The 111,295-nt window shown below is 67.8% G+C and carries 110 protein-coding genes and 1 tRNA gene (1 of these 111 only partly in view); 73 read left to right on the top strand and 38 right to left on the bottom strand.

Annotated features, from left to right (window positions below):
• The first annotated feature begins 142 nt into the window (after window positions 1-142).
• Complete coding sequence (locus AC06E7_RS01615) at window positions 143-994, top strand: pirin family protein (RefSeq protein WP_217537761.1); 852 nt, start codon at window positions 143-145, stop codon at window positions 992-994.
• 71 nt (window positions 995-1,065) lie between these two features.
• Here AC06E7_RS01615 and AC06E7_RS01610 read toward each other — a convergent pair whose 3' ends face one another.
• The 4 genes from AC06E7_RS01610 to AC06E7_RS01595 form a co-directional block, all read right to left on the bottom strand.
• On the bottom strand, window positions 1,066-1,527 hold the full coding sequence (locus AC06E7_RS01610; protein WP_210130831.1) for a hypothetical protein: 462 nt from the start codon (window positions 1,525-1,527) through the stop codon (window positions 1,066-1,068).
• A gap of 195 nt (window positions 1,528-1,722) precedes the next feature.
• Window positions 1,723-2,451, bottom strand: coding sequence for an aquaporin Z (aqpZ, locus tag AC06E7_RS01605; protein ID WP_426804689.1), 729 nt, complete (start codon window positions 2,449-2,451; stop codon window positions 1,723-1,725).
• A gap of 64 nt (window positions 2,452-2,515) precedes the next feature.
• Window positions 2,516-3,376, bottom strand: coding sequence for a pirin family protein (locus tag AC06E7_RS01600; protein WP_184126416.1), 861 nt, complete (start codon window positions 3,374-3,376; stop codon window positions 2,516-2,518).
• 195 nt (window positions 3,377-3,571) lie between these two features.
• Complete coding sequence (locus tag AC06E7_RS01595; RefSeq protein ID WP_478062660.1) at window positions 3,572-5,635, bottom strand: 3-hydroxyacyl-CoA dehydrogenase NAD-binding domain-containing protein; 2,064 nt, start codon at window positions 5,633-5,635, stop codon at window positions 3,572-3,574.
• 236 nt (window positions 5,636-5,871) lie between these two features.
• Between AC06E7_RS01595 and rpoE the strand changes: the two genes are divergently transcribed.
• The 9 genes from rpoE (at window position 5,872) to recO (ending at window position 14,425) form a co-directional block, all read left to right on the top strand.
• Window positions 5,872-6,492: an RNA polymerase sigma factor RpoE gene (gene rpoE / locus AC06E7_RS01590; RefSeq protein WP_068853630.1), complete on the top strand. Its 621-nt coding sequence runs from the start codon at window positions 5,872-5,874 to the stop codon at window positions 6,490-6,492.
• Window positions 6,489-7,322 (top strand): sigma-E factor negative regulatory protein, encoded by an 834-nt coding sequence (locus AC06E7_RS01585; RefSeq protein ID WP_478062659.1) that lies wholly within the window; start codon window positions 6,489-6,491, stop codon window positions 7,320-7,322. Before rpoE ends, AC06E7_RS01585 begins: the two co-directional genes overlap by 4 nt.
• A gap of 92 nt (window positions 7,323-7,414) precedes the next feature.
• On the top strand, window positions 7,415-8,938 hold the full coding sequence (locus AC06E7_RS01580; protein WP_217537757.1) for a DegQ family serine endoprotease: 1,524 nt from the start codon (window positions 7,415-7,417) through the stop codon (window positions 8,936-8,938).
• Between the two features lie 146 nt (window positions 8,939-9,084).
• Entirely contained in the window at window positions 9,085-10,875 is a 1,791-nt protein-coding gene (lepA, locus tag AC06E7_RS01575; RefSeq protein ID WP_068853627.1) for a translation elongation factor 4, read from the top strand.
• Window positions 10,876-10,899: 24 nt separating this feature from the next.
• On the top strand, window positions 10,900-11,694 hold the full coding sequence (lepB, locus tag AC06E7_RS01570; protein ID WP_095363548.1) for a signal peptidase I: 795 nt from the start codon (window positions 10,900-10,902) through the stop codon (window positions 11,692-11,694).
• A gap of 28 nt (window positions 11,695-11,722) precedes the next feature.
• Window positions 11,723-12,106, top strand: coding sequence for a DUF4845 domain-containing protein (locus AC06E7_RS01565; protein ID WP_068853625.1), 384 nt, complete (start codon window positions 11,723-11,725; stop codon window positions 12,104-12,106).
• Window positions 12,096-12,776 (top strand): ribonuclease III, encoded by a 681-nt coding sequence (rnc, locus tag AC06E7_RS01560; protein WP_068853624.1) that lies wholly within the window; start codon window positions 12,096-12,098, stop codon window positions 12,774-12,776. Before AC06E7_RS01565 ends, rnc begins: the two co-directional genes overlap by 11 nt.
• Window positions 12,773-13,669 carry a GTPase Era gene (gene era, locus AC06E7_RS01555; RefSeq protein WP_068853623.1) on the top strand — a complete coding sequence of 299 codons (897 nt, stop codon included), beginning with the start codon at window positions 12,773-12,775 and terminating at the stop codon, window positions 13,667-13,669. Before rnc ends, era begins: the two co-directional genes overlap by 4 nt.
• A gap of 33 nt (window positions 13,670-13,702) precedes the next feature.
• Entirely contained in the window at window positions 13,703-14,425 is a 723-nt protein-coding gene (gene recO / locus AC06E7_RS01550) for a DNA repair protein RecO (RefSeq protein WP_478062655.1), read from the top strand.
• Window positions 14,426-14,704: 279 nt separating this feature from the next.
• On the opposite strand, the gene AC06E7_RS01545 is transcribed toward recO, so the two are convergent.
• Window positions 14,705-15,433 (bottom strand): Hpt domain-containing response regulator, encoded by a 729-nt coding sequence (locus AC06E7_RS01545; RefSeq protein WP_478062653.1) that lies wholly within the window; start codon window positions 15,431-15,433, stop codon window positions 14,705-14,707.
• 137 nt (window positions 15,434-15,570) lie between these two features.
• Here AC06E7_RS01545 and rlmD point away from each other — a divergent pair, with 137 nt between their 5' ends.
• The 8 genes from rlmD (at window position 15,571) to AC06E7_RS01505 (ending at window position 21,731) form a co-directional block, all read left to right on the top strand.
• Complete coding sequence (gene rlmD, locus AC06E7_RS01540; RefSeq protein WP_478062651.1) at window positions 15,571-16,905, top strand: 23S rRNA (uracil(1939)-C(5))-methyltransferase RlmD; 1,335 nt, start codon at window positions 15,571-15,573, stop codon at window positions 16,903-16,905.
• A gap of 1 nt (window position 16,906) precedes the next feature.
• A complete protein-coding gene (locus AC06E7_RS01535) occupies window positions 16,907-17,395 on the top strand; it encodes a CYTH domain-containing protein (RefSeq protein ID WP_478062650.1) in 489 nt (162 codons plus the stop codon).
• A 91-nt stretch (window positions 17,396-17,486) separates the two neighbouring features.
• A complete protein-coding gene (nagZ, locus tag AC06E7_RS01530) occupies window positions 17,487-18,494 on the top strand; it encodes a beta-N-acetylhexosaminidase (protein WP_095363543.1) in 1,008 nt (335 codons plus the stop codon).
• The gene (locus AC06E7_RS01525; protein ID WP_068853617.1) at window positions 18,494-19,048 is read left to right on the top strand and encodes a hypoxanthine-guanine phosphoribosyltransferase; all 555 of its coding nucleotides are present in this window, start codon (window positions 18,494-18,496) and stop codon (window positions 19,046-19,048) included. The genes nagZ and AC06E7_RS01525 overlap by 1 nt, the downstream gene beginning before the upstream one ends.
• A gap of 9 nt (window positions 19,049-19,057) precedes the next feature.
• The gene (locus AC06E7_RS01520; protein WP_068853616.1) at window positions 19,058-19,804 is read left to right on the top strand and encodes an S-methyl-5'-thioinosine phosphorylase; all 747 of its coding nucleotides are present in this window, start codon (window positions 19,058-19,060) and stop codon (window positions 19,802-19,804) included.
• An 88-nt stretch (window positions 19,805-19,892) separates the two neighbouring features.
• The gene (locus tag AC06E7_RS01515; RefSeq protein WP_068853615.1) at window positions 19,893-20,099 is read left to right on the top strand and encodes a cold-shock protein; all 207 of its coding nucleotides are present in this window, start codon (window positions 19,893-19,895) and stop codon (window positions 20,097-20,099) included.
• Window positions 20,100-20,165: 66 nt separating this feature from the next.
• A complete protein-coding gene (locus AC06E7_RS01510; RefSeq protein ID WP_478062646.1) occupies window positions 20,166-21,386 on the top strand; it encodes an FAD-dependent oxidoreductase in 1,221 nt (406 codons plus the stop codon).
• Between the two features lie 78 nt (window positions 21,387-21,464).
• Entirely contained in the window at window positions 21,465-21,731 is a 267-nt protein-coding gene (locus tag AC06E7_RS01505; RefSeq protein ID WP_068853613.1) for a hypothetical protein, read from the top strand.
• 25 nt (window positions 21,732-21,756) lie between these two features.
• On the opposite strand, the gene pdeM is transcribed toward AC06E7_RS01505, so the two are convergent.
• From pdeM to AC06E7_RS01485, 4 genes are read right to left on the bottom strand one after another with little or no spacing between them, the layout of a single operon-like run.
• A complete protein-coding gene (pdeM, locus tag AC06E7_RS01500) occupies window positions 21,757-22,401 on the bottom strand; it encodes a ligase-associated DNA damage response endonuclease PdeM (protein ID WP_478062645.1) in 645 nt (214 codons plus the stop codon).
• On the bottom strand, window positions 22,391-24,838 hold the full coding sequence (locus AC06E7_RS01495) for a ligase-associated DNA damage response DEXH box helicase (RefSeq protein WP_478063604.1): 2,448 nt from the start codon (window positions 24,836-24,838) through the stop codon (window positions 22,391-22,393). Before AC06E7_RS01495 ends, pdeM begins: the two co-directional genes overlap by 11 nt.
• 14 nt (window positions 24,839-24,852) lie before the next feature.
• Window positions 24,853-26,457, bottom strand: coding sequence for an ATP-dependent DNA ligase (locus tag AC06E7_RS01490; protein WP_478062644.1), 1,605 nt, complete (start codon window positions 26,455-26,457; stop codon window positions 24,853-24,855).
• Window positions 26,454-27,461: a ligase-associated DNA damage response exonuclease gene (locus AC06E7_RS01485; RefSeq protein WP_478062643.1), complete on the bottom strand. Its 1,008-nt coding sequence runs from the start codon at window positions 27,459-27,461 to the stop codon at window positions 26,454-26,456. The genes AC06E7_RS01490 and AC06E7_RS01485 overlap by 4 nt, the downstream gene beginning before the upstream one ends.
• Window positions 27,462-27,566: 105 nt before the next feature.
• Between AC06E7_RS01485 and AC06E7_RS01480 the strand changes: the two genes are divergently transcribed.
• Window positions 27,567-29,198, top strand: a complete 1,632-nt coding sequence (locus tag AC06E7_RS01480) for an acyl-CoA dehydrogenase family protein (RefSeq protein WP_478062641.1) — start codon at window positions 27,567-27,569, stop codon at window positions 29,196-29,198.
• Between the two features lie 71 nt (window positions 29,199-29,269).
• On the opposite strand, the gene AC06E7_RS01475 is transcribed toward AC06E7_RS01480, so the two are convergent.
• The 3 genes from AC06E7_RS01475 to AC06E7_RS01465 form a co-directional block, all read right to left on the bottom strand.
• Entirely contained in the window at window positions 29,270-29,674 is a 405-nt protein-coding gene (locus AC06E7_RS01475; protein ID WP_068853607.1) for a hypothetical protein, read from the bottom strand.
• A 114-nt stretch (window positions 29,675-29,788) separates the two neighbouring features.
• Window positions 29,789-30,130, bottom strand: coding sequence for a hypothetical protein (locus AC06E7_RS01470; RefSeq protein WP_068853606.1), 342 nt, complete (start codon window positions 30,128-30,130; stop codon window positions 29,789-29,791).
• Between the two features lie 124 nt (window positions 30,131-30,254).
• Window positions 30,255-31,430: a thiolase family protein gene (locus AC06E7_RS01465; RefSeq protein ID WP_478062638.1), complete on the bottom strand. Its 1,176-nt coding sequence runs from the start codon at window positions 31,428-31,430 to the stop codon at window positions 30,255-30,257.
• Between the two features lie 179 nt (window positions 31,431-31,609).
• Between AC06E7_RS01465 and AC06E7_RS01460 the strand changes: the two genes are divergently transcribed.
• Window positions 31,610-34,453, top strand: a complete 2,844-nt coding sequence (locus AC06E7_RS01460; protein ID WP_478062636.1) for a S8 family serine peptidase — start codon at window positions 31,610-31,612, stop codon at window positions 34,451-34,453.
• Window positions 34,454-34,523: 70 nt separating this feature from the next.
• Here AC06E7_RS01460 and AC06E7_RS01455 read toward each other — a convergent pair whose 3' ends face one another.
• On the bottom strand, window positions 34,524-35,621 hold the full coding sequence (locus AC06E7_RS01455) for a Glu/Leu/Phe/Val dehydrogenase dimerization domain-containing protein (RefSeq protein WP_068854729.1): 1,098 nt from the start codon (window positions 35,619-35,621) through the stop codon (window positions 34,524-34,526).
• Window positions 35,622-35,913: 292 nt separating this feature from the next.
• Between AC06E7_RS01455 and AC06E7_RS01450 the strand changes: the two genes are divergently transcribed.
• Window positions 35,914-37,008: an HDOD domain-containing protein gene (locus tag AC06E7_RS01450; RefSeq protein ID WP_478062635.1), complete on the top strand. Its 1,095-nt coding sequence runs from the start codon at window positions 35,914-35,916 to the stop codon at window positions 37,006-37,008.
• A 23-nt stretch (window positions 37,009-37,031) separates the two neighbouring features.
• Here the strand turns inward: AC06E7_RS01450 and AC06E7_RS01445 are convergent, their stop codons facing one another.
• Both AC06E7_RS01445 and AC06E7_RS01440 read right to left on the bottom strand, forming a co-directional pair.
• The gene (locus tag AC06E7_RS01445; RefSeq protein WP_478062633.1) at window positions 37,032-38,582 is read right to left on the bottom strand and encodes a phospholipase D family protein; all 1,551 of its coding nucleotides are present in this window, start codon (window positions 38,580-38,582) and stop codon (window positions 37,032-37,034) included.
• Between the two features lie 38 nt (window positions 38,583-38,620).
• On the bottom strand, window positions 38,621-39,331 hold the full coding sequence (locus tag AC06E7_RS01440) for an rRNA pseudouridine synthase (protein ID WP_478062631.1): 711 nt from the start codon (window positions 39,329-39,331) through the stop codon (window positions 38,621-38,623).
• Between the two features lie 107 nt (window positions 39,332-39,438).
• Here AC06E7_RS01440 and AC06E7_RS01435 point away from each other — a divergent pair, with 107 nt between their 5' ends.
• Window positions 39,439-40,158 carry an AzlC family ABC transporter permease gene (locus AC06E7_RS01435; RefSeq protein ID WP_478062629.1) on the top strand — a complete coding sequence of 240 codons (720 nt, stop codon included), beginning with the start codon at window positions 39,439-39,441 and terminating at the stop codon, window positions 40,156-40,158.
• Complete coding sequence (locus AC06E7_RS01430; protein ID WP_478062628.1) at window positions 40,155-40,466, top strand: AzlD domain-containing protein; 312 nt, start codon at window positions 40,155-40,157, stop codon at window positions 40,464-40,466. The genes AC06E7_RS01435 and AC06E7_RS01430 overlap by 4 nt, the downstream gene beginning before the upstream one ends.
• A 3-nt stretch (window positions 40,467-40,469) precedes the next feature.
• Here the strand turns inward: AC06E7_RS01430 and AC06E7_RS01425 are convergent, their stop codons facing one another.
• Complete coding sequence (locus AC06E7_RS01425) at window positions 40,470-40,967, bottom strand: YgjP-like metallopeptidase domain-containing protein (RefSeq protein WP_478062627.1); 498 nt, start codon at window positions 40,965-40,967, stop codon at window positions 40,470-40,472.
• 47 nt (window positions 40,968-41,014) lie between these two features.
• Here AC06E7_RS01425 and AC06E7_RS01420 point away from each other — a divergent pair, with 47 nt between their 5' ends.
• On the top strand, window positions 41,015-41,575 hold the full coding sequence (locus tag AC06E7_RS01420; RefSeq protein WP_478062626.1) for a DUF2058 domain-containing protein: 561 nt from the start codon (window positions 41,015-41,017) through the stop codon (window positions 41,573-41,575).
• Between the two features lie 109 nt (window positions 41,576-41,684).
• A complete protein-coding gene (locus AC06E7_RS01415) occupies window positions 41,685-41,951 on the top strand; it encodes a DksA/TraR family C4-type zinc finger protein (protein ID WP_306987822.1) in 267 nt (88 codons plus the stop codon).
• 7 nt (window positions 41,952-41,958) lie between these two features.
• Here the strand turns inward: AC06E7_RS01415 and AC06E7_RS01410 are convergent, their stop codons facing one another.
• Together AC06E7_RS01410 and AC06E7_RS01405 are read right to left on the bottom strand one after the other, a co-directional pair.
• Window positions 41,959-42,540 carry a mechanosensitive ion channel domain-containing protein gene (locus AC06E7_RS01410; protein WP_478062624.1) on the bottom strand — a complete coding sequence of 194 codons (582 nt, stop codon included), beginning with the start codon at window positions 42,538-42,540 and terminating at the stop codon, window positions 41,959-41,961.
• Window positions 42,541-42,583: 43 nt separating this feature from the next.
• The gene (locus AC06E7_RS01405; protein ID WP_478062622.1) at window positions 42,584-42,772 is read right to left on the bottom strand and encodes a hypothetical protein; all 189 of its coding nucleotides are present in this window, start codon (window positions 42,770-42,772) and stop codon (window positions 42,584-42,586) included.
• A 101-nt stretch (window positions 42,773-42,873) separates the two neighbouring features.
• On the opposite strand from AC06E7_RS01405, the gene AC06E7_RS01400 reads away from it, so the two are divergent.
• Genes AC06E7_RS01400 through AC06E7_RS01390 form a run of 3 tightly spaced genes read left to right on the top strand, consistent with a single transcriptional unit; the run spans window position 42,874 to window position 44,851 of the window.
• Window positions 42,874-43,458 carry an RNA polymerase sigma factor gene (locus AC06E7_RS01400; protein ID WP_093533465.1) on the top strand — a complete coding sequence of 195 codons (585 nt, stop codon included), beginning with the start codon at window positions 42,874-42,876 and terminating at the stop codon, window positions 43,456-43,458.
• Complete coding sequence (locus AC06E7_RS01395; protein ID WP_478062620.1) at window positions 43,455-43,955, top strand: hypothetical protein; 501 nt, start codon at window positions 43,455-43,457, stop codon at window positions 43,953-43,955. Before AC06E7_RS01400 ends, AC06E7_RS01395 begins: the two co-directional genes overlap by 4 nt.
• Before the next feature lie 11 nt (window positions 43,956-43,966).
• A complete protein-coding gene (locus AC06E7_RS01390) occupies window positions 43,967-44,851 on the top strand; it encodes a DUF4097 family beta strand repeat-containing protein (protein ID WP_478062618.1) in 885 nt (294 codons plus the stop codon).
• Between the two features lie 46 nt (window positions 44,852-44,897).
• Here AC06E7_RS01390 and AC06E7_RS01385 read toward each other — a convergent pair whose 3' ends face one another.
• From AC06E7_RS01385 to AC06E7_RS01375, 3 genes are all read right to left on the bottom strand, one after another.
• Window positions 44,898-45,077: a hypothetical protein gene (locus tag AC06E7_RS01385; protein WP_068853593.1), complete on the bottom strand. Its 180-nt coding sequence runs from the start codon at window positions 45,075-45,077 to the stop codon at window positions 44,898-44,900.
• 11 nt (window positions 45,078-45,088) lie between these two features.
• A complete protein-coding gene (locus tag AC06E7_RS01380) occupies window positions 45,089-45,388 on the bottom strand; it encodes a YkgJ family cysteine cluster protein (protein WP_083214278.1) in 300 nt (99 codons plus the stop codon).
• 284 nt (window positions 45,389-45,672) lie between these two features.
• Window positions 45,673-47,028 (bottom strand): Hsp70 family protein, encoded by a 1,356-nt coding sequence (locus tag AC06E7_RS01375; RefSeq protein ID WP_426804669.1) that lies wholly within the window; start codon window positions 47,026-47,028, stop codon window positions 45,673-45,675.
• Between the two features lie 117 nt (window positions 47,029-47,145).
• On the opposite strand from AC06E7_RS01375, the gene AC06E7_RS01370 reads away from it, so the two are divergent.
• The gene (locus tag AC06E7_RS01370) at window positions 47,146-47,481 is read left to right on the top strand and encodes a zinc ribbon domain-containing protein YjdM (RefSeq protein WP_068853590.1); all 336 of its coding nucleotides are present in this window, start codon (window positions 47,146-47,148) and stop codon (window positions 47,479-47,481) included.
• Between the two features lie 45 nt (window positions 47,482-47,526).
• Here AC06E7_RS01370 and AC06E7_RS01365 read toward each other — a convergent pair whose 3' ends face one another.
• Complete coding sequence (locus AC06E7_RS01365) at window positions 47,527-48,663, bottom strand: tetratricopeptide repeat protein (RefSeq protein WP_478062614.1); 1,137 nt, start codon at window positions 48,661-48,663, stop codon at window positions 47,527-47,529.
• A 139-nt stretch (window positions 48,664-48,802) separates the two neighbouring features.
• Here AC06E7_RS01365 and AC06E7_RS01360 point away from each other — a divergent pair, with 139 nt between their 5' ends.
• The 5 genes from AC06E7_RS01360 to AC06E7_RS01340 are packed head-to-tail and all read left to right on the top strand — an operon-like array spanning window position 48,803 to window position 53,055.
• The gene (locus AC06E7_RS01360) at window positions 48,803-49,405 is read left to right on the top strand and encodes an HD domain-containing protein (protein ID WP_478062612.1); all 603 of its coding nucleotides are present in this window, start codon (window positions 48,803-48,805) and stop codon (window positions 49,403-49,405) included.
• Window positions 49,406-49,450: 45 nt separating this feature from the next.
• Window positions 49,451-49,642 (top strand): oxidoreductase-like domain-containing protein, encoded by a 192-nt coding sequence (locus AC06E7_RS01355; RefSeq protein WP_068853587.1) that lies wholly within the window; start codon window positions 49,451-49,453, stop codon window positions 49,640-49,642.
• Between the two features lie 12 nt (window positions 49,643-49,654).
• Entirely contained in the window at window positions 49,655-50,281 is a 627-nt protein-coding gene (locus AC06E7_RS01350; protein WP_184126444.1) for a DUF998 domain-containing protein, read from the top strand.
• Window positions 50,282-50,321: 40 nt separating this feature from the next.
• Window positions 50,322-51,677 carry a virulence factor family protein gene (locus tag AC06E7_RS01345; RefSeq protein WP_478062610.1) on the top strand — a complete coding sequence of 452 codons (1,356 nt, stop codon included), beginning with the start codon at window positions 50,322-50,324 and terminating at the stop codon, window positions 51,675-51,677.
• Window positions 51,655-53,055 carry a hypothetical protein gene (locus tag AC06E7_RS01340; RefSeq protein WP_478062608.1) on the top strand — a complete coding sequence of 467 codons (1,401 nt, stop codon included), beginning with the start codon at window positions 51,655-51,657 and terminating at the stop codon, window positions 53,053-53,055. Before AC06E7_RS01345 ends, AC06E7_RS01340 begins: the two co-directional genes overlap by 23 nt.
• Window positions 53,056-53,063: 8 nt before the next feature.
• On the opposite strand, the gene mprF is transcribed toward AC06E7_RS01340, so the two are convergent.
• Window positions 53,064-55,622, bottom strand: a complete 2,559-nt coding sequence (mprF, locus tag AC06E7_RS01335; protein ID WP_478062606.1) for a bifunctional lysylphosphatidylglycerol flippase/synthetase MprF — start codon at window positions 55,620-55,622, stop codon at window positions 53,064-53,066.
• 195 nt (window positions 55,623-55,817) lie between these two features.
• Here mprF and AC06E7_RS01330 point away from each other — a divergent pair, with 195 nt between their 5' ends.
• A complete protein-coding gene (locus AC06E7_RS01330) occupies window positions 55,818-56,165 on the top strand; it encodes a RidA family protein (RefSeq protein WP_068853582.1) in 348 nt (115 codons plus the stop codon).
• Here AC06E7_RS01330 and rnfB read toward each other — a convergent pair.
• The 5 genes from rnfB to gloA2 all read right to left on the bottom strand — a co-directional run bounded on the left by rnfB (window position 56,146) and on the right by gloA2 (window position 60,364).
• On the bottom strand, window positions 56,146-56,574 hold the full coding sequence (rnfB, locus tag AC06E7_RS01325) for an Rnf electron transport complex subunit RnfB (protein WP_478062604.1): 429 nt from the start codon (window positions 56,572-56,574) through the stop codon (window positions 56,146-56,148). The two genes, AC06E7_RS01330 and rnfB, sit on opposite strands and share 20 nt — an antisense overlap.
• A 25-nt stretch (window positions 56,575-56,599) precedes the next feature.
• Window positions 56,600-57,190 carry an HAD family hydrolase gene (locus AC06E7_RS01320; protein WP_210130802.1) on the bottom strand — a complete coding sequence of 197 codons (591 nt, stop codon included), beginning with the start codon at window positions 57,188-57,190 and terminating at the stop codon, window positions 56,600-56,602.
• A gap of 20 nt (window positions 57,191-57,210) precedes the next feature.
• Window positions 57,211-59,289 (bottom strand): methionine--tRNA ligase, encoded by a 2,079-nt coding sequence (metG, locus tag AC06E7_RS01315; protein WP_478062602.1) that lies wholly within the window; start codon window positions 59,287-59,289, stop codon window positions 57,211-57,213.
• A 123-nt stretch (window positions 59,290-59,412) separates the two neighbouring features.
• Complete coding sequence (locus AC06E7_RS01310) at window positions 59,413-59,862, bottom strand: DUF2147 domain-containing protein (protein WP_478062600.1); 450 nt, start codon at window positions 59,860-59,862, stop codon at window positions 59,413-59,415.
• A 109-nt stretch (window positions 59,863-59,971) separates the two neighbouring features.
• Entirely contained in the window at window positions 59,972-60,364 is a 393-nt protein-coding gene (gene gloA2 / locus AC06E7_RS01305) for an SMU1112c/YaeR family gloxylase I-like metalloprotein (protein WP_217537727.1), read from the bottom strand.
• Between the two features lie 187 nt (window positions 60,365-60,551).
• Between gloA2 and AC06E7_RS01300 the strand changes: the two genes are divergently transcribed.
• The 27 genes from AC06E7_RS01300 (at window position 60,552) to AC06E7_RS01170 (ending at window position 86,412) form a co-directional block, all read left to right on the top strand.
• Window positions 60,552-61,229, top strand: a complete 678-nt coding sequence (locus AC06E7_RS01300) for a helix-turn-helix domain-containing protein (RefSeq protein WP_068853576.1) — start codon at window positions 60,552-60,554, stop codon at window positions 61,227-61,229.
• Window positions 61,230-61,232: 3 nt separating this feature from the next.
• Window positions 61,233-62,921: a type III secretion system outer membrane ring subunit SctC gene (gene sctC / locus AC06E7_RS01295; protein WP_478062598.1), complete on the top strand. Its 1,689-nt coding sequence runs from the start codon at window positions 61,233-61,235 to the stop codon at window positions 62,919-62,921.
• Window positions 62,902-64,029: a type III secretion system gatekeeper subunit SctW gene (gene sctW, locus AC06E7_RS01290; protein ID WP_478062596.1), complete on the top strand. Its 1,128-nt coding sequence runs from the start codon at window positions 62,902-62,904 to the stop codon at window positions 64,027-64,029. The genes sctC and sctW overlap by 20 nt, the downstream gene beginning before the upstream one ends.
• Window positions 64,026-66,092, top strand: a complete 2,067-nt coding sequence (locus AC06E7_RS01285) for an EscV/YscV/HrcV family type III secretion system export apparatus protein (protein ID WP_478062594.1) — start codon at window positions 64,026-64,028, stop codon at window positions 66,090-66,092. Before sctW ends, AC06E7_RS01285 begins: the two co-directional genes overlap by 4 nt.
• Window positions 66,089-66,484, top strand: a complete 396-nt coding sequence (locus AC06E7_RS01280) for an InvB/SpaK family type III secretion system chaperone (protein ID WP_068853572.1) — start codon at window positions 66,089-66,091, stop codon at window positions 66,482-66,484. The genes AC06E7_RS01285 and AC06E7_RS01280 overlap by 4 nt, the downstream gene beginning before the upstream one ends.
• A 44-nt stretch (window positions 66,485-66,528) precedes the next feature.
• Entirely contained in the window at window positions 66,529-67,779 is a 1,251-nt protein-coding gene (locus tag AC06E7_RS01275) for a FliI/YscN family ATPase (RefSeq protein WP_478062592.1), read from the top strand.
• Window positions 67,763-68,209: a hypothetical protein gene (locus AC06E7_RS01270; RefSeq protein WP_354277003.1), complete on the top strand. Its 447-nt coding sequence runs from the start codon at window positions 67,763-67,765 to the stop codon at window positions 68,207-68,209. Before AC06E7_RS01275 ends, AC06E7_RS01270 begins: the two co-directional genes overlap by 17 nt.
• Window positions 68,200-69,447, top strand: a complete 1,248-nt coding sequence (locus AC06E7_RS01265) for a hypothetical protein (RefSeq protein ID WP_478062589.1) — start codon at window positions 68,200-68,202, stop codon at window positions 69,445-69,447. Before AC06E7_RS01270 ends, AC06E7_RS01265 begins: the two co-directional genes overlap by 10 nt.
• On the top strand, window positions 69,444-70,394 hold the full coding sequence (locus tag AC06E7_RS01260; protein ID WP_478062587.1) for a FliM/FliN family flagellar motor switch protein: 951 nt from the start codon (window positions 69,444-69,446) through the stop codon (window positions 70,392-70,394). The genes AC06E7_RS01265 and AC06E7_RS01260 overlap by 4 nt, the downstream gene beginning before the upstream one ends.
• Window positions 70,391-71,056, top strand: coding sequence for an EscR/YscR/HrcR family type III secretion system export apparatus protein (locus AC06E7_RS01255; RefSeq protein ID WP_095363516.1), 666 nt, complete (start codon window positions 70,391-70,393; stop codon window positions 71,054-71,056). Before AC06E7_RS01260 ends, AC06E7_RS01255 begins: the two co-directional genes overlap by 4 nt.
• Window positions 71,057-71,058: 2 nt before the next feature.
• The gene (sctS, locus tag AC06E7_RS01250) at window positions 71,059-71,316 is read left to right on the top strand and encodes a type III secretion system export apparatus subunit SctS (protein ID WP_068853566.1); all 258 of its coding nucleotides are present in this window, start codon (window positions 71,059-71,061) and stop codon (window positions 71,314-71,316) included.
• A gap of 4 nt (window positions 71,317-71,320) precedes the next feature.
• On the top strand, window positions 71,321-72,112 hold the full coding sequence (gene sctT, locus AC06E7_RS01245) for a type III secretion system export apparatus subunit SctT (protein WP_478062586.1): 792 nt from the start codon (window positions 71,321-71,323) through the stop codon (window positions 72,110-72,112).
• Window positions 72,109-73,221, top strand: coding sequence for an EscU/YscU/HrcU family type III secretion system export apparatus switch protein (locus AC06E7_RS01240; RefSeq protein ID WP_478062585.1), 1,113 nt, complete (start codon window positions 72,109-72,111; stop codon window positions 73,219-73,221). Before sctT ends, AC06E7_RS01240 begins: the two co-directional genes overlap by 4 nt.
• An 84-nt stretch (window positions 73,222-73,305) precedes the next feature.
• Window positions 73,306-73,839, top strand: coding sequence for a SycD/LcrH family type III secretion system chaperone (locus AC06E7_RS01235; RefSeq protein ID WP_093533441.1), 534 nt, complete (start codon window positions 73,306-73,308; stop codon window positions 73,837-73,839).
• A complete protein-coding gene (gene sctE, locus AC06E7_RS01230) occupies window positions 73,836-75,650 on the top strand; it encodes a type III secretion system translocon subunit SseC family protein (RefSeq protein ID WP_478062584.1) in 1,815 nt (604 codons plus the stop codon). Before AC06E7_RS01235 ends, sctE begins: the two co-directional genes overlap by 4 nt.
• Before the next feature lie 37 nt (window positions 75,651-75,687).
• Complete coding sequence (locus AC06E7_RS01225; protein WP_478062582.1) at window positions 75,688-76,962, top strand: hypothetical protein; 1,275 nt, start codon at window positions 75,688-75,690, stop codon at window positions 76,960-76,962.
• Between the two features lie 7 nt (window positions 76,963-76,969).
• Window positions 76,970-78,043, top strand: coding sequence for an IpaD/SipD/SspD family type III secretion system needle tip protein (locus AC06E7_RS01220; protein ID WP_478062580.1), 1,074 nt, complete (start codon window positions 76,970-76,972; stop codon window positions 78,041-78,043).
• A gap of 214 nt (window positions 78,044-78,257) precedes the next feature.
• Window positions 78,258-81,140 (top strand): hypothetical protein, encoded by a 2,883-nt coding sequence (locus AC06E7_RS01215; RefSeq protein WP_478062579.1) that lies wholly within the window; start codon window positions 78,258-78,260, stop codon window positions 81,138-81,140.
• Window positions 81,137-81,385 carry an acyl carrier protein gene (locus AC06E7_RS01210; RefSeq protein ID WP_093533437.1) on the top strand — a complete coding sequence of 83 codons (249 nt, stop codon included), beginning with the start codon at window positions 81,137-81,139 and terminating at the stop codon, window positions 81,383-81,385. The genes AC06E7_RS01215 and AC06E7_RS01210 overlap by 4 nt, the downstream gene beginning before the upstream one ends.
• The gene (locus AC06E7_RS01205; protein ID WP_478062578.1) at window positions 81,382-81,981 is read left to right on the top strand and encodes a lytic transglycosylase domain-containing protein; all 600 of its coding nucleotides are present in this window, start codon (window positions 81,382-81,384) and stop codon (window positions 81,979-81,981) included. Before AC06E7_RS01210 ends, AC06E7_RS01205 begins: the two co-directional genes overlap by 4 nt.
• Before the next feature lie 217 nt (window positions 81,982-82,198).
• Window positions 82,199-83,359 (top strand): PrgH/EprH family type III secretion apparatus protein, encoded by a 1,161-nt coding sequence (locus AC06E7_RS01200; RefSeq protein ID WP_478062577.1) that lies wholly within the window; start codon window positions 82,199-82,201, stop codon window positions 83,357-83,359.
• A gap of 22 nt (window positions 83,360-83,381) precedes the next feature.
• Window positions 83,382-83,708 carry an EscF/YscF/HrpA family type III secretion system needle major subunit gene (locus tag AC06E7_RS01195; RefSeq protein WP_478062575.1) on the top strand — a complete coding sequence of 109 codons (327 nt, stop codon included), beginning with the start codon at window positions 83,382-83,384 and terminating at the stop codon, window positions 83,706-83,708.
• 73 nt (window positions 83,709-83,781) lie between these two features.
• On the top strand, window positions 83,782-84,069 hold the full coding sequence (gene sctI / locus AC06E7_RS01190; protein WP_184126466.1) for a type III secretion system inner rod subunit SctI: 288 nt from the start codon (window positions 83,782-83,784) through the stop codon (window positions 84,067-84,069).
• The gene (gene sctJ, locus AC06E7_RS01185) at window positions 84,066-84,911 is read left to right on the top strand and encodes a type III secretion system inner membrane ring lipoprotein SctJ (RefSeq protein ID WP_093533433.1); all 846 of its coding nucleotides are present in this window, start codon (window positions 84,066-84,068) and stop codon (window positions 84,909-84,911) included. The genes sctI and sctJ overlap by 4 nt, the downstream gene beginning before the upstream one ends.
• A complete protein-coding gene (locus AC06E7_RS01180; RefSeq protein WP_478062573.1) occupies window positions 84,901-85,455 on the top strand; it encodes a hypothetical protein in 555 nt (184 codons plus the stop codon). Before sctJ ends, AC06E7_RS01180 begins: the two co-directional genes overlap by 11 nt.
• Window positions 85,439-86,125 (top strand): hypothetical protein, encoded by a 687-nt coding sequence (locus tag AC06E7_RS01175; RefSeq protein WP_478062571.1) that lies wholly within the window; start codon window positions 85,439-85,441, stop codon window positions 86,123-86,125. The genes AC06E7_RS01180 and AC06E7_RS01175 overlap by 17 nt, the downstream gene beginning before the upstream one ends.
• On the top strand, window positions 86,125-86,412 hold the full coding sequence (locus AC06E7_RS01170; RefSeq protein WP_478062570.1) for a hypothetical protein: 288 nt from the start codon (window positions 86,125-86,127) through the stop codon (window positions 86,410-86,412). The genes AC06E7_RS01175 and AC06E7_RS01170 overlap by 1 nt, the downstream gene beginning before the upstream one ends.
• Window positions 86,413-86,455: 43 nt before the next feature.
• Here AC06E7_RS01170 and AC06E7_RS01165 read toward each other — a convergent pair whose 3' ends face one another.
• From AC06E7_RS01165 to trxA, 7 genes are all read right to left on the bottom strand, one after another.
• Entirely contained in the window at window positions 86,456-88,369 is a 1,914-nt protein-coding gene (locus tag AC06E7_RS01165) for a DUF885 domain-containing protein (RefSeq protein WP_478062568.1), read from the bottom strand.
• A 153-nt stretch (window positions 88,370-88,522) separates the two neighbouring features.
• The gene (locus AC06E7_RS01160) at window positions 88,523-89,200 is read right to left on the bottom strand and encodes a DUF502 domain-containing protein (RefSeq protein ID WP_068853557.1); all 678 of its coding nucleotides are present in this window, start codon (window positions 89,198-89,200) and stop codon (window positions 88,523-88,525) included.
• A 129-nt stretch (window positions 89,201-89,329) separates the two neighbouring features.
• Window positions 89,330-89,785, bottom strand: coding sequence for a DUF4442 domain-containing protein (locus AC06E7_RS01155; RefSeq protein ID WP_478062567.1), 456 nt, complete (start codon window positions 89,783-89,785; stop codon window positions 89,330-89,332).
• A gap of 255 nt (window positions 89,786-90,040) precedes the next feature.
• Window positions 90,041-90,892 (bottom strand): hypothetical protein, encoded by an 852-nt coding sequence (locus AC06E7_RS01150; RefSeq protein WP_478062565.1) that lies wholly within the window; start codon window positions 90,890-90,892, stop codon window positions 90,041-90,043.
• 236 nt (window positions 90,893-91,128) lie between these two features.
• Window positions 91,129-92,769, bottom strand: a complete 1,641-nt coding sequence (locus AC06E7_RS01145; RefSeq protein ID WP_478062563.1) for a CHASE2 domain-containing protein — start codon at window positions 92,767-92,769, stop codon at window positions 91,129-91,131.
• Window positions 92,766-94,430, bottom strand: coding sequence for a FecR family protein (locus tag AC06E7_RS01140; RefSeq protein ID WP_478062561.1), 1,665 nt, complete (start codon window positions 94,428-94,430; stop codon window positions 92,766-92,768). The genes AC06E7_RS01145 and AC06E7_RS01140 overlap by 4 nt, the downstream gene beginning before the upstream one ends.
• Window positions 94,431-94,569: 139 nt before the next feature.
• Window positions 94,570-95,427: a thioredoxin gene (trxA, locus tag AC06E7_RS01135; protein WP_478062559.1), complete on the bottom strand. Its 858-nt coding sequence runs from the start codon at window positions 95,425-95,427 to the stop codon at window positions 94,570-94,572.
• Window positions 95,428-95,547: 120 nt separating this feature from the next.
• Here trxA and AC06E7_RS01130 point away from each other — a divergent pair, with 120 nt between their 5' ends.
• The 8 genes from AC06E7_RS01130 (at window position 95,548) to AC06E7_RS01095 (ending at window position 102,618) form a co-directional block, all read left to right on the top strand.
• On the top strand, window positions 95,548-96,159 hold the full coding sequence (locus AC06E7_RS01130) for a DUF998 domain-containing protein (RefSeq protein WP_184126476.1): 612 nt from the start codon (window positions 95,548-95,550) through the stop codon (window positions 96,157-96,159).
• Between the two features lie 190 nt (window positions 96,160-96,349).
• Complete coding sequence (gene leuS / locus AC06E7_RS01125; RefSeq protein ID WP_217537117.1) at window positions 96,350-98,989, top strand: leucine--tRNA ligase; 2,640 nt, start codon at window positions 96,350-96,352, stop codon at window positions 98,987-98,989.
• Between the two features lie 96 nt (window positions 98,990-99,085).
• A complete protein-coding gene (locus AC06E7_RS01120; protein WP_478062557.1) occupies window positions 99,086-99,718 on the top strand; it encodes an LPS-assembly lipoprotein LptE in 633 nt (210 codons plus the stop codon).
• 28 nt (window positions 99,719-99,746) lie between these two features.
• Complete coding sequence (holA, locus tag AC06E7_RS01115) at window positions 99,747-100,784, top strand: DNA polymerase III subunit delta (protein WP_184126479.1); 1,038 nt, start codon at window positions 99,747-99,749, stop codon at window positions 100,782-100,784.
• A 5-nt stretch (window positions 100,785-100,789) separates the two neighbouring features.
• Window positions 100,790-101,455 carry a nicotinate-nucleotide adenylyltransferase gene (nadD, locus tag AC06E7_RS01110; RefSeq protein WP_478062555.1) on the top strand — a complete coding sequence of 222 codons (666 nt, stop codon included), beginning with the start codon at window positions 100,790-100,792 and terminating at the stop codon, window positions 101,453-101,455.
• A 97-nt stretch (window positions 101,456-101,552) separates the two neighbouring features.
• Window positions 101,553-101,948 carry a ribosome silencing factor gene (rsfS, locus tag AC06E7_RS01105; RefSeq protein ID WP_184126665.1) on the top strand — a complete coding sequence of 132 codons (396 nt, stop codon included), beginning with the start codon at window positions 101,553-101,555 and terminating at the stop codon, window positions 101,946-101,948.
• A gap of 65 nt (window positions 101,949-102,013) precedes the next feature.
• Window positions 102,014-102,484 (top strand): 23S rRNA (pseudouridine(1915)-N(3))-methyltransferase RlmH, encoded by a 471-nt coding sequence (gene rlmH / locus AC06E7_RS01100; protein WP_478062553.1) that lies wholly within the window; start codon window positions 102,014-102,016, stop codon window positions 102,482-102,484.
• A 57-nt stretch (window positions 102,485-102,541) separates the two neighbouring features.
• Window positions 102,542-102,618: transfer RNA gene (locus tag AC06E7_RS01095), tRNA-Asn, on the top strand.
• Between the two features lie 103 nt (window positions 102,619-102,721).
• Here AC06E7_RS01095 and AC06E7_RS01090 read toward each other — a convergent pair.
• The 3 genes from AC06E7_RS01090 to AC06E7_RS01080 all read right to left on the bottom strand — a co-directional run bounded on the left by AC06E7_RS01090 (window position 102,722) and on the right by AC06E7_RS01080 (window position 107,326).
• Window positions 102,722-105,550, bottom strand: a complete 2,829-nt coding sequence (locus AC06E7_RS01090; protein WP_478062551.1) for a TonB-dependent receptor — start codon at window positions 105,548-105,550, stop codon at window positions 102,722-102,724.
• A gap of 182 nt (window positions 105,551-105,732) precedes the next feature.
• Window positions 105,733-106,389, bottom strand: coding sequence for an energy transducer TonB (locus tag AC06E7_RS01085; RefSeq protein WP_093533418.1), 657 nt, complete (start codon window positions 106,387-106,389; stop codon window positions 105,733-105,735).
• A gap of 202 nt (window positions 106,390-106,591) precedes the next feature.
• Window positions 106,592-107,326 carry an SIMPL domain-containing protein gene (locus AC06E7_RS01080; RefSeq protein ID WP_478062549.1) on the bottom strand — a complete coding sequence of 245 codons (735 nt, stop codon included), beginning with the start codon at window positions 107,324-107,326 and terminating at the stop codon, window positions 106,592-106,594.
• A 130-nt stretch (window positions 107,327-107,456) separates the two neighbouring features.
• Here AC06E7_RS01080 and AC06E7_RS01075 point away from each other — a divergent pair, with 130 nt between their 5' ends.
• The 3 genes in view from AC06E7_RS01075 to AC06E7_RS01065 are tightly spaced (at most 45 nt apart) and all read left to right on the top strand, a layout consistent with a single transcriptional unit that may run on beyond the window.
• The gene (locus tag AC06E7_RS01075; protein ID WP_478062547.1) at window positions 107,457-108,038 is read left to right on the top strand and encodes a Maf-like protein; all 582 of its coding nucleotides are present in this window, start codon (window positions 107,457-107,459) and stop codon (window positions 108,036-108,038) included.
• Window positions 108,031-109,518, top strand: a complete 1,488-nt coding sequence (gene rng / locus AC06E7_RS01070) for a ribonuclease G (RefSeq protein WP_068853541.1) — start codon at window positions 108,031-108,033, stop codon at window positions 109,516-109,518. The genes AC06E7_RS01075 and rng overlap by 8 nt, the downstream gene beginning before the upstream one ends.
• 45 nt (window positions 109,519-109,563) lie before the next feature.
• Window positions 109,564-111,295, top strand: the beginning of a protein-coding gene (locus AC06E7_RS01065) for a YhdP family protein (RefSeq protein WP_478062545.1). 2,108 nt of this gene lie beyond the right edge of the window; the window shows 1,732 of its 3,840 coding nt (coding positions 1-1,732); it begins with the start codon at window positions 109,564-109,566; its stop codon lies beyond the right edge, outside the window.

Below are 111,295 nucleotides of genomic sequence, written 5' to 3'. Positions count from 1 at the left end.
GCCTGCGGAGGCTTGCCGCTAGTACTTTGGTCGTACACGGGTACAGAACACCACGCTTGGAACAATCGGTTGCGGGCATGACGGTTGGCGCCTCCGGGGGCTGCGCCCATCTTGTATCCATCTTCCTTTCGCCGGAGTCAACATGAGCAGCCCAACCCCGGTGCGCGTGCAGCGCACCATCCGTGGCATGGCCACCTCCGACGGGGCCGGCGTGCGCCTGACCCGGGTCATCGGTGGTCCCTCGCTGCCGGACCTTGACCCGTTCCTGCTGCTGGATGAATTCGGCACCGATCGCGCCGAGGACTACATCGCCGGCTTCCCCAGCCACCCGCATCGTGGCTTCGAGACCGTGACCTACATGCTCGACGGGCGCATGCGGCACAAGGACAACCACGGCAACGAGGGCCTGCTCACCCCGGGCAGCGTGCAGTGGATGACCGCCGGCCGCGGCCTGGTGCATTCGGAAATGCCCGAGCAGGAATCGGGGCAGATGCGCGGCTTCCAGTTGTGGGTGAACCTGCCGGCGCGCGACAAGATGACCGATCCCAAGTACCAGGAGTTCGCGCCGGACCGCATTCCGCTGGCGCAGCCGGCGCCGGGCGTGCAGGTCAAGGTGATCGCCGGGCAGGTGGGCGACACGGTCGGCCCGATCGTGCAGCCGGCCACCGATCCGTTGTACCTGGATGTGCAGCTGGATGCAGGCACGGCCTGGGATTACGTGCTGCCTGAAGGGCATAACGCGTTCGCCTATGTGTTCGAAGGCGGGCTGACGATTGGCGACGGCGATGACGCGCGTCCGGTCGACCGGCAGGAAATGGCGGTGCTCGATGGCGGCGAACTGCTGCAGCTGCGCGCGGGCGCCGGTGGAGCGCGATTGATCCTGGTCGCCGGGCGGCCGTTGCGGGAGCCGGTGATGCGCCATGGCCCGTTCGTGATGAACACCAGGCAGGAACTGATGCAGGCCTTCGTGGATTTCCAGGAAGGCCGCTTCTGAAACAAGCCAGCGCCGGCCATTGGCCGGCCCGGGCGATCCGGGTGCCGGCCAACGGCCGGCGCTACCGGGTGTCACCGCTCCGCGGCGACCGCCGACGGATTGAGGTTCATGCCCTGCGACAACGTCTGCAGCGCGCGCAGCTCGCTGGCGTCGCTGGGATACAGCGAAATCTGCGCGTAGCGGTTCTTGTCGAACTTGACCACGGTCATGCGGCGGGTGGCATACCCCGGCGGCTGCTGTCCGCCCAGGTCAGGCTGGTACCAGTACAGCGACTCACCGGCGAAGTTGCCCTTTTCCTGGCGCAGCGGGCGGGGCAGCGGAATATCCGGGTCGCGCCCGGTGAGCATCATGGTCATGACTTCGCGCCCGTCTGCCGCAGTGGCCTTGCAGAGCACGTAGGTGGCCGCAGACTGTTCCTGCCATTGCAGGCCGCTGGATTCGGGCAGTGCCGGGCATTTGGCGGCCGATTGCGCCGTGGCGATGCCGGCCGTCAGTGAAAGGCCAAGGAATATCAAGGCGTGCAGGATCTTCATGCGTTCCCCCAAGTGTGCAAGTAGCCGTGCCGTCCCCTGCGGGCGCTTCCGGTGGCCAAGCGTTCCCTGGCCGATGTGCTGCGCATGCCCCATGCGCGTACCGGAAGGACCCGTCAGGTGACGGTCTGGTGATTTCGACCTTAACGGAATGTGACCGGTTCTTCAAATAACCGTTTCAAATGATTCTGAACCCGGTTAGCGGGGTGGGCCATCGGCACCGATCCATTTGTAGGCGATGCCGCCGATCAGGCCGCCCAGCAGCGGGGCCAGCCAGAACAGCCACAGCTGGCCAAGCGCGCCGCTGCCGGCGAACACCGCCACGGCGGTGGAGCGGGCCGGGTTCACGGAGGTGTTGGTGACCGGGATGCTGATCAGGTGGATCAGGGTCAGGGCCAGGCCGATGGCGATCGGGGCGAAGCCCGCCGGGGCACGGCCGTGGGTGGCACCCATGATGACCACCAGGAACAGGGCGGTGAGCACCACTTCGCAGAGGAAGGCGGCGGCGACGCTGTAGCCACCGGGCGAGAGTGCGCCGTAACCGTTGCTGGCGAAGGCGCCGGCCTGGCTGCCGTCGATCTGGAAGCCGGGTGCGCCGGAGGCGATCTGCAGCAGGATGAAGCCGGCCAGCAGGCCGCCCAGCACCTGGGCGACGATGTAGGGCAGCAGGTCGCGCGCCGGGAAGCGCCCGCCGACCCACAGGCCGACGCTGACAGCGGGGTTGAAGTGGGCGCCGGAGATGTGGCCGAACGCGTAGGCGCCGGTCAGGACGGTGAGGCCGAAGGCCAGTGCGACGCCGAGGAAGCCGATGCCCAGCGGGTTGCCGTCACCGCCGAATTTCGCTGCGAGGACGGCGCTGCCACAGCCGCCGAGAACCAGCCAGAAGGTGCCGAGGAATTCGGCGGCCAGACGCTTGCCCATGCTCATTGAAGATCTCCACGGATGCCCAGGGGGAATCACGTCGGAAATCGGATGATGCAACGCGCGCGCATTACGCCGGCAGTGGAATGAATTCCTTGTCGTCGCCGGGAATGTTGCCGAAAGCCCCCGATTCCCAATCGTGCTTGGCCTGCTCGATGCGTTCCTTGGAACTGGAGACGAAGTTCCACCAGAGGTGGCGCGGTCCGTCCAGCGGTTCACCACCAAGCAGCATGGCCTTCAACGGGGTCTTGGCGCGCAACCGGCCACGGGCGCCGGCTTCGGGAATGATGAGATGTTGGGCGGGCAGATCGACGCCGTCGAGCTGGGCCTCGCCTTCCAGGATGTAGAGCGCGCGTTCGACGTGGCCGGTATCGAGGTCGAGTTCGGCACCGGGGTCCAGGTCGATGGCGACGTTGAGGGTGTCGGCAAAGACGTTCACGGGGGATTCTTCGCCGTAGGCGCGACCGGCGATGACGCGCAGCCAGGCGCCATTGCGGCGCTGCTCGGGCAGGGTGGCGGCGGCGTGGTGGTAGAAGGCGGGCGCGGTTTCTTCATACGCCTTCGGCAGTGCGACCCAGGTCTGCATGCCGTGGATGGGGTGGTCGTGTTCGCGTTCGACCGGCGGGGTGCGTTCGGAGTGGGCGATGCCGCGGCCGGCGGTCATCCAGTTGACGTCGCCGGGGCGGATCACCTGGTCGGAGCCGAGGGTATCGCGGTGGCCGATGGCGCCGGACCAGAGGAAGGTGACGGTGGCCAGGCCGATGTGCGGGTGGGGGCGGACGTCGATGCCGGCACCGGCGCCCATGACGGCGGGGCCCATCTGGTCGACGAACACGAACGGGCCGACGCTGCGCGCCTGGATGCTGGGCACGGCGCGGCGGACTTCGAGGCCGCCGATGTCATGGACACGCGGGGCGATGATGGTCGTCATGCGGGCTTTCTCGCTGGCGGGGACAGGCGGAAAGGATGGCACGCGGGTCGGGCGGCTGCATGGCCCGTTCGGGTAACAGGCTGTTTCGTTTGCGGCCGACGAAAAAGCGGTAGGTACCGACCGTTGGTCGGTACTGCAGGTGCACAAAAAAAACGCCACCTTCCGGTGGCGTTTCTGCTTCGATCAATCGATTCTTTAAATCACCGGCTCACGCAACACCGCCGCGTCCCAACCCGGGCGCGGGGCAAAACGGTCGCCGTGGCGCTGCTGCAGTACCTTCAGGCGCTCCACCAGCGCATCGGCGCCGGTGGCGCGGATGTACTGGATCGGGCCGCCGCGGAACGGGGCGAAGCCGGTGCCGAAGATGACGCCGGCGTCGAGCAGGTCGGCGTCAGCCACCACGCCGTCGTGCAGGCAGGCGACCGCTTCGTTGAGCAGCGGCAGGATCAGGCGGTCCTCCAGGTCCTCCGGCGCCTGGTAATTGGCCGGTACGTCCGGCTTCTGGGCGCGGCCGTTGTCCCACTTGTAGATGCCCTGGCCATCCTTCTTGCCGCGCTTGCCCGGTTCGACGGTCTGCAGGGCAGCGGGGATCTGCAGGCCCAGGAACGGGGCCAGTTCCTTGCCGACGCCGGCGGCGACGTCCAGGCCGACGGTGTCGAGCAGTTCGATCGGGCCCATGGGCATGCCGAACTTGACGGCGGCCTTGTCGATGACCGGGCCGGGCACGCCTTCGGCGTAAGCGGTGGCCGCTTCGAGCATGTAGGGGAACAGGACGCGGTTGACCAGGAAGCCGGGGGTGCCGGCGACGGGCACGGGGAACTTGCCCAGGGCCTTGCAGAACGAGGCCAGGCGGCGTTCGGTTTCCGGGGCCATGCCGTCGTGGTGGATGATTTCCACCAGCGGCATCTGGGCGACGGGATTGAAGTAGTGCAGGCCGGCGAACTGGGCCGGGCGCTGGATGTGGTCGCGCAGTTCCACCAGCGGGATGGAGGAGGTGTTGGTGGTCAGCAGGGCGTCGGCCTTCATCTTCGGCTCGAGCGTCTGGTACAGGCCACGCTTGGCCTCGGCATCCTCGATGATGGCTTCGATCACCAGGTCGGCCAGGGCAACGCCGTCGCCGGCGAGGTCGGCCTTGAGGCGGGCGGCGACGGCGGGGCGCTTGCTCTCGTCACGCACCTTCTTGGCGAACAGGGCCTGGGCGCGTTCGATGGCCGGGTCGATGAAACGCTGTTCGCGGTCCTGCAGGGTGACCTCGAAGCCCTTGTAGGCAGACCATGCGGCGATGTCGCCGCCCATCACGCCGGCGCCGACCACGTGCACGTGGCGGATGCCGTGGTCCTTTCCGCCCAGTGCCTTGAGGCGCTCGGTCAGGAAGAAGATGCGGATCAGGTTGCGCGCGGTCGGGGTGCCGGCCAGCTTGACCACGGCGCGGCGTTCGGCGTCCAGGCGGGCCTGGATGCCGCTGCCACCGGTGCGTGCCCAGGTGTTGATCAGGGCATACGGGGCGGGGTAGTGGTCTTTCCTGGCCTTGCGCGCGACCTGCTTGGCCATCTGCGGGGCGAGCAGCCTGCGCGCCAGCCAGGTGTTGGTGGCCCAGGCGGTCAGGCGCTGTTTGAACGGGCGGGTGGTGCCGGACAGGCCCAGTGCGACGGCGGTGTCGAGCAGCACCGCCGGGGCGACGACCTTGTCGACCAGGCCGATGTTGCGGGCGGTCGATGCCGACAGGTTGCGGCCGGTCAGCATCATGTCCATGGCGGCGGGGGCGCCGACCAGCTGCGGCAGCCGCGCGCTGCCACCCCAACCGGGGAAGATGCCGAGCTGGGTTTCGGGCAGGCCGATCCGGGTGGAGGGATCGTTGGAGGCCACGCGGTAGCGGCAGGCCAGCGCCAGCTCGGTGCCGCCGCCCAAGCAGTGGCCATGGATGGCGGCCACGGTCGGGCAGGGCAGCTCGGACAGCTTCTGGTAGGTGGTCTGGCCACGGCGGATGGCGTCGTTGACGGTGCCGCGGCGATCGAATTCCTGGAATTCCTTCAGGTCCGCACCGGCGATGAAGCCGGCCGGCTTGATCGATTGCACCACCACCGCCTTGGGCGGGTCCAGCGCCAGGCGTTCGACCAGGTCGCCCAGTTCCAGCAGCACGTCCTGCGACATCGCATTGACGCTGCTGTCGTGGCGGTCGAGGCTGAGTACCACGACACCATCGTCACGGATCTCGGGGTGCCAATGTGAGAAGCGGAGCCCATCGAAGCCTGAGAGCATGGAGGCGTTCCATCCGGTTGTGTATGGAGAAGGGGGCTATGATCCAGAGGTTGTTTCCTCCCCGTCAAATCCCTATAGCTGGGGGGAGGAGCACCGGGTTCATGGCGGTGATCTGGAACCTTAACGGAACGGTGGTTAAAAGCTGGTACGGCGCGCGGTGATCGGCGCTGAACTTTTCCCGGGATTGGCAGTCTCATTGCCCGACGTCGGTTGGGCTGACAGGAGTGCGGCCCCCCATGGCCGAGGTTGAAACACCACAGGAGCTGGACCTGGAGCTGGTCCGGCGCGTGCAGCGCGGCGAAAGTGCGGCGTTCGATGTGCTGGTGCGCAAGTACCAGCATCGGATCGTCGCCCTGATCGGGCGCTACATCGCCGACTGGAGTGAATGTCAGGACGTTGCCCAGGATACGTTCGTCCGCGCTTACCGCGCGATCGGCAGTTTCCGCGGCGACGCCCAGTTCTATACCTGGTTGCACCGGATCGCCGTGAATACTGCCAAAAACCATCTAGCCGCCCACAACCGCCGCCCGCCCACCGATGACATCGAAATCGGGGACGCCGAACAGTTCGACAGCGGCACCCGCCTGCGCGATACCGACACGCCCGAACGCGAGTTGATGCGCCAGGAGCTGGAGCAGACGGTGATGAAGGCGGTATCGGCGTTACCGGAAGAGTTGAGATCGGCCATCACCCTGCGCGAGGTTGAGGGCCTGAGTTACGAAGAAATCGCGCAGAAGATGGGGTGCCCGATCGGCACCGTGCGGTCGCGGATTTTCCGTGCCCGCGAGGCGATCGACACTGAACTTCGGCCGCTGCTGGATGTCGGCAGCGCCACCCGCGAGAAGAGCCGCGTATGAGCCACCAGATGCCTGACAAATTCGATGCCCACCACCGCCAGCAGCTTTCTGCACTGGTGGACGGAGAGCTGCCGCTGGAAGAGGCGCGGTTCCTGCTGCGCCGCCTGGAACACGATGAAGACCTGTCGCGCTGCCAGGAACGCTGGCAGCTGCTGGGCGATGTGCTGCGCGGGCAGGCCTGTGCGCCGGCGCCGCAGGGCTTTGCCGACCGGATCCAGGCCGCTGTTGCGGCCGAGCCGGTCACGGTGGTCGCCGCAACGCCGGCCCCGCGCCAGCGCCGCGGCGGTCTGCTGCGCTGGGGTGGCGGTGCCGCGCTGGCCGCCTCGGTGGCCGCCATCGCACTGTTCATGAGCCGCGAGCAGTTGCCCGGGCAGGCCCCGCCGGAGCAGCCGACCACGATCATCGCCAGCCAGGCGCAGCTGCCGCCGGCACCACCGCGCGCGCCGCTCAATGCCGCCGTGGTGGCCGATGCCGCCCTGGCCGTGGCCGCCGTGCCGGCCGCAGCCGTCAATGCCCGCCGTAGCAGTGCCACCCGCACCCAGCAGGCCGCCGCGCGCAGCGTGGCCGGCCGCAGCGCCGAACCGATGCGTGCGGTGGCCAGCCAGCCGGCGCCGGCCCCGTCGGTGCCAGCCACCGATGCCCGGGCCCTGCCGTTCGGTGAGGTCGGCAACCTGCAGGCCCGGCCGTGGCCGCGCTCGACGGTGGGCAGCAGCGGGGCGCTCAATGCCAGCTTCTCCACGCAGGAGCCCCAGGCGGCGTTCTATCCGTTCGAGCCGCGCCTGCAGGATGACGCGTCCGGCGCGCCGCCGGTGCGTCGCCAGCGCGACTGACCTTTGCCTCCATTCCCGACATCCAGGCGCTGCACGCGACGTGCAGCGCCACCCCTTCCCCTGAACATCCCTGACCCGGAGGCTCGAGTCTGATGACCGCCCGTATCCGCACGCACGCCATGGCCCTGCTGGCCATCACCCTTCCGCTGGTGGCCTGTGCCCAGTCGCCCAGCCCGACCGCGCCTGCAGCGCAGGTGGCCGCCGCCCCGCGTGCGCCGGCCGCGCCGCTGGTCAGTGGCCTGCCGGACTTCACCAACCTGGTGGAGCAGGTCGGTCCGGGCGTGGTCAACATTGAAACCACCATCGTGCGCAGCAACCGCCAGGCGCGCGGCGCCGGCCCCGGTCCGGGCGATGACGAGATGCCGGAGTTCTTCCGCCGCTTCTTCGGCCCGGACTTCCAGATGCCGGGCCAGCCCGGTGGCGACGATGAAGGTCCCAGCATCCGCGGCCGCGGCATGGGCTCGGGCTTCATCATCTCGCCCGACGGCTACGTGCTGACCAACCACCATGTGGTGGCCGACGCCGGCGAAGTGAAGGTCAAGCTGGGCGACCGCCGCGAGTTCACCGCCAAGGTGATCGGCAGCGACCAGCAGTACGACGTGGCTCTGCTCAAGATCGATGCGAAGAACCTGCCGACCGTGCGCGTGGGCGATTCCAACACGCTCAAGCCCGGCCAGTGGGTGGTCGCGATCGGCTCGCCGTTCGGCCTGGACCACTCGGTCACCGCCGGCGTGGTCAGTGCGGTCGGGCGCAGCACCGGCGGCCAGGACCAGCGCTACGTGCCGTTCATCCAGACCGACGTGGCGATCAACCAGGGCAACTCGGGCGGCCCGCTGCTCAATACCCGCGGTGAAGTGGTCGGCATCAACTCGCAGATCTTCTCCGCTTCGGGCGGCTACATGGGCATCAGCTTCGCGATCCCGATCGACCTGGCCATGGGTGCGGTCGAGCAGATCAAGAAGAACGGGCGCGTGAGCCGTGGCCAGCTGGGCGCGATCGTGGGCGCCATCACCGGCGACGTGGCGCAGGGCTTCAACCTGCCCGACAGCCGTGGCGCGCTGGTCAACGAACTGGTACCGGGCAGTGCCGCGGCCAGGTCCGGGCTGGAAGTCGGCGATGTGATCCGCTCGGTCAACGGCACCCCGATCAACACCTTCAGCGATCTGCCGCCGCTGATCGGCGCCCAGGCGCCGGGCAGCAAGGTCCGCCTGGGCGTGCTGCGCGAAGGGAAGGAGCGTGAGATCACCGCGACCCTGACCGAGCTGGCCGAGGATGCCGCCCGCGGCACCGCCGGTCCGGCTGCCGCCGACGCGGCGCCGCAGGTGGGTGCCAACGCCCTGCTGGGCCTGGACGTGGCCGACCTGACCGCCCCGCAGCGCCAGCAGCTGGGGCTGGACGCGGGCGAAGGCGTGCGCATCACCAACGTCAAGGGCCAGGCTGCCCGCGATGCCCGGTTGTCGCCGGGCATGGTGATCCTGCAGGTCGGGCGCACCCCGGTCGGCAGCGTGGCTGCGCTGAACAAGGCGCTGGGCGGCTACAAGAAGGGCGATGTGGTGATGCTGCTGGTGCGCGCGGGCAGCAACAGCGCCTTCGTGGCGGTCAAAACCGGGCAGTAAACCCCGTCCCTGCTGCGTTTCCGGGCCCGCTTCGGCGGGCCCGGTCGTATTTGGCCCCCCGGCACGCGGGGAGGGGTCGGCCATGCGATAATGTACCGTTATCCTGACGACGCGCCGCGCCGCCGCCACCTATGTCCTCTGATTCGATGCGGAACATCCGCAACTTCTCCATCATCGCCCACGTCGACCACGGCAAGTCCACGCTGGCCGACCGCATCATCCAGCTTTGCGGCGGCCTCCAGGCCCGCGAGATGGAGGCGCAGGTGCTCGACTCCAATCCGATCGAGCGCGAGCGTGGCATCACCATCAAGGCCCAGTCGGTGTCGCTGCCGTACGTGGCCAAAGATGGGCAGACCTACCACCTGAATTTCATCGACACCCCCGGGCACGTCGACTTCTCCTATGAGGTCAGCCGCTCGCTGGCCGCCTGCGAAGGCGCGCTGCTGGTGGTGGATGCGGCCCAGGGCGTGGAAGCGCAGTCGGTCGCCAACTGCTATACCGCCGTTGAGCAGGGCCTGGAAGTGGTGCCGGTGATCAACAAGATCGACCTGCCCACCGCCGACATCGAGCGCGCCAAGGCCGAAATCGAAGCCGTGATCGGCATCGATGCCAGCGACGCGGTGCCGGTCAGTGCCAAGACCGGCCTGAACGTGGTGGACGTGCTGGAAGCCATCGTGCATCGCATCCCTGCCCCGCAGCCGCGCGATACCGACAAGCTGCAGGCGCTGATCATCGACTCCTGGTTCGACAACTACCTGGGCGTGGTCTCGCTGGTGCGCGTGATGCAGGGCCAGATCAAGGCCGGTGACAAGCTTCAGGTGATGTCCACCGGCCGCAACCACCAGGTCGACAACGTCGGCGTGTTCACCCCCAAGCGCAAGGTGCTGCCGGCCCTGCGCGCGGGCGAGGTGGGCTGGGTCACGGCCAGCATCAAGGACGTGCATGGTGCCCCGGTGGGCGACACCCTGACCCTGGCCGCCGACCCGGCGCCGTCGGCATTGCCCGGCTTCCAGGAAATGCAGCCGCGCGTGTTCGCCGGCCTGTTCCCGGTCGATGCCGAAGACTACCCGGACCTGCGCGAAGCGCTGGACAAACTGCGCCTGAACGATGCGGCGCTGCGCTTCGAGCCGGAAAGCTCCGAAGCGATGGGCTTCGGCTTCCGCTGCGGCTTCCTGGGCATGCTGCACATGGAAATCGTGCAGGAGCGGCTGGAGCGCGAGTACAACCTCGACCTGATCAGCACCGCGCCGACCGTCATCTATGAAGTCCTGAAGACCGACGGCACGATCATCAACATGGACAACCCGGCCAAGCTGCCGCCGGTGAACATGGTGAGCGAGATCCGCGAGCCGATCATCCGTGCCAACGTGCTTACCCCCGAGGAGTACATCGGCAACATCATCAAGCTGTGCGAGGAAAAGCGCGGCAGCCAGATCGGCATCAACTACCTGGGCAGCCAGGTGCAGATCAGCTACGAGCTGCCGATGGCCGAGGTGGTGCTGGACTTCTTCGACAAGCTCAAGTCGGTCAGCCGCGGCTACGCCTCGCTGGATTATCAGTTCGTGCGGTTCGACGCCGGTCCGTTCGTCCGCGTGGACGTGCTGATCAACGGCGACAAGGTCGATGCGCTGTCGCTGATCGTGCACCGCAGCCATGCCGACCGGCGCGGCCGCGAGCTGTGCGAAAAGATGAAGGAGCTGATCCCGCGGCAGATGTTCGACGTGGCGATCCAGGCCGCCGTCGGCTCGCAGATCATCTCCCGCACCACGGTCAAGGCCATGCGCAAGAACGTGCTGGCCAAGTGCTATGGTGGCGACGTTTCGCGCAAGAAGAAGCTGCTGGAGAAGCAGAAGGAAGGCAAGAAGCGCATGAAGCAGGTCGGCCGCGTGGAGATTCCGCAGGAAGCCTTCCTCGCCGTGCTGCAGATGGACAAGTAAGGCTCCCGTTCCCAAGGACACTGCATGAAACTGTTTGAAATCCTGCTGGTCGTACTGACGCTGGCCTCGGGCCTGATCCTGCTGGCCGACAAGCTGTACTTCGCCAAGCGCCGCGCTGCGCGGGCCGGCCTGCTGGACAGCGAGCCGGTACTGGTGGATTACTCCCGGGCGTTCTTCCCGGTGCTGGCCATCGTGCTGGTGGTGCGCAGCTTCATTGCAGAGCCTTACAAGATCCCGTCCAGTTCAATGATGCCGAACCTGCTGATCGGCGATTTCATCCTGGTCAACAAGTTCGCCTATGGCCTGCGCCTGCCGCTGAACAACGCCAAGGTCGTCCCGATCGGCGAGCCGGCGCGCGGTGACGTGGTGGTGTTCCACTTCCCGGGCCATTCGGACAATGACCCGAACAAGGGCGAGAACTTCATCAAGCGCGTGATCGGCGTCCCGGGCGACGAAATCGCCTTCCAGGGCGATGGGGTCATCCTCAACGGCACACCGCTCAAGTACGACAGCAAGGGGTTGTATGCTGGGCACCGTGGCCAGGGGGAGGGCGCCTCACTGCTGGTGGAGCACCTGCCGGGCCGCACCCATACCGTGCTGGAGACCGATTATCCGCGTGGCGAAGGCCAGTGGACCGTGCCGCCGGGCAAGTACCTGGTCATGGGCGACAACCGCGACAACAGCGATGACGGCCGTTTCTGGGGCCTGCTGCCGGAAGAGAACCTCCGCGGCAAGGCGTTCCTGATCTGGCTGAACTGCTCGGGCTGGTTCTGCAAGGATGGTTTTGAACCGTCCCGCATCGGCACCGGCATCAACTGATTCCAACCGCGTATCTGGGGAGAACGCAATGAAGACGATGAAGACGCAGCGTGGCATGACCCTGACCTCGTTCCTGGTCGTGCTGTGCATCGTGGGGTTCGGCCTGTACATCGGCATGAAGCTGTTCCCGATGTATTCCGAGTTCTACGCAGTGAAGACCGCGCTCAAGGGCGTGGCCAAGGAACCGGGCGTGGCCAACATGGAACCGGGCAAGGTGCAGGAAATGTTCTTCCGCCGGCTGGACATCAGCTATTCGGAGAGCGTCAAGCCGGCCAACGTCAAGTTCGAACGCGTCAGTGGCGGTTGGAACATGAAGGTCAACTACGAAGTGCGTCGCCCGCTGGTGGGCAACCTCGACGTGGTTGGAAAATTTGATGCACACCAGGAATTGACCCTCAGCGGTGCCGACTAAAACCTATCAACGTGGTGACCAGATCGGTCACGCCTTCCAGGATCCGGGCCTGCTCCAGCAGGCCCTGACGCATCGCAGTGCCGGCACGCCGAACAACGAGCGGCTGGAATTCCTCGGCGACAGCATCGTCAACATGATGGTGGCCCAGGCGCTCTACCAGCGCTGGCCGAAGGCCGACGAGGGCGCCTTGACCCGGGCGCGGGCCGAGCTGGTGCGCGAAGGCGCGCTGGCGGTCATTGCCCGCACCCTGCATCTGGGCGAGCGGCTCACGCTCGGGCCGGGCGAAATGAAATCCGGGGGCCACCGGCGGGACTCGATCCTGGCCGACGCGCTGGAGGCCGTGGTGGCCGCCATCTACCTGGACGCCGGCTTCGCCGCCTGCCAGGCCGTGGTGCTGCCCTGGTTTGGCCCCTCCATGGAGGCGCTGCCGGCTACCGGCAAGCCTGAAAAAGACCCCAAGACCCGGCTCCAGGAATGGCTGCAGGGCCGACAGAAGGCATTGCCGCTGTACGAATTGGTGTCAGAATCAGGCGACGATCACGCCAAGACCTTCCGGGTACGCTGCGGCGTAGCCGATCCTGCTGTCAGCACCGAAGGCGAAGGTGCCTCGCGACGGCTGGCCGAACAACAGGCGGCAGCTGCCGCCCTCGAGCAACTGGATTCCAAGTGAGCGAAGCAACTCCCCATCATTGCGGCAGCGTGGCCGTCATCGGCCGCCCCAACGTCGGCAAGTCGACCCTGACCAACGCCCTGGTGGGCGCCAAGGTCAGCATCGTCTCCAACCGGCCGCAGACCACCCGCCACCGGCTGCTGGGCATTGCCAGCTATCCGGAAGGCCAGCTGGTCCTGGTCGACACCCCCGGCCTGCACCGCGTGCAGAAGCGGGCCATGAACCGGGTGATGAACCGCGCCGCGCGCGGCTCGCTCGAGGGCGTGGATGCCGGCATGCTGGTGATCGAAGCCGGCCGCTGGGACGAAGAAGACACCCTGGCGTTCAACGTGCTCAGCGACGCCGGCATTCCGGTGGTGCTGGTGGTGAACAAGGTCGATCGACTGAAGGACAAGGCGGCCCTGCTGCCGTTCCTGCAGCAGGTCACCGAAGGCCGTACGTTCGCGTCCGTGCACCCCATCTCCGCGCAGAAGCGCAACGGCCTGGAAGCGCTGGTGCGCGACCTCCTGAAGCTGCTGCCCGAAGCCCCGCCGATGTTCGGCGAAGATGAAATCACCGACCGCAGCCAGCGCTTCCTGGCCGGCGAACTGGTTCGTGAGCAGCTGATGCGCCAGCTCGGTGAAGAGCTGCCGTACGCCACCACGGTGGAAATCGAGCGCTTCGTCGAAGACGGCAACCTGCTGCGCATCGGTGCGGTGATCTGGGTTGAACGCGAAGGCCAGAAGGCCATCGTGATCGGCAAGGGCGGCAGCCGCCTGAAGGACATCGGCGCGAAGTCGCGCATGCAGATGGAGCGCCTGTTCGACGCCAAGGTCTTCCTGGAAACCTGGGTGCGCGTGCGCGAAGGCTGGTCGGACGACGAAGCTGCGCTGAAGGCCTTCGGCTACGAGTAAACCCGGCAGGGTTGCCGCTCACCGCCCCCGGCCATGCGCATCGACGACGAACCGGCCTTCGTGCTGCATGCCCGCCCCTGGCGGGAGACCAGCCTGCTGGTCGAGGTCCTGACCGAGCAGCACGGCCGGATCGGGCTGCTGGCGCGCGGCGTGAGCAGCCCGCGCAGCCAGGCGCTGCGCGCCGCCCTCCAGCCCCTGCAATGGATCCGCCTGGCCGCCGTGCAGCGCGGCGAGCTGGCCCAGCTGCGTGGGGCCGAGGCCCTGGATGCCGCGCCGCGGCTGAGCGGCGATGCCATGCTGGCCGGCTTCTATGTCAATGAACTGGTGATGCGGCTGGCGCCCCGCCAGGACCCGCTGCCCGACCTCTACGACCACTACGGGCAGGTGCGCCAGCGGCTGGCAGCCGCCGAGCCGTTGGCCTGGACCCTGCGGCGGTTCGAGCGCGACCTGCTGGAGGCACTGGGGTTTGGCTTCGACCTGACCCATGGCAGCGATGGCGAGCCGGTCGACCCGGCCGCGCGTTATGAGCTGGACCCGCTGGAAGGGCCGCGACGGTTGCTCAGCGAGCGCGGGGTGGACCCGCGGCGGGGGACGGCGACTGGGAGTGCGCTGCTGGCCCTGGCCAACGATGCGCTGCCCGGGCTGGATGACCTGGCCAGCCTGCGGCGAGGGATGCGTGCGGTGCTGCTGCACCACCTGGGTGGGCGTGGTCTGAAATCGTGGGAGATGCTTGAGGATCTGGCGCGCAGGCGGTGATGTGCGTGCTCGGGGAGGCTTGGCTGGTGCGGAGGGCGGTGTACGTGCGCAGGGGCATGGCTTTGACACGCATGGCGGTTTACGTGCGCAGGGGCATGGCTTTGACACGCATGGCGGTTTACGTGCGCAGGGGCATGGCTTTGACACGCATGGCGGTTTACGTGCGCAGGGGCATGGCTTTGACACGCATGGCGTGTCACTACGACCCTTGGTCGCGTGGGTTTGGGGTCGAACGTTTCGGGCATTCGTAGGGACACGCCATGCGTGTCTGCGGGGTGCCTAATGCAACAGGGACTCTACGGCCGCCTTGAACTGGGTGTGGGCGCCGTTGGATTCCGGGGCCTGGTGCAGCTGGCGTACCGCGCGCGCGAGGCGCGCGGCGCCGACGAAGCCGCAGCTGGCCTGCAGCCGGTGCAGCTGACCCTTCAAGGTGCCTACATCGTGTTGCTGTACCGCCTGGGCCACCGCGTCGCGGACCCCGGGCAGCTCGGCCAGGAACAGTTCGCGCAGGGCGATCAGGTGATGGCGCTGCCCATTCAGGGCCGCCAGCGCGGTGATTTCGTCCCAGTCCTCGCGTTCGACCTCGCTGCCGCCAGCGGCGACGGCCCGGGCGGCGCTGCCGGGGCTGTTGACCAGCGCACGGCGCACGGCCTGCAGCAGCTGCTCACGGCTCAACGGTTTGACCAGGGTTTCGCTGAACCCGTCATCCCGCAGACGGGCATGGATGCTGGTGTCGCCATCGGCCGTGTGGGCCAGGGCGGGCGTGTCCGGACGCGTCAGCCGCAAGGCGCTCAGCAGCTGGCTGCCATTGCCGTCGGGCAGGTTCACATCGATCAGCCACAGATCGTGCTCGCCGTTGCGGCCCCGTTCCAGGGCAGTGACCAGCGAATCGGCGGTTTCCACCTGCGCGGGCAGGGTTTCCAGCGCGGCCCGGAAAAAGCCGCGACTGATGGTGTCGTCCTCGACGAGCAGGAGTCGGGGCACGGGAGCCCTCGGGGTCATCTGCATTGGGGCTGCCTCCATGTCAGCTATGCCCATATTAAACACGATATGGCGTCCTGCAAGCCTCCCGATGGGGTCACCCGGCAGCTCGCGGCGCGTATCTGCGACAATACGCACCCTTTTTGCCCGCAGCCTGTTGCCACGTGGCCCGATCCCGTTCCCGCCTCGACAAGACGCCGTTCCAGACCGACATCCTCGACCTCAGCCATGATGGCCGGGGCGTCGCCCGCCGTGACGGCGAGGGCGGCAAGGTCACCTTCATTTCCGGCGCCCTGCCGGGCGAAGTGGTGCGCGCCGAGCCCACTGCCCGCAACCGCCATTTCGACGAGGCGCGGACCGTGGAGGTCCTGCAGCCCTCGCCGCAGCGGGTCACCCCGCGCTGCCCGCACTTCGGCGTGTGTGCCGGTTGCGTGCTGCAGCACCTGGAAGAAGGTCAGCAGATCGTGGCCAAGCAGCGCGTGCTGCTCGACAACCTGACCCGGATCGGCCATGTCAGCCCCGGAACCGTGCTGCCGCCGCTGGTCGGCGAAAGCTGGGGCTACCGCCGCAAGGGGCGTTTCTCCGTGCGCCGGGTGGAAAAGAAGGACAAGACCCTGGTCGGCTTCCGTGAACAGGACCCGCGCTTCGTGGCGGACCTGAGCCAGTGCCTGACCGTGATCCCGGAAATCGGCCTGAAGGTGGCGGCACTGTCGGCGTTCATCGAATCCCTGGATGGCAAGCGCGACATCCCCCAGGTGGAGTTCATTGCCGGCGACGATGCGATCGTGCTGACCATCCGCCACATGCTGCCGCTCAGCGATGCGGACAAGGCGGCCTGGGCCGCGTTCGGGGCTGAGCACGGGTTTGCGATCTTCCTGCAGCCCGGCGGTGTTGAATCCGTGCACCCGCTGCTGCCTGGCGAGGTGCCGCTGTCGTTCCGGCTGGCGCCGTGGAACGTGGAGCTGGCGTTCCGCCCGCTGGATTTCATCCAGGTCAACGCCAAGCTCAATGAAAAGATGATCGCGCTGGCGCTCGAGCTGCTCGACGCCGGCCCGGACGAGCGCGTGCTCGATCTGTTCTGTGGCCTGGGCAACTTCACCCTGCCGCTGGCGCGCACCGTCCGCGAAGTGGTGGGCGTGGAAGGCGAAGCCGGGCTGGTGGCGCGGGCCAGGGAAAACGCCGCGCGCAACGGCCTGGACAACGCGCAGTTCTTCGCCGCCGACCTGACCCAGGACCAGCGCCAGACCCCGTGGATGCGCCAGGGCTTCGACAAGCTGCTGCTGGACCCGCCGCGCTCGGGCGCGATCGAAGTCCTCCAGCAGTTGCCGCTCAAGCAGTTCAAGCGCATCGTCTACGTCAGCTGCCACCCCGGCTCGCTGGCGCGCGACGCCGGCTATCTGGTCAACGAGCAGGGCTTCACCCTGGTGTCGGCCGGTGCGATGGACATGTTCCCGCACACCGCGCACGTGGAAAGCATCGCCGTCTTCGAGAAGCGTTGAGATGGGCATCGAGATCGAGCGCAAGTTCCTGGTCACCGGCGATGACTGGCGCGCCGCCGCGCACGCGGTCATTCCGATGGCACAGGGCTACCTCAACGACACCGCCTCGATCGACAGCGGCGCCCAGAAGGCCTCGGTGCGGGTGCGCATCCAGGGCGATGAGGCATTTCTCAACATGAAGTCGCGCGAGGTCGGGCACACCCGCCAGGAATTCGATTACCCGATCCCGGTGGAGGACGCCCGCGCGCTGCTGGCGCTGTGCGTGGGCGGCCTGATCGACAAGCGCCGGCACCTGGTCCACCACGGCGGGCTGCTGTGGGAAGTGGACGAGTTCCTGGGCGACAACGCCGGGCTGGTGGTGGCCGAGGTCGAACTGGAGCAGGCCGACCAGGCCATCGACCTGCCGTCCTGGGTCGGGGAGGAAGTGACCGACCAGGTCCGGTATTACAACCTCGCCCTGGCCGCGAACCCGTACAGCCGCTGGCCCTGAATACGCCCGCCGCGCCCGTGGCCTCGGGGACACGCCTTCTGCGACAATGCGGCAGTGCGCCATCACGGTGCCCCGCTATGGAGATCGACCCATGCTCGTGATCGGCGTTGCCGGGACCGAACTTACCGCCCAGGAACGCGATTGGCTGCAGCACGACGCCGTGTCCGGCGTCATCCTGTTCAAGCGCAATTTCGCCTCGCGCCAGCAGATCGCCGAGCTGTCGGCCGCGATCCGCGCCGCCGCGCCGCGCCCGCTGCTGATCTGCGTGGACCAGGAAGGCGGCCGCGTGCAGCGCTTCCGCGACGGGTTCAGCGCGCTGCCGCCGCTGCAGGGCTTCGACTCCCTGTACGCACAGGATCCCGAGGCAGCCCTGGCCCTTGCCGAACAGCACGCCTGGCTGATGGCCAGCGAAGTGCGCGCCAGCGGCGTGGACCTCAGTTTCGCCCCGGTGGTCGACCTGGGCCGCGGCAACCGCGCCATCGGCGACCGTGCCTTCAGTGCCGACCCGGAGGTCGTGGCCGCCTTCACCCGCGCCTACGTGCGCGGCATGCACAGCGTCGGCATGGCCGCGACCCTCAAGCATTTCCCCGGCCACGGCAGCGTGCTGGAAGACACCCACGTGGCGGCCGCCAGCGATCCGCGTGATCTCGACGCGCTGCGTGCGCTGGACCTGGTGCCGTTCGTCGCCGGCATCGATGCCGGTGCCGACGCGGTGATGATGGCCCACGTGGTCTACCCACAGGTCGCACCGGAACCGGCCGGTTACTCGTCGCGCTGGATCCAGCAGATCCTGCGCGGGGAAATGGGCTTCCGTGGCGTGGTGTTCTCCGACGACATCGGCATGGCCGCCTCGTTCTCCGCCGGGGGCGTGCAGGCGCGCGTGCATGCGCACCTGGATGCCGGCTGCGACGTGGTGCTGGTCTGCCACCCGGAACTGGTCGACGAGGCGCTGCGCGCGGTCGACGGCCGCCCCCTCAATACTGCTGCGCTGCTCGGCCTGATCGGCCGGGGCGCGCTTGGCTGGGACGGCCTGCTGGCCGATGCCCGCCATGGCACCTCCCAATCCCGTTTGCTCGACACCCTTGGAAGAAACGTCTGATGCCCAACCTCACCATTTCCCAGGCCCTGGCCCAGGCCGACCTGCTGGTCGACCGCCCCACCATCGATGCGGCCATCGCGGCCATCGCCGATGCCATCGCGGCGGATTACAAGGGCGAGGTCCCGCTGTTCCTGTCGATCATGCACGGCGCGCTGCCGTTCGCCGGCCAGCTGGCGCTGGAGCTGGGCGCGCGTGGCCAGGACCTGCAGTTCGATTACCTGCACGCCACCCGCTACCGCGGTGAAACCACCGGCGGCGAGCTGGTCTGGAAGCACAAGCCGGCCACCTCGCTGTTCGGCCGCCGCGTGCTGCTGGTCGACGATATCCTGGACGAAGGCTTCACCCTGCAGGGCGTGCGCACCTGGTGCCTGGAGCAGGGCGCCACCGATGTGCGCATCGCCGCGATGACGGTGAAGAAGCACGACCGCGCGCTGCCCGACGTCAAGGCGGACTACGCCGGTGTCGAACTGCCGGACCGTTACGTGTTCGGCTTCGGCATGGACGTCAACGAAGCGCTGCGCGGCGTGCCGGCCATCTACGCGATGAAGGAATAATCAGCGCCCATGGACCCTATTGCCCTGGCCGTCATCGGCGGCACCGGTGTGTACAAGCTGGCCCAGCTCGATGACGTGAACAGCCACGTGGTCGAAACCCGTTACGGCACGCCGTCCGGCCCGATCCGGGTCGGCACGCTGCTCGGCCAGCGCGTGGCGTTCCTGGCCCGGCATGGCGAAGGCCATTCACTGCCGCCCCACAAGATCAATTACCGCGCAAATCTTGCTGCATTGCAGCAGATCGGTGCCACCCGCGTGCTCGCGCTCAACACCGTCGGCGGCATCACCGAGCAGTTCGGTCCGCGCGTGCTGGCCTGTCCGGACCAGCTGATCGATTACACGTGGGGCCGCATCTCCACGCTCAGCGAGGAGCCGGGCACCGAGGTGCTGCATGTGGACTTCGGCCACCCGTACACGCCGATGCTGCGCAGCAAGGTGCTGGCGGCGGCCAAGGTCACCGGGGTGCGCCTGCAGGACGGCGGCTGCTACGGCGCCACGCAGGGGCCGCGGCTGGAGACCAATGCGGAAATCGCGCGCATGCGCCGTGATGGCTGCGACCTGGTCGGCATGACCGGCATGCCCGAAGCCGGCCTGGCCCGCGAGCTGGGCCTGGACTACGCCTGCCTGGCGATCGTGGCCAACTGGGCGGCCGGCTGTGGCGATGGCGACGAGATCACGATGGCCGAAGTACTGGCCAATGTTGACGCGGCTTCGGCCGGATTGCCGGAACTGATTGGCGAATTGGCACGCGGATGATTGTCATTGCATGACAAGCTTTGCATACTCCGCCAGTGCGCTGGTTGAGCGTACACCACCCATTCATTGAAGAAGGTCTCGCATTACCATGCCGAACGGTACCGTCAAGTGGTTCAACGACGCCAAGGGATTTGGCTTTATCTCGCCGGATGACGGCAGCGCTGATGTCTTCGCGCACTTCTCCGCGATCAACTCCAAGGGCTTCCGCAGCCTGCAGGAAGGCCAGAAGGTCACTTATGAAGTGAGCCAGGGTCCGAAGGGCGCCCAGGCTTCGAACATCGCGCCGGCGGAGTAACTCCACCGCAGCGCAAGGAAAACCCCGCTTCGGCGGGGTTTTTTTTGATGCCGGACAGGACGTCAGATGAAAAAACGTACGATTGCCATCGTTGGCTACGGAACGGCGGGCCAGGCGCTCTCGATTCTCCTTTCACGCGACCATCACGATGTGCACGTGTTCGAGCGCGCGCCCAAGCCGGGTCCGGTAGGCGCGGGGTTCCTGCTGCAGCCGAGCGGTCTGGACGTGCTGTGGCAGATGGACCTGCTGCCACGGGTGCTGCAGCACGGCGCGCCGGTGCGCCGGCTGTACGGTGAAACGCCGTGCGGGCGCGCGGTGATGGACATGCGCTATGCGGCGCTGCATGCGCACCTGCACGGCATCGGCATGCAGCGCGGCGCGCTGTTCTCGCTGCTGGCCCAGGCCTGGGAGCACCCGGGCAACCTGCAGGCCGACACCGCCATCGTCGATGTGGATACCGAGAATGGCCGCGTGCGCGACGCGCGCGGGCACTGGCACGGCCCGTATGACCTGGTGATCGCCGCCGATGGGTCGGCCTCGTCGCTGCGCACGCTGGTGCAGGGCACGCGGCTTGACCGCGAATACCCGTGGGGTGCGCTGTGGTGCCTGTTGCCGCGCGGCGACTGGCCGCACCATGACGAGCTGCGGCAGCGCTACGTGGCGGCGCGCAAGATGATCGGGCTGTTGCCGGTCGGCACCCGCCCCGATGATGCGCAGCCGCGCCTGAGCTTCTTCTGGAGCCTGCCGCGCGCGCAGTTCGAGCAGTGGGAACGGGATGGCATGCAGCGCTGGCTGGAGGAGATCGCCGCGCTGTGGCCGCAGGCGCACCTGCGCCTGCAGGATGTGCGCGATGGCGCGCAGCTGGCGAGTGCCGGTTACCGGGATGCCGTGATGAGCCGCTGGCACCGCGACCGGCTGGTGCTGGCCGGGGATTCGGCGCATGCCATGAGCCCGCAGCTGGGGCAGGGCGTGAACATGGCGCTGATGGACGCGCTGGCGCTGCGCGATGCGCTGCGCGCGCACGACGCTGCCGATGCCGCGCTCCAGGCCTACCAGGCGCAGCGCAGTGCACACGTGGGCATCTACCAGTTCTGGAGCCGGTGGCTGACCCCGGTGTTCCAGTCCGAGCGCGACCTGCTCGCGCACGCACGCGATGTGCTGTTCCAGCCGATGGGTCGGCTGCCGGGTGGTCGCGGCCACATGCTGCGCGTGCTCAGCGGCACCCAGCGCGGCTGGTGGGGCACGCTGGGATTGTCGCCGGGTTTCGTCGAGGCGATGAGCACATGAATGGCGGCCGTTGACGGCAGGGTCACTTGCCTTGTGGCACAAGAACAATGCTGTGTTGTTGCCCCCAAGGAGAAAGACATGCTGTTTCCGGCCGACGTTCTCGATTCTGAAATCCGCAAACTGCGCGGGTTGCTGCAGATGCTCCACGAGGATCAGCCGGATGTGATGGAAGATGTTTTCGACTTCCATGTCACCAGTCTGATCACCCATGCCGCCCCCGAACACCACGCCCGCATCCGCGCCGCAGCGCGTTCCATGCTGGCCGAGGTGCAGCGCTGTCCCGTGCGGCGCAATCCCGATGCCCCGCAGATCCTGTTGATGGAAGCGCTGCCTTCGGCAGCGTGAGCCGCTGTATCCGCGCGTGCCGGCGTCAACGTGCCGGCAGCGCGATCGCGTCGTCGTCGACGCACGCGACCAGCTGCTCGCCGGCGGCCACGACCGGTGCGATGCCGGCGGTGAAGCGCGAGTAAGCCGGCAGCACGGTCAAGCGTTCGCGCAGCCAGAAGGCCGGCCAGCGGCGTTGCATGCCCGGCAGCCGGGCCAGTGGATGCAGGTGGCCACACAGGACATGCCGGCTCGGATGCGGTTGTGGATCATGGCGCAGCAGGAACGGCCCCTCCTGGACGCGTTCGCCGAGCAGGGTGATGCCCAGGTCGGCCTTGGGCAGCACGCGGTCATGGTTGCCGGCCACTGCGCCGATCTCCAGTCGCGGATGCTGCTCCCGCCATGCCTGCCATTGCCGGTACCACGCGGCCCGATGCGCAGGGCCATGCAGCACGTCGCCCAGGATCCAAACCGTGCGGACGGGGTGGTCGACCACCAGTGCCGACAGCCGCGCCAGATCGTCACCGGTGCCGCCGCTGGGCAACCCGATGCCCGCGCGCCGGAACACATCGGCCTTGCCAAGGTGGAGGTCGGCAATCAGCAGCGCTTCGCGCGCCGGCCAGTACAGCGCGCGCGCGCCAAGCAGGCGGACCTGCTCGCCCGCGATCTCGGTCACGACGTCAGTCGGCATGGCGTTTCTCCAGTTGGCCCACGGCGCGCAGCACGCGCGTCTTCCAGTCTTCATTGCTGAGCTGCCCGCGCAGGCGCTCGGCCCACAGCGGGAAGGACAAGGGCCCCAGCGTTGCCGGGTGCTGCACGCACAACGTGCGGCCCTGGCAGCGGCGCAGCGTTTCGGCCAGGCAGGTCAGGTCGAGCTGCTCATGCAGTACCTCACGTTCGGCCAGGCCGAGCAGGATGTGCCCGGGATCATGCTGGCGCAGCACGTCATACAGCAGTCCGGCCGACGCCTGCAGCTGGCGCAGGCTGCGTGGCGTGCGGCCCGGCAATGCGGGAATCAACAGCCCGGACACGCGCGCGATATCGCGGAACTGGCGGCGTGCCAGCTCGCCCAGGTTGAGGCTGTCGCGCAGGTCCTCGAACAGACCGTCCGGCTGCAGCAATGCCGACACCTGCGCCGCATCCACCTCCACCGCGCGCGCCGGTGCCAGCACGAAGCCGTAATCGTTGGCGGCGTAGCCGAAGGTATTGGCCTGCAGGCGCGTCCAGCGCATCGCCATCAGCGCCGCCAGCCCCTCGTTGACCTGGCGCCCGGCGAACGGATACACGAACACGAACTGTCCTTCGCGGCGGCGCACGCTTTCCACCAGCAGCAGTGACGGGCCGGGCAGCGCGGATACGCGTGCCTGCAGGCGCAGCAGCGGTGCAAGCCAGTGCATTTCAGGGCTGTCCGGCGCGGACGCGAGCACGCTTTCCATTTCGTGGCCCAGCGCCTCGGACAGCGGCAGGCGGCCCCCCTGCCAGCGCGGCACCACGCCATCGCCGCCACGCGCCATCTTGACGTAAGCAGTGAGGTTCTCCAGCCGTACCAGCTCCAGCAGCCGGCCGGCGAACTGGAAGCGGTCGCCGGGGCGCAGGCGACCGACGAACTGTTCTTCCACGCTGCCGAGTCGGCCGCCGCGCAGGAACTGCACCATGACGCTGCCATCGCTGGTGATGGTGCCGATCGACAGCCGGTGGCGCAGCGCCACGCGGCGGTCGTTCACGCGGTAGATCCCGTCGTCGTCGCGCACCACCTTGTGGAAGTCCGGGTACTGCGCAAGCGCCTGGCCGCCCTGCACGATGAAGTCCAGGACGCCCTGCCACTGCGCCAGCTCCAGCGATGCGAACGCGTGCGTGCGCCGGACCTGGGCCAGCAGCTCGTCGGCGCGGAAGCCGCCGCCCAGCGCGCAGCTCACGCAGTGCTGGGCCAGCACATCCAGCGACAACCGCAGCGGGCGTCGCGCTTCGATCACGCCAGCGGCCAGTGCACGCCGCGCGGCGGCGTATTCCACCAGCTCCAGCGCGTGCGACGGCACGCAGACGATGTGGCCCGATTCCCCCGGGCGATGCCGCGCGCGCCCGGCGCGCTGCACCAGCCGCGCGATGCCTTTCGGGCTGCCGATCTGCAGGACCTGGTCGACGGCCGGGAAATCCACCCCCAGGTCGAGGCTGGAGGTGGCCACCACGCAGCGCAGTGCCCCGTCGCGCAGGCCCTGCTCGACGATGCGGCGCTGCACCTGGTCCAGCGAGCCGTGGTGCAGGCCCAGCGTGGCCGGGTCTTCGGGCCACACCGCCGACAGCGCCTGGTGCCACAGTTCGGCTTGCGCGCGGGTATTGGTGAACAGCAGGCTGGTGCCGACCGCGAACAGCTTCTGCTGCACCCGCTGCAGCTGCGACAGGCCGAGGTGGCCCGCCCATGGAAAGCGCTCGCCGTGCGCGGGCAACAGCGTTTCCACCTTCACCGGGCGTGGCCGCGCCCCCGACACCAGCGGCGCGTCGGGCACATCGGGCAGCAATACCTCGCGCGCTTCGTCCAGGTTGCCGAGCGTGGCCGACAGGCCCCACACCTGCAGCGCCGGCAGCGCATCGCGCAGGCGGCGCAGATTCAACTGCAGCAGCACGCCGCGCTTGTTGCCCAGCAGCTCATGCCACTCATCCACCACCACGCAGCGCAGCCGGCGCATGCGCTCCTGCGTATCGGGGTAGCTCAGCAGCAGCGCCAGCGATTCGGGCGTGGTCACCAGCACATCCACCCGGCCTTCGCGGGCCAGGCGTTTATCGCGCGCGCTGGCATCGCCGGTGCGCAGCCCCACCTGCCAGTCCAGTCCAAGCGCCGCCAGCGGTTCACGCAGTGCGCGTGCGGTATCGCTGGCCAGCGCGCGCAATGGGGTGATCCACAGCACCTGCAGCGCCGGCACGGTCTTGCCGGCGCGCGCACCCGGTGCGCGCGGCAGCGGATCGACCAGCGCCTGCAGCAGCGGCCCGCCGAACATCGCCAGCGTCTTGCCGCTGCCGGTAGGCGTGTGCAGCAGCCCGGATTCGCCGGCCAGGTAGTGCCGCCACATCGTCTTCTGGAACGCCAGCGGCGACCAGCCACGGCTGGCGAACCACGCGGTCAGCCGCGCCATCGCGTCGCGTCGGGTCACCGCGCCAGCGCCTGCAGCTGGGCCAGCGTGTCGGCTTCGCCGGCCGGCTTGTCATGGCGCCAGCGCAGGATGCGCGGGAAGCGCACTGCGATGCCCGACTTGTGCCGGCTGCTGCGGTTGACCGCTTCAAAGCCGAGTTCGAACACCTGCTCACCGCGTACGCTGCGCACCGGCCCGAAGCGTTCGATCGTGTTGGCCCGGATCCAGCGGTCCAGGGCCAGGATTTCCTTGTCGTCCAGCCCCGAATACGCCTTGGCCACCGGCACCAGCCGCTCGCCGTCCCACACCCCGAAGGTGTAGTCGGTGTACAGCGTGCTGCGCCGGCCATGCCCGGCCTGCGCGTAGATCATCACCGCATCGATGGTCAGCGGTTCTATCTTCCACTTCCACCAGTCGCCACGGCGGCGCCCGCCCTGGTAGACCGACGTGCTGCGCTTGAGCATCAGCCCTTCCACGCCGCGTTCGCGGGCCAATGCCCGCTGAGCGGCGGCGTCCTGCCAGTCCGTGGCATCGAGCGTGGGCGACAGCACCATGCGCGTATCGCCGAGGGTGGCAAGCAATCCGGCGAGCAGGGTGCGCCGTTCGGCCAGCGGCTGCTGGCGCAGATCGTTACCGTCCAGTTCGAGCAGGTCGTAGGCAAGCACGCGCACCGGCGTATCGCGCAATGTCTTCGGGCCGGGTCTGCGCCGTTGGATCCGGGTCTGCAGGGCGGTGAAAGGCAGCGGCTGTGCCTCGTCATCGCGCCAGGCGAGAAGCTCGCCATCGATCACGGTGCCATCCGGCAACGCCATCGCGGCTGCTTCGATTTCCGGAAAGCGCCCATCCAGCCGCTCTTCGCCGCGCGACCACAGGGCGACTTCGCCTTTGCGACGCAGCACCTGCAGGCGGATGCCATCCCACTTCCATTCCAGCGTCCACTCGTCGATCGGGCCCAGGCTGTCGGCCTCGGCTTCCAATGGCGAGGCCAGGAAGAACGGATACGGCTGCTGGCGGTCTTCAGGCCGTTCTTCGGCGCTGAGCAGGTTGGCGAGCAGCCCCGGCGAGGGCACCCACTCGCCCAGCATGCGCTGCGCGATGCGGGCGATGTCGATTCCCGACAGTTCCGCCAGCGCCTGCTGGACCAGCCGCTGGGAGACGCCTACGCGCAACGCCCCGGTCAGCAGCTTGTTGAATACCAGCCGTTCGGCGGCAGGCAGCTGCCTCCAGCCTGCCTCCACCGCAGCACGACGTACCGGTTCCGGCTGGTTCGCCACGGCCAGCAGGTGGCCTTCGATCCAGTCGGCAAGGGGGCGGTCCTGCGCGCCTTCCGCAGGATCATCCAACAGCAGGGTCAGGGTTTCGGCCAGGTCGCCGACCTGGTCGTAGCTGTCGGCCACCAGCCACGCGGGCAGGCCCGATGCGTCGGCGATCCACGCGCGCAGCTCGCCGCTGGCCGCGATCTTGCGGCGTGCGCCACCGACCTTGCCGCCGCTGAGCAGGTACAGCGCCCACGCTGCGTCATGCGGGCGCGCGTCGCGGAAGTACGCCACCAGCGCGGCGCGTTTGTCCAACGTGGCGGTGCTGCGGTCCAGGCGCTGGTACAGCGCGGCAAACGCCCTCATTCTTCGCTCCCGAAATCGGTGCGGAAGGCTTCGGCGGCAACACCACGTTCGCGCAGGAACGGAATCAGCGCATCGGTGTTGCCGTGGGTGGCGATCACCCGGCGCGCGCCGGTCTGTTCAATGGTCTGCAGCAACGCCGGCCAGTCGGCATGGTCGGAGACCACGAAGCCACGGTCGTAATTGCGTCGGCGCCGGTTGCCGCGCAGCCGCATCCAACCGGAGGCGAAGCCCAGTTGGTGCCTGCCGAAGCGGCGCAGCCAGGTGGTGCCCGCGGCAGAAGGCGGCGCCAGGATCAACTTGCCGGCCGCGTCGGGTTCGCGGCCCTGTTCGGCCACCGTGTGGGTTTCCAACATGGCGATGCCGGCCTCGCGATACACCGCCACCCCATTGGCGATGGCGCCGTGCAGCCAGGCCGGTTGATCATCCAGCGGCAGCAGTTCGGCCAGCACCCGCTGCGCCTTGCCCAGCGCGTAACACAGCAGGATCGCCGCTTCGCCGCGCTGTTCGCATTCGCGCCGCCACGCCACGATCTCGGCGGCGACCTCGCGCGTGTCCTGCCAGCGGTAGATCGGCAATGCGAACGTCGCCTCGGTGATGAACACATCGCAGGGCACCACCTCGAACGGTGCGCAGGTCGGGTCCGGTTGGCGCTTGTAGTCGCCCGACGCCACCCACACCTGCTGGCCGTCATCGATGCGCACCTGCGCCGACCCCAGCACATGCCCGGCCGAATGCAGCGACACCTGCACGCCGCCCAACGTGAAGCGTTCACCGTAGTCATGTGCTTCCAGGGCCACATCACCCAGCCGCCAGCGCAGGATCGGCACGCTGCCGGTACTGCAGTAGTAGCGGCCCATGCCGCTGCGCGCATGGTCGCCGTGGCCGTGGGTGATGACCGCGCGCGGCACCGGTCGCCACGGGTCGATATGGAAATCGCCTGCTGGGCAGTACAGGCCCTCGGGGCGCAGTACTACCAGGTCGCTGTTTGCCGCGTGCGTCGTCATGCCTGCACTGTGCCGACGGGTTCGTGCACGAGGTGAGAATCCGCCTGAACAGCAGCCCGCATGCGGATGCGGCAGAATCATCGGGTCCGCCAGGAGGCCCGCACGATGACGTCCGTATTGCCTGTATTCGAGACCCATGAAGTGGCCAACCAGCCGCCCCCGTTCGGCGGCCGCAACCTGTGGGCCGACGACGTGGCATTGAGCGAGGCAGTGCGTCGCGAGGGTGGTGCCGCGTTCATCGATACGCTGCAGGCCTACGGCGCCATTGCGGGCGACACCCTCTACCGGCTCGGTTTCGACGCCAACCGCGACCGCCCGCGGCTGCGAACGCACGACCCGCAGGGGCACCGCATCGACACCGTGGAGTTCCATCCGGCCTACCACCAGCTGATGGAGCTGGCCAAGCGCCACGGGGTGGCGGGACTGTCGTGGCACGAGGGCGGCCCCGGCGCGCACGTGGCCCGCGCCGCACTGAGTTTCCTGCACCACCAGGCCGATGCCGGTACCAGTTGCCCGCTGACCATGACCCACGCCGCGGTGGCGGTGCTGCGCCAGGACCCGTTGCTGGCCGAGTGGGCCGAAAAAGCCGCCGCACCGGTCTACGATCCGCGCGACGTGCCGATGGCCGACAAGGCCGGCATCACCCTGGGCATGGGCATGACCGAGAAGCAGGGCGGCTCTGACGTGCGCAGCAACACCACCCGCGCCGAACGTCGCGACGATGGCAGCTACGCGCTGGTGGGGCACAAGTGGTTCTTCTCCGCACCGATGTCCGATGCATTCCTGGTGCTGGCGCAGGCGGCGGGAGGACTGACCTGCTTCCTGATGCCACGCCGGCTGGCTGATGGCAACCGCAACGCGTTCCGCCTGATGCGGCTGAAGGAAAAGCTGGGCGACTGGTCCAATGCCTCCAGCGAGATCGAGCTGTGCGGCGCCTGGGCGCGCCGGGTCGGCGCCGAAGGGCGTGGCGTGGCAACCATCATCGGCATGGTGATGATGACCCGGCTGGACTGCATGCTGGGCGCGGCGGCGGAAATGCGCATGGCCCTGGCGCAGGCGCTGCACCACACCCGTCACCGCAGCAGCTTCGGACGCCGCCTGTGCGACCACCCGCTGATGGCCAACGTGCTGGCCGACCTCGCCATCGAATCCGAAGCGGCCACCACCTTCGCCATGCGCGTGGCACGCGCGGTGGACCAGGCGCCGCAGGATGCGCAGGAGGCCGCGTTCGCACGCATTGCAACGGCGGTGGGCAAGTACTGGGTGTGCAAGCGCGCGGCGGTGTTCGTCAACGAAGCGCAGGAATGCCTGGGCGGCGCGGGCTACGTGGAGGAGTCGATCCTGCCGCGGCTGTACCGGCAGGCACCGCTGAATTCCATCTGGGAAGGCAGCGGCAACATCCAGTGCCTGGATGTGCTGCGTGCGTTGGCGCGCGAGCCGCAGGTGCTGCCGGTGCTGGATGCGGAGCTGGACGCGGTGGCCGGGCGCGATGCGGACTATGACCACGCGTTGGCGTCGTTGCGGGAGCTGTTGGCCGCTACGCCATCGGAAGCGCAGGCACGGGTGGTGACCGAACGGCTGGCGCTGCTGCTGCAGGCCGCCGTACTGCTGCGTGCGGGCAGCCCGATGGCCCCTGCGTTCGTGCGCTCGCGGTTGGGCGGGGCGCATGGAGCGGCATTCGGGACGCTGCCTGATGAGGTGGACGTCGGCGCGGTGATGGCGCGGGCGTTGCCTTGATCGATTGCCAGGCCGGACCTGGCACTACCGCTGGAGGTCACGCCGGCCGGTGGCCGGCGTGACAGGTCGCATCAGCGTTTGGCGGCGTCTGCGTTCTGCTTGGCGTCTTCGGCCACGTCACGCGCCTTGTCGGCCACCTTCTCGGCGGCATCGGCGGTCGCCTCGCTGGCATGCGCCGCTGCATCGCGCGCGGCAACCTTGGCATCGGCAGCCGCCGCTGCACTGGCGTCGGCGGCACGGTCCAAGGCCGGCTGTACATCGGCCGCGGCGCGTTCGGAGGCGGCAGCCGCTTCATCGGCGGCATTGCGGGTGGATGCCGCAGCCTTGTCCACGGCGACACGTGCCGCTTCGCCGGTGCTGTCGGCCGCCTGCGCGGCATCGGCACGCGCCTGTTCGGCTTCCGGGCCCTTGCAGGCCACCAGGGCCAGCAGCAGGGAGGCCGCCATCAGCGGTGTGGTGATCGAACGAATCTTCATGGCGTTCTCCGTCAGGTTTCAGGGACGCTGATCCTATTCACCCTGCCGTGAAGCCAAAGAAAAAGCCGCTGGCGAACCAGCGGCTTCTTCAGACTTGCTTGAAGAAAGAAGTTATTACTTCTTGGCTTCTTCAGCAGCGTCCTTGGCCTGCTCGGCGGTGGCTTCACCGGCCTTGGCAGCGTCGGCAGCAGCGTCGGCAGCAGCGTCGGTGGCAGCAGCGCCAGCCTGGGCAGCGGCATCAGCCGAAGCGTCAGCAGCGGTGGTGGCGGTGTCGGCGGCAGCCTGGGCAGCGTCGGCGGTCTGGGCGCCAGCAGCAGCGGCCTGGTCGGCAGCGACCTGGGCGTCGGCAGCAGCTTCGTTGGCCGAAGCGGCGGCGTCAGCAGCCTGCTCCTGCTTCGAGCAGGCGGTCAGAGCCAGGCCCAGGGCCATTGCGATCAGCAGCTTGTTGATGCTCATTTGTGTGAATCCTCGTCGTTAGATTAGGCAACGCGCTATTGCGCGCCCGGCAACATGATGACAAGCCACGTTGGGCTGTCAAGCGATCCCGCATTCAGTTTTGCGAAACGGGTGTTAAAACCAATCAAATCAATTCGATGGCGATGGCGGTTGCTTCCCCGCCACCAATGCACAGTGTAGCAATTCCGCGCTTTGCATCACGCTTGCGCAAGGCATTGACCAACGTCACCACCAGCCGGGCGCCCGAGGCACCAATCGGGTGGCCCAGTGCGCAGGCGCCGCCGTTGACGTTGACCTTCGCCGGGTCGATGCCCAGTTCGCGGATGGGCGCCATGGCCACCACGGCGAACGCCTCGTTGATCTCGAACAGGTCCACCTGGTCCAGGCGCCAGCCGGCCTTTTCAAGCACTTTGTGGATGGCGCCGATCGGCGCGGTGGTGAACCACTCCGGTTCCTGCGAGTGGGTGGCGTGGGCCACGATCCGGGCCAGCGTCTGCACGCCGCGGGCGGCCGCATCGTCTTCGGACAGCAGTACGACGGCGGCAGCGCCGTCGGAAATGCTCGACGAGCTGGCGGCGGTCACCGTGCCGTCCTTCTTGAACGCCGGGCGCAGGGTCGGGATCTTGGCGATATCCGAACGGCCGGGCTGTTCGTCCTGGCTGTACTCCACCTCGCCCTTGCGACCCGCGACCTTCACGGCCACGATTTCATCATCGAACGCGCCGGCAGCCTGCGCGGCCTGCGCGCGGCGCACCGATTCGATCGCATACGCGTCCTGTTCCTCGCGGCTGAACTGGAACTTGTCCACCGCGCATTCGGCGAATTCGCCCATGGCCTTGCCGTCGTACGCATTGACCAGGCCGTCGTGGGCCATGTGGTCGACCGCCTGGAAGTTGCCGAAGCGGTTGCCGGTGCGCGAATTGGGCAGCAGGTGCGGCGCGTTGGACATCGATTCCATGCCGCCGGCGACCACGATGCTGGCCGAGCCGGCCTTGATCAGGTCGTGGCCCAGCATGATGGCCTTCATGCCCGACCCGCAGACCTTGTTCAGGGTGGTCGCGCCGGTGGCGTAGGGGATGCCAGCGGCCACGGCGGCCTGGCGGGCCGGGGCCTGGCCCAGGTTGGCCGGCAGCACGCAGCCCATGATCACTTCGGAGACATCCGCCGCTGGCACGCCGGACTGTTCCAGGGCGGCGGCGATGGCAGTGGCGCCCAGGGTGGGGGTGGGCACGCCGTTGAACTGGCCGAGGAAGGAACCGATGGCGGTCCGCTTGGCAGCGGCGATGACAATGTTGGGCATGGCAATCTCGTTATTGCGTGAGCGATTTACGAAAAGGGAACGCAGGGCATGGTATGGCGGCGCGTTTCCCGGCAGACTGCGTGGGGGTGGCCCAGTATAGAGGGTCAGCATTTACCACCGGTGTCGGCCGGACAGGCGGGACGCCACGCGTGGTTTCAATTACGTTTTGGGGAGCAGGGATGAATCAGGTAGTTTTCAGCAGGAACGTGCTGGCCGGCGCGCTGGCCGTGGCCTTGAGCGCGTGCGGTGGCGGCAGCGGCAACAGCAAGGGGGACCTGCCGGTAGCGCCGGTGGTGCCGCCGGTCACGCCACCGGTCGTGGTGGTGCCGCCGGTGACGCCGCCGCCGGTCAAGCCGACCCAGCCGGCCATCGACGCGCACCTTGCCATCATCAACGGCAAGGACCAGGACTGGAGTGGCGAGGGGATCCGGATCGGCGTGGTCGATTCCGGAGTAAACCGGGCCCATCCGACCCTGGCGGGCCGGGTGGTGGCCAGCCACAGCTATGTCGATCCGACCAAGAACAACCTGGCGGTGGACGATGTGGTCGGCCATGGTACGACCGTGGCATCGCTGGCCGCTGGCGCCGCATTCGGCGACTGGCCTGGCGGGGTGGCCACCAGGGCGCAGATCGTGTCGGCGCGCATCATCGCCGACAAGGCGCCGGTCGATGACGGCACCGGCAACGGCAACCAGGTCGATGGCGCGCTGGGGCTGGCCACCGTGCACCAGGATCTGATCGCCGACGGCGTGAAGATCATGAACAACTCCTGGGGCGGGCTGTACTGGACCAACCCGGCCGCGACCGCTGCCATTGCGGCCGAGTATCGGCCCTTCATCACCACCAACAACGGCCTGGTGGTGTTTGCCACCGGCAACGAAAGCAAGGCGGACCCGTCCAACATGGCCGCACTGCCGAGCCAGGCCGGCCCGAACAATACCCGCCCGGCCGCGGACCTGGAGCGTGGCTGGCTGGCAGTCACCGCGGTCAATTCCAACCAGCCCGACACCCTGGCGTCCTACGCCAACGCCTGTGGCGTGGCGGCCAATTACTGCCTGGCCGCGCCGGGCGAAGCGGTGTTTGTCGACCCCGCAAGCACCACGGGCAGTACCCCCAGCTACCTCTGGGGCGGCGGTACCTCCTACGCGGCACCGCTGGTCTCGGGTACGGCGGCGCTGGTCTGGCAGAGGTACCCGTACTTCAGCAATGACCAGGTGCGGCAGACCCTGCTCGGCACCGCCACCGACCTCGGCGCGGCCGGCGTGGACAGCGTGTTCGGGTACGGCCTGCTCAACGTGGGCAAGGCGGTCAACGGCCCTGGCCGGTTCGACTGGGGCACCATGGTGGTCGACCTGCCGGGTTCGTCCAACTTCAGCACCTGGAGCAACAACATCGGCGGTGCCGGCGGACTGGACAAGTCCGGCGCGGGAACGCTGATCCTCGGTGGCAAGAACACCTACACCGGCGGCACCACCGTCCGTTCGGGCGCGCTCTCGCTGGCCGACGGCGCGTCGCTGGGTTCCGATGTCCAGGTCCTGCAGGCCGGCGGCCTGCAGTTCCGCGCCGGTACCACCGGGGTCACCGGCAACGTGGTCAACGGCGGCACGCTGTACCTGTTCGAGGCCGGCGTTACCGCCGTGATCCAGGGCAACTACACCCACGAGGCCACCGGCGTGTTCTCGACCGCGCTGGGTGCGCAGGCGTTGAAGGTGACCGGCACCGCCCAGCTCAACGGCGGTACGGTACTGATCGACCGCGCGGTGGAAGGCTATGTGCCGCGGACGGGTGTCCGGCAGGAGCTGATTACCGCCGCCCAGGGCCTGACCGGCACGTTCGATCGCTACACCGCGCTCGGCAACGTCGTGCTGCTGGATGCGACGTTCACCTATGACCACTACTCGGCCGGGTTGAACATCAACCGCGTTAGCGTTTCCGGCGCTGCGGCGTCGGCCGGATTGGGTGCCATTTCGGCCGCCTCGGCCCTGCGCGTGGAACAGGCGTTCGACCTGCTCGATACCGGCACCGGTCCGGGCACGCCGGGCTTTGCCGATGCGGCCGGCGAGCTGCAGCGGGTGCAGGGCGCGGCCGGCCTGGAGGCCAGCCTGGAAAGCCTGTCGGGCAAGGCGCACAGCCTGGCCAACGGCATGACCTTCGACAACCTCGACATGAATCGCCGCGCCTTGTCGACGCGCTTCGATGCGGTGTCCGCCGCACCGCGCCTGCGCGGCGCCTGGCAGAGTGCATTGGGCGAGGCCGGGCAGGGCAGCTTCGCCGGCAGCGGCTTCCAGACCCAGGGCTGGATGATGGGCCAGGACATGGCGCTGGGCAGCAACGGCGTGATGGGCTTTGCCTTTGGCGAAACGCGCAGCAACAGCAGCCGCGAGTGGGGCGGCGACAGCGGTCGTGACCGCCAGTCGCAGGCCCAGCTGTACGCGGGTTGGAACAGTGGTGCGGCCTACACCCTGGCGCAGCTGGGCGCCGGCCAGTTCACCCGCGAGATCGACCGCCAGCTGTTGCTGGGCGCGGGGCAGTACGGGGTCAATGCCCGTTACGGCGGCAATTTCAGCACCGCCAGCGTGGAATCGGGCTACCGCTTCGGCGGCGCCGGGGCATCGTTGACCCCGTACCTCGGCGCGGATTACGCGCGCCTGGACAGCGACAGCTTCAGCGAAGACGGCGGCTTCGGTTTTGGCCTGCGTGCGGACAGCCGCGCGTCAAGCCGCAGCCAGGCGCTGGCCGGCCTGCGCGCGGAAACGCGCCTGCGTGGCTGGTCGCTGCGCGGTTATGCCGAATGGCAGCAGACCCTGTCCAGCGATGGCCTGGCATTCGATGCCAGCTTCGTTGGCGTGGATGCCTGGGCGCCGGTGGCCGGCCTGCAGCCGGCGCGCTCCGGCGGCCTGTTCGGCCTGTCGGTGCAGTCCTGGCTGACGCGCAACTCGCAGCTCTCGTTCGGCTACGACCAGCGCTTCGGCCCGCGAGGCGACCTCAGCCAGGTCGCGCTGCGGTACTCCGCCGCGTTCTGATCCAGGCGCGACAGGCAACAAAAAAGGGCGCGAGTTGATCGCGCCCTTTTTTTTCATCTGCCCGCTGGAATCAGCCGCCGCGCAGCGTGCCCAGTCGCGGGCGCGCACGTCCCAGCGGCATCTTCAGCTTGCCGATCGACTGGATGCGGGTTTCGGCGATGCGGTCGGCGGCGCGCTGCGGCGCAATGCCTTCCTGCTGGGACAGCGCGAAGATGCGGCCCAGGTTGTGGTAGATGCTGCGGATCAGGCGCATCGCGCGTTCGCGGTTGTAGCCGTCGATTTCCAGCGACACATTCATCACCCCGCCCGCATTCACCGCATAGTCCGGGGCATACAGGATGCCGCGGGCATGCAGCTCATCGCCGATCTCGGGCGTGGAGAGCTGGTTGTTGGCGGTGCCGCAGACGATCTTGCACTTCAGGCGCGGCAGGGTCTGCGCATTGATCGCCCCTTCCAGCGCGCACGGCGCGAACACATCGGCGTTGACGTCGTAGATGTCATCGGGCTTGACCGCCTCGGCGCCGTACTCGGTCACCGCGCGCTCCACCAGCGCAGGGTCCAGATCGGTGACGAACAGCTTGGCGCCGCGATCCCGCAGCAGCTTCACCAGTTCCATGCCGATATGGCCCAGGCCCTGCACCGCGATGCTGACCTTGCCCACTTCCTCGTGGCCGAGCTTGTGCTGCATGGCCGCCATCAGCGCCTGCAGCGCGCCGTAGGCGGTGAACGGGGCCGGGTCGCCCGAGCCGCCGTGTACCTGGTGCACGCCGGTGACGTACTCGCTTTCCAGGTAGATGTTTTCCATGTCATTGACGTCGGTACCGACGTCCTCGGCGGTGATGTAGCGCCCGCCGAGCGAATCCACGTAGCGGCCGAACGCGCGGAACAGCACCTCGGTCTTGTCCTTGCGCGGGTCGCCGATGATCACCGCTTTGCCACCCCCGACATTCAAGCCCGCCAGCGCGTTCTTGTAGGTCATCGTGCGGCTGAGCCGCAGCGCGTCGGCCAGCGCGTCGTCCGTGCTGGCGTAGGGGCGCATGCGCACACCGCCCAGCGCCGGACCCAGCGTGGTGTTGTGGATGGCGATGATGGCCCTCAGACCGGCATCGCGGCTGTGGCAGAACACCACCTGTTCATGGCCGGACGTTTCGAGGGTTTCAAATAACATGGCGACTCCGATGCTGCGAACGACGGCAAACGCCGGCGAACGCACCAGCAAAAGGTGGGTGTAAAACAAAAAAAGCGACGTCGTCGGTTGGTCAGGACGGGTCGCGCGGCGCCATTCTAGTGCATTCCGCCGGACGGTGTTGTCAGGGCCGGGTGACCATTGCCCGCTAAAGTTGCCCCGTTCCGGGCCGATGCCGTGGCAACGGTGCGCAGTACCGGCAAGCCAGGACGGATCACGTGGGTGCAGTGGCGACAATTCGGGTGCGGTGCCGCACCGGCAGGGGCGCGGCCCGATGATGGTGATCCTGGCGGGGGCCGGCGTGCTGGTCGTGGCATTTCTGGGGTGGGGCTGGTATCGCCGCCCGGCGGAGGCGGGACCGGCGCCGGGTAGTACCGGCGGCCGGGCCCGTACGCAGCCGCAGCCGCCGACCCCGCCTCAGCCCTGCAGTGGCGATGCGGACCAGGTGCTGCAGGCCGGCCTGCACGCACTGGCGTTGCAGCCGGGTAGCGGCAGCGCGCCGGCCACCGTCGCGCAGGACGCGGCCCTGCTGGCGGCGGTGGCGGCAGCGCTGGAGGCGCAGGACTGGTCGGCCCGGCACCTGCCGCGCCGGCCGCAGCTGCTGCCGCAGCTGATCCAGACCGTGAACGACAGCGACGCCTCGGCGCGCAGCATGGCCTCGATCATCAGCCAGGATGCGGTGCTGACCGGCAACCTGCTGCGCATCGCCAACAGCCCGGTCTACCGGCTGCAGGCCAAGCCGGTAGACAGCCTGCAGCGCGCGGTCACGCTGGTCGGTACCGAGGGCATCCGCCAGATCATCAGCGCGGTGCTGGTGCAACCGGTGATGCAACTGCACAGCGACGCCTTTCCGCAGTTCGGAACCGTGGTCTGGGAGCACGCGCTGCTGGCCTCGCGGGCCGCAGCCGATCACGCCCGCCTGGTGACCCATGAAGACGGTTTCGCCGCGCAGTGGATGGGGCTGACCCAAGGCCTTGGCGCGGCCCTGGTGATGCGACACCTGCTGGACGTTGCCCGTGAACAGGCTGTGCTGCCGTCACCGCAGCTGGCCGGCACCCTGCTGGATGCCTGGACCCTGCCGGTAGCCAGCCGCATCGCGGCGGCCTGGGAACTGCCGCCCTCGGTGCACCAGGCGCTGCTGCGCGACGCCGATGCGACAGGCGGTGGGCTGGCGGCCAGCCTGCACTTCGCGCGTGCCGGGGCATCGGCCAGCCTGCTGTGCCGGCATGGCCGGATCAGCCAGGCCCAGGCGCTGGCGCTGCTGGAGCAGCTGCATGACACCCCGGCGCATGCATTGCAGTGGATCTGGCGCCGCCTGCATGGTCGCGCGGTGGAAACGCTGGAGGCGGACGAGTCGGCCGACGCGTAGCGCCACGCCCCGCGTGGCTGCTCCTAAAGTTGGGATTCCAAGGGCAACCAGCTGATGGCGCGGGCGCTGGCGCGCTGCCAGAACGAGGTGTCCGGCTCTCGATCCAGCAATTGCGGGGGCTGTTCGGCCCGATCCAGCCAACGCACCTGGTCATCGGCACCCAGCGTCACCCAATAGCTCTGCTTCGGATCGGCCAGGCGCAGGTATTCCGCGCGCAACTGCGCGGCCAGTTCCCGATCATCAAACAGCACCCCCATCTCCGTGTTGAGGTAGGCAGAACGCGGGTCCAGGTTGAACGAGCCGACGAAGCCACGCTGGTCATCGATCATGAAGGCCTTGGTATGCAGGCTGGCGCCGCTGCTGCCGAACAGGCCGCCGCTGCCGCCACCCGCGCCGCGCGATCGCAGTTCGTACAGGTGCACGCCATCGCGCAGCAGCGGTGCGCGGTAATGCATGTAGCCGCTGTGCACGGCCGCCACGTCATTGGCGGCCAGTGAGTTGGTGACCACGCCCACGTAGGCGCCGCGCCGCACCATCGCGGCCATCCCGCGCGTGCCTTCCTCGCCCGGCACGAAGTAGGGCGAGATCAACAGCGCCTTGTGGCGGGTGGTCTCAAGTTCGCGCACCAGCCGGGTGACCAGCCAGTTGGCGGGGTCGTCGCGGCGGTGCTTCATCGCCGGATCGGACACGATCTCCACGCCCGGCGACCAGTGCAGGTCTACCGCATCGGTGTAGAACGAACGCGCTGCCGGCGAACGCTCGACGCGCTCAAGATAGGGTCGGGCGGCCGCCAGCTTGGCCTCGTGTGCCGATTCAAGCATCAGCAGGCGCAGCTGGGCCGGGGTGTGGAAGGCGAGGGCGGCCACGGGGACCGCCGCGTCGCTGTTCCAGTACGCATCGAAGATCGTATTGGCCTGCTGCACCGCCTTGCCGGCCACGATCAGGTCCAGGTCGCGGAAGTTCACATCGCTGCGCGCGCTGAAGTATTCCTCGCCGATGTTGCGCCCGCCGACGATGGCGACCCGGCCATCGGCGATCCACTGTTTGTTGTGCATGCGGTGGTTGACGCTGAAGAAGCGCTGCACCATCTCCACCAGCCGCCACAGTCCATCGCGGTTGCGGAACGGGTTGTAGAGGCGGATCTCGATGTTGGGGTGCTCATCGAGCGCCATCATCAATGCATCCTTGTCCTGCGCGTTCATGTCATCCAGCAGCAGGCGCACGCGCACGCCACGTTCGGCGGCCTGGTACAGCTCCTGCGCCATCAGGTGGCCGATCAGGTCGTCCTTCCAGATGTAGTACTGCAGGTCCAGGCTGCGGGCGGCATGGCGGGTGATCACCGCGCGCGCGGCGTACGCATCCAGCCCTTCGGACAGGAACGCCACGCCGGACTGGTCCGGGTGCTCGGCCTGCAGGCGCACCACCTCGCGATCGATCGCGCTCTGTGCCGGCTGCAGCGGCAGCACGCTGCTGCGCGGTCCCATCGCCTTGGGCGTGAGGTGGTCGCCCAGCAGCAGCCCGCTGAGCACCAGCAGGGTCACGATCGCCAGCAGGATGCCCGCGCCGCGCAGCACGCGGCGCCACAGTGGCTTCTGCGGGTTGCGTGCGCGGCTCAGAAGCGTTCGTCCGGCGCCAGGTAGCGCCACTGGCCCGGGGCCAGCTTGCCCATCGCCACCCGGCCGATGCGCAGGCGACGCACGCTGATGACCTCCAGCCCGACCTGCCGGCACATGTCGCGCAGCTGGCCGGGGGCCACCGGCTTGATCGCAAAGCGCAGACGGGTTTCGTTCTGCCAGCTGACCTTGCACGGCGGCAACGGCCAGTTGCGGAAGCTCAGGCCGTGCGCAAGCCGCTTCACGCCGTAGGGCACCAGCTCGCCGCTGACCTCGACCAGGTATTCCTGCTCCAGCGTCGCGCCGCGGTCCTTCAGATGCGACACCACGCGGCCGTCCTGGCTGACCACCACCAGGCCGCTGTCCTCATCGGCCAGCGGCATCACCAACTGCAGCGCGTGGAAGTGCCGCTGCAGCAGGGCCACGCCGGTGGCGTCCAGTTCGCTGCGGGTCTCCGGCGTGACCAGTGCGCACAGTTCATCAGCGCGCATCCCGGCTGGTTTGTGCAGCAGCATGCTGACCGTCTCGGCGCGGGTCGCCTCGGCGTTCTCGCGCAGCACCACCACTTCATCGGCGACCATCGCCTGCGGTTGTTCGACCACCACACCGTTGACGGTCACCCAGCCTCCCTCGATGAAGCGCTGGGCGTCGCCCCGCGAGCAGCCGATCAGGCGGGTCAGGTGTTTGTCGAGTCGGATCGGATCGGTCATCAGGCAGGCAGCACAAAGCGGGACGCGGGCGGGGAGTGTACTGGCTCGGGGCCGGGGCTGCGCGTGACAGGGCTGCGGCCCCGCGCCGCTGCTGGCATGATCCGATGATGAACTGGCGCGCGTCCCCTGCCGTGAAAGTCGGCCTTTCCATTGCCGTGGCTACCGGCCTGTATGGCATTTCCTTTGGTGCGCTGGCGGTGGCGGCCGGGCTGAGCCCGTGGCAGGCGCAGGCGCTGAGCCTGTTGATGTTCACCGGCGGCTCGCAGTTTGCGTTCATCGGCGTGATCGCGGGCGGCGGTGCCGGTTCCGCCGCGTTCACCGCCGCCACGCTGCTCGGCGTGCGCAACGCGGTATACGGCATGCAGATGAACCGGATGCTCGGGCTGCGCGGCTGGCGGCGCGGGGTGGGTGCGCAGATCACCATCGACGAATCGGCCGCCACCGCGTCCAGCCAGACCGTGGCGCTGGAGCAGCGGCGCGGGTTCTGGACCGCCGGCGTCGGCGTGTTCCTGCTCTGGAACCTGTTCACCGCCGTCGGCGCCATCGCCGGCGACGCGCTGGGTGATCCGCGCCGGTGGGGCCTGGACGGTGCCGCAGTGGCGGCGTTCCTGGCGTTGCTGTGGCCCCGGCTGCGCCAGCGTGATGCGGTGGCCATCGCCATCGTGGCCGCGCTGGTCACGGTGCTGGCGTTGCCGTGGGTGCCCCCGGGCATTCCGATCCTGCTGGCGGCCACGGTGGCGGCAGCGTGGGGCGCGTTCGTGCCCGGTCCACGCGATGAAGGGCTGGAGCCGGACGTGGAGCCGCGTTCGTCCGGGGAGCACGCATGAGCCTGTGGGCATGGTTGCTGCTGGGCTGCGTGGCGGCCTATGTGATCAAGCTGGCCGGGTGGCTGGTGCCGGCGCGCTGGCTGGAGTCACCGCGCATGACCCGGGTGGCCGGCACGCTCACGATCGGCCTGCTGGCGTCGCTGACCGCCATGAATGCGGTGGCTGCCGGTGCGTCGGTGGCGCTGGATGCCCGCCTGGCCGCGCTGGCCGTGGCGGCCGTGGCGTTGCTGCTGCGGCTGCCGTTCCTGGCGGTGGTGGTGTTGGGTGCGGCGGCCGCCGCCGCGCTGCGCTGGGCCGGTATCGGCTGAGCGTCAGCTGCTGGCGCGCTCCAGGTGGGTCAGGTACAGGCGCAGGTCGAACTCCAGCTGGTGGTAGTCCGCTTCCATGTGGGTGCACAGCTGGTAGAACGCCTTGTTGTGGTCCGATTCCTTCAGGTGCGCCAGTTCGTGCACCACGATCATCTTCAGGAACGGGGCAGGTGCCTCGCGGAACACGCTGGCGATGCGGATCTCGCGGCTGGCCTTGAGCCGGCTGCCCTGCACCCGCGAGACGGTGGTATGGGTGCCCAGTGCATGCTTGAGCACCTGCAGGCGGCTGTCGTAGATCACCTTGGACAACGGCACCGACTGGCGCAGGTAGCGCTCCTTCAGGGCCTGGGTGTAGTCATACAGCTGACGGTCGTTGCGCACCGTGTGCAGCTCGGCATAGCGGCGCTCCAGCCAGGGGCCCAGCCGATCGGCCGCGATCAGCTCGCGCACCTGCTGCTGCAGGGCGTCGGGGTAGCCGGCAAGGTACTTCAGGGCGGTCATGCCGCTATGATGACGCCTGGAATCCCGCACCAACAGATGCAAAGGCAATGGCGAAGGCAAATCCCCTGCAGGAACAGCTGCTCAAGGCCGGGCTGGTCAAGAAATCCCAGGTGTCCCAGGCCGCACGCGAGCAGGTGAAGGCCCGCCACGGCAAGGCCCCGGTGGCGCCCACCGACAGCCAGCGCGAGGCCGAGCGCCTGCGGGCGGAAAAAGCCGAGCGCGACCGCGCGCTGGAAGCCGAGCGCAAGGAAAAGAACCGCCTGCAGGAGCTGCAGGCCCAGGTGCGCCAGATCATCGAAAGCAACCGGGTCAAGCGCGAAGGCGAAAGCGAGTACCGCTTCAACGACGGCACCCTGATCCGCACGATGCTGGTCAACGAGATGCTGCGCCGCCAGCTGGCCGCGGGCAGCCTGGTGATCGTGCGGCTGGGTGAGGGCTTTGAGCTGGTGCCGCGTGCGGCCGCCGACAAGATCCGCGAACGCGATCCGGCCGTGATCGTGCTCGACAACGGCAAGGATCGCGCCGCGCCCGCCGAGCCCAGCACCGGCAATGCCGAGGACGATGCCTACTACGCGCAGTTCCAGGTGCCCGACGACCTGATCTGGTGATGCCGGGCTGAACGGTTCACTGGAAGCGGGGCATGTTCAGCCGGCCGTAAACCGACGGCGCCCGGCCGGATCTATGCTGGCGCTCCGGCAACGGTATGGGAGATGCGGCATGGCCACAGGGTGGGCAGGCGACGGCGCCGTCCAGGACCAGATCGACGCGACCGTGGATGACGCGATCCAGCGCGCCCGCGCGCAGCTGCGCCACGGCCCCGGGTTGACCCATTGCGAGGAATGCGAAGCGCCCATACCCGAAGCGCGGCGCCGTGCCGTGCCCGGCGTGCGCCTGTGCGTGCGCTGCCAGGAGGCCGAGGATGCCGCGCAGCACGATGCAGGCATGTACAACCGGCGGGGCAGCAAGGACAGCCAGCTGCGCTGACGCCGGATCACCCGTCGCCCTGGATGCCGCCCGGCGCCTGCGACGGATCACGCCAGCGGCGCACCGTGCGCTGGAAGAACATGTTGTTGGGAATCTGCAGCACCGTGCCTTCGTGGCCGCCGCTGTTCTCCTCCAGGGTGGTGTAGATCAGGTTGACGTCGATGACGCGGCCCTTCAGGCCGGGCTTCTCGCCGTTCTCCAGCACCTCGATGTAGTCGTGCAGCCGGAACGGGCGGGTGGTGAAGATGAGCAGGGTGCAGAAGATGTTGGAGAGCACGCTCCACGCGGCGAAGAATGCCACCGCGCCCACTGCGGCAAAGCCGGTGAACGCGGTCCACAGCACGCTGGCCTGCACGCCGATGATCTGCAGCACCACCAGCAGCACGGTGAAATACACCACGAACGTGAACACCCGGCGCGCGCCCATCACCATCTCCGGTGGCAGCGTGTAGTGCTCGCCCACGCGGCGCAGCAGCCGGCGCGCGATCAGCCGCAGCAGCCACGCCACCAGCAGGGTCAGCAGGATTTTCAGGGCAGGCGCCCCGTACTGCAGCCACTCATGGGTCCAGGTGGGCAGGTGTTCTTTCATGGAAACCGGGGTTCGACGTGGGTGCGTCAGTTTACCCCGCGCGCTAGCGCCGGGCCCTGCGCGGCTGCGAGAGCACACCGACCAGCCTTGAAACGCAGAGCGGTGCATGGTCCTGGTACTGCACGCACAGGTCCGGTTGCGGCGGCAGTGCCACCCGCAGCGTCACCGGGCTTCCCGGCAGGGTGCACGCGCTGGCCAGCGACAGCAGAAGGGCAAGGCAACTGGGGGACATGGGCAACTCCTGGGACCACGCCCGGCGTGGTGACAGGAGATTGGATGCCGCGGGTGCCGGAAAGGTTTAAACCTTTTCGATCGACCCCGCATCCAAGGGATATGCTCGATACGACCATGCCCGCCCTCCGCGCTGCCAACGACGCCGATTCCACCGACGAGTGCGCGTGGGTGCGGGCGGCGGTGGCCGGCGACACCGCCGCCTACGAGCGCATCTACCATCGGCACGCGCCGCGCCTGTATGCGGTGTTGTGGCGGCTGTGCGGCGGTCATGCCGCGCGTGCCGAGGATGCGCTCCAGGAGGCGTTCCTGCAGGCCTGGCGCGCACTGCCGGGGTTCCGCTTCGACAGCAGCCTGGGTACCTGGCTGCACCGGCTCGGGGTAAACGCGGCGCTGATGGAGCTTCGCGCCAATGCTGCCCGCGACGCGGGCGACAGTGGCGAAGAAGGCTGGGACCTGCTGGCGGCAGTGCCGGCAGTGGATCGCTGCGCGGGGACCAGCCTGGACCTGGAGCGCGCGCTGGAGACCCTGCCGCCGCGCGCCCGGGCGGTGCTGGTACTGCACGACATCGAAGGATGGAAACACCAGGAGATTGCCGACCAGCTGCAGATGGCGGTGGGCAGTTCCAAGGCACAGTTGCACCGCGCGCGCGGCCTGTTGCGCGCGCGTCTGGGAGAACCGGCATGAACGACAACCACGACCTCGATTCCGATCTGCAGGCGCGCCTGCGCGCGCTGCCCGCCGAACGATTGCCGCCGGCGGATGCCTGGCAGCGCATCGCTGCGCAGCTTCCGCCGCGCGTGGCTGCGCTGCCAGCCGCTGCGCCGGCACCGCGTGCGCGCCGTTGGTCGCTGCGGGTCGGCCTGGGCCTCGCCGCGGCGCTGGCGGTGCTGGTGGTGGCACCCACCTCCACGCCGCCCACGCCGCGCCCGTCGCCCCTGCAACGGCAGGCCGACGTGATCGCCGCCGAGTACCAGCAGGCGATGGCCACGCTGCCGGCCGCCCCGATCGGCGCGGACTGGCAGCCGGCGCTGCACGAACTGGATACCAGTGCCGTGTACATCCGCGCGGCCATCGCCGAAAACCCGCGCTCGGGTTACCTGCTTACCCAGCTGCAGCGCACCTACGCGCTGCGCCTTGAACTTACCCAGCAGGCCGTCAACGCCGCTGGCCTGCCATCCTGAAGGAGAGTCCCATGCGAAACACCCTGCGTTTCACCGCAGCCCTGGCCGTGCTGCTGCCCCTGGCCGCGCAGGCCGCCACCCGCGTCGACGAGCGCCATCCGCTGGCCGCGGGCGGGCGCGTGGAAGTGAGCAACATCGCCGGCAAGGTCACCGTGCGGGGCTGGGACCGCAATGAAGTGGCGTTGACCGGCAGCATGGCCGATGGCCTGCGCCTGCAGCAGGACAAGAGCACCAACCGGGTGCGCTGGGAAGTGATCTACCCGCGCAACGGCAACAATGGCGGCGCCACGCTGGAGCTGCGGGTGCCGCGCTCTGTGGAAGTGCAGCTGGGCACGGTAAGTGCCGACATCGACGTGGCCGAGGTCGACCTGCGCCGCCTGCAGGCCAATGCGGTAAGTGGCGATGTCTCGGCCGCCGGGCGCACGGCCGAAGCCAGCCTGAGTACCGTCAGCGGCGATATCCGCGCGCAGGTACAGAGCCAGCGCATGGCACTGCGTGCGGTCAGCGGTTCGATCCAGGCCGGCGGCGGCATGGGCGGTGAGGTCTCGGCGGAAACGGTATCGGGCAGCATCCGCCTGGACACGGCGCAGGTGCAGCGCCTGGCCGCCGAAGCGGTCTCCGGCAACCTCACCGTGGCAGCGTCCGGCCTGGCGCCGGGTGGCAAGGTGACGTTGCAGACGGTGAGCGGGTCGATCGCCCTCCGCCTGCCGGCCAGGGTCTCGGCGCAGCTGGCCGTGAAGACCTTCAGTGGCGACATCCAGTCCGATGCCGGCCAGGTGGAACGGCCGCGTTATGGCCCGGGTCGCAGCCTGGACACGCGCCTGGGCGGCGGTGACGGCGATATTTCGATCAATGCCCATTCGGGCAACGTGCGGGTCTCGCTGGGCGGCCGCTGAGTGCGGCCCCCGCACCGGCCGGGGGCCGGTGCGGACGGCAGCGGCGTCAGCCGGCCTTTTTCAGCGCCAGGGTGTTGCCCAGTACTTCGATCTTGCCGCCGCTCTTGCGGAACGCAGCCAGATCGGCAGCGATGCTGGCGCTGCTCAGTGCGGTGTTGGAACCCTGCTTGCGGTCAACGCGAACGGTGTTGCCTGCCTTGGGGGAGGTCTTTGGCGAACGGGCCATGGATGCTCCTGTCATGGGTGTAGCGTGGAAAAAATCGTCGACGCATCGTGCTGTTGTCGACGGTAGTCCTGCCGCACGAGGCGGCAGTCATCGCCGCCCATCGCAAACTGGCGGCAGATCGCGGGACGCTGCGAATAAATGGTGCAGCGCAGGTGATAGGGGTCGATCGCGGCGCACCAACCTTCGTCGTTGCGCGCCATCACGGTGCGGCCCGCTTCGTCGGTATCCAGCAGGTAGCCGGGTACCGCGTCGTCAGGCATGACGGTGACCGACAGCCGGCAACAGACTGCGTCGCAGCGGCGGCAGTCGATGGGGTCGGCCTTGGCGATTTCGCCCAATCGAATCTCTCTTGGCGGCTCAGGGGGTGCTGCATGCTGGGAACGAGCCGGATCACAGCGATAGACGATCCCAGCGCCGCGGACGGATCCGGACGGCGGCGGTATCGGCGAGGATGGTGGCCTCTTCGAGGCTGGGTACGACATGCGCATTGCGCATCGAAGCCGAAAGATGATAGCGCTTTCGGCGTAACGTTTTGTTAATGCGAGGGTTTCACGGCCGGAAACCCTTGTCCCACGGGGGCTTCGCGCCCTCAGGCTCAGCCTGCGGCGGCCCACGCCAGGCCGTGCACCACGCCGAACGAGGGGTTGCCGCGCACCAGCGTCGAGCCGGGGAAGGCTGCGGCCACCGCCGCCTGCAGATAGCCCGCGCGTGACATGCCGCCGGTCAGGAAGATCGCCGCCGGGTCGTGCCCGATATCGGCCCGGACCTGTTCCAGCAACCCGGTCAGTTCGCCCAGGTAGCTGCCGGCCGCCGCTTCCAGCCGGGACGGGTCGACATCCACCCCCAGGCCGCGTTCGATGAAGTCCAGCGCACTGGTGTGCTCTGGCGCGCTGCTCAGGGCGATCTTGCAGCGCTCCACCTCGCGGTACAGGCGTGCGGTGTTGCCGGTGTCCTGCAGCGCCTGCAGGCGCGCGCCCCACGGCGCCTCGGCCTCGCGGTAGTTGTGCTGGCGGAAATCGCGCTGGCGGGTCATGTCCTGCACCATCGCGGCCTCCACGTAGTGGTGCGCCGGCACGCGGCTGTGGCCGCGGCCGAACAGCGGCATGTAGGCGCCGAGGCTCAAGGCCAGGTCGATATCGGTACCACCGCGCGCGATACCCCATGCGCGATGGATCTTCGGGGCCTGTACGCCGCCCACCCGCGCATGCGCCACATCGGTGGTGCCGCCGCCGATGTCGACCACCACCGCGTCATGTTCCTGCGCGCTTTCGGCGTGGTAATGCATGGCTGCGGCAGCCGGTTCCTCCAGGAAATCGACGCTGTCGAAACCCGCGGCGATCGCGGCGGTGTGCAGGATGTCCAGCGCCTGGTCGTTGCCGGCCGCGCCGATCGAGCTGCGGAACTGCACCGGGCGGCCCAGCGTGGCGGTGCGCACCGGCGCGTCGAGCTGGCGCGACGCGGTCAGCCGGATGTGCTCGAGGATGTGCGTGGCGATGCCGGTGATGGTCTGGCGCGCGCGCGGGTGCAGGTTGTAGCCCAGCATCGATTTCGGGCTCTGCACCAGGTTGCCTTCGTTCTCCTCGAAGTAGGCTTCCAGCGCCTCGTCCCCGTACACCGCGTTCTGCAGCAGCTTGGTCGAGCTCAGCGGCGCGCGCATCTGCTCTTCCATCCACTGCCGGCGCACCACGCGCAGGGCCTCCCGGCGCAGCGCATCCGGCGCGCGTTCCTGGCCGGCGGCGCGGGCGTCGCGCGCGGCCGCGTCGATCAATCGGGCCAGTTCGTGCTCCAGCGCCGGGGTCAGTTCGAAGTCGTTCGGATCGCGCATCACCTCGGGGAAATACACCGTGGTGCGGAACTGTTCGGCCTCGCCAAACCGGATCGGCACGACCCGGCCGTCCACCACGGCGGCGGCGGCGGAGTTGCTGGTGCCAAAGTCGATGCCGATTTTCATGCGGGGCCGGGCCGGAGGTCAGGGGGCGCGCACTGTGCGGCAAGCGGGCCGCCGGTGCAAGGCCTGCCCGGGCCGGGCGGTTACAATGGGGGTTGTTTCGAACCTCAAGGCTTCATCATGTCCGCCGCACCCGCCTGCCCGCAATGCACCCTGGAAAACACCTATGCCGATGGCGCGCTGTGGATCTGCGCCGACTGCGGCCATGAGTGGGCGGCCGGCGATGAAGGCGGCCAGGGCCTGGTCGTGCGTGACAGCAACGGCAACACGCTGGCCAGCGGCGACACCGTCACCGTGATCAAGGACCTGAAGGTCAAGGGCTCGTCGATCCCGCTCAAGCAGGGCACCGTGATCCGCAACATCCGCCTGGTCGAAGACGATGCCGAGCACATCGAAGGCAACTCGGACAAGATCAAGGGCCTGGTCCTGAAGACCTGTTTTTTGAAAAAGGCGTAGGTAACGACCGTTGGTCGTTACGCATCAGCGGCGGCACGCCGCCATTCAATTGCTGGCCGTGCGTTCCCGCCATTTCTGCAGGCTGTCCAGCTTGGCCTGGTAGGTCGCCCGCAGCACGTCGGCATCTTCGCCGGCCAGGTCGCGGGCGCGCAGCATTTCAAGTGACGCGCGGCGGGTGTTGCCGGCCAGGAAGTAGGCGCGTGCCAGCCCGAAATGGAACTGGTGCGCACTGCTGTACAGGCGCACCGCCTGCTGGTAGTACGCGATGGCCTGCGCATAGTCGTGGCGCTGTTCGGCTTCGTTGCCGAACCGGAACTGCGCGAAGGGATCGCTTTTCTGCACCTGTTCCAGCCGCTTGGCCAGCACGTCAGCGCGGCGCGCGTCGCCCAGCCTGCGATACAAGGCGCTGGCATTGGTCAGCGCCGCCGCATGCCGCGGTTGCAGCTGCAGGGCCTGCTCGTAATCCTTCCGGGCCTGGTCCAGGCGGCCTTCGCGGGTATCAAGCACGCCCAGGTTGTTCCAGCCGGCAGGGAAGGCCGGTGCCATCGCCAGCGCGGCGTCCAGGTACGCGCGCGCCTGCGCGGTGTCTCCCTCGGCCATGTGTTCGGCGCCGCGGTTGTTGTAGAAGTGCGCCAGGGCGCGCTGCTCGGTGATCGGGCGCGGCCCGTAGCGGTCATACAGCACGTTGCGGTCCAGGTCGACCACGGCGGTGCGACCGTTGAGGTTGAGCCCCACGTTGACGTGGCCCACGTTGTAGATCACGCCCTGGTCCTGGTGCCAGGTGACCACCTGCGCCACCTCCTGTACCCGGGCATCGATGCCCGCCGCGCGCGCCAGGGTGACGAACATCAGGGTGAAGGACAGGCAGTTGGCGCGGTGCGTCTTCCACGTTTCGGCCAGGGTGTGGGTGGCATACGGGTCGTACTCCAGGTGCATCGCGTCTTCGTCGAAGATCAGGTGCACCAAGCGCACCAGCCGTTGTTCGCGCGAACTGACCGGGGCGATCACCCGTTCCTGCAGCAACGCGCGAAGATCCGGCGGAATGGCCAGGATCTGCTGGGGAGAGGGAATGGGTTCGACCGCCGGGGCCTGCGTGGCAGCGGTATCCACGGGCGCGGCCAGCACCGGCGTCGGTGCGGCGGCCAACAGGGCCAACAGGGCAAGGGATTTCCAGCCGTTCATCGCGGTCACCTCGCGGGCATGACGAAGCCTTCGTTGCTGCAGTCTAGGCCGACGCCTGGCAGCCGGCGCACCGCTTGTCGGCCTGTTGCACCAGCCACCGCCCTTGCCATTCACCGCAGGGCCGGCCAATGATGCCGCCATGACCTTCTCCCCGCTTTCATTGCCGGCGGCCATGCAGGCCGACCTGGAAGCCGCCTACGCCACGCCCCCGCGGGCCTATCACGGCTACCCCCACGTGCGCGCGGTGCTGCTGCACTGCCAGGCGGTGGCCGACGGCCCTGGCTGGGCGCACCCGCGCGAAGTGCAGCTGGCCGCGCTGTACCACGATGCGATCTACGAAGCCGGGCGCAACGACAACGAAGCCCGCTCGGCCGCGCTGGCACGCGCGCAGGTGGAGCGCTGGCTGCCGGGCGCCGGCGTGGATGTGGCCCGGCTCGAACAGCTGATCCTGCTGACCGCGCGCCATGGCACCCTGGGCGCCGCCGACGTTGACCCCGAAGCGGCCTTGTTCCTGGACTGCGACATGGCCATCCTGGGCGCGCCGCCCGACGTGTTCGATGCCTACGACCGTGGCATCGCGGAGGAATACGCCGGGCATGTGCCCGGCTTCCTGTTCCGGCTCAACCGGCGGCGGTTCCTCAAGCACCTGCTGCGCAGCCCGCGCATCTTCCTCAGCGACTTCTTCCACCAGCGCCTGGATGCGCCGGCGCGGGCCAACCTGCGCCGGCGACTCGGGCACTGACAGCGGTCGATTACACTGCACCGGTTGAAGGCCGTCGCTCACGCCATGCCCGTTCCCCTCCCATCTGCCACGCCCGATCCAGATCCGCGCCCGCAACCGCCGGAAGAACCCGGCCCCAACGAGTGCTGCGGCAGCGGCTGCCCGCTGTGCGTGCTGGACCTGTACAGCGATGAGCTGCAGCGCTATCGCGCCGCCCTCGCGGCCTGGCGGCTGCGCCACCCCGATGCCGCGCCCTGAGCACTGCCTGCGATGAAGCTTCCTGCCCACGCCCATGTGGCCGGCCTGGCGCTGCTGGCGCTGGCCGGGTTCGTGCTGACCGCCTTGTGGACCCAATGGGCACGCCACGACCTTGACTGGGTGCAGGCCACGTTGAGCCTGTACCTGCACGGCCCGTGGGGCCTTGCGCTGCGGACCGCCTACTGCGTACTGGCCGTAGCGATCATGCTGCTGGCCTGGTCGCTGCACGCCGCCAGCCGCTCGCCGCGGCGCAGCGCGGCGGCGCCGCTGCTGTTCTGTGTGGCGGGACTGGGGCTGATGGGCGTGGCCATCGGCGACAGCTGGCTGCCCGGGCAGGCGCCGCTGCTGGCCCCGTTGGTCCATGGCCTGGCGGCCAACACCGCGTTCCTGTGCGTGAGCGTGGCGATGCTGCTGCAGAGCTGGTACCTGCGTGCCGACCCGCAGTGGGCGCGCTGGGCCAGCGCCGCGTGGTGGTGGGCCTGGCTGTGTTTCGCGCTGCTGTGGCTGCACGTGCTGTGGCGGGGTCCACCGCGCGGTGCCGGGCAGAAGCTGGTGATTGCCGCGGTGGTGCTGTGGTTGTTCGTGGCCGCGCTGCAGCTGTGGCGGCAGGCGCGACGTGAAGAGGCTGCAGGAAATTAAAAAGGCGTATCGTGGGTCGACTTTTCCGGGATGCGTGACGATGCGGCGAGCCAGTGTGGGCAGGGGACTGGGAGTGGTGCTGGGCCTGGTGTCGATGATGATGGGGGCCGCAGCGGCCCCGGCGGCGCCGCAGCAGGTCAGCCATGGGCGCTTCAACGACGTCCCGATCCACGCGCCGGAAGGCCACCCGCAACGCGTGGTGGTCTGGTTCGATGGTGGCAGCGAACCCGAGCGCACGCGCGAGCGCATCGAGGCCCTGCGCGCGCAGGGCGCCCTGGTGGCCCAGGTCGATGTCGCCCGGCTGCGCACCGGTCTGGCCCACGAAGGGGGCGGCAAGTGCAGCTTTGGCGCAGGCGACGTGGAGAATTTCTCGCGCTGGTTCCAGGCGTACCTGCACGTGTCCGGTTACCACCTGCCGCTGATCGGCGGCGATGGCAGCGGCGCCGAGCTGGCCTATGCAGTGGCGGCGCAGGCCGATACGCAGGTCTTCGCCGGCTTGATCACCACCGGGTTCTGCCCCGACCAGGCGCGCGAGCGCGCGGTGTGCGGCGCCGGTGTCAGCCATGGCCGCCTGCAGCCGGCGGAGTTGGCGTTTCCGTGGCTGAACGCCGCCGGTGACCGCAAGTGCGCGGCAGGTGACGCCACAGCGTTCGTGCACAAGGTGGAGATGGGGCGGCAGTTCCAACGCACCGCGCGGGGCGATGACCTGCCCGGACTGCTGGCAGCCGCGAACGTGATCGGTGCGCAGAAGGGTGTCAGCCTGGCGCCGCCGCCGGATGGCCTCAACGGCTTGCCGGTGGTGGAAGTGCCCGCGCAGAAGGGCGGCGACACCCTGGCCATCTTCGTTTCCGGCGACGGCGGCTGGGCGGGGCTGGACAAGGATGTTGCCGCCGCGCTCAGCGAAAACGGTATTTCGGTGGTCGGCCTGGATTCGCTGCGCTATTTCTGGACGGCGCGAACGCCCGAAGGATTCGCCCGCGACCTGGAACGCATCGCACGCCATTACGGCAGCCAGTGGCAACGCAAGCGGCTGCTGCTGGTGGGCTTCTCGCAGGGCGCGGATGTCCTGCCGGCGGCCATCAACCAGCTCGACCCGGCCACGCGCGGGTCGATCGCATTGATCGGCCTGATGTCGGTAGGGCGCAAGGCGGATTACGAATTCCATGTCAGCAACTGGCTGGGCGGCGGCGCGGATGGCCTGCCCATTGCGCCTGAGATCGCCCGGTTGCCGGCGGACCGGACGGTGTGCCTGTACGGCGAGGACGATGGCGATGCACTGTGCCCGGAGCTGCCGAAGGGCGGCGCCACGGTGATTGCGCTGCCGGGCGATCACCATTTCAAGGGCGACTACGACCGCTTGGCGAAGACGCTGCTTGAGCACCTGCCGGCGCGTTGATGGTGCGGTCGAACCCCTGCAGGCGCCGGCGATGATCCCCAATGCGCCCATCGAACGGCGCTTGTACGCGCTGATGGCCGATGACCGCTCCGCGCCCCGGGCGGGGGATGGGTCTTCCGCGCAGAAGATGGCCGACGCCCTGTCGCTCTGGCGCGCGGGAGACCGTAATGCCTCCACCCGCGAGCAGTTCTGCGCAGGCTTGAAGGAAACGCTGGATCGGTTGGTCAGGGACAATGACGTCGACCTGCGCAAGGCGATCCTGCAGCATCGCTTTCCCAAGGTGAAGGACTATCGCCTGCTGGTCGCTTCCCCGAAATGCGAGGCCGCGCTGCAGGCCGCGAAGAAGTTGAGGGACCTCGCGCATCCTGCGCGCATCGAGCGCGAACCGGATCCAGCCAGGAAGTCGCACCTGCAAGCGCTCGCCGCCGCCGTGGACGATGCCCGGGCAGGCAGGGGCGAGTGGGCCAGCGTGACGGCAGGCGCCTGCGCGCTGGGCGAAAAAATCGCGGCCGACTTCGCGCCGCATGCGGACGTGCTGGCCGAAAAGCAGGAACTGGAACGGAACGCCAGCGTGATCGAATATCTGGCGCAGCGGGCGCCGCATCAGTCCCGAAGCGGTGGCGGCGCGCGCGGGCGGGACGTGGAAGATCGCGTCGGCACCGCACTGACACAGCTCTGCAACGCAATGAACGAGGCGACCGCTTCCAGCGATGATCCGGGCTATCGCATCGTCCGTGGTGCCAACGTCCCGCCTGCGCTGCGCCCGGCGGAGAGCAGGCACGTCAAGGGAGAGCTCGATTTCCTGCTGATGCACGGCAACGACGTGGTGCTGGTGGGTGAAACCAAGGCCGGTGGCGCGACCGCGATCGGCGCGGATTGCCTGAAGCTCCGCAACGCGGTGGTGGAAATGGCCGCCCGCGCGCAGCAGGACAAGGCCTATGCGTTCACCCTGGGCAGCGACAAGCGTTCGGCGGCGGCCGGCGAAAAGGGCAAGCCGCAGGTGCTGCAGGTCAGCGGTGAGTCGCTCAAGCGGCTGGCGGCACCGCCAGGGGATGCGTCGGACGCGCAGCCCACCTGGCCTGCCAGCGCGCGTTATTTCCTGCCCGACGCGGTTACCGGCATCCCGCTGTCACAGCGTGCAGTGGCCTACCTCACCTGGCGCCCGGCGAGCCTGGATTACGCGCAGGCTTTGTTCGACGGCGCGCAACCCTCCGTCGAAGGACTCGAGTCGGTGTGGCGCGAGTTGGGGGAAGACCCAAAGCTCGCGTGGATATGGGAGGAGCGTGCCTTGGCCGAGCAGGCGCTGAGTGCCGTACACGGCAGCGAGAGCATTGCCGGCTTCACTGCGGCGTTTGCGCAGATGAAGCGCGGGTCCTGACCGCCGCGTTACGTCTTTCGCGGTGCCAGTGAAATCAACCGTGTCGCATCCAGCAGCGCCGCCGGCAGGTGCATGCCGCCCGGCGCCGCCAGATAACGTGCGCGCCACTGCGGCGCGAACTTGGATTTGAAGCGGCGCAGCCCGCTGAAGCCGTAGAAGCGCTCGCCGTGCCGTGCGACCACGTTGGCAAAGCGGTTCCAGCGCCCGGCCAGGCGGTGCTGGGCAAGCCCCGACAAGGGCGCCATGCCCAGCGAAAAACGGTGGAAGCCCTGCGCACGCCCCCACAGGAACAGCTCGATGAACAGGAAATCCATCGTGCCTTTCGGTGCATCGTCGACGTGCCGCATCAGGTCCACCGACAGCTCGTGCCCGGCCGGTGCCTGCCACAGGTTGGCGAAGGCGACGATGCGGCCCTCGGCCTCGACCACGGCCACCGGGAAGCGCACCAGGTAATCCGGATCGAAACTGCCCAGTGAGAAGCCTTTCTCGTCGCCGGCCTTGTCGTCCAGCCACTGCTGCGATACCGCGGCCAGCGCGGGAATCAACGCGGCAACCTCGCCGGGCGGTGCAACGCGGAAGCTGAGGCCGCCGCGCTTGCCCCGGTTCCAGGCCTGGCGCAGGTCGGCGCGTTCGCGTCCCTCCAGCCCGAAGTCCTGCAGCGGCACCATCGCTTCCTCGCCCAGTTTCACCAGGGTCAGCCCAAGGTCCAGATAGGTCTGCCAGTACGCTTCGCCGACCTGATAGAACACCGGGCGCAGGCCAAGGCGATCCGCCTCCTCGCGGAAGCGCCAGATCAAGGCGCGTGCGACGTCGGGGGGGCCGACCGGATCGCCCATCGCGATCAGCGAACCGCCGTAGCGCTGCATCATCACGAAGCCGCGCCCGGCATCGTCGCGCAGTACGGCCTTGTCGGCGGTGAGCACCAGGCAGGCCTGGGTGTCCTGCGCCGCCTGCAGGATCGGCGCCAGCGCGTCGAGCGTGGCCGGGTCGGCTGCCGGCAGGGGCGTGCGGGTGCTGTGCAGCAGCCGCGCCAGGCCGAAGATGGCCAACGCGATCGCCACCACCAGCAGTGCGCGCAACGCACGCGGTGCGTTGCCCTGCGCGGCGAATTGCCACCACAGCTCGTTCTGGTATTCGACATGGCTGTAGACGAAGAACAGCAGCCAGATCACCGCCACCAGCACAAGCCCCAGGTTGCGGATCCACGGCCACGACCACGCTTCGTCGAGCAGCGCGCCCTGCCGGTAGAATTCGCGACGCGACGCCCACAGCGCCATCGCCACCAGCACCGAGGCCAGCGCGATCAGCACCTGCCCGCCGCGCAGCCAGATCGGCAGCGGCGCGATCACGCAGATCGCCAATGCCAGCATCCAGGCCGCATGGCTGCGCCGCTGCAGGCCCTGGCCGATCAGCAGCAGCACCACGCCGGCCAGGCTGCCGAGCAGGTGCGAGGTTTCCAGGATCGGCAGCGAGGTATGCAGAAGGTGCCGGCGCGGCGTTGGCAGGGTGCCGTCGATCACCAGCGCGGCGCCCACGCTGAACACTGCCAGCGCGATGATCTGCGGCAGCCACGGGCGCAACGCGGTCCAGCCGGCGCGGGTGGCCCCTGCACCCACCCGCAGCGGGCGGCGCATGGCCGGCGCTACAGCGAGCACGGTGGCCAGCAGCAACGGCAGCACGTAGTAGGTGACCCGATAGATCAGGGCCGCTGCAAGCACCGCAGCTGGCGCCACCTGCGGCAGCAGCTTGAGCAGGCTCCACTCGAACACGCCCAACCCGGCCGGCACGCTGGAAATCAGTCCGGCCAGCACGGCCACCAGATACAGGCCGACAAACCCGGGCAGCCCGGTCGGGGTATCCATCGGCAGCAGCACGTAGAACGCCGCGCTGGCCAGCACCAGCTCCACCACGCTGAGCGCGGTCACGCCCAGCATCGTGCGGCGATCGGGCAGCCACAGCGCGTGCCCGCGGATCTGGAAGCTGCGGCCCTCCCGCCCGACCAGCAGCACCGTGCCCCCGTAGGCGAGCAGGCCTGCCGCGCCGAGCACGCGTACGGCCTGCGCCGACACGGGCAATGCGAGTGCGGCGGCGCCCGGTTCCAGCAGGAAGGCCAGCGCCAACAGCAGCCAGGCGCCGAACACGAAGCCCAGCGTGCTCATCAGTACCACCTGGCCGATCTCGGCCAGGCTCAGCCCGGCGCCGCCATAGCCGCGCAGGCGCACGGCACCGCCGGTCAGTGCCGCAAAGCCCAGCGTCTGCCCCAGGGTGTGGGCGAGGAAGGCGGTGATGCCCACCCGCGCCGGATGCAGGCGCTTGCCGCTGCGGCGCAGGCCGATCGCATCAAATCCGATCAGGCAGGCATAGCTCGCCAGACCCAGGATGACGGTCAGTGCGATCTGGCCAGCGCCCAGCTGGTGGAAGGCCTCACGGATGGCGCGATAGCCGTGGTCGTCGAATTCGTTGGCCAGGCCACGCAGGGCCAGCGCCAGGATGCCCAGGCTGAAGACGACGGTCGCCGCGCGGCGCCAGCCGACGCGGGGCGAGGGGGCAGGTGCAGGATCGGTCATCGGTACAGCGTGCTCCGGGGCAGGCGATGAAGAGGTCAAAGCACGCCAGCGTGCCTCGCCGGCGCATCGTGCGCTTCCGCCGGGGACTTGCCAAGCCGGGTGGCTGTGCGCGCTGTGGCCGCTGGGATCGGCCGCAACGACAGCGTTACCCCGCTTCGGCGACAATGCCCGGACCATCACAGAGGAGCCATCGCCATGTTGGAACGTTTCGACGTCGGTCCGCGCATGTCCGAAATGACCGTGCACAACAAGGTTGCTTACCTGTCCGGGCAGATCCCCGAAGACACCAGCCAGGACATCACCGGCCAGACCCGCCAGGTGCTGGCCGAGATCGACAAGCTGCTGGCGCTGGTGGCCAGCGACAAGCAGCACGTGCTGCGCGCGGAGGTCTACCTGGCCGACATCGGCGATTTCGCCGGCATGAACGCGGCGTGGGACGAGTGGGTGGTGGCGGGCATGACCCCGGCGCGTGCGACGGTGGAAGCCAAGCTGGCCGACCCGAGCTGGAAAGTGGAGATCGTGATTACGGCCGCGTTGCCGTAAGCACCAGTTCAATGCAGTCCACCGGACACGGTGGAATGCACAATTCGCAACCGGTACACAGATCGGCGATGACGGCGTGCATGTACTTGGCGCCGCCCACGATCGCATCCACCGGGCACGCCTGGATGCACTTGGTGCAGCCGATGCAGTCGGCTTCGACTACCCGCGCGACCTGCGCGGGCTTGTGCTCGCCGCGGCTGCGGTCGAACGGCAGCGCCGGCACTTCCAGCACGCGTGCCAGCGCGCGCGCGCCTTCATCACCTCCCGGCGGGCAGTGGTCCACGCCTGCCTCGCCACGCGCCATCGCCTCGGCGTACGGGCGGCAGCCGTCGTAGCCGCACTGACCGCATTGGGTCTGCGGCAGCAGGCGGTCAAGGCGTTCGACCAGGGGCAGGGAAGGCGATGTCATGCGTGGCGTCGGCTGCGCGGGAGCTTCATTTCAGGGGTTTTCCGCGGTACCAGCGTTCCTGCGCCAATGCGAGCATCGGCCGGTCTTCGCGGCTGTCGCCGTACGCATGGATGCGCACGTAACGTGACAGGTCATAACGCGCACGGATGCGGTCGGCCTTGTGCGGCGCGCAGTCGCCCTCCGCATAGCGCCCGGTCAGGCGGCCATCCTGGCTTTCCAGCCGGTTGCAGATCAGGTCCAGCCCCAGTGCCTCGCACCACGGGCGCAGGTACAGGTCCAGCGAACCGGACACGATCACCACCGTATGCCGCTGCTGCAGGTGCCAGCGGATCTGCTCCAGCATCTGCGGGCGCACCACCTCGGGCAGCACCTCGCGGGAGAACCCGGCTGCCAGGGTGGCGATATCGTCGGCGTGGCGGTCGCGCAGGGTCAACCGGGTCACGCGCGCACGGATGCGCTCGGCGGAAATCAACTTCAACCGATAGGCCAACAGCCACGGACCCACCTTCCACCACGCCTGGGCCAACTGCTCCGGCGTGGCCACCCGGCGCAGGAAACGCGCGTACGTATCGCAGTCGGTGACGGTGTGATCGAAGTCGACAAGGGCCAATTCCATCTACGCCCTCCCGGCAGGCATCAGCGAACCGGCATGCCTGGCAGCGCGCTGCTGTCGGCATCGAGCAGCGCCAACGCGCCACCGTCGAAGCCGGCCGACAGGATCATGCCTTCGCTCACGCCGAAGCGCATCTTGCGCGGGGCCAGGTTGGCGATGAACACCACGCTGCGGCCGACCAGCGCTTGGGGTTCGCCATAGCTGGCACGGATACCGGAGAAGATCTGGCGCTTGCCCAGCTCGCCGGCGTCCAGCTCGAAGCGCAGCAGCTTGTCCGAGCCTTCAACGAACTCGCAGGCCAGTACCTTGCCGATGCGCAGGTCCAGCTTGGCGAAATCGTCGATCCCGATATACGCCGGGCCTTCCGCCGTAGCAGCGGGAGCGGCGGCAGGCGCGGCAGCAGGCGCCGCCGGCTTGGCGGGCTTGGCCGGGGCCGCAGGTGCGGGGGCGGCGAGGGTGTCTTTGGAAGCGTCGGTCATGGCGTCAATCATTTTCGGGTCGATACGGGTGAACAGCGGGCTGTACACGGCGATGGTGTGGGCCAGCAGCGGGGAGGCGATGTCGGTCCAGCGCTGCACCGGCGCGGCCAGGAAGGCGTCGGCCTGCGCGGCAGTAGCCGGCAGCACCGGCTTGAGCGCGGTGACCAGCACGCGGAACAGGTTCAGGCCCTGGGTGCACACCGACTGCAGCTGGGCGTCGGCGCCCTCCTGCTTGGCGATCACCCACGGCTTCTGTTCGTCGATGTAACGGTTGGCCTCGTCGGCCAGCGCCATGGTCAGGCGCAGCGCGGCAGCCGGATCATTGCGCTCGTACGCCTCGCGCACCGGCGCCAGCGCGGCCACGAAGCGGTCGTACTGCGCGGCATCGGGCAGCGCGTCGGCCAGGCGGCCGTCGAAGCGCTTGCTGATGAAGCCGGCGCAGCGGCTGGCCAGGTTGACGAACTTGCCGACCAGGTCGGCGTTCACGCGCGCGATGAAGTCGCCCAGGTTCAGGTCGAGATCGTCGACACCGCCGGAGGACTTGGCCGCGAAGTAATAACGCAGTGCCTCCGGCTCCAGCCCGGCATCCAGGAAGGTGCGGGCCATGACGAACGTACCGCGCGACTTGGACATCTTCGCGCCATCCACGGTGAGGTAGCCGTTGACGTGCAGGCGGGTCGGCGCGCGGTGGCCGGTGCCGTGCAGCACCGCCGGCCAGAACAGGCCGTGGAAATTGACGATGTCCTTGCCGATGAAGTGGTGCAGTTCGGTGCTGGTGCCGGCGCGCAGGTGCGCGTCGAAATCCTCGCCGTTCTTCGCGCACAGCGCCTGGAAGCTGGACAGGTAACCGATCGGCGCATCCAGCCACACATAGAAGTACTTGCCCGGGTGGCCCGGGATCTGGAAGCCGAAATAGGGCGCATCGCGGGAAATGTCCCACGCGCGCAGGCCGCCTTCGGCATTGAGCCACTCACCCAGCTTGGCCTTCACCCCGGGCAGGGCGACATCGCCGGCCAGCCATTCGCGCAGGAAGCTTTCGAACCGACCGACCTCGAAGAAGAAGTGCTCCGAATCGCGGATTTCCGGCGTGGCGCCGGAAATGACCGAGCGCGGGTCCTTCAGGTCGGTGGGGGCGTAGGTGGCGCCGCACACTTCGCAGTTGTCGCCGTACTGGTCAGGCGTGCCGCAGTTGGGGCAGATGCCCTTGATGTAGCGGTCGGGCAGGAACATGCCCTTGGCCGGGTCGTAGAACTGGGCCACCGAACGGCGCGTGATGTGGCCTTCCGCCTCGAGCTTGAGGTAGAACGCCTCGGTCAGGGCCTTGTTGCCGGCCGAGTTGGTCGAGTCGTAATGATCGAACGCAACGCCGAAGGCGGCGAAATCGCGCTCGTGGCTGGCCTGGATGTTGGCGATGAACGCTTCCGGGGTCACCCCGGCCTTTTCGGCCGCCAGCATGATCGGGGTGCCGTGGGTGTCGTCGGCGCATACGAACCAGGTCTTGCCGCCGCTCATTCGCCGCGCGCGCACCCAGATATCAGCCTGGATGTAGCCAACCAGATGGCCCAGGTGCAGCGGGCCGTTGGCGTAGGGCAGTGCGGTGGTGACAAGAGCGGTGCGGGTCATGATCTGCGCGGGTGCGGGGGGAACGCGGGATTATCGCATGCTCCCCGGAAAGACGAAGGGCCGGCGCGGTCATCCCTCGCCAGCCCCATGTCGTTGATCTGCCAGCGCTTTACGCGGCGGGATTTACTCGCGTACCCAGGTCTGGGCGCGGCAGATGAACGACACGCAGCCGGACATGTCCAGCTTCTTGCCACCCGGCTGCAGCTCCAGCTTGGACTTGTAGGTCTTGCCGTTGGCCGGATCCAGCACGGTGCCGCCGGACCACTTGGTGGTGCTGCCCTTGTCCTGCTTCAGGTTCCACAGGATGGTCATGCCCTTTACCGGCTTGCCCTTGTTGGCGCCGCTGCAGTCGTCACAGACCGGGTTCGGGCCCTTGTCCGAGTGCAGCACTTCCACCACCTTCCCGCTCAACGTGCCATTGGCGGCCTGGGTGATCTCCACGATGGACTTCACCTTGCCGGTCTTGTCATCGATGGTCTTCCAGCGGCCAACCGCGCCGTCGGCCGCCGAAGCCGACATCGCGGCCATCACCAGCGGCAGTGCCAGCAGCAGGGTCTTGAAGGTCTTGCGCATGTTCCCCTCCCAGGGATGTACGTGAATGCCGGCGCGGGGCCGGGACAGCTGGACTGTATACCCATTCGCTCTGGTACGGAACGCATCCCGGCGGTCAGCCACAACGCATTCAGGTGGTTTCGTACAGCTCCAGCGGCAGCCCGTCGGGGTCAGCGAAGAAGGTGAAGCGCTGGCCGGTGTACTCGTCAACGCGGATCGGCTCGCAGGGCACGCCTTCGGCCGCGAGGCGTTCAATCATTGGCTCCAGTGCAGCCACCCGGAAGGCCAGGTGACGCAGGCCCTGCGCCTCCGGGCGACTGGGCCGCGGCGGCGGCGACGGGAAGGAAAACAGCTCGAGCTGGCCACCGTCAGGCAGGGCCAGGTCCAGCTTCCACGAATCGCGCGCGGCGCGGTGGTGTTCGGCCTTGACCGTGAGGCCGAGCACGCGGACGTAGAAGTCGCGTGAACGGTCGTAATCGGCACAGATCAGAGCGACATGGTGGATGCCGAGCAGCGGTGTCATGGGATCGATTCCTGGTGGCGCATCGGCGCAACCGTCTGGGTGGGGTCGCTACAAATACCGCAACTCGCGCCGGCTTTCTAACTTCTTGTAGAGCCTTGCCCCCCGGCCGTCTCCAACATGCAGCCCTCATCGAGAAGGGCCGCAGACCGCGTCCCGCCTCGGCAAATGCCTGAACGGGAGTGGTCGGATGCACGTCATCGTCAATGCAGGGCAGGACCCTATCGACCTCACCGTCGCTGGGCAGGTCATTCAGCTTGCGCCCGGTGACCGCCTGCTGTTGGCCGGCGTGCCGCTGCCGCGCAACAGCGCGCTGAACGCCGTCGCGCTGGCCGGCAGTGGCATGGCACGGGCGCTGGCCCACTTCGACCATGCCAGCAACGTGCTGCGCCCGGCCGGTGAGCCGCAGCCGGTGTGCTGGGTGGCGCAGGCCGCGCTGGAAGACCCTGATGTGGCAGCCGCCTGGCTGATTGACCAGCTCGCCCGCGGTGCCGGCCAGCCCGACGACGGCCAGGCCGCCCAGCTGCTGCGCCACCTGGCGCGCAGCGAAAGCTACGGCCTGATGCGTTTCCTGCTGGACGAAGGCGGCGAAAACTCCGTGGCCGCCCTGGCCCAGCGCTATGGCCTGTCCTCGGCGCAGTTCCACCGGCGCTGCCGGCAGGTACTGGGCCGCCCGCTCAAGCGCGAGCTGCGCATCCAGCGCGCCGCGCGCGCGCTGCTGGCCTATCCCGGCCGCGCGCGCTCGTTCACCTACCTCGCCGCCGATCACGGCTACGCGTCGCTGTCGCACTTCTGCACCGACGTGAAATCGCTGATCGGTTGTTCGCCCCTTTCCGTCTACCGGGCCGTCTCGACGCCCAACGAGTGATCCATGCGTTCCCTGACGTTGTACTTGTTGTTGCTGACCGTTCCTTCCTTGGCCTTCGCACAGACCCCGCTGGAAGGCACCGCGATCCAGGATCGCGCCGACCTGCCGCATGCCTCCGGCTTCGTTTCCCGCGCCGACAGCGCCAGCCACCTGCTCAATGCCATCGGCGCGCGTGCTCGCCAGGCCGTGGTGATCAGCCCCAAGGCACTGAAGAAAAAGGTGAGCGGCAGCTTCGATCTGGCCCGCCCGCTCGACGTGCTGGCCAAGGTCTCCGCCGAACTGGGCCTGGTCTGGTACAGCGACGTCCAGTCCATCTACGTGTATGACGCCGACGAGCAGAAAAACGCCGTGGGTCGCCTGCGGCACACCTCCATCGCCACGTTGTCGGACTTTCTGCGCAAGGCGCGGTTGTCTGATACCCGCTACCCGGTGCGCGGCGGCGGCGCCGATGGCACCTTCTACGTGGCCGGCCCGCCGGTGTACGTGGACATCGTGATGAACGCGGCGCGCTATCTGGACGACCTGTATGAAGGTGCCGACGCCAGCCCGCACCATGTGGAAGTGATCAAGCTGGAGCACAGCTTCGTCAATGGTCGCCGATATGGCCTGCGCAGCGCGGAAATCGCGCTGCCGGGCGTGGCCGAGGTGCTGGCCGGCGTGCTGAAACTGGGCGATTTCGGTGCAGTGGTCAAGCAGCCGGCGGCCCCGCTTGACCCGGCCGCCATCGCCGAAGAGATCCTGCCTGCCACCGCGCCATTGGCGCAGCCTGGCCAGGTGTCCCCGTCGGTGCCGACCGGCCCCGCGCCGGCCGTGGTGATGGCGTATGCGGAAACCAACAGCCTGATCGTGCGCGGCACGCTGGCGCAGATCGAACAGGTCAAGCGACTGGTCGGCGAACTGGACGTTCCCCGCAAGCAGATCGAACTGTCATTGTGGATCATCGACATCAAGAAGACCGAGCTCGACCGCCTGGGCGTGAACTGGAGCGGTGGCATCAACATCGGCAACCGCCTGTCCATCGGCATCAACCAGGGCAAGTCGGTCAGCACGCTGGATGGCACGCGGTTCCTGGCCTCGGTACAGGCACTGGCCAGCAAGGGGGATGCACACATCATCTCGCGCCCGGTACTGCTGACCCAGGAGAACATCCCGGCCTATTTCGACAGCAACCAGACCTTTTATGCACAGCTGGTGGGCGACCGGGCCGTGTCGCTGGAGCAGGTGACCTACGGCACCCTGATCAGCGTGCTGCCGCGCATCTCAAGCAGTCATGACGTGGAAATGCAGCTGAAGATCGAGGATGGCGCCGCCGACGCCACCCGCACGGTGGATGCGCTGCCGCTGGTAAACCGCACGGTCATCGACACCGTTGCACGGGTGCCGCAGCAGCTCAGCCTGCTGGTTGGCGGTTACACCCGTTCCTCGGCCGACGACGGCTACAGCGGCATTCCCGGCCTGCGCCGCATCCCGGGCGTGGGCCGGCTGTTCGGACAGGACAGCCGCTCGGCCGAAAGCCACGTGCGGGTGTTCCTGATCCAGCCGCGCCTGCTCACCGGCAGTGACCCGGTCGACCCGTACCGCATGCCCGAGGTATATGGCGCCGGCGTGGGCGACTCGGTGCGCGATTCGCTGCGTGCGGTGCATCCGCAGTTCAACTCCGCGGAGGGCGCGCATGGCACTGCCGGCCATTAATCGACCCGTCTCCGCGCCGCTGCCGGTGACCCCTCGTCAGGCAAGCACGCAGGGCGACCGTGACGACACCGCCAAGGACCTGCTGTCCGGTCTGGGCAAGCCGTCCAGGCCCGGTTCGCTGGCCACGGCCATGTCCATGCAGGACGACCTGGCCGCGCTGGTAGCCTCGCTGCGCAATCGCCGCGACGGCCAGCAGACCGGTGCCAGCATGGAATCGCAGGCGTGGATCGACCATGTTCTGGACGATGAGGTGCACGCCAAGGTCACGGACCTGCGCGCACTGCTCGACGGCATGCGCAGCCCCGTGCAGTTGCTGGCCCTGCTCCGGCAGCTGTTCCCCGATCCCAGCGACATGCTGGCGGTGCTGCGCTCGCTGATCGCCGATGACGAACTGGAGGAATTGCGCGAGCTGTTGCAGCAGTCGCTGGAGCAGCTGCTCGCCGAAGAGACCGCGCAGGGCAATGGCGCGGCTACGCGCGGTGGCCTGAACGTGGCGATCAAGGCGCGGCTGGCCGCGCGCGGCAGCCAGTTCTCGGCCCGCGCGCTGCGCCAGAGCTACCGCGACTTCATCGGCAACCACCAGGACTGCGTGGGCGAATACGCCGGCTGGATCGCGCTGTACGGATTCGAGCGGCGCGCGCAGGTGGTCGACTTCATGGAGCAGGCGCTCGGCGCGGACATGTACTCACTCGACCCCAGTGCCTCGCACCTGGAGTTCGGCCGGCTGCTGCGCCAGGTGCGCAACCTGGCCGTGCTGCGCTCGACCGACCACCTGCTGGTCCAGGAAGCCACCCGCGACCGGCTGCTGGCGCGGCTTTCCACCACCGCCGAAGCGGTGGTCGGCGGGTTGCTGGATGTGGTGCGCGGACTGCAGGACTGGGCCGGGCTGTTTGCCGGCCCCCTGGCCGATGCGCGGGTGGCGCTGTCGGCGCCCGAACGTGCGCGCCTGGTGCAGGCGCTGCGGCGCGCGCTGGGCGGTCTGCCTGATGCGGTATGGAGCGATGACCTCGCGCGTGAACGCGCGGCGCAGTCCCTGGAGAGGGTGGTGGTGGAAAGCATGAAACGCGAACGCTGGAGCGCCGGCCACGCCGGTGGGGTGGCCGTATGAACACGGTGACCCACAACCCCGCAGGCGGCTGGGGCCAGCGTGCCCGCGGCATCCTGCGCCCGGAGCTGGCCCTGGTGGTGCTGATGGCCGTGATCGTGGCCATGCTGATCATCCCGCTGCCGACGATCCTGGTCGACCTGCTGATCGGCCTGAACATGGCCGTGGCCATCGTGATTTTCCTGAGCTCGTTCTACGTCGAGCGCATCCTCAACTTCTCCACGTTCCCCTCGGTACTGCTGTTCACCACGCTGATGCGGCTGGCGCTGTCGGTCAGCACCAGCCGGCTGATCCTGCTCGACGCCGATGCCGGCCACATCATCAGTGCCTTCGGCGATTTCGTGGTGGGCGACAACCTGGTGGTGGGCGCGGTGATCTTCGCCATCATCACCCTGGTCCAGTTCATCGTGATCACCAAGGGTTCCGAGCGTATCGGTGAAGTGGTGGCGCGCTTCTCGCTCGACGGCATGCCCGGCAAGCAGATGAGCATCGACGCGGACCTGCGCGCCGAGGCCATCACCTCGGAAGAAGCACAGCGCCGCCGCCGCGACGTGGAACGCGAAAGCCAGCTGTACGGCTCCTACGACGGTGCCATGAAGTTCGTGAAGGGCGATGCCATCGCCGGCATCGTGATCGTGTTCGTCAACCTGTTCGGCGGTATCGCCGTGGGCATGCTGCAGCATGGCATGGCGTTCTCGCAGGCGCTCAACACCTTCACCCTGCTGACCATCGGCGATGGCCTGGTCGCACAGATTCCCGCACTGTTGATCTGCATCAGCGCCGGTTTCATCGTCACAAGGGTGAGCGGCGAGAGCAACAACCTGGGCGCCAACATCCTGGGCGAATTGTTCAACAGCAACGTGGTACTCGGCACCGGCGCAGTGCTGGTGCTGCTGCTGGGCCTGCTGCCCGGCTTCCCGCTGCCGGTGTTCGCCGGCCTGGCCGTGGGCCTGGCGGCCATGCTGGTGTGGCGCCTGCGCCGTGCCAAGACCGCCGATGCCGGCGGCACCCCGGGGACAGGGCAGGGCGGCGCTGCGCCGCCGGCCGCCAAGGGCGACACCGGCAACGCCCGCCTCACCAGCGAAACCCTGCCGCTGATCCTGTTGATGCCGCCGTCGCTGCATGAGGCGGGCGTTGCCGGCCAATGGGAAGAGCAGCTGCGTCACGACGCCTTCGTCAACACTGGCATGCAGCTCGCACCGCTGGTCCTGCGCAGCCACACCCCGGCCAAGGACCACGAGGTCAAGGTGCTGATCAACGAGATTCCGGCAGCGTCCTCGCACGTGGTCAGCGGGCACGTGCGGGTCTGGGGCCGGCAGGACGAACTGGAGGCACTCGACATGGGCCTGGTGGTACCGCACGACGGCGGCACCGCGCGCTGGGTGCTGGCCGACGCGCACGAAGACGTCCGCGCACTGGGGTGCGATGTCTCCAGCGACTACGAGGAACTGCGCCGGCTGGTGCACGGCGCGGTACAGCGCAACATCGGTGAGCTGTTCGGCATCCAGGAAGCCAAGCATGTCCTGGACGCGTTGGAGAAGCGCTTCCCCGAACTGGTCAAGGAAACCTACCGGCACATGCCGATCCAGCGCGTGGCCGAAGTGCTTCAGCGCCTGCTCCGCGAGGACGTTTCCATCCGCAACATGAAGGTGGTGCTGGAAACCCTGGCCCAGTGGGGCCAGCGCGAAAAGGACGTGATCCTGCTGGTGGAGCACGTGCGTGGCGCACTGGCCCGCTACATCTCCGCGCGCTTCGCCCGCGATGGGCGCATTCCCGCGATCCTGGTGTCCAGCCCGGTTGAAGACCAGATCCGCGCCGGCATCCGCCAGAGCCAGGGTGCGGCCTACCTCAACCTGGAGCCGGCCGAAGCCGGTGAGCTGATGGATCGCTTCGCCCTGCATGTCGGCGAAGTCGCCGCGCACCGCCCCGACGTGGTGCTGATGGTCGCGCCGGACATCCGCCGCTTCGTCAAGCGCTTCATTGAAACCCGCCTCCCCTCGACCGCGGTGCTCTCGTTCGCCGAGATCTCCGACACGGTCACCCTTGATGTGATGAGAAGCTTATGACCTCCCTGCTGGATACCCTCAACTCCGCCCTCAAGGAACTGGGCTGCGACCCATCGCGGTTCCAGTTCGACACCCACTCCTCGGTGGTGATGGGCTTTGCCGACGTGGGCGAGCTTCTGCTCGATCCGGTGGACGACATGGTGTACCTGTGGGGCCGCCTGGATACCTCGCCGGCCGAGCGCTTCAGCAACCGTGCCGATGAGCTGCTCACCGCGCTGTCGGCACCGGCCGCACACTTCGCCAATGGTTGCCTGGCGCTTCGCCAGCTTGAAGACGGTTGCCTGGTCGGCGGCGCGCTGCAGCCGGATTGTCGCCACGAGTCGAGCCTGCTGGCCGCTGCCATCGAAGGGTTCCACGCGCGCGTGATCGAACTCCAGGCCCTGCTGCGGTGACAGCGGCCACGCCCTGCTGGCGCCCTTGTGCCACGCCGGTCGCGATGCGTGCCGGCGAGCTGCGGGTACCCCTGCCGGATGTCGCGGTGGGCGAGCACTGCCACGTGCGCCATTCGGCGGGCGACGACCGTGTGCTCACCCATGGCGTGGTGACCCGGGTCGACCATGGCGTGGCCACGCTGGCGCTGATTGGTGCCCCGGTGCGGCTGGCAGCCGACGTGGTGGTGGCTGCCACCGGTCGCCCGCTGCAGGTGGCACTGGGCACGCATCTGCTCGGGTGCGTGCTGGACGGGTTCGGTGAAGTGGTGGAGTGGCTGCGCGATGGCGAAGACGTGACCGTAGCCGGTGTATCGGCACCGGTGCAGGCTGCGCCGCTGGACTATCGCCAGCGCCGTGCCATCCAGACCCCGTTCGCCACCGGCATCCGTGCCCTGGACGCGTTGCTCACCGTAGGCGAAGGCCAGCGCATGGGGGTTTTTGCCGCAGCCGGGTGCGGCAAAACCACCCTGGTGGAGATGCTGCTGGCCAACGCCGACTGCGATGTGCGCGTGGTGGCGCTGGTGGGCGAGCGGGGCCGTGAAGTGGCCTCCTTCGTCGATGCCATCCGCCATGGTCCGGCAGCCACGCGCACCATCATCGTGCAGGCCACCTCCGATACCTCGCCGGCCACCCGCGTCAACGCGGCGATGGTGGCCACCCGGATTGCCGAATACTTCCGCGACCAGGGCAGCCGGGTGCTGCTGGTCATGGACTCGGCCACCCGCTACGCGCGCGCGCTGCGTGACGTCGCATTGTCGGCCGGCGAACCGCCGGCACGCCGTGGTTTCCCCGCGTCGGTGTTCGAAGCACTGCCACGCCTGGTGGAGCGCCCGGGCAACGCACAGTCCGGCAGCATCACCGCGTTCTACACCGTGCTGCTGGAAGACGATGCCGACCCCGACCCGGTCGGCGAGGAAGTCAAATCGTTGCTGGACGGCCACGTGTACCTCAGCCCGCGCCTGGCCCAGCGCGGCCACTTCCCGGCCATCGACGTGCTGCGCAGCGCCAGCCGGCTGTACCCGCAGCTGGCCAGCGAGCGCCAGGCCGCCGCGGCCACCCGCGTGCGCGCGGTGATGGGCCGGCTGGATGACCTGCAGCTGCTGCGCGACATCGGCGAGTACCGCCCCGGTGCGCAGCCCGAGCAGGACGATGCGGTGGCGCGCGAACCGCGCCTGCTGGCATTCCTGCGCCAGCCGCTGCACGAACCGGTCACCTTTGATGCGGCGGTGGAGGCACTTGATGCGCTCGCCCGCTGACCCCGCGCGGCTGGCCACGCTGCTGGAGCATCGCGCCCACCGCCTGCGCCGCGACGCCCGCGCGCAGGCAGAGCAGGCTGCGCAACGGGACCGCGAAGCGCAGACCCTGCGCAGCGCGGCAGACGAGCGCCTGCAGGCCGCGCAGCTTGGCGAGGAACACGGGCTGGACCGCCAGCGCCTGTTCGAGCGCCTGCGCGGCGTCGCCATTGCCCGGGCGCATGTCCTGGAATGCGAACTGCGCGCCGGCCACCTGCAGGAGCAGGCCGGCGACGCCCGCGAGCAGGAGCTGGAACTGCGCCATGCCGCCGCCGGCAACCACTCACGCGCGCGCCGGCTGCAGGCCGTCGGCGCGCATATCGACCAGAAGCACCGGCAGGCGCGCCTGCGCCGCCAGGAGCGCCAGATCCAAGAGGAATACACATGTCGTTGAAGATCCAAGAACCGCAGGCTGCCGTCATGGCGGCCAGCCCCGTCGATGCGGTCTCCCTGAGCGAGCGCGTGCAGGCCAGGCAGCCCCGGCCGACCGCGCAGCAGGCGGCCGAGCGGGCTCCTGAACCCACTGCCGAACCCACCGCTGAAGAAGCGCCGGAGCAGTCGCCTTTCCCCGGTGACGTCGCGGTGTGGGCGCCGGACGAGTCGGACAGAGATGTTGAGCAGGAGTGGGCGCGTGATTCCGCACCCTTGCCGCAGCGTGAGGTCCACATCCTGGCGACGGTGCAACGCGAGGGCGGCAGGGACGGGCAGGACATCGACCACCGCGCTCGGCGCGGAATGGCCGCACACGCGCAGGCGGCTGCAGCGCCCGTGCTGCCGGCCATCACCTCACGGCCGCTGCCGACGGTGGCCAGTCCTGCGGCCCCGATCATGCCCGGCAATGAACCCGCGGCGCTGCTGCCAGCAGCGGTGGAGGGCAGCGTCCTGCCCGGCGCCAAGGTGCCGGCCGCCACGGCGCCCAGCAACGCCACCGCCAACCTGCACGCCGCCTCCCTGAACGGTGGCGCGGTGATCGATACCGCAGAAAAGCCCGGCCCGCCTGCCGCTTTGGCACAGGCCGACACCGCCACCACGGCATCAGCACTGCCTTCGCGGGTGCAGCCGGGGCAGGGTGAGCGGACCGCGCGTGATGCATCGCCTGGCGCGCCGGTGAGTGCCGACATGATGCGTACGGCGCCGGCAAGGGATGTCCCGGTCGCTGCGGCAGCTCCCGAACCGTCAGCGCCGGAACTGCTGCCAGCCGCCGGCCGCGCCGCCCCGACCGACCTCGCACAGGCCGCAGGTGCCACCGTGATGCCGCAACCGCACACCGGCGAAGCCGCGCCCGACGCGCAGGCAATGGCCGACGCGCGTCGTGCCGAAGCCAACCTCGGCACCCGCCAGCATGTCCGCGCGGTGCGCCAGGCCGAAGCGTTGCAGACGGCCATGGCCCAGCGCGCCGACACCGCCAGCCACTTCAACGTGTCCTTCAAGAGCTGGGGCGCAGGCGCGGGTCACTCGGTCAGTGGACGCGTGGACGGTAACCGCCTGGTCCTGCAGCCGTCCTCGGCACGGGTCGGCCAGGCACTGTCTTCCGCGCTGGCGCCGCCGGGCGCTGACCTGCAGATCGCCGTCGAAAGCAGCGACAGCGCCACCGACGAACGGCGCCGCCGCGGCGGCCAGGGCCACGCATGAACGTGCGGCGCTGGCCCTTCCCAACGCTGACACCGGCCCAGGCCACCCAGGCGGCCAACCTCGCGGCGCGTGCACGCATGGGCATCACGCCTGACCAGCAACCGTTGCCGACGCGCGGCGCCATGCTGCGTTTCGACGTGAGCGGGCGCGGCGGCGTGCTGCGTCTGGCGGTTGCCGCGGACCAGTGGTGCCCTGCGATGCTGCCCGCGATGGGCGGACTGGCCTGGTCGGAGCTGGTGGACCGCAACGCACTGGCGTGCTGGCTGCCCGAGCGACCGCTGCTGGACATCGCCGCTGAGCCCTTCCATGGCGCGCAGGTAACCCTGCAGGACGTGGTGCCCATCAACGCGCTTGCGATGGGGCAGGGCGCGCAGCCCTGCCTGCCCACCGCGCAGGGGCCTGCCTGGATCGAACACGCCGGGTGCGCCGCTGCGGCGCCCTTGGCCGCACCGCTCCGTGCGCTGCGCGTTCGTACCGACCTGGGTATCGCCCGCCTGTGCCTGCCGCTGCATCGTGTGCGCGGCCTGGCCCCGGGTGCGGTGCTGCTGCTCGACCAGCTGCTGCCGGTCGCCCGCACGGGTGGCCGCCGCCTGTACTCCTTCGACTTCACCCTAGAGACCATCTCCGTGAACACACCCTTCGATTTCCTCGACGACGACGACGGCAGCGCCGAGATCGCCCCATCCGCCCCGGCACCCACGGCCGCCACCGCGCCCGGTATCGACATCAAGCGCCTGCCGGTGAACGTGGATGTGGTGCTGTGCCAGCTGCAGCACGCCGTCGGCGAACTGGACGGGCTGCAGCCCGGTACCGTGTTCCACCTGCCCGCCGATGCCTGGAAGCAGCTGCAGCTGCGGGTCAACGGCCAACTGATCGCCCGCGGTGAGCTGGTGCAGGTGGGTGACCAGCTCGGCGTACAGCTGGCGCAGGCGCCCGTGCTGCCATGAATTTCGTCAACAACGACATCTCGCTGATCGCGGTCATGTCGATGGCTGCGCTGCTGCCGTTCCTGATCGCAGCCGGCACCTGCTACCTGAAGTTCTCCGTGGTGTTCGTGCTGCTGCGCAACGGCCTGGGCCTGCAGCAGGTGCCTTCCAACATGGTGCTCAATGCACTGGCGCTGATGCTGGCGTTCTACGTGATGCAGCCGATCGTGCAGAACATGTACGACGCCTACCTGGCGCTGGACGCCCCGCTCAATTCGGTGGCGGCGGTGGTCACCTTCCTCGACAGCAGCCTGGACGGCTACAAGGTCTACCTGGCCACCTATTCGGACCCCGAGCTGGTGAAGTTCTTCGAGCGCGCCCGCCATGCCGAAACCGGCATGCCGGTGCCGGACCTGGAACCGCATGAGCGCTCGCTGTTCGCGCTGATGCCCAGCTATGCCCTGAGCGAGCTGAAGGATGCGTTCCGCATCGGCTTCTACCTGTACCTGCCGTTCGTGGTGATCGACCTGGTGGTCTCCAGCGTGCTGCTGTCGCTGGGCATGATGATGATGAGCCCGGTGACCATCTCCGCGCCGATCAAGCTGATCCTGTTCGTGGCGATGGATGGCTGGAGCCTGCTGTCGCAGGGTCTGGTGCGCCAGTACCTCGACGTGCCGATGTAGCCATGGACGCGATCATGTTCATGGGCAACAAAAGCCTGCTGCTCATCCTCCTGCTGTCGGCCGCGCCGGTGGCCGTGGCCACCATCGTCGGCCTGGCCATCGGCCTGTTCCAGACCGTGACCCAGCTGCAGGAGCAGACCCTTCCCTACGGCGCCAAGCTGCTGGCGGTGATCGCCTGCCTGCTGGTGCTGATGACCTGGATGTCGGCGCGCATGCTGGATTTCGCCCGGCTGGCGCTGCACACCGCGCTGAACGGGTAGGGCAGTGCAGCTTTCCGCGCTCGACACCGAACTGGTCGCGCTGGCCCGCGACCACGGCCTGCCGGCGCTGCTGGGCATGGCCCGCATCGGCGCCTGCCTGGTCTGGATTCCGTATCTGTCGCCGGGCGTCATGCCGGCGAAGATGACCCGGACCGTGGTGGCGATGATGATCCTGATCGGCATGTGGCCGTCCACCGCCGGCGCCACGGTGCCGCCCGACATCCTCTCCATGACCGGCGTGGTGCTGCGCGAAGTATTGATCGGCACCGCCATCGGCATGGTGGTGGCCTTGCCGTTCCACATTTTCCACGGCATGGGCGCCATCATCGACAACCAGCGCGGCGCCGGCATCGGCGCCATGCTCGACCCGGTCAGCGGCATGGAGGCGACCGAAACCTCCAACCTGCTGCAGCTGATGAGCGTCGTGGTGTTCCTGGCCACCGACGGCATGATCGTACTGCTGGAAGTCATCCAGGACAGCTACGTGCTGATTCCCATGGGCGGCGTGCTCGCGCTGGACCTGGCGCGCGTGCAGGACTTCGCCGGCACGCTGCTGGCCGGGGCGGTGCGCATGGCGCTGCCGGTGCTGCTGCTGCTGTTCCTGGTGGAAGTGCTGCTTGGCGTGCTGTCGCGCTTTGCGCAGCAGATGAATCCGTTCTCCATCTCGCTGGCGGTGAAGTCGTACATTGCCTTCATCGCGCTGCTGTTCTATCTCATGCCCACCGTGGCCCAGCAGGTGCCGTTGATCCGCGACAGTACCGACGCCCTCCAACTGCTGCTGGCGGTGCCGAAGTGAAGACCGAAAAGCCCAACCCGCATCGCCTGCTGAAGGAATCGAAGAAGGGCAAGAGCTTCGTCAGCCGCGACCTGGCCGGGTTGACGGTGCTGGTGGCCGGGCTGGTGGCCATGACCACGATGATCTCCAGCCGGGCACTGCACGGCTTCTACCGTGGCATGGCCGAGCGTGGCTTCAGCCTGACCCCGGCCGAGGCCGCGTGGCAGGCCACGGTAGCCTTCCTGTGGATTGCGGTGCCGGTGGGTGCTGCCGCCATCGTCGCCGCCGTGCTGATCTCGCTGGTGCAGAGCCGTGGCGTGATCGCCGCCGAAGCGGTCCGGATCGACCTGGCCCGGGTGAATCCGATTTCCGGGTTCAAGAACCTGTTCTCGCTCAAGACCATCAAGGGGCTGGTAACGGCGGTGCTGTACCTGCTGGCAGGCATCATCTTCGCGGTGCTGGCCTGGAAGCTGTTCGCACCGTCCCTGTTCGCCCAGGTGCAGATGCCGGACAAAGCCGCCGGCGCGCTCTGGTACAGCGTGGGCTGGCGCAGTACGGCGCTGCTGCTGGCGGTGCTGTCGCCGATCGCGCTTGCCGCGGCGTTCGTCGAATACCGGCTGTACATCCGCGAGATGCGCATGGAAAAGCACGAGGTCAAGCAGGAGCACAAGGACCACAACGGCAATCCCGAAATCAAGCAGCGCCGCCGCCAGATCGGCGAGGAGCTCTCGGCCCAGGTGCAGTCCGACATCGCCGGCTCGTCGATGATCCTGGCCAATCCGACCCACATTGCGGTAGGCATCTTCGTGCATCCCGACTACCCGGGCCTGCAGTTCGTGTCGCTGCGTGAACGCGGCAACCGCGCACGCAAGGTCATCGCCTTTGCCGAGCGCCTGGGCATCCCGGTCGTACGCGACATTCCGGTCGCGCGCGCGGTCTACTTCAAGGCGCGCCGCTACCAGTTCGTGCCGGCCGAGCTGGTCACGCCCATCGCCCGGATCCTGATGTGGCTGAAGGACATCGAGCGCAACCATGCCGAAGCGCCATCAGATTCCGATCCTTCCGATGATTCCGCGCCGGATGCGACACCCGGCCTTGACGACACGTCCCCGCGTCCGCCCGCCGGATGAGTGAAACCCGAAAGCCTCCCCTTCGCACCCCCGCCACACTGTGCTTGTCCTGCAGCGCCGTTGGCACCAACCCGGTAACCCACCATGACTTTTGCCCCCGACGCCCCCGCTGGATCCGACACCGACCAGGCCCAGCTCGATGAACTTGCCCAGCTGTTGTTCGAAGGTGCCCAGACCGGCGCCGCCATCAAGGATCTGAAAGGGGTCAGCGATGACCTGCTGGAAAGCGTGTACGCGTATGCGCACCGCTTCTACACCGACGGCCGTCTGGACGAGGCCGAAACATTCTTCCGCTTCCTGTACCTGTACGACTTCTACAACGGCGATTACGCACTCGGCCTGGCCGCAGTGCTGCAGATGAAGAAGGAATACGCCAAGGCCATCGACATGTACGCGCTGGCCTACGCGCTGCTCAAGGGCGACGAACGGCCGATGCTGCATGTCGGCCAGTGCCACCTGGCCATGGGCAAGCTCGCCATGGCCAAGGGCTGCTTCGAAACCGTGCAGCTGCGCTCCACCGATCCGGCCCTGCTTGCGCGGGCCAAGGTCTACCTGCAGGCGCTGGCCAGCAATGGCGACGCCCCTCCCGATACCACCGAGGAAACCGATTCCGCATGACTACCATTGCTTCCGCCGGCGCCACGCCGCTGGCTTTCACTCTCCCGCCCGCGGCACGCGCCGAGGGCGCCGCCAAAGCCGCTGCGGGCTTTGGCTCGGTGCCACTGCAACGCATCCAGGAGATCGACAGCCAGGTCCAGAAACTGCTGGCCGACGCCGCAGGCGAGCGCCACGGTACCTCCACCGAGGCGGAAGCACCCCACGCCAATGCACCGGCATTGCGCAAGGCCGACATGCCGCGCATCGTCCGTGCAGCGATGCAGCAGGCCAGCGCCAGCAGCGCCCCGCAGACGCCCATGACCCCGGAAGCGGCCATGACCCTGCTGGCGATGCAGCTGAGTGAGCTCATCACCGAAGAGAACGGGCGCAGCGTGGCCTCGCAGCTGGAGCTGGTGAAGCAGCGTCTGGCCCAGCGCGCCGCCTCGGCGGCGGAGCTGTCCGAAGCCATCCGTCTGGCGCAGGCGCTGGTCGATTCGGCGATGGGCGAGGTCGGCACTGCCGAAGGCGAACTGGCCGCAGCCCTGGAAGCCCTGAAGCAGGCCGAGGCCGAAGTGGCCCGTCTGGAACAGGCGCTGGCCGATGCCCCGCCGGAAGAGCAGGACGCCATCCGCGCCCAGCTGGAAGCCGCCAAGAGCAAGGCCGCCGAACAGCAGGCCCGGGTGGGCGACGCGACCAAGGCGCTGGCAGAGGCGGTAGCCGTGCTCGACAAGGCCTTGGGCGATCTGGAAGCCTTCAAGAGCGCGGCCGACAGCCTCGACCCGAACGGCAGCGTCAGTGCGCGTGGCGATGAGAAGGCCCGCACCAACGCGGCGATGCTCAGCGAGCTGCTGGCCGTGCTTCAGGAAATCATCGGCAAGGCCAACGACAAGAAGCTGGAAGAGGACACCCGCCTGCTGCAGGAGGTCTTGAAGCTGCGTGAAGCCGAGAACCTGCGTCGTTCGCAGGAGTACCAGGATGAGCTGGCCAAGGCCGAAGCCGCCCAGAAGAAGATGGGCTGCATCGGCAAGATCGTCGGCTGGGTAGTCACCGTGGTTGCCGTGGTGGCTGCCCCGTTCACCGGTGGCGCCAGCATGGTGCTGGCCGGTGTCGGCCTGGCCTTGGCCATCGGTGAAGAGCTGGGCCTGGACGTGATGGGCAAGATCATGGAACCCATCATGAAGCTGGTGATGGAACTGGTGAAGCACGTGGGCAACATCATCGGCGACGTACTCACTTCGCTGGGCGTGTCGTCCGCATTCGTGGACAAGATCAAGGACGTGCTGGGTGTCATTGCCGTGGCCGCGATGATCATCGCCGCCGTGGTACTGACCAAGCGCCTGGCCGGCACCGTTGCCGTGCAGCAGCTGGCGAAGGCCGTGACCCGCGCTGTGTCCGAAGCGATCAGCAAGGCCTTGCCGCAGATGATCAAGGCCGCCGCGCGCTCGGTAAGCCACACCGTGGACGACGTGGCCAAATCACTGAGCAAGACGATGGCCAAAGTCACGGGCAGCAATGCCGACACCCTGGCGGTGCGCTCCGGCCAAGCCGTCAAGGCCTCCCATACCCTCCAGTTCGCCAACCAGGCCAGCCAGGGCGTGGGCTCCATCATCATCGCCGAGATGTACGTCGACGCCGCCAAGCTGCTGAAGGATCTGGAGATCGGCCTGGCGGACAGCAAGATCTTCCGCGATCTCATCCAGAAGATCCTGGAGTACTTCATGCAGACCAACAACCTGGTCGCGGATCTGTTCCAGCAGATGACCAACGTACAGGAATCGCAGCACGACACCGCGCGAATCGTCACCGCCCGCATCGGCAGCGCCAACGCCTGAGCGCGTTGACCATCCATCACTACATCCAAGGACTTCCATGCCTCTTGACATTGCCCACAAGTCGGGTCACCCCACCACCTTCATGCCGCTCAACACCGCGCTCAAGCAGCCGACGAATGGGGCGGTGCCACCGGAGGAGATGAGTCTCGCCACGCTGGCTGCGCTGGTCGAGGCTGTCACCTCCGCGACAACCGACGAGCAGCGCACCCGCGGAAAGAGCGGCGGCGCCTCGACGGTGCAGCTGCGAGCGCCCGCGATGGACGACCAGGCTGCCAAGCTGGTGCTGGCGGGGGTCATCATCACACTCCCCAACCTGTTGGCTGCACTGGCTACTGCCAGCGATCCGATCCAGTACGAGGCCGGTGCCGGGACCCGCGTCACCGAGGGTGTCGCCGTCCAGTCGCAGCCGCGTGCTGACGTCAATGGGCCGGCGGCAGTGATGTCACAGGTTACGGCGACCGGGGCCGATACCGACGTCGCAGACCGTTCGGCGCATGCAGGCGCCTTCATCAAGAGCAGCCCATTCAGCAATCTTCTGGCCCTGTTGCGGCAGTTGCTGCTCAGGTTCGAAAAACTGGACCGCGACAACAGCGCGCAGATGGTGGAGATACAACGACAGATCACCATCATTGCCGGGGAAAAGGGAGTCGAAAAGGCTAAAGAAAGCCTGGTAGGCGCCATCGGCGCGGCGGTGATGACCGGTGCAATCGGCGCCGCGGCGCTGAAGCAGACGTTCAAGTCCACGTCGATGCAGGTGCGTTCTGCTGATAAGAATGCGATGGACGGCAACAAGCTTGACGCCGTCGTAAAGTCGTCAAGTGGCGTCGCCAAGGGCAACACGACGCCAACCGCCGACATGCGCCCCTCCCGCGGTGTGGACGGCACGCCAGTGAAGGCTGGTCCTGGCGGCGATCGACCGAGTGCTGCCGTGCAGGCGGACGCCGATGCGCCGCCGGGAATGAAGCACATCGGTCGCGAGCAACCTGCGGCGGGTGGCGTAGACGAGCTCCATGCGGATCACCCGGAGGTGGGCGCGAGGTCCCAGATCCCCGCTGGCAACGCCATGTTGCTCAACATGATGGGGCCCGGTATCGGCAACGCGGTGGGCTCCGGCGTACAGATTGAAGCCGAGATGACCGAGGCCGAGCGCCAGCTGTTGCTGCAGGTGGCCGATGTCTTCCGGCGCATTGCGGATGAACAGCAGGACCAGTCGGCCCGCTCGCGCGAGATGCGCGACGCTGCAGCGCAGCTCTACGAGAGCCTGCTCAACCTCATCTCGTCCACTTCCGCCCATATCATTTCAAAGTCCTGAGAACCTTATGGAAATCATCAAGAGCACCGCCGCACGGGCGGCCATGTATCCCTTGCAGAACCCGCAGGGCGACATCAAGCAGAGCACCATCGAAGCGCCTGCGCTGGATCCGGAAACCCGCTCACGTCTTCTCCAGCTGGGACAAGCGGCGCGTAACGCGAGGACCGCCATGGCCCAACAGCACGCGCTGACCAGCGCGCTGGAAGCCGACGGCCTGGGGACGCTGGGGCCGGCGACAACCGAGGTGCTTGCTGACTCAGTTGCCATGGAGGACCTGAAGCGGAGGAAGCAGAAGGAGTCCGAGCTCGCCAGTGCGCTGCAGCAGACCCTGCAGACGTCAACGCGTCAGCAGACCGATCTGTTGCGCATCTTCTCCTTCCTCATGCCGCAGATTGTGGTGGAAGATGAGGGCAATGTGGGCCTGCCGGGCCTCGAGGCGCCGATGCAGAATCCGGCCGATATGGATATGAGCGGCCTGATCTGGAACTCGCATGCGGACTTCTTTGCACAGATCAGTGCACTGCTGGAGGTGCTGAAGACGGAATGGTTGAGCAAGTACCAGGACGCGCTCTCGAATTTTCTTGAGTTCTACAGAGAGCTTTCGGACATCATGGAGCAGATCAAGTTCGAGGCCAGTGGTGACAAAGGCGACGTAACCGCCGATTTCAGTGAGGTGAAGGCGGCGCTTGACGCGCTTCATAGCAAATACGGGTATGTCTCCGAGGCGCTTGCCTCGTTCTCCAGCTACGAGAGCGCTGACGCATTCAGAAAGTCTCTGGGGTTGCCAGGGCTTAGTATTATCAAAGGAAGCGACGGGACCTACAAGCTGTTGATGGATCTCGAACCTCTCAGAGGTCTATTGAATGACATGCCGGATGGAAAGGTGAAGTGGGATAGCGCCAGATACAACTCCTGGATATCGGCAAAAGACAGCAACCTCGAGCAGATCAAGCACGTCAGCAAAGTTCTGGGCGAGAAGCTCAATGAGATGACGCAGAAGTACGACAACATCGTGAAGATCCTGAGCTCGTCGATCGAAAAGATGTCCGAAGCCAACAACGCTTACGTCCACAACACCTGATCGTGGTCGGTTTTGCCGCGGATGTTTTTCCGTCGCGATCCGCTCACTTCTGCCGGCGCTGGTATCCAGCGCCGGCAATCTGGTTGGCGGCGGCTGAACGCGGCCGTGAAGTTCGCCAATGTTGTAAAGACCTTCGGCTCGCGCATCGGCAACATGTCCGAAGCACATGAGTTGCGTGCGCAATGCCTGATTGCGCACTCCCAGGAGAACAAGCATGCCATTAGAAGTTGCGCAGTCGACGCCGATTGCTCCCCCCCGGTCGGACCGCTTCGACCTTTCGAGCGCTGTAAAGAAAATTCCTCTTGACCGGGTCGTCAACGCTGACCTGCCTGCCCCCTGCCAGATGTCCAGAGTCACGGGCGTCCATCGTCAAAATGCCCACAGCCGTGCCGTCAGTGTCTGCTACAGAATCATGGATCGTGCGCGCGCTGGCCTTTCCGGTCGCGACCTGGTTGCGATGGACAGGACGCTCGATTTGCTGGGCCGGAAAACCACCGAACAATTCGGCAACCTTCTTCAGATGCATCTGACTGCAGCCGGCGCCCTGCACGCCGGTGTGTCGATGCGCCTTGCCGAAACGCCGGACGATGCGGCATTGATTCGATGCAGGCAGAAGCTGGAAGACTCGATCATCGCGATGGGTGTCAAGGCCGGTCGCTGCAAGACCGTTCCCGATGGCGGGTACCACGGCGACAGCCGCAGTGCGCAGCTGACCGATGCAATGGCCGTGGCAAAGAAGCGCATGCTGGAATGTGCCATGACGATACCGATGGCGGGGTTGCTGGAAGATGTTGCAGCCGCGATCCTGCCGGGCCCGTTGATGGACAGTATCAGGGAGCGCCAGGAGAACCCGCACCTGTTCGCCAAGGGCGAAGGCGGGGCCGACGTGATGCAGGTTCTGCAGAAAAAAATGTGCGACGACCTTGAGAAGATAATGCAGGCGCACGTTGACTCCGGTGGTGTCGAGCATCTCATGGTTGCGATTCTGGATCTGCTGAAGCTACCCGAATATGTGGTTGAGGGAGATCCGGGCCACGCGGGTACTCCCAAGACGCCGCGCGAGCGCTCTGAGCTGCCGCACGACCTTCAGAGGGTGATCCACGACAGAAGCGGTCACGGCGGCTGTACGAACATCAACCATTCGCCGACCAATATCGACTTCAGCGAGTTCGGCAAGGCACTTGAGCGGGCGCAGCTTCCGCTCCAGGAGCTTTTCAACCTGTTCGACCGTTCGCGGGCGGATGCGTACGAGTTGGGTCGGCTGACCGAAATCGTCCGCCATCAGGACCAGCGCATTGATAAGCAGGATCAGTACATCGACAAACTGGAACGGATGCTCAACGAGTCACAGCAGCGCTACGAGACCTTCGCCAATGGAGCGGGCGGCACGCGGGTGTCCCGAGGTACCCAGGCGCCACCTGATGTTCTCGATCAGGGGACGTCTACACCCGACCTGCCCCCCCAGAATGATCAAGTGGGTCTCAAGCAACCGGCGGGCCTTGCGCCAGACGAGCCGGCGCCTCCGCCTCCGCCTCGTGGCGTGAACGCCGGCAACGGCAGTGGTGTGGTGCGCGCGGATCAGGACACCCAGACTGAGCAGCGCAATCAGTTGGACAAGCGCAACCAGTTCGATCAGCGCAACGAGAATACCCTGAACTCGGAGAACGGCGAGGGCGCCCAGCATCTTCGCAGGAATGTGGATAGCCAGGGTAACCAGAAGGAAACCCGCACGCTGGGTAACCAGAGTAATCAGAACGAACAGGCCGATCGCCAAATCCGCAACGCATCGGGCAACCAGTTGTCGCCAGACGGTCGGTTGGACGATATTGCCCATCCCGACGCTCAGCAGCAGCGTGGCCGCCAGCTTCAGGGCCGGGATGAGACCGATCATTCCAACAGCCGACTGCAGCGGCAGCAGCGTCTGGGCGATACCCAGCAGCGTCTGGAGGGGCAGCGGGACGAGCAGAATCGCCGGCTGCAGGATCGCAATGATGGCAGCCGCTTGGGCAACGCCCATGCGCCGTTGGCAGCCGCCGGCCCGTACCAGGAATACAGGCACTACCTGAGCTTGCTGGGTGTGGACGTGGGGCCGCTGGAGCCTGATCAATCCGCACCGACGGGCGAGCGTTCGTACAAGCGGGATAGTCAGTGGGAAGCGGGTAGTGGCTCCAACCCTGTCGAGCAGGTTGAGCCCAGCGACGTGAAGAAGTACGTCAAGGAGCGCAGCGAAAATGCCGGCACGCCCTTCGTCCCGTTCATGAAAGGAAAGGTGGGCCCAGCCCCGGTGCAGCAGAAGACCGAGCTGCAGAAGGCGTTTGATGCCTTCTTCAAAAAGAGCCGTCTGATCTCGCCTGATTCGCGAAATGCTGCAGCTCCTTCGGTGCAGCAGAGCCAGAAGGGGAGCGCAGCACTTCACGCTCTCTCGCCGCAAGTAGAAGCGGTCAAGCCGCCTGCCCCGCGTATGTTCATGTCGCGACGGGAGGAAGAGCTGCTCGCACCCGCCTTGGTTCGCAGCGCAGTCGCGGAAGGTCGTCGGGCCGCTGACCTTCGGTCGCTGCAGGATTCGGCAGGTCCCGGTCGGGCACCCCAAGTTCCACTGATACCGAATGGCCCGCCGGCCGAAACGTCGCGCCCGGCACGGGCGTCCGGCATCCCTGCGCTGGCCCGGTCGGTCACCCTGCCGTCGGATAACTTCCGCAACAGTTTGCTTCGCGGCCGTTCGGATTCGGTGTTCAGCAACGCCAGCAGCACACTCAACCCGCTGACGCTTGAGGCGATCAGGGGCTCGAGGATGCCCGGAGCCACCATCTCGCGCCAGGATTCTTTCGACGACGCGTTGGAAGCAGAGCGGGATGATGAATCCATCATCGTCGCGGCCGACACAAAGTGGCGTATTTCCGATGGCGTTGATTCCGGTAATGGGTCGCCGACCGGCTTCGGCTCGCTTGACAGCGCGGATTGGGATCCGCAGACCCTTGATCGGGTTGCTGATCGCATCGCAGTAGACGAGAAGTCCATGTTCCTCGAAAACCGGGAGGCGGTCCGGCGTGACCTCGACCAGATGAACCTGCAGAAGCTGCAGAAGATCGCATCATGAGTGCCGGGTTGAGCCTGCAGGACCTCCGCAAACTGACGGCCGCCCATCTCGGGCGGCCGCTGGAAGAGATCGGCTCGCAGCAGCGGCTGGTGGAGGACCTGGACATTGATTCGCTGGAGATGCATGCGCTGCTGATCCAGATCGAGGAGGCCGGAGCCCCGTTGCCGGATGCCGAGGCCATGCGTGAGGTTGTCACGCTGGCTGACCTGTATCAGGCGATCGCCGGCCCGGACGCACTGGCGTGATCCGCTGGACGGTCGGGGTGGTGGTGGCACTGGCCGCCACCGCCCCGCCGGCCACTGCCAGCCAGGTATTCGCCACCCTGGATCGCAATGGCCAGCTACAGGTATCCGATGCCCCCCTCGTGGGGGCAAAGGCGTTTGATCCGCACCGGACCTACGTACCAGCGCCCGTTCCACGTGCGCCAAGCCAAGCCTCGCCTCCAAAGGCCGCATCGCGCTGGAGCCCGCTCATTGACCAGGTGGCCGCCGAGCACGGCATGGACGCACGGCTGCTGCATGCCATCGTGACGGTGGAGTCCGCATACGACCCCCAGGCTCGATCCCACGCAGGAGCGCTCGGCCTGATGCAGGTAATTCCCGCCACGGGCAAACGCTTCGGCGCCAATGACCTGCTCGATCCTCTGCAGAACCTGCGCGCAGGCACCGCTTACCTTGCTTGGCTGAAGCGGCGCTTCGGCGGTGACCTGACCCTCATGCTTGCTGCGTACAACGCAGGCGAGGGCGCGGTGCAACGCCATGGAAACCGCGTGCCCCCCTTCAACGAAACCCGGCAGTACGTGCGCAAGGTGACCGCGCTGTACCACGGCAGGTTGAACTGAGCGCACGGGATACTGCTGCGCGACGATGGGTACCACGCATTGCGATTGCAGTCTGCGATAGGCGGCACTGCAAGAAAGTGCAGTGCGTGGACATTGAAATTTGTTTCATGGAGGGGGTTCGGGGGAGCTGTCAGTCTGCGCGTCGTCGCCGCAATGCCTTGTGCACCGGCACTTCCGATCCCGCATTTCCCGGACTCCAATGCTCCCCGCGCACAAGTTGAAACTGCTTTCCGGCCAGCTCGATGGCGTGGAATTCACCCTCTCTCCCGGTGACACCGTCTTCCACGTCGGCCCGCCCCGCACCCTGCAGCAGGGCCAGCTGGGCGCCACCCTCGCCAATGCGGACAACGTGTTCTACATCCCCGGCGATCTGGTGCCGGCCTCGTTCCGCTTCCACCTGGGCGACGACAGCATCACGCTGGAAGTGCGCGCTGAAGGCGCCGACGTCTGGAGCCCGCAGGACCTGCCACTGAATTCGGTGGTGCACGTGGCAGGCCTTGCGCTCGCCGTGCGTGCCGAGACCGATACGTGGTCGGCGGCCGTGTTGGACCACCGCGTGCCGGTGCTGGTCGACGAAGGGACGCCCTACACCCCGGTAATGCGCCCGACGCGCGGTGCCGGCGCCCGCCGCTGGATTGCCGTCGCCGCACTGGTGATGGTGGTGGGCGCCGGTGGCTGGTGGCTCTACGACCGCCAGCGGCCGGCCACCCAGGTCCGCACGTTGGAGGCGGTACTGGCGAAATCCCCCTACAACTACACCGTGGTGCATGACGCCGACGGGCGCCTGTATGCCTTCAGCGACAGTGCCGAGGCCGTGGCCTGGGGCCAGCGTGCCAGCCAGCGTGCCGGGCGCCTGCAGGACCAGTATCGCGAGCGCCACGTGGAGGCTGCGCGCATCGGTGCCGTGCTCGACAGTGCCAGCGTGCCTTACGCGGTGATCCGCCTGCGCAGCCCGCAGCGCCCGGAAGTGGTGATCACCGCACTGGGCTTGAACGATGCCGAGCGCCAGCGCCAGGTGCAGGCCCTGCTCGTACCGCAGATGCCGTACGCGGCCAGCATCGACGTGCGCCTGGTAGGCGATGGCCAGCTGGTGGCCATCGCACGTGACGAGCTGCGCGCACGTGGCATTACTACCCGCGCCGGCAGCCACGCCGGCCGGGCCAGCATTTCGAACGATGTGTTCCTCGATGACGCATCGCTGCACGCCATGGCGCAGTACCGCGACGACTTCGTGCAGCAGTGGGGCGAGCGCCGCGTGCGCATCAGCATCCGTTTGTGGGACGACCTGCTCAAGGGGCGTTCCTACCAGTATTCCCAGGACCAGCTGCTCTCTGTCGGCGAAGGTCGCTGGGATTTTTCTACGGCAGGTAGCCGTTGACCTTTCTTTTGGAGTGAATGTTATGACTACACTGAACGTGGGCACCAAGCCCGCCACGCCGGACGATGATTTTGACGGCGATATTCAAGGTCCCTCGTGGGGCTGGTTGGGCGATCACAGTGACAAATTCGACGCGGGTGTGGCCGGCCTGAAGAAGGCACTGGACAAGGCGTTCCTGGCACTTGCCGGCGACGGTAGCGATGAAAACCCCGGCGACCCGACCAACCCGGCGAAGCTGGCCGATTACCAGACCGCCCTGTCCGGCTACACCACCTACCGCACCCTGCAGTCGAATTCGGCCAAGAGCCTGTCGGACATGCAGAAGCAGAACGCCCGTAACCTGGGTTGATCGACCTCCGGCCCCGACGGCGGTGCCGCCGGGGCCAGCAGCCCATGCAGAATTCCCCGCAGGAGATACACCCGTGCAAGTTACCCAGATCGCCACCGCGATCGAGGCGGGCGGGAGTGCCGACGGCGCTGCCGTACCGCTCTCCGACCGCATGCGCAACGCCCTGGCCACCGGCTATGTGGATGCCGGCCACGACCTGGCCGCGATCCAGGCCGCGAGCAACAACCCCGCCACGGCGTCGAGCCCGGCCGCGCTGTTCGAGCTGCAGCTCAACCTGGCCGATTACACCAAGCGCATGATCGTCGCCGCCGGCCTGGCCAACCACGCCAACAAGACGGTGGAGACGCTGCTCAAGTCATGAACATGCCGCCTTTTGCAGTGGCCGTGCGCCGCCTGAGCCGGTGGCGTGTGGTGCTGCCCCTGCTTGCACTGGTGGTGCTGGTTGGCTGCGCGCGCAAGCCACTGCTGGAAAACCTGGACGAGCGCCAGGCCAATGAAGTGATTGCCGTGCTGCTCCGCCATAACATCGATGCCGAAAAGCTCAACCTGGGCAAGGGCGGCTACCAGGTTCAGGTGGGTCCGCGCGATCTGCCCGAAGCCATTGAGCTGATGCAACGCAACGACCTGCCATCGGCGCCGCGCAGCCAGGTGTCGGCGGCGTTCCCGGCCGATTCTCTTGTCAGTACGCCGCTCGGTGAGCGTGCGCGGCTGATTTCGGCGGTGGAACAGCGGCTGGAAGAGTCACTGCAGCTGATCGATGGCGTGCAGTCCAGTCGCGTGCATCTGAACTACGATGCCAACCTGGGCACCGAAGGTCGACGTGCTGAACGCCGGCGCATGCACGTGGCCGCCGTAGTGGCACATGAGCCCGGTGTCGATGCGGAAGTGCTGTTGCAGACCGTGAAGCGCTTCCTGCGCAACACCTTTGATGGCGTGGAGTACGACAACGTCTCGGTCATCCTTACCGAGGTCGAGGGGCCGCGGACGCTCGCCGTGACGTCCGGCAACGAACGCAGCCTGCCGCTGGCCTGGATGCTGCTCTGCGGTGGCCTGGCCCTGCTGTTGCTGCTGGGCGGGTGGGTGCTGGTGCGTCTGGTGCCGGCGGTCGGCAACCGCCTGCGCACGGCATGGCAGCGGGTCAGCGCGCGTGGCACCGGCACTGGCACTGGCGCAACCGGCTGGAGGCGCTGGCGTGGCGCATGATGCCATGCACATCGCTTATGCCCCGGCTGCGTACTACCGGCCGTGGCGGGCGGTGTACGCCGACGCCTCCCTGGATCAGCAGCGCTGGCTCAACACCACGTTGATCCGCCAGCGTCGCCTGCCCATGCCGGCAACGCTGGCGGCTCCCGCGGATGTGCTGACGCGGCGGTTGATGGGCCTGTGGCCCAGGCTGCCGGAGGTGGCCACGCTCATGGCGGCCGCGCGGCTGCGTGACTGGCTGGCGTCGCAGCGTGGCTGTACAGCATTGCCGGCCACCGTGCAGGCGTTCATGCGGGCCGATCATGCGAGGCAACCGGGGGGCTGCGTGCAGGCGCCCGTACCGGCGGATCTCTCCAGGGTGCTGCTGGTCTGGGGCGGCGTCGAGCTGCAGCCGTTGGCACCGCTGCTGCCCGCCTGGCTCTCCGCGCGGCTCTCCCTTCCATTTGCGCCGATGGCGGGCGACACCCTACGCCCGCTGCCACGCGAACGTATCGACCTGGACCTTTTCTGGACGGCGGTGACCTATGTTGAAAAGCTTTCCTGAGCACGTGCTGGCGCATGCGCAGGGCGGGGTGATCGCGCCCAGCGCGCTGGGTCAGGCCGCACGGGCCGACCAGCTCGAATCCGCCGCGCGGCGTCGCGCCTCCGCTGTGTTGGGGGCGTTGCCCGAGCAGGTGGACGCCGCCATCGCACAGGCGCGCGTTGATGGATTCGGCCAGGGCTACGCCGACGCCATTGCCGAGGCGGTGCCGTTGCTGGCGGCCGCGTTGGGCGATGTACAGACCACGCGTCAAGCGGTACTCGGCCAGGTGCGTGAGGTGATCTCCGCAAGTCTTGCCGCCGAAGGCGTGGACGCGGCCTTGGTGGTACGTCGCTGCGAGCAGTTGCTGGGTACGGCCGAGGCGGGTCTGGTGCTGTACGTGCCTGGGCAGATGCCTGCACTGGGCGAAACCGTGTTGGCGCAGCTGGCGACGAAGGCCGACGCTCCGCCTGTGCAGGTAGTAGCGTCCCGGTCGGCGTTGCCGATGCTCAAAGCCGGTCCGTTGTTGTTTGAACTGGACCCGGTAGGCGCCATCGCCGCCGCCGTGGAAGCCAGCGTGGATGCCAATGCACTGGAAGCGGCCGCGCGCCAGCGTGCCGGTGCCTATGTGAGCGGGATCGACGCCCGCCTCAAGCGGTTGCCCTTACCCCTGACCCCGATTGGAGTGGATTGATGATGCTTGAAAAACTGGGGGCGATGGCGCCCCTCAACACCGCTACGGTGGAGGGCCAGAAGCAGACGCTGATGCAGCGCATGCAGGCCGCGGTGGACGATCCGTCCATCAACCCACCCGAGGCTGGCATCAACCCGCCGGAGCCCGGTCACGACATCAAGCCGATTGCGCCGGACATCGCGGAGGTGACCCGGGAAATGGCCCGGAAGTGGTGGTGCACCGAGTTCATGCAGGCCATGATCTTCGGCGACGAAGAGAAACTCGGCCCGAAGCCGGACGAGTACTGAGGAAAGAAGCGGGCCGCATGACGCGGCCCGCTTCTTTTGGAGCTCAGCCGCCCGGTGCGGTCTGGCCCGCCGGCGTTGCGGTCCAGCGATCGATCTTCGCCTCCAGGATATCCAGCGGCATCGAGCCATCGCGCAGCACCTCGGCATGGAACCGGCGCGGATTGAACGCCGCACCCTGCGCTGCCTTGGCCTTGTCGCGCAGCTCCATCATCTTCAGCTCGCCCAGACCATTGGCCAGAGTCTGGCCGGGCAGGGCCATGAAGCGCTCCACCTCGGCGGTGGCATCTTCCACCGGCATGTCGGCGGTCTTGACCAGATAGTCCACCGCCTGCTTCTTGCTCCATCCCTGCGCGTGCACGCCGGTGTCGGCCACCATGCGCGCACTGCGGGTCAACGCACCCTGCAGGTAGGCGATCTTTGCGTAGGGATCCTGATAGACCCCCAGTTCGTCACCCAGCGATTCGGCATACAGGCCCCAGCCTTCCACGAAGGCCACGTCGCCGCCGAGGCGGCGGAAGCGCGGCAGCTTGTCCAGTTCCTGCTGCAGCCCCAGCTGCACGTGGTGGCCGGGAATGCCTTCGTGCAGGAACTGCGCCGGCGCCGACCAGGTGCGGCGGCTGGGCAGGGCATTGGTGTTCACGTACAGCACGGCCGGGCGCATGCCGTCGGGAAGCGGCGGCTGGTAGCTCACGGCGGCGGCGCTGGCAGCACGGTCGGCTTCCACCGGGCGGATTTCCAACGGTGCCTTGGGCAGCGTATCCAGCAACGAAGGCAGGCGCGCGCCCACCTGCTGCTGCAGCTGCTTGTAGCGCATCACCAGTGCATCGGGGGTGGCGTACTGGAAGTTCTTGTCAGTACGCATGCTGCGCAGCAGCTTCTGCTGCGAGCCGCGGATGCGGTTTTCCTTCATCACCGCCGCAATCTGCTCCTGCAGGCTGGCCACGCGCTGCTCGCCCAGCGCGTGGATCTGCTGCGGGGTAAGCGTGCTGGCGGTGCTCTGCACGATGTTCTGGGTATACCACGCCATGCCATTGGGCAGCGCGGACAGCCCATCGGTTTTCCGGGTGGCCGGCAGGTATTCGGTGGCGATGAAGCCTCGCAGCGCGCGGTAGGCAGGCATCAGCCGGTACTCGATCATGCGCTTGTAGTCGGCGGTGATGCGCGTCTTGTCTGCTTCAGGGAAATCGTCGGGCATGTTGCGCACCGGCGCCCAGAAGATGCTTTCCTCAGCCGTGGGCTTGATCACCGCGTCAAGCTGCGGCAGCACCTTCTCCATCAGGTCGCGAGGTTGCACCACGCCGGCACGCATGCCCTCGCGCATGTTGGCGATGGCCTGGTCGAACAGCGGCGGAATGCCCAACGAACGCTTGGACCAGGTGTCGTAGTCCTGCACGGTGTTGAACGGCTGCGCACCCGAGCCGGAACCCAGGATGGCCATGATGCTGCCGAGGTTGTAGTACTGGCTCACCGGCAGCATCCAGCCCGGGTACTTCTCGGCCGCCAGCGACATGCGCGCATCGCGCACGAAGATCTGGTAGCTCAGCAGGTCCTGGCCGGTGAGGCCGTCCGGACCGATCTTCTCGACCTTGCCCAGCCATTGTTCGGTGAAGTCATGCGACTGCTGGCGATAAGCCGCCGAAAGGATGTTGGGCAGCTGGTCGTTGTGGCGGGCATCGCCCTGGAAGGTGGCCTGCAGCGGGTTGAGCCGCATCGAGGCGTCCCAGTACTCATCGTAGATGCGCTCGAGCTGGGCGGCCTTGGTCTGCTGGCGCACCAGCGGTTGCCGCGCGGGCGCGGCGGCGGGGCGGGCGCGGGGTTTGGCCTTGGGCTTGGCCTGGCGCGTCTGTGCGGCGGCGGGCCGGTTGGCCTTCTTCTTGGCGGCTTCGGCCGGGGCAGCGGCAGTGAAGACCAGCAGTGAGGCAATCACGAGCGCCAGGGCACGGGCGGGGTGGGGCATCGAATGCTTCCGTAAATCCTATACAGACCCGGGAGCTTGCCTGATTCAGCCGGACACAACCACCTCAGCGCCCCGCTCAGGATGCCGGCGTACAGCGTAGAGACACGCCACGCGCGTCCCACGCAGCGCGGGCCGAAGCCCGAATACCCCTATTCAGCGCTCCCCAGCCCGCGTAAACGGCACGGTTTCAGGCGCCACAGCCCCACCGGAGATGATGAAGCTCATCGCCTGGTCCACTGTCCAGTCGGTCGGGGTCAGCAGCTCCACCGGCACGATTTCCAGATACCCGGAGGTCGGGTTGGGGGTGGTCGGCACATACACGGCCGCCAGCTCGCGGCCGGTGCCCTGTTCACGGATCACCCGGGTGACCAGGCCCACCGCCTTCATGTCCCGGTGCGGGAAGTCGATCAGCACCACGCGCTGGGTAGTGCCCGGCTCGGTCTGCAGCATGTCCAGCAGTTTCTTGGCGCTTTCATAGATGATGCTGGCCAGCGGAATGCGCTTGATCACCGCACCGAACCAGCGCAGCAGGCGCTGGCCAATCACGCGCCGGCTGAGCACGCCCACGCTCAGGATGACCAGCAGCGTGGCCAGCAGCCCGAACACGTTCTGCATCCACTCGACCTTGACCCAGCCCAGGTAATGCGGGAACGAGGCGGCGATCTGCGCCGACAGCGGCACCACCACCGGGCTGCTGATGCCCGAGAGCAACACGAACACGAACTTGATGACCACCCAGGTCAACCAGATCGGCAGCAGGGTGAGCAGGCCGGTCAGGAACAGGCGCTGCAGGGAGGGGCGCGGTACGAGGTGGGGGGCTTCAGGCGACATCGGCGCATTGTAGCGGGGCGCGGGCCCGGTTTACGCGGCCAGCCACCGCAGAATGCGTCCCGTCGGGGAATGCTGTGTTGACTGCGGTGAAATGGACTGGATCACGATTGCCGCTCTACCGGCCGCACGTCAAACGCGCGCCTGTGGCTTCAACCGGATGTACACCTGCTTGCGCACCCGCGCCACGACTTCACCCTGCGCATCGACAATGTCATTGCTGAACCAGTGCAGATACTTCTCACCACCGGCGGTAGCTGCCCGCAACTGATCCAGCTGCGCCTCATCCAGCCGGAACTCGGCGGTAACCGTCCCACGGCCAGGCTTGAGGAACTCGATCTCACCCGCCCGATCCCACACGTAGTAATCGCGCCCCAGGTTCTGCATGACGGTCAACATCCAGAACGGATCGGTCATGGCAAACAGGCTGCCGCCAAAGTGCGTCCCCACATAGTTCTTGTTCCACGGCCGCATCCGCAGCTCCACCCGGACAAACCGGTAGTCGGGCGTGACCTGCGAAACATGGATGCCGGCAAACAGAAACGGCGGCCACAGATTGAGTCCATGGCGGAACAGGCTGGCCTTCATAGCGGGGTAAAGGGGGCAGGGGAGGTGTCGAGAGCTTACCATCCGCAACCGTATGGTGCGCAATCCGCTTTCCCGCCCTGCCTCACCGCCGGCCGATCGGCCAATCCGCCAAACAGCCGAGTGGCCGGATGGCCGGATGGCCGGATGGCCGAGCCGCCGGTAGCGTCGCATCCCAATCGACCGCCGACCAAGGTGATTACCCGGATGAGGCATGACCGACGACGAAGCGCGAGCTGCTTCTAGGCGCTGAGACCTTCAGTTGATGTAGCACTGAATGTCATCCGCTGCTCGCCTGCATGTGAACCGCGCGGCCCCGTAAATGGGCAACTGGCCATGGACAGGAATTTTCGCCCATGTTGCCCGCTCGATGAACGCTTCGGTCCAGGGGCTGTCCTCAGCTCGATAGTCGAAGATGGTGTCGCCCTCTGACGGTGCGAAGTCCAGCCTCCTTTCCTGAATCGGATTATGGGAGTAGCCCTGGGGAAGAGAACTGTAGAGATAGCTCCAACGACGAGCATCATGATCGAAGTAGTAGTACGAGAGGCTTCTGTTGTTACCTCTGAAGTTCATGGCGGCCACGATAGGGCGATCGCCGTTCACCGCGTAGTGGAACTTGAGGAGTCTTCCCCCACTCTTGGACGTGTCGAGGAACGAGAGTTCGCTGTGCTCGGAGAGGTAGCGACGGACCGACTCTCTGGCCTGTGCGTGATGCGGGTTGAGGGCTGTGAGGTCTTGGCCCCAAAGGTAACGATACCTCCGCCCATGCTCAGTATTGGGGGCGAAAAGGGCGACGTCATAATTGAGATGCCGCATCTCCCCATCATGGGGATCGTAAAGAGACATCATTCCCAGGAACTGCGTCTGTAGCCAGCCCTCCGCCACGAAAGGCTGCGCCTTGAGCGCGCCGTCCCGCAGATCAACGTCGTACCCCACAATCGTCAGCTTCTGCGCGTCATACACATAGTGCCTACCGACCCCCTGCGCCAGCGCCACATCCTCCATCTCATCCGGCGTGCAGTAGTAGCACTTGTACGCAATCGGATCTTCCTCGTTGGCGACCGCCTGCATCGGCATCGCCGCCAGCAACAACCACAGCATCTTCTTCATGGTCCAGCTCCTTGCCAACCCGCACGCGCGGGGTAGGCGAAGTGGAGCAGCTGGGGTGATGGCGGGGTATAGGAATTCAACGAACGCGCGTGTCGTGAAATCACTTCGGCAACGCAGTGCCGGAATGAGTGTGACGAAGCGCATGCTTGAATGGCTGATCGCGTCTGGAACGGTAGAGCCACGCCCTGCGTGGCTGTGCGGTGCCGGAACGTAGAGCAGCCACGCAGGGCGCGGCTCTATGCGTTTTCGCCCATGCCCGATTCGCCGGTGGCGTAGCCGTCGCGGCCTGCGGCCTTGGCGCGGTACAGCGCTGCGTCGGCGCCTTCGAAGTAATGGCGCGGCTCGCTGCCGGCATCGGGGGTGTGGGTGTAGAGGCCCACGCTGAGGGTGATCTGCGCGTGCGGCTGCGGTCCGGGCGACAGATGCATGCCGCGTACCGCGGCGATCAGGTCTTCGACGACCTGGACCGCGCCTTCCGACGTGGTATCGGGCAACACCAGTGCGAACTCGTCACCGCCAAAGCGCGCGGCCATGTCGCGCGGGCGCCGCGCATGCGCGCGGATCTCGTTGGCGATCCGGCGCAGCACCGCATCGCCGGCATGATGCCCATGCAGGTCGTTGTGCTGCTTGAAGTGGTCCACATCGATCAGCACCAGGGTCAGCGGGCGACCACTGCGGCGGCCAGCATCATGCTCCTGCTGCAGGGTCTGTTCGAAACGCACGCGGTTGCCCAGCCCGGTCAGGCCATCGCTGTTGGCCTGCCGGCGCCACGCGGCGATCCGCCACAGCACCCACGCGCAGATCACCGCCAGCATGCAGGTCAGCGCTGCAGCGGGCGCGAACCACAGGTGGCCGGCACGCAGCAGCACGAAGCTGGACAGCAGCGCCAGCGGCAGGGCCAGCAGGGCGCTGGCCACCGCGCGCGGCAGGGTCAGGCCCAGCGCACACAACGCCACCAGCAGCCCGCTCAAGGCTGCCTGCCATGAGGGCGCCAATACGCTGATCACGTTCCCGGAAAGCAGCATCGACGCCACGTTGGCCTGGTATTCGGTGCCGCTCATCCAGCGCTCGCGGGTGGTCGGGGTAAGCAGGCGCGGGGTGATGCCGCTGGCGGTCATGCCCACCAGCACCAGACGGTCGTGCAGTAGTTCCGGCGCGACATCGCCGTTCAGCACATCCGCGTACGACACCTGCGGGAAGCGATCGGGCGGGCCGGCGAAGCGCACGCGCACGTAGTGGTTGCGGTGCCATTGGTAGGGCGCGTCATGGGGTGGGCGGGTATCGATCAGCCCGGGCAGCGGTCCGCGCGTGTTGGCCAACGCCAGGCCCAGCGCAGGCCAGTGCGGTGAGCCGATGCCTGCGGTGAGGTACAGCCCGCGGGTAACGCCATCGGCCTCAACCTCCACATCGCTGTGGCCCAGCATCGAGGCGTTGGCGGCGATCAACGGGATCGGCAGCAGTTCCTCGGCCATGCGCGGCCCGCTCGACGGCGCGGCCAGCACCGGCAGCACCACATGCCCATTGCGGCGGATCGCCGCCGCCAGTTCGGCATCCTGCGCGCTGTCCTGGCGGTCCGGTTCGGACAGCAGCAGGTCCAGCACCACGCGCTGGCTGTCGGCTGCGGTCAGGCGGTCCAGCAGCCGCGCATGGGTCGAACGCGGCCACGGCCACTGGCCGAGCTGCTGCAGGCTGCTGTCGTCGATGGCCACCACCAGCAGGCGCGGATCGGGCGTGTATTCCCAGGACCCGACGTAGGTGTCGTAGATCGCTTCATCCTGCTTCCAGAACCACTGCCCGTGGCTCGCTGCCGCCGCCAGCACGCCCACCAGCACCGCGAGCACGATGCGCCGGGGCCAGGAGAGCGTGAGCGGCCTCACAGCAGCAGGAGCAGCAGCAGCGCGCCGGCACCGGCGCCATAGCAGGTACGACAGGGCAGCGCGACCTGCTGCGCCGGCGAGAACGGGCCGGCGTAGCCGTCGTCATCGATCGTCTGCACGCGCACGTGCAGGGTGCCGTGCCATGGCCGCTTGAGCGTGACCTCGGGTTGGTCCACCTGCTGGTCGAGCAGCGGCTGGGTGAAGTCGCCACGCTTGTCCAACTGCACGCGGTAGCGCTGGCCGGGTTCGCCTGCCTGCCAGCGCAGGGTGAGCTGGCCCTTGGCTGCCTGCGGCGGCTGCAGGCCGGGGTCCACTGGCGCGTCACTGATGCCCAGCGCCACCGGCTGGCCGAAGCGGCCGCGGTGTCCTTTGCCGTCGCGCGAGGCCACTCGCCAGAAATAGTCGCCGGGGGGCAGGTCTTCGGCAGCACGCACGCGGGTGCCGCGTCCTTCCTGCTCCAATACCGGCTGCAGGAACTGCGGCTCGGTGGCAACCTGCAGCACGGTGCCGGCGGCGCCTTCCACCTGGCTCCACTCGAAGCGCGGGCGCGGGCTGGCCATCGTTTCGCCATTGACCGGGCGCACCGTGAGCGGCGGCGCCGGCTGGTCGCGCACTTCGAAATCGGCCTGCGCATCCAGGCCTTCCACGCCATCGGCACTGACCGCACGCACCAGCAGCCGCAGAAGTCCGGGCGGCAGGTCGGGCACGGTCATGGTGGTGTCGGCGGTGTCCCTGGCGAACACGAGGATCTCCGGCTGATCGGCGCGCACTACTTCTACCCGGTACTGGGTGGCCTGCGCTACTGGTTCCCACGCAAGTCGGGCCGGTAGTGGGTCCAGGCGCAGTCCAGTGCGGGCCAGGACAGGGGCGGGCAGCAGCGCCTCGGGCATGTCGGGACGGGCATCCAGCGCCCGGTTGCGGGTGGCCTGGCCGTGGGTAACCCGTCGCTCGCCGCGCCGGTTGCCGACCTGCACGCGGCCTTCCAGCACCTCGGTGGCGGCCATCCGGCCCTGACCGCCGGCACTGACCCGGAACTGCGTGCCACGCACGCTGCTGGTCGCGGTGGGGGCATCGATGATGTAGCGCGAGGCCGGGCCCTTGGCGGGGGTGACCCGGTTGCTGCTGCGGCCCTGCTCCAGGCGCAGGCGGGTGTCCACCATGCCGGTGTTGCCGTAACGGCTGAGCTGGTCCAGGCGCAGGTGCGAGTGCTCGCGCAGCTGCAGGCGCGATTCGTCGGCGAAGGCGAGGGTCACGCTGGCATCTGCCCCGGTGATCAGGTGCGTGCCGATGCCCAGCTGTTCGCCCTCCACCACAGGGCGCAATGCACCGCTGTCGCCCAGCCGGGCCTGCACGGCGCCGCGCACGGCCAGCACCCGGGCGGGCGCAGGCTGCACGCGCAGCCAGGCGATGGGAAACCGGAGCGGAGTGCCCGGGGGCAGCCGGTAAGGGTCAGCGACGCGGTTGTGCGCCTGCAGGTGTGCCCAAGGCACATCCGGCTTGAGGTAACGCCCGCCCAGGTCCCACAGGGTGTCGCCGGGGCGGACCCGGTAAGTCCAGTCCTGGGCCAGCAAGGGACTGGCGGACAGCAGCAGCGCCAGCAGCGTCAGCAGGCGGATCGAACGGGCGCGCAGGCGCGGGAAGCGGGTCGAACTCACGGTCATCTGTGCCCCTGGAGGCGGGGCCGAGCCGTAGGGCCCCCATGGCCAGACCGCATCCCCCCGAATGGATCGCGGTCGAAAGTTAGACCGCGATCACATTATTGACCGCTGCCGGTGCAGGGATTCTGAACGGCGGGCGCGCTCAGAACACCAGCGCGGCCATCGAACGGCGGTAGCGACCGACCAGCGCGGCGTCGTCGATGACCTTGAAGGCATCGATCAGCAGTTTGCGCGGCAGGTTGTCACTGTAGCTGCCGTCTTTCCGCAACATGGCCAGGAACTGCTCAAGCGCGGCCTCGTCTTCACCGCCCAGCAGCTGCTGCACCCCGCGCAGGTGGCGGGCCTGCAGGTCGCCGCCATCGGCCGCGATGCGCGCGTCCAGCTGCTCTGGTGCCGGGGCGTCCTGCAGGGCCTTGGCGAAATCCAGGCGGGCGCGGGCGCGCACGGCGCGGTCGTCGGTGGACAGGTTGGCCGGCAGGGCATCGATCAACGCGCTGGCCTCGGCGGTGGCGCCGGTCTGCAGCAGGGCCAAGGCCAGGTCGAGCTTGAGCTCCTCCTTGTCCGGCTCGGCGGCGATGCCGGCGCGCAGCACGTCCACCCGGGCCTGCGGGTCCAGCGGTGCGGGCTCATCAGCCGCAGCTTCCGGGGCGTCGGCGGGGCTGATGCCGTGCTGGGCAAGAAACTCGCGCAGCTGGCCTTCGGGGATCGCACCGGGGAACCCATCCACCAGCTGGCCGCCCTTGACCAGGAACACGGTGGGCACCGAGCGGATCTGGAAGGCGGCGGCAATCTGCTGCTCCTTGTCCACGTCGACCTTGGCCAGCTCGAACGCGCCGTTGTACTCGCCGGCCAGCTTTTCCAGCATCGGGCCCAAGGTCTTGCAGGGCTCGCACCAGGTGGCCCAGAAATCGACCAGTACCGGGGTCTGCAGCGACTTCTGCAGCACCTGTGCTTCGAAGGTTTCGGTGGTGGCGTCAAAGACGTGGGGCAGTTCGCTCATGGTCGGAAGATCAACGATAAAGATGTATGCAGTGTATGGTGCCGGCGATATCGAGAAGCAACCCCAATCGGTCGGCGTTGCCCCATAGGCGATGGCGCCACGCTGGCGGAGAATGGCCGCATGAAGACACTGCAACGTTTCGATCCCCTGCTGGGCGCCTTGGCTGCGGTGCTGTTCCTGGCCTCGGTGCTGGGCTTTGGCGCGCTACTGCCGGGCTACCTGCCACTGGGTCACCCGGTGGCGCTGCTGGGTGCGACCGGGGTGCCGCACGCGGTGGCCTTCGACCTGCTTGGGTTCGTGCTGCCCGGGCTGCTGGCCGCGGTGGTGGCCCTGCGCCTGCTGGCGCGGGTGCCGGTCACCGCGCCGTGGACGATGCGGGTGGGCGGGCAGATGCTGGTGCTGTCCGGGCTGGCCTTCGCCGCGATGGGCGTGCTGCCGTTGGATCCTACCGACATCCAGAGCCCGGCCAGCCAGTTCCACGCCAGCGCGTGGATGGTCTGGGTGCTGGCGTTCGTGCCGGGCGCACTGATGGCCGGCTTCGGGGCGCGGCGCCTGCCGGGCTGGGGGCGGCTGGCGGCACTGCACGTGTCTGCGGGGCTGGCCGTACTGGTGGGTGCCTTCGTGCTGCAGGCGGTCATTCCGGCGCCGGTGGCGCAGCGCGTCGCCTTCGTTGCGTGGGCGGTGTGGCTGGCGGCGGCGCTGCCAGTGGCCAGCAAGGTCCGCCACGACTGAACTGGCGGATTCGGCCGCAATCCACGCGGGTGCGCGCGCGGGATGACCGTTGTAGATAATCCGGAAATGGGTAATTCCTTGATTTATCAACGGGATGCCATTCCAGTCCCGTATCCGTAGCGTCGATGATTGGAGCCCTTTGCCGCACTGCGGTACGCTGTGCCGCTTTGCCGCCGCAACTGTGTTTTCCATGACCAGCGTCGAACCCAACGTATACGATCCGCAGCAGGTTGAATCCGCCGCCCAGAAGTTCTGGGACGCCACGCGCGCCTTCGAGGTGAACGAGGCCTCGGACAAGCCGAAGTACTACTGCCTTTCGATGCTGCCGTACCCGTCGGGCGCGCTGCACATGGGCCATGTGCGCAACTACACCATTGGCGATGTGATCAGCCGCTACAAGCGGATGACCGGGCACAACGTGCTGCAGCCGATGGGGTGGGATGCCTTCGGCCTGCCGGCCGAGAACGCGGCGATCAAGAACAAGACCGCGCCGGCCAAGTGGACCTACGCCAACATCGAACACATGCGTGGGCAGTTCAAGTCGATGGGCTACGCGATCGACTGGTCGCGCGAGTTCGCCACCTGCACGCCCGAATACTACGTGCACGAACAGCGCATGTTTACCCGGCTGATGCGCAAGGGCCTGGCGTACCGCCGCAACGCGGTGGTGAACTGGGACCCGGTCGACCAGACCGTGCTGGCCAATGAGCAGGTCATCGACGGCCGTGGCTGGCGCTCCGGCGCGCTGGTGGAGAAGCGCGAGATTCCGCAGTGGTTCCTGCGCATCACCGATTACGCCCAGGAACTGCTGGACGGCCTGGATGAACTGCCGGGCTGGCCGGAATCGGTCAAGACCATGCAGCGCAACTGGATCGGCCGCTCCGAAGGGCTGGAGATCCAGTTCGACGTGCGCGATGCCGATGGCAGCGCGCTGGATTCGGTGCGCGTGTTCACCACCCGCCCGGACACGGTGATGGGCGTGACCTTCGTGTCGATCGCAGGCGAGCATCCGCTGGCCCTGCATGCGGCGAAGTCGAACCCGGCGCTGGCCGCGCTGCTGGCCGAGATGAAGCAGGGCGGCGTGTCCGAGGCTGAACTGGAAACCCAGGAAAAGCGCGGCATGGACACCGGCCTGCGCGCGGTGCACCCGGTCACCGGCGCCCAAGTGCCGGTGTGGGTGGCCAACTTCGTGCTGATGGGCTACGGCACCGGTGCGGTGATGGCCGTTCCCGGGCACGACCAGCGCGACTTCGAATTCGCCAACAAGTACGACCTGCCGATCCGCCAGGTCATCGCGCTGAAGTCGCCGCGCAAGGACGAAACCGCCTACGACCCGCGCAACTGGCAGGACTGGTACGGCGACAAGACCCGCGAGACCGAGCTGGTCAATTCCGACGAATTTGATGGCCTGGATTTCCAGGGCGCCTTCGAGGCGCTGGCTGAACGCTTCGAGCGCAAGGCCCAGGGCCAGCGCCGGGTGAACTACCGCCTGCGCGACTGGGGCGTGAGCCGCCAGCGTTACTGGGGTTGCCCGATTCCGGTGATCTACTGCCCCAAGTGCGGCGCGTTGCCGGTGCCGGAAGAGCAGCTGCCGGTGGTACTGCCGGAAGACGTCAACTTCGTCGGCACCGGTTCGCCGATCAAGGCTGATCCGGAATGGCGCAAGACCACCTGCCCCGATTGCGGTGGCGCGGCCGAGCGCGAGACCGATACCTTCGATACCTTCATGGAGTCGAGCTGGTACTACGCCCGCTACACCTCCCCGGGTGCCCGTGACGCGGTGGACAAGCGCGGCAACTACTGGCTGCCGGTGGACCAGTACATCGGCGGCATCGAACACGCGATCCTGCACCTGATGTACTTCCGTTTCTTCCACAAGCTGCTGCGCGATGCGCGCATGGTGGACAGCAACGAACCGGCACAGAACCTGCTGTGCCAGGGCATGGTCATCGCCGATACGTACTTCCGCCAGAACCCGGACGGGTCCAAGGACTGGATCAACCCGGCCGACGTGGACGTGCGGCGCGACGAGCGTGGCCGCGTCACCGGGGCGGTGCTGATCGCCGATGGCCAGCCGGTGGAGATCGGCGGCACCGAGAAGATGTCCAAGTCCAAGAACAATGGTGTGGACCCGCAGGCCATGGTGAGCCGCTACGGCGCCGACACCGTGCGCCTGTTCTCGATGTTCGCCGCACCGCCGGAACAGTCGCTGGAGTGGAACGAAGCGGGCGTGGACGGCATGGCGCGCTTCCTGCGCCGGCTGTGGACGCAGGTGCAGAAGCATGCCGACGAGGGGGTTGCCCCGGCGCTGGACCTGGCGGCGCTGACCGCCGAACAGAAGGCGCTGCGCCGCAAGACCCACGAAACCATCGGCAAGGTCGGCGACGACTACGGCCGCCGCCACAGCTTCAACACCGCCATCGCCGCGGTGATGGAGCTGATGAACGCGCTGGCCAGGTTCGATGACAGCTCCGACCAGGGCCGTGCGGTCCGCCAGGAAGCGCTGCAGGCCACCGTGCTGCTGCTCAACCCGATCACCCCGCATGCCAGCCATGCGTTGTGGCAGCTGCTGGGCCATGGCGAAACGCTGCTGGAAGACCAGCCGTTCCCGCAGGCCGATGCCGGCGCGCTGGTGCGTGATGCGGTGACCCTGGCCGTGCAGGTCAATGGCAAGCTGCGTGGCACCATCGAGGTGGCTGCCGATGCCGCGCGCGACCAGATCGAGGCACTGGGCCTGGCCGAGCCGAATGCGGCGAAGTTCCTGGACGGGCTGACCGTGCGCAAGATCATCATCGTGCCGGGCAAGATCGTGAACATCGTGGCGGGGTAAGCCCCGCTCTACGTGCTTCGTTCACGCAGGGTCGGGCATCGTATCGGCATCCAATTTTCTGTTGCCGGCTTCGCCCGGCTCCTCCAGACTGTGAACATGACCCGATTCCTGCTTGCCCTTGTTCTTACCGCTACCCTCGCCGGCTGTGGCTTCCACCTGCGCAACAAGCTGATGCTGCCGGCCGATACGGCGGCGGTGAAGGTGGTCTCCACGGCGCCCTACAGCGAACTGGCCAAGCTGCTCCGGCGTGGCCTGCAGGCATCGGGCGCGACGCTTGCCGACGCCGACAGCAAGGAACCGGCCGCGCAGCTGCAGGTGCTGTCCGAGCGGTGGGGCGACCTGCCCATCGCGATCGATGCCCAGGGCCGCGCACAGGAGTTCAGCCTGCGCTACGCGGTGATCTTCGTGTTCCGTCGCGAAGACGGCAGCGACCTGGTCCCGCAGCAGGTCATCGAGCTGTCGCGCGACTACGTCTCGCCGCCGACCGATTCCACCGGTACCACCACCGAACGCGAGATCCTGGCCGACGAACTGCGCCGTGAGATGTCGGCGTCGATCATGCGCCGCATCGACAGCGTGGTGCGTGCCGAGCTGGAGCGCGGGCGGCTCAACCCGCCGGCCAAGCCGACCGCCGATCCGGCAGCGGCGCCTGCCGGCGTGCCGTCGACCGCGCCGTCGACCGCGCCTCCGGCCGCAGTGCCGGCCGTCAAGCCGCCGCAGGGCGGCTGACCGGCCCGCCCGGCGGACCGGCCGCACGATGGAACTGCGCCCCGAACAGCTTGCCAGCCAGCCGGCCAGCCAGGCCCTGGCGCCGGTGTACCTGATCGCCGGGCCTGAAACGCTGCGCGTGCTGGAAGCGGCCGATGCGGTGCGTGCGCGGGCCCGCGCCGACGGCATCAGCGAACGCGAAGTGTTCGATGCCGACGGCCGTGATTTCGACTGGAACCAGCTCGACGCCACCTTCAATGCCCCCAGCCTGTTCAGTGCGCGCCGGCTGGTGGAGCTGCGCCTGCCGACCGGCAAGCCGGGCAAGGAGGGTGGGGAGGTCATCAGCCAGTTCTGCGCCAACCCGGCGCCTGATGTGATCCTGCTGATCACCTGCAACGAATGGAGCAAGGCACACCAGGGCAAATGGGCCGAGGCGGTGAACCGCGTCGGCGTGCTGTCGGTGGCCTGGGCGATCAAGCCGCACGAGCTGCCGGACTGGATCGAACGTCGCCTGCGCCAGCAGGGCCTGCGCGCGGACCCGGCCGCCGTGCAGCGGCTGGCCGAGCGGGTGGAAGGCAACCTGCTGGCGGCCGCGCAGGAAATCGACAAGCTGGCGCTGCTGGCCAGTGGCCAGACCCTGGATGTGGACACCATGGAGTCGCTGGTGGCCGACGCCGCCCGCTACGACGTGTTCCGCCTGCTGGAAGCCACGTTCTCCGGGCAACCGGCGGCGGTGCTGCGGATGCTGGCTGGGCTGCGCGGCGAAGGCGAGGCGGTGGCCGCGCTGATGCCGATGGTGATCCGCGAGATGCTGTCCACCGCCGCGCTGGCCAGGGTGCAGGCGCGCGGTGGCAACCTGGCGGCCGAAATGAAGAGCCGCGGCATCTGGGAATCGCGCCAGGCGCCGTTCAAACGCGCGCTGCAGCGGCACCCGGAAGCCAAACGCTGGGAGCGCTTCGTCGCTGAGGCCGGGCTGGTGGACCGCATGGCCAAGGGGCGCGCCGACGGCGATGCCTGGCTGGGCCTGGAGCGGCTGCTGGTGGCCGTGGCCGAAGCGCGCGCGGTACGCCTGCTCGCGCGCGCCTGAGCCCCGTGGGCCTGCGCATCCATTACGGTGGGACATTCGACCCGGTGCACCTGGGGCACCTGGCCATCGCGCGGGCGGCGCGCGACCAGTTGCAGGTCGCCGTGCGCCTGCTGCCGGCGGCCGATCCGCCGCACCGGCAGGCCCCCGGTGCGAATGCCGCCCAGCGGGCGGAGATGCTGGCGCTGGCGATCGGCGATGAGCCGGGACTGCTGCTGGACCGGCGCGAGCTGGAACGCGCCCAGCGCCAGCCGGCGACCCCTTCCTACACCGTCGACACGCTGCGCGAGCTGCGTGCCGAGCTGGGCCCGCGCCAGCCCATCGCCTGGCTGGTAGGCGCCGACAGCCTGCTGGGCCTGCCCAGCTGGCATCAGTGGGAGGACCTGTTCGAGCTGGCGCACTTCGTCGTGGCCGACCGCCCGGGAAGCTCGCTGGAGCGGGCCCTGCCGGCCCCGCTGCAGCAGGCGCTGGAGGGGCGTTGGGCAGACACCGACAAGGCGCTGTTCAGCGCCCCCGCAGGGCGCGTGTTGCGCCTGCACGCCCCGCTGCGCAACGAATCCGCCACGGCCGTGCGGGAGCGGATCGCCGCTGACGGGGACTGGCGCGGGCTGCTGCCACCTCCGGTGGCCGATTACATCGCCCGCCATGGCCTGTACGGGGTCCGTACGCCGTGAACACGTTCAGCTCCTCCGCCCCGTATAATCGGCCCCACATTTATCGAGTCTCCCTGCTTTGAGCGACCAAGCCCAGCCCCAGACCATCAAGGTCACCATGCCGAACCCGGCACCGTCCACCCAGCAGCTGCTGGAGTGCGTGCGCCAGGCCACCGAAGAACTGAAGGCCAGGGACGTGGTCGAGATCGACGTGATCGGCAAGTCCAGCGTCACCGATTTCATGGTGATCGCCTCGGGCACCTCCAGCCGCCACGTCAAGTCGATTGCCGACGAAGTGGTCAAGTTCGCCAAGAACCTCGGCATCATGCCGCTGGGCGTGGAAGGCGAGCGCGAAGCCGAGTGGGTGCTGGTTGACCTGGGCGACGTGCTGGTGCATGTGATGCTGCCGCGCGTGCGCGAGTTCTACGCGCTGGAGCGCCTGTGGACGGTGGGCGACCAGCCGCCGAGCCTGCTCGACGAGGGCGACGAAGAAGACGACTACGCTGCGCGTTGAGCGTTGCGCACGTGGTGACGACAACGGCGCCGGGTGGCGCCGTTGTCATTTGAAGGAGCATGACGATGAAAGCCAGGCTGATCGCCACCGGTGAACGCGCGCCCAGCTGGGTGGCGCAGGGTTTTGCCGAGTACCAGAAGCGGCTCTCGCACTGGTTGCCGTTCGAGCTGGTGGAAATCGAGCCGGGCCTGCGTGGCAAGGGACGCGATGCGCGTCGCGCCACCGAGGACGAAGGCAAGCGGGTGATCGCCGCGCTGCCCAAGAACGCGTATGTGGTGGCGCTGGATGTACCCGGGAAGCAACTCAGCTCCGAGCAGCTGGCGCAGCGCCTGGAGCACTGGCGCGGGCAGGGCAGGGACCTGGCGTTCCTGATTGGCGGCCCGGAAGGGCATTCGCCCGAAGTATCCGCGCTGGCCGATGAAAAATGGTCCGTCGGCCCGCTCACCCTGCCGCACATGCTGGTGCGGCTGGTGGTGGCCGAGCAGCTGTATCGCGCAGCGGCGATGCTGGCCAACCACCCCTATCACCGCGCGTGAAAAAATTCTGCGCAGACGGGTTACAAGCTGCGAAAAACTGGTTACAATTTGCACCCCGCCCGAATAGCTCAGCCGGTTAGAGCACTTGACTGTTAATCAGGGGGTCGTTGGTTCGAGTCCAACTTCGGGCGCCAAGTTTTAATAGCCTCGCAGCGATGCGAGGCTTTTTTTTGCCTGTGACCCATGAACGAAGAAGCCCGGGCAATGCCCGGGCTTTTCGTTTCACAACCGCATGGATCAGTTGAAGGTGTACTTCGCACCCACCGTGAAGTAACGGCCGATCGCGCCACTGAAGTGCAGCGGGTTGTAGTTCACCCCGCCGTAGGTGGTCGGGTCGAGCGGGGCAGTGCGGTCGAACACGTTCTGCACCGAGGCGTTCAGTTCGAACGCGTCGGTGATGTTGTAGCGACCGGACAGGTCGAACGTGGTGAACGAGGAGATCTTCTCCACCGGCGTGCCATCGGCATAGAACGCGAGGTAGTCGCCACCGCGGCGGTCCTTGTTCTCCAGGCTGCTGATGTAGTTGACCACGCCGCTGACGCTCCATGCATCCTGCTTCCAGGTGGTGCCGAAGTTGATGCGGTCTTCGGGCGTGCCGATGCAGTTGGTCACGTCGCAGTTGCCGTGCGTGCCCACGTAATCGACCGTGTTGTCGCCTTCAGTGCGTTCGAACTTCAGCACATGGCTCCACTGAAGGTCCATCTCCAGCTGGCCCGGGCCGACGTCGAAGGTCTGGCGGATATCGGTATCGATACCGCGCACCCGCGACGAGTTGGCGTTCACGTAGGCGGTATTCACCGCCAGGATGGTGCCGGTGCCGGGGATGCCGTTGATCAGGTCGGTATCGCGCAGCACGCTGCCGGCTGCGATCGCGTCGGCGGTGCTGCCCTGCGCGATCTCATTGGTGCGCTTGATTTCCCATGCATCCACCGTCAATGACGTGGTCGAGGTCGGCTGCAGCACGATGCCGAACGAGTAGCTCTTGGACTCTTCCGGTTTCAGGTCCGGGTTCGGGCTGGTGATGATGGCCACCGGGCGCGCACCGCAGTTGGTGGTCACATCCGCCGGCGGGCTGGCCGCGCAACGCACGGGATCACGTGCGGTGGAGAACGCCGCCAGGCCGCCGTCGCCGTTCTCGGCAGGATTCGGCGCGCGGAAGCCTTCCGCGTAGGTGGCACGCAGTGCCACCCAGTCCACCGGGGTCCACTTCACGCCGAACTTCGGGGTAGCCTTGCCTTCGCCGCTTTCATATTTGTCGTAACGCACGGCGCCCGACAACTCCAGCTGCTCCAGCACCGGCGCGGACAGTTCCACGTAGCCGGCGTACACGTTCTGGGTGCCGTCATAGGCCGAGTAGCCCAGGCCGATGATGTCGCCCACGTCGGTATAGGTCTGCGGGGTCAGGCTGTTGCTGGTCTTGCGCCATTCGGTACCGATCGCCAGGCCGAGCGGGCCGCCCTTGAGGTCCATCAGGCTGCGCGAAACGGTGAAGTCGAACATGTCCAGGCTGGATTTGGCGTTGGCCTGGATCTGCGGCGAAATGTAGTCGTACAGCGCCTGCGAGTTCTGCCCGGCATTGTCGCCGATGCGCCAGACCCCACCCGCGCAGGCCGGGTCGCCCAGCGCGCATTGCACGGCGCTGTAGCGCAGGAAGCCGTCACGCTTGTTGACCAGGTTGGTGCTCGAATGCAGGTAGGCCGTGTCGTAGCCCCACTCGCCCCAGTTGCCCTTGGTGCCGACCAGGAAGCGGGTGAACTCATTGGTGTTGGTGGTCACGCGCGGGCCGACGTCCCAGGCCGAATAGCGCAGGCGCGAGTCCTGGCCCGGGATCGGGTTGTCAGGATGGGTCGGCCCCAGCACGACCGCACCCGGGCCGCTGCTGGCGTTGACCGGGCCGCCGGGATAGCCCCAGCTGCCGGACACGCCGGACGGGGTGTTGCTGAAGACCGTTTCCTTCTTGGAGTACCCGATCTCGGTGTAGATCTCGCCGCCTTCGCCGTATGCAAAGCTGGCGCGGCCGAATACGTTGACGTATTCCTCCTTCGGGCTCAGGTCGCGGAACTGCTGGGCCGCATCGTACAGACAGCCGTCTTCGGCGATCGAGGCATCGGTCTGGCCCGGGATGTTGGTCACGGACTGGCAGCCCGGCAGCGGTACCAGGAAGGCCGGGTTGTCGGCATCCACGTTGCGGTCGTCGAACACCGAACCGTTCGGGCCGGCGCCGCCGCTGGTGGCGCCGTTAAGGAATGCGCCGCTGAGGAACTGCGCATCGGAGGCGGCGATGCCCCAGCGGCGCAGGTCACCGGTACCGATCCACTTGCGGTCCTTGCGGTCGCTGATCTTGATCGCATCGGTCTTGCCGACGTCCAGGCTGAAGAAGGCGTTCCAGCCGTCTTCGACGAGGTCACCGGTACCGGCGGTCAAGGTGGCCTTCTTGGCGTCGCCGTCGCTGTCGCCGGACAGGCCGTACGAACCGCGCAGGATCACGCCATCGAAATCGCTGCGCAGGATGATGTTGACCACGCCGGCGATGGCGTCGGAACCGTAGATCGCCGACGCGCCATCCTTGAGCACTTCCACGCGCTCGACCGCGTCCAGCGGGATGGTGCTCAGGTCGGTGAAGACCTTCTGGCCGTCATCGGCCAGGCCGTAGGTGGCCATGCGGCGGCCGTTCAACAGCACCAGCGTGGAGCCGGCACCCAGGCCGCGCAGCGAGATGCCCGCGCCGCCGCCGGCAAAGCCGTTGCCGAAGGTCTTGGGAATGGAGCCGGCGCCGTCGGAGGTGAGCGTCTGCAGGTACTCGGCCACGGTGGTCTTGCCGCTGCGGTCGATGTCCTGGCGCGTCACTACCTGCACGGGCGAGGGGGTTTCAGTGTTGGTGCGGGGAATATTCGACCCGGTGACCGTGATGCGGTCCAGGTTGGTGGCCTGGTCCTGGGCCAGGGCCGAGGAGGAGGCGAAGGCGCCGGCCAGCAGCAGCACGCCGCCAGCAAGGGCCGAAGAAATGGAGTGGGCAAGCGGATTGCGACGATTGCCGCTGTAGCGTTGTTGGATCGGGTGTTTCACAGCTTCTCTCCTGACTGGACAACCTGGGGTCTGGGCTGGGCGCCGTCAACGGATTGACGCGTCGGCGCCAATCTAGGTTTCCAACAGGTGACGTAAACGTGAAAAATTGCTTAATTCGCGCAATTGGTGATGGCCGTCAAAGAAGTGCGGGGTCCCGGGTTCGGGACCCCGCATCCCTGACGTTACTGCGGCAGCGAGAAGCTCACCGGGACCAGGCCCACGGCCGGCACGGCCTGCCCGTTGACCTGGGCCGGCACGAAGCGCCAGTTGCGCAGCACCTGCTGCCGCGCAGCATGGTCCAGCGCCCGCGAACCACTGCTGCGTTCGATGGAGACGGAGGTCGGCTTGCCGTCGGCGTCGACCTGCACCCGGAGGGTGACCGTCCCCTGCTCCCCGGCCCGGATGGCGGCGATCGGGTAGCTCGGCGGCGGTGCGGTGCGGTACTGCAGCTGCGCGCCGTCACCGGAGGCGGCCGGCGCCGGCTCGACCGGCGCCAGGGTCGGCGTCTGTACGTCGCTGGCCGGCAGAGGCGGCACGGCCAGTACGTCGTCTGCGCTGGCGGTGGGCAGAGGCAGCGGGGCCACGCGCGGGGTCGTGGTTGGCGCACGGACCGGCACCGGTTCCTGCGGGGGGATCGGCAGCGGCGGCTCCGGTTGCGGCACCGGTGGGGTGATCAGGTTTACCACCGTCCGCTCGCGGGGCAGCGGGGCAGCCACGTAGGCGGCGGGAATCAGCAGCAGCATCAGGGCGAGCAGGTGCAGGGCCAGCGCGGTGCTCCAGCCAAGCACGCGCGGGACGTCGATTTGCAGCGGGACCACCGGGGGATGCGTACGGACCATGCGCCACTCTCCTTGCCAGATGTGCGTGCGGGAACATCAACGTGCAGGGGCCGGGGCCCCGCAATGACAGCAATACCGCAGCCCGGCGCGGGCCGGAAGGCAGGGGTGGCGTGGGTGTTTGGCTGCCGGTCAGGAACACAGCGGACCAACGGTCCGCTGCTACCGGGCGGGCTCACCGGCCCAGGTCGAATACCGGGCGGGCTTACCGGCCCAGGTCGAACACCACGTCCAGGTTGACCGACACGGTCGACTCGCCCGGCGACACCGGAGTGGAAACATCGGCGGCCATCGGCGCGGCTGCGGCGCGCATCATCACCGGCCGGAAGTTGCCGCCGCCGCTTTCGGAGATGCTGACGATACGGCGCACGCGCAGACCCAACGACTTGGCGTACGTCTCGGCGCGGGCCTGGGCCTTCTTCAGTGCGGCCAGGCGGGCTTCGTCATAGACCGGTTCGGTCTGGTCGATCTCGAACTGCGGGCCGTTGATCTGGTTGGCGCCCTGTGCGGCCAGCGCGTCGAGTACCTTGCCCAGCTTGGCGATGTCGCGCACCTTCAGGCTGACGGTATTGCTGGCCTGGTAGCCGGTGATCTTCGGCGCTTCATTTTCGGCGTAGCGGTACTGCGGGCTGAGGTTGACCCCGCTGGTCTGCACGTCGCGCTCGGCGATGCCGGCGGCCTTGATCGCGGCCAGCACCTTGACCATCTGTTCGGCGTTCTGGCGCATGGCCGTGTTGCCGTCGGTGGCCTGGGTGACCACGCCGGCCGACAGCGTGGCCACGTCGGGCACGCGGCGGGCTTCGGCGTTGGCCGAGATGTTGAGCAGGGTGCTGTCGGCGGGGACGGCGATGGCGGGCGGGGTCTGGGCGTGGGCGGTCATCGAGGTTCCCAGGGCAAGGGACAGGGCAAGCAGCAGCGGGGACAGGGTCGGGCGGCGCATATGCATCTCCATGTGAAGGCGTTGAGGTTGGTGTCGGAGCGATGAACGTCTGGTGAGGTTTATCGGGGTTGATGACGATTCGGAGGCGTTGCTCGCGATTCAGACAGGGCCCGCAGGTTATGCTTCCGCGATGCTTTATCTCGCCTCTCGTTCGCCCCGACGAACCCAACTGCTGGCGCGCCTGGACCGACCGTTCCGCGCGCTGGACCTGGATGTGCCCGAAGTACGGGCCGCCGGGGAAACCGCCCAGGACTACGTGCAGCGCGTGGCCATCGACAAGGCCCGTGCCGGCTTGGCGCAGGTGGCCCACGACCCCGACGCGATGGTGCTGGGCGCGGATACCGAAGTGGTGCTGGACGGTGAGGTGTTCGGCAAGCCGGTCGATGCCGCCGATGCCGCCGCCATGCTGCGCCGCCTGTCCGGCCGCACCCACCAGGTGATGACCGCCGCGGCGCTGGTCGCCGCCGGCGCCGAGCAGGTGGTGATGGTCGTGTCGGAGGTGAGTTTCATCGCGCTGGACGAGGCGGCCATTGCCGCCTACGTGGCCGGCGGCGAGCCGATGGGCAAGGCCGGGGCCTACGCCATCCAGGGCGGGGCCGAGCGTTACATCCGCCACCTGGCGGGAAGCTATTCGGGTGTCATGGGCTTGCCCCTGCAACAGACCGAGCAGTTGCTGCAGGCATTTGAATCGAAGGGAGTCGCCGGTGTCTGAAGAAATCCTGGTCAACGTCACCCCACGCGAGACCCGCGTGGCCGTCATCGAAAACGGCATGCTGCAGGAGCTGCACATCGAACGTGGCTGGCGTCGCGGGGTGGTGGGCAACATTTACAAGGGCAAGGTGCAGCGGGTGATGCCCGGCATGCAGGCGGCCTTCGTCGAGGTCGGGCTGGAGCGCGCCGCGTTCCTGCACGCCAACGACGTGGTACGGCCGGCCCCGGTGGCCAGCCCCGATACCGAGGGCACCACGCTGCCGCCGCCATCGTCGGTGCCGATCGTGGAGCTGCTGCGCGACGGGCAGGACATCGTGGTGCAGGTGGTCAAGGACCCGATCGGCACCAAGGGCGCGCGCCTGACCACCCAGATCAGCATTCCCTCGCGTTACATGGTGCTGCTGCCGCAATCCAAGGTGGTCGGGGTATCGGCGCGGATCGAGGACGAGGCCGAGCGTGCCCGGCTCAAGACGCTGGTCACCGAGCTGTCGGCCCAGCACGGGGGTTACGGCTACATCGTGCGCACCAACGCCGAAGGCCAGCCGGCCGAGGCGATTGCCGAAGACATCGCCTACCTGTCACGGGTCTGGAACGTGGTCGAGCGCCGTGGCCGCGAGGCGGCCCCGTGCAGCGTGATCTATGAAGACCTGAGCCTGCCGCTGCGTTCGGTGCGCGACCTGATCCGCAAGGACGTGGACAAGGTGAAGGTGGACTCCAAGGAGACCTTCACCCAGCTGCAGGCCTTCGTGGCCAAGTACATGCCGGTGCTGGCCGAGAAGCTGGAGCTGTACAGCGGCGACCGCCCGATCTTCGACATGTTCGGGGTGGAGGATGAGATCGGCCGCGCGCTGGACAAGCAGGTGCCGCTCAAATCCGGCGGCTACCTGGTGATCGACCAGACCGAGGCGATGACCACCATCGACGTCAACACCGGCTCGTTCCTGGGCCAGCGCAACCTGGAGGAAACGGTGTTCCGCACCAACCTCGAGGCCGCGCAGTCGGTGGCGCGCCAACTGCGCCTGCGCAACCTCGGCGGGATCATCATCATCGACTTCATCGACATGGATGACGCCGAGCACCGCCGCCAGGTGCTGCGCACGCTGGAGAAGGCGCTGGCGCGCGACCATGCCAAGACCACGGTGTATGAGTTCTCGCCGCTGGGGCTGGTGGAAATGACCCGCAAGCGCACCGTGGAAAGCCTGGAGCGCCAGCTGTCCGAGCCGTGCCCGGAATGCAGCGGGCGCGGGTCGATCAAGACCGCGGAAACGGTCACCTACGAAATCTTCCGTGAGATCACCCGGGCCGTGCGCCAGTTCGATGCCGCGCGCCTGCTGGTGATCGCCTCGTCCAAGGTCGTGGCGCGGATCACCGATGAGGAATCCTCGGCGGTGGCCGAACTGGAGGAATTCCTCGGCAAGTCGATCCGCTTCCAGGCCGACGAGCAGTACCTGCAGGAGCAGTTCGATGTCGTGCTGCTGTGACCTGAGCCGGCCCGCGCAGTGGTGCGCCGGCGCCTGCGGGACCCGATGAGCGCGCCGCTGCGCCTGCGACTGCGAAGGATTCGCCGCCATGCTGTCTATGCCATGGCGATCGTACTGGTCTGTGTGGCGGTGCTGGTGGGCAGCCTCAGCCAGGTGCTGCCGCTGGCCGAACGGCACCCGGACAAGGTGGCCGGGTGGTTGAGTGCGCGTGCCGGCCAGCCGGTGCGTTTCGACCAGCTGCAGACACGCTGGACCCGGCGCGGCCCGGTGCTGGCGTTGAAGGGCCTGCGCATCGGTGAAGGCGAGGGACTGCGCATCGGCGAGGCTGAAGTGCAGGTCTCGATGTATTCGGGGCTGCTGCCCGGCCGTTCGCTGACCGAGCTGCGCCTGCGCGGCCTGGCGCTGGTGCTGCAGCGTGCGCCCGATGGCCGCTGGTCGGTGCAGGGGCTGCCGCAACCCAAGGCCGGCGGCGATCCGCTGGATACCCTGCGCCGGCTGGGCGAACTGCAGGTCATCGGCGGCCGGCTGCGGGTGGATGCGCCGTCGTTGAACGTACAGACCGAACTGCCGCGCATCGACCTGCGGCTGCGGGTGAACGGGCAGCGGCTGGCGGTGGGCGCGCGGGCGTGGGCCGATCTCAAGGGCGCCCCGCTGACGGCGGTGGTGGATTTCGACCGTGCCCACGGCAACGGGCAGGCCTGGCTGGCCGCCGACCCGGCCGACTTCCGTGCGTGGTCGTCGCTGCTGCAGTTCGGCGGCGTGGCCCTGCAGCAGGGTACCGGCACGTTGAATGCCTGGGTGGACCTGCGCGACCGCCGTCCGGTGATGATCACCACCGATGCCGACCTGGTAGGCGTACAGCTGCGTGGTGCGCGCCTGGCCGATGGCGGGCGCCCGCAACTGAAGCTCGATACCTTGCAGCTGCGCGCGCGCTGGCGTTGGGTGCAGGGCGGCTGGCGTGCCGATGCACCGCGCCTGCGGATCGGCCTGGAAGGACGCACCGAAACGCTGGATGGGCTGTTGGTGGCCGGCGGCCAGCACATGGCGCTGGCCGGCGACAACATCGATGCCACCGCGCTGCTGCGCGGGCTGGCGTTGACCGATCGGATCGATGCCGGGCTGCGCAGTTGGCTGCACGACGCGGCGCCGAAGGTGCGCATGAGCCGCGTGCGGTTCGCCGGCGAGCGCGACGGGCCGCTGGGTTTTGAAGGCGAGCTGGAAGAGATCCAGTTCGCCGCCGCCGGGCACGCACCCGGCCTGGGTGGGGTGGGCGGCCATTTCGAGGGCGATGCCAACGGCTTCCGGCTCGACCTTCAGCCGACCCGGGTGATGCATTTCGACTGGCCCACCGGGTTCGGCGTGCGCCATGACGTGCGCCTGGCCGGCAGCATGGTGGGTTGGCGCGATGAAGGCGGCGGCTGGCGCATCGGCACCCCGGCGCTGCGCGTGCAGGGCACCGATTACGCCGCCGACGTGCGCGGCACGATGTGGTTCCAGGGCAATGGCACGCGCCCGTGGATGCAGCTGGCGGCCAAGCTCGACGACGTGCCGATGACCGCGGCCAAGCGCTTCTGGATCCATTCCAAGATGAGCAAAGCGGCCACCGACTGGCTGGATGCGGCGCTGGTGGGGGGCCATATCCGCGGGGGTATCGGCCTGGTGACCGGCGACCTGGAAGACTGGCCGTTCAAGGACCACAACGGTCGCTTCGAGGCGACCGGCCGCATCGACAACGGCAACATCCGCTTCCAGCGTGACTGGCCGACGATGGACAAGG

Source organism: Stenotrophomonas sp. Steno-Z4, from assembly GCF_056393145.1.
Note: the sequence above shows the minus strand (reverse complement) of the source record. Positions and strands in the feature narration are given on the sequence as shown.

Excerpts from the sequence above, each read along its gene's own strand:
- AC06E7_RS01280 (WP_068853572.1), top strand. The coding sequence starts at position 66,089 with ATGACCTCCCTGCTGGATACCCTCAACTCCGCCCTCAAGGAACTGGGC.
- sctW (WP_478062596.1), top strand. The coding sequence starts at position 62,902 with ATGGCACTGCCGGCCATTAATCGACCCGTCTCCGCGCCGCTGCCGGTG.
- AC06E7_RS01265 (WP_478062589.1), top strand. The coding sequence starts at position 68,200 with ATGTCGTTGAAGATCCAAGAACCGCAGGCTGCCGTCATGGCGGCCAGC.
- leuS (WP_217537117.1), top strand. The coding sequence starts at position 96,350 with ATGACCAGCGTCGAACCCAACGTATACGATCCGCAGCAGGTTGAATCC.
- AC06E7_RS01485 (WP_478062643.1), bottom strand. The coding sequence starts at position 27,461 with ATGACGACGCACGCGGCAAACAGCGACCTGGTAGTACTGCGCCCCGAG.
- AC06E7_RS01610 (WP_210130831.1), bottom strand. The coding sequence starts at position 1,527 with ATGAAGATCCTGCACGCCTTGATATTCCTTGGCCTTTCACTGACGGCC.
- AC06E7_RS01330 (WP_068853582.1), top strand. The coding sequence starts at position 55,818 with ATGTTGGAACGTTTCGACGTCGGTCCGCGCATGTCCGAAATGACCGTG.
- AC06E7_RS01450 (WP_478062635.1), top strand. The coding sequence starts at position 35,914 with ATGATGGTGATCCTGGCGGGGGCCGGCGTGCTGGTCGTGGCATTTCTG.
- AC06E7_RS01545 (WP_478062653.1), bottom strand. The coding sequence starts at position 15,433 with ATGCAGATGACCCCGAGGGCTCCCGTGCCCCGACTCCTGCTCGTCGAG.
- AC06E7_RS01510 (WP_478062646.1), top strand. The coding sequence starts at position 20,166 with ATGAAAAAACGTACGATTGCCATCGTTGGCTACGGAACGGCGGGCCAG.
- AC06E7_RS01465 (WP_478062638.1), bottom strand. The coding sequence starts at position 31,430 with ATGCCCAACATTGTCATCGCCGCTGCCAAGCGGACCGCCATCGGTTCC.
- rnfB (WP_478062604.1), bottom strand. The coding sequence starts at position 56,574 with ATGACATCGCCTTCCCTGCCCCTGGTCGAACGCCTTGACCGCCTGCTG.
- sctS (WP_068853566.1), top strand. The coding sequence starts at position 71,059 with ATGGACGCGATCATGTTCATGGGCAACAAAAGCCTGCTGCTCATCCTC.
- AC06E7_RS01440 (WP_478062631.1), bottom strand. The coding sequence starts at position 39,331 with ATGACCGATCCGATCCGACTCGACAAACACCTGACCCGCCTGATCGGC.
- AC06E7_RS01080 (WP_478062549.1), bottom strand. The coding sequence starts at position 107,326 with ATGCGCCGCCCGACCCTGTCCCCGCTGCTGCTTGCCCTGTCCCTTGCC.
- sctE (WP_478062584.1), top strand. The coding sequence starts at position 73,836 with ATGACTACCATTGCTTCCGCCGGCGCCACGCCGCTGGCTTTCACTCTC.
- nagZ (WP_095363543.1), top strand. The coding sequence starts at position 17,487 with ATGCTCGTGATCGGCGTTGCCGGGACCGAACTTACCGCCCAGGAACGC.
- AC06E7_RS01405 (WP_478062622.1), bottom strand. The coding sequence starts at position 42,772 with ATGTCCCCCAGTTGCCTTGCCCTTCTGCTGTCGCTGGCCAGCGCGTGC.
- lepA (WP_068853627.1), top strand. The coding sequence starts at position 9,085 with ATGCGGAACATCCGCAACTTCTCCATCATCGCCCACGTCGACCACGGC.
- AC06E7_RS01505 (WP_068853613.1), top strand. The coding sequence starts at position 21,465 with ATGCTGTTTCCGGCCGACGTTCTCGATTCTGAAATCCGCAAACTGCGC.
- AC06E7_RS01130 (WP_184126476.1), top strand. The coding sequence starts at position 95,548 with ATGAAGACACTGCAACGTTTCGATCCCCTGCTGGGCGCCTTGGCTGCG.
- AC06E7_RS01615 (WP_217537761.1), top strand. The coding sequence starts at position 143 with ATGAGCAGCCCAACCCCGGTGCGCGTGCAGCGCACCATCCGTGGCATG.
- AC06E7_RS01480 (WP_478062641.1), top strand. The coding sequence starts at position 27,567 with ATGACGTCCGTATTGCCTGTATTCGAGACCCATGAAGTGGCCAACCAG.
- rpoE (WP_068853630.1), top strand. The coding sequence starts at position 5,872 with ATGGCCGAGGTTGAAACACCACAGGAGCTGGACCTGGAGCTGGTCCGG.
- AC06E7_RS01155 (WP_478062567.1), bottom strand. The coding sequence starts at position 89,785 with ATGAAGGCCAGCCTGTTCCGCCATGGACTCAATCTGTGGCCGCCGTTT.
- AC06E7_RS01435 (WP_478062629.1), top strand. The coding sequence starts at position 39,439 with ATGAACTGGCGCGCGTCCCCTGCCGTGAAAGTCGGCCTTTCCATTGCC.
- AC06E7_RS01160 (WP_068853557.1), bottom strand. The coding sequence starts at position 89,200 with ATGTCGCCTGAAGCCCCCCACCTCGTACCGCGCCCCTCCCTGCAGCGC.
- AC06E7_RS01585 (WP_478062659.1), top strand. The coding sequence starts at position 6,489 with ATGAGCCACCAGATGCCTGACAAATTCGATGCCCACCACCGCCAGCAG.
- AC06E7_RS01085 (WP_093533418.1), bottom strand. The coding sequence starts at position 106,389 with ATGGTCCGTACGCATCCCCCGGTGGTCCCGCTGCAAATCGACGTCCCG.
- AC06E7_RS01395 (WP_478062620.1), top strand. The coding sequence starts at position 43,455 with ATGAACGACAACCACGACCTCGATTCCGATCTGCAGGCGCGCCTGCGC.
- rsfS (WP_184126665.1), top strand. The coding sequence starts at position 101,553 with ATGCCGAACCCGGCACCGTCCACCCAGCAGCTGCTGGAGTGCGTGCGC.
- AC06E7_RS01490 (WP_478062644.1), bottom strand. The coding sequence starts at position 26,457 with ATGAGGGCGTTTGCCGCGCTGTACCAGCGCCTGGACCGCAGCACCGCC.
- AC06E7_RS01275 (WP_478062592.1), top strand. The coding sequence starts at position 66,529 with ATGCGTGCCGGCGAGCTGCGGGTACCCCTGCCGGATGTCGCGGTGGGC.
- rlmH (WP_478062553.1), top strand. The coding sequence starts at position 102,014 with ATGAAAGCCAGGCTGATCGCCACCGGTGAACGCGCGCCCAGCTGGGTG.
- AC06E7_RS01415 (WP_306987822.1), top strand. The coding sequence starts at position 41,685 with ATGGCCACAGGGTGGGCAGGCGACGGCGCCGTCCAGGACCAGATCGAC.
- AC06E7_RS01430 (WP_478062628.1), top strand. The coding sequence starts at position 40,155 with ATGAGCCTGTGGGCATGGTTGCTGCTGGGCTGCGTGGCGGCCTATGTG.
- AC06E7_RS01285 (WP_478062594.1), top strand. The coding sequence starts at position 64,026 with ATGAACACGGTGACCCACAACCCCGCAGGCGGCTGGGGCCAGCGTGCC.
- AC06E7_RS01525 (WP_068853617.1), top strand. The coding sequence starts at position 18,494 with ATGCCCAACCTCACCATTTCCCAGGCCCTGGCCCAGGCCGACCTGCTG.
- AC06E7_RS01360 (WP_478062612.1), top strand. The coding sequence starts at position 48,803 with ATGACCTTCTCCCCGCTTTCATTGCCGGCGGCCATGCAGGCCGACCTG.
- AC06E7_RS01520 (WP_068853616.1), top strand. The coding sequence starts at position 19,058 with ATGGACCCTATTGCCCTGGCCGTCATCGGCGGCACCGGTGTGTACAAG.
- aqpZ (WP_426804689.1), bottom strand. The coding sequence starts at position 2,451 with ATGAGCATGGGCAAGCGTCTGGCCGCCGAATTCCTCGGCACCTTCTGG.
- AC06E7_RS01475 (WP_068853607.1), bottom strand. The coding sequence starts at position 29,674 with ATGAAGATTCGTTCGATCACCACACCGCTGATGGCGGCCTCCCTGCTG.
- AC06E7_RS01370 (WP_068853590.1), top strand. The coding sequence starts at position 47,146 with ATGTCCGCCGCACCCGCCTGCCCGCAATGCACCCTGGAAAACACCTAT.
- AC06E7_RS01165 (WP_478062568.1), bottom strand. The coding sequence starts at position 88,369 with ATGCCCCACCCCGCCCGTGCCCTGGCGCTCGTGATTGCCTCACTGCTG.
- AC06E7_RS01220 (WP_478062580.1), top strand. The coding sequence starts at position 76,970 with ATGGAAATCATCAAGAGCACCGCCGCACGGGCGGCCATGTATCCCTTG.
- AC06E7_RS01225 (WP_478062582.1), top strand. The coding sequence starts at position 75,688 with ATGCCTCTTGACATTGCCCACAAGTCGGGTCACCCCACCACCTTCATG.
- AC06E7_RS01120 (WP_478062557.1), top strand. The coding sequence starts at position 99,086 with ATGACCCGATTCCTGCTTGCCCTTGTTCTTACCGCTACCCTCGCCGGC.
- metG (WP_478062602.1), bottom strand. The coding sequence starts at position 59,289 with ATGACCCGCACCGCTCTTGTCACCACCGCACTGCCCTACGCCAACGGC.
- AC06E7_RS01420 (WP_478062626.1), top strand. The coding sequence starts at position 41,015 with ATGGCGAAGGCAAATCCCCTGCAGGAACAGCTGCTCAAGGCCGGGCTG.
- mprF (WP_478062606.1), bottom strand. The coding sequence starts at position 55,622 with ATGACCGATCCTGCACCTGCCCCCTCGCCCCGCGTCGGCTGGCGCCGC.
- AC06E7_RS01535 (WP_478062650.1), top strand. The coding sequence starts at position 16,907 with ATGGGCATCGAGATCGAGCGCAAGTTCCTGGTCACCGGCGATGACTGG.
- pdeM (WP_478062645.1), bottom strand. The coding sequence starts at position 22,401 with ATGCCGACTGACGTCGTGACCGAGATCGCGGGCGAGCAGGTCCGCCTG.
- AC06E7_RS01310 (WP_478062600.1), bottom strand. The coding sequence starts at position 59,862 with ATGCGCAAGACCTTCAAGACCCTGCTGCTGGCACTGCCGCTGGTGATG.
- AC06E7_RS01425 (WP_478062627.1), bottom strand. The coding sequence starts at position 40,967 with ATGACCGCCCTGAAGTACCTTGCCGGCTACCCCGACGCCCTGCAGCAG.
- AC06E7_RS01495 (WP_478063604.1), bottom strand. The coding sequence starts at position 24,838 with ATGGCGCGGCTGACCGCGTGGTTCGCCAGCCGTGGCTGGTCGCCGCTG.
- AC06E7_RS01350 (WP_184126444.1), top strand. The coding sequence starts at position 49,655 with ATGAAGCTTCCTGCCCACGCCCATGTGGCCGGCCTGGCGCTGCTGGCG.
- AC06E7_RS01355 (WP_068853587.1), top strand. The coding sequence starts at position 49,451 with ATGCCCGTTCCCCTCCCATCTGCCACGCCCGATCCAGATCCGCGCCCG.
- AC06E7_RS01580 (WP_217537757.1), top strand. The coding sequence starts at position 7,415 with ATGACCGCCCGTATCCGCACGCACGCCATGGCCCTGCTGGCCATCACC.
- AC06E7_RS01515 (WP_068853615.1), top strand. The coding sequence starts at position 19,893 with ATGCCGAACGGTACCGTCAAGTGGTTCAACGACGCCAAGGGATTTGGC.
- AC06E7_RS01470 (WP_068853606.1), bottom strand. The coding sequence starts at position 30,130 with ATGAGCATCAACAAGCTGCTGATCGCAATGGCCCTGGGCCTGGCTCTG.
- AC06E7_RS01195 (WP_478062575.1), top strand. The coding sequence starts at position 83,382 with ATGACTACACTGAACGTGGGCACCAAGCCCGCCACGCCGGACGATGAT.
- AC06E7_RS01140 (WP_478062561.1), bottom strand. The coding sequence starts at position 94,430 with ATGACCGTGAGTTCGACCCGCTTCCCGCGCCTGCGCGCCCGTTCGATC.
- AC06E7_RS01210 (WP_093533437.1), top strand. The coding sequence starts at position 81,137 with ATGAGTGCCGGGTTGAGCCTGCAGGACCTCCGCAAACTGACGGCCGCC.
- AC06E7_RS01260 (WP_478062587.1), top strand. The coding sequence starts at position 69,444 with ATGAACGTGCGGCGCTGGCCCTTCCCAACGCTGACACCGGCCCAGGCC.
- AC06E7_RS01400 (WP_093533465.1), top strand. The coding sequence starts at position 42,874 with ATGCTCGATACGACCATGCCCGCCCTCCGCGCTGCCAACGACGCCGAT.
- AC06E7_RS01150 (WP_478062565.1), bottom strand. The coding sequence starts at position 90,892 with ATGAAGAAGATGCTGTGGTTGTTGCTGGCGGCGATGCCGATGCAGGCG.
- AC06E7_RS01345 (WP_478062610.1), top strand. The coding sequence starts at position 50,322 with ATGCGGCGAGCCAGTGTGGGCAGGGGACTGGGAGTGGTGCTGGGCCTG.
- AC06E7_RS01410 (WP_478062624.1), bottom strand. The coding sequence starts at position 42,540 with ATGAAAGAACACCTGCCCACCTGGACCCATGAGTGGCTGCAGTACGGG.
- AC06E7_RS01455 (WP_068854729.1), bottom strand. The coding sequence starts at position 35,621 with ATGTTATTTGAAACCCTCGAAACGTCCGGCCATGAACAGGTGGTGTTC.
- gloA2 (WP_217537727.1), bottom strand. The coding sequence starts at position 60,364 with ATGACACCGCTGCTCGGCATCCACCATGTCGCTCTGATCTGTGCCGAT.
- AC06E7_RS01270 (WP_354277003.1), top strand. The coding sequence starts at position 67,763 with ATGCGCTCGCCCGCTGACCCCGCGCGGCTGGCCACGCTGCTGGAGCAT.
- AC06E7_RS01375 (WP_426804669.1), bottom strand. The coding sequence starts at position 47,028 with ATGAAAATCGGCATCGACTTTGGCACCAGCAACTCCGCCGCCGCCGCC.
- AC06E7_RS01320 (WP_210130802.1), bottom strand. The coding sequence starts at position 57,190 with ATGGAATTGGCCCTTGTCGACTTCGATCACACCGTCACCGACTGCGAT.
- holA (WP_184126479.1), top strand. The coding sequence starts at position 99,747 with ATGGAACTGCGCCCCGAACAGCTTGCCAGCCAGCCGGCCAGCCAGGCC.
- AC06E7_RS01390 (WP_478062618.1), top strand. The coding sequence starts at position 43,967 with ATGCGAAACACCCTGCGTTTCACCGCAGCCCTGGCCGTGCTGCTGCCC.
- AC06E7_RS01170 (WP_478062570.1), top strand. The coding sequence starts at position 86,125 with ATGATGCTTGAAAAACTGGGGGCGATGGCGCCCCTCAACACCGCTACG.
- lepB (WP_095363548.1), top strand. The coding sequence starts at position 10,900 with ATGAAACTGTTTGAAATCCTGCTGGTCGTACTGACGCTGGCCTCGGGC.
- trxA (WP_478062559.1), bottom strand. The coding sequence starts at position 95,427 with ATGAGCGAACTGCCCCACGTCTTTGACGCCACCACCGAAACCTTCGAA.
- AC06E7_RS01385 (WP_068853593.1), bottom strand. The coding sequence starts at position 45,077 with ATGGCCCGTTCGCCAAAGACCTCCCCCAAGGCAGGCAACACCGTTCGC.
- AC06E7_RS01565 (WP_068853625.1), top strand. The coding sequence starts at position 11,723 with ATGAAGACGATGAAGACGCAGCGTGGCATGACCCTGACCTCGTTCCTG.
- recO (WP_478062655.1), top strand. The coding sequence starts at position 13,703 with ATGCGCATCGACGACGAACCGGCCTTCGTGCTGCATGCCCGCCCCTGG.
- AC06E7_RS01595 (WP_478062660.1), bottom strand. The coding sequence starts at position 5,635 with ATGCTCTCAGGCTTCGATGGGCTCCGCTTCTCACATTGGCACCCCGAG.
- AC06E7_RS01255 (WP_095363516.1), top strand. The coding sequence starts at position 70,391 with ATGAATTTCGTCAACAACGACATCTCGCTGATCGCGGTCATGTCGATG.
- AC06E7_RS01235 (WP_093533441.1), top strand. The coding sequence starts at position 73,306 with ATGACTTTTGCCCCCGACGCCCCCGCTGGATCCGACACCGACCAGGCC.
- AC06E7_RS01365 (WP_478062614.1), bottom strand. The coding sequence starts at position 48,663 with ATGAACGGCTGGAAATCCCTTGCCCTGTTGGCCCTGTTGGCCGCCGCA.
- AC06E7_RS01075 (WP_478062547.1), top strand. The coding sequence starts at position 107,457 with ATGCTTTATCTCGCCTCTCGTTCGCCCCGACGAACCCAACTGCTGGCG.
- AC06E7_RS01600 (WP_184126416.1), bottom strand. The coding sequence starts at position 3,376 with ATGACGACCATCATCGCCCCGCGTGTCCATGACATCGGCGGCCTCGAA.
- AC06E7_RS01300 (WP_068853576.1), top strand. The coding sequence starts at position 60,552 with ATGCACGTCATCGTCAATGCAGGGCAGGACCCTATCGACCTCACCGTC.
- sctC (WP_478062598.1), top strand. The coding sequence starts at position 61,233 with ATGCGTTCCCTGACGTTGTACTTGTTGTTGCTGACCGTTCCTTCCTTG.
- AC06E7_RS01215 (WP_478062579.1), top strand. The coding sequence starts at position 78,258 with ATGCCATTAGAAGTTGCGCAGTCGACGCCGATTGCTCCCCCCCGGTCG.
- AC06E7_RS01460 (WP_478062636.1), top strand. The coding sequence starts at position 31,610 with ATGAATCAGGTAGTTTTCAGCAGGAACGTGCTGGCCGGCGCGCTGGCC.
- sctJ (WP_093533433.1), top strand. The coding sequence starts at position 84,066 with ATGAACATGCCGCCTTTTGCAGTGGCCGTGCGCCGCCTGAGCCGGTGG.